Source organism: Terrabacter terrae (genome assembly GCF_039529575.1).
In the GTDB taxonomy this organism is placed as follows: Bacteria; Actinomycetota; Actinomycetes; order Actinomycetales; family Dermatophilaceae; genus Terrabacter; species Terrabacter terrae.
Window position 1 is genome coordinate 605,695 of sequence record NZ_BAAANB010000001.1, and the last position, 113,129, is coordinate 718,823.

Sequence of the window (113,129 nt, forward strand, 5' to 3'; positions counted from 1 at the left end):
GGGCGAGCGACTCGATGGCGGTGACCGCGCCCCGCGCCTCGGCCGGCACGTCGACGCGGGCGTAGTCCTGCGTGAAGGTCTGGTAGACCGGCGGCAGCTGCATCGGGGCAGGCGCCGGTCCGGCCTGCGGGTAGAGCGGGCTGCCTTGCGTGATCGGTTGGTCGGGCACGGTGATCACCGACGTGCGTGCCGCGCCGTCTGCGGCGTCGGTGCCTCGCGTGGCGGCGAACGTGATGCCGGCCGTGGCCAGGGCGATGACCGGCACGGCAGCAGCGACCCGGCGCGCGGTGGTGCCTGCGCGGACGATACGGACCATCGGAACTCCTCGGTGCGTCGGCCGCCTCCGTTGGCGGTCTCGGCGGGTCAACGAGGGATGTACCCCGAAGGTCACGCCCGTGGATCGGGCGATCTGCGTGAGGGCGGTGTGCGAGAGGGCCGGGCACCCGCATACGGGGTCCCCGCCCTCTCGGGGCTGCGGCGCTCAGCCCAGCTGCGAGACCACGTGGTCGATGGCCTGCGTCAGGATGCCGACGTCCTCGGGCTCGACGGCAGGGAACATCGCGATGCGCAGCTGGTTGCGCCCGAGCTTGCGGTAGGGCTCGACGTCGACCACCCCGTTGGCGCGCAGGGTGGCGGTGACCGCTGCCGCGTCGATCGCGTCGTCGAGGTCGACGGTGCCGACCACCTGCGACCGCGCGGCCGGGTCGGCGACGAACGGGCTGGCCCAGCTCGTCCGCTCGGCCCAGTCGTAGAGGCGGCTCGAGGAGTCCTTCGTCCGGGCGACGGCCCAGTCGAGGCCGCCGTTGCCGAGCATCCACTGCAGCTGGCTGTCGAGCAGGGCCAGCGTGCTGATCGACGGGGTGTTGTAGGTCTGGTCCTTGCGGGAGTTCTCGATCGCGGTCGGCAGGCTGAAGAAGTCGGGGACCCAGCGGCCCGACGCCGCGATCTCGTCGACGCGGTCCAGGGCGGCGGGGGAGAAGGCCGCGAGCCAGAGCCCGCCGTCGGAGGCGAAGCACTTCTGCGGGGCGAAGTAGTAGACGTCGGCCTGCGTGATGTCGACGGGCAGGCCGCCGGCGCCGGACGTGGCGTCGATGAGCACGAGGGCGTCGGGGTCGGCGCCCTCGACGCGCCGGACCGGCGCCATGACACCGGTGGAGGTCTCGTTGTGCGGCCAGGCGTAGGCGTCGACACCGGCCTCGGCGTGGGGGGAGGCCAGTGTGCCGGGGTCGGCCGTGACGACGGTGGGGTCGCCGAGGAACGGGGCGGCCTTGGTGACGCCTGCGAACTTGCTCGAGAACTCACCGAAGGCCAGGTGCTGGGAGCGCTCGCGCACGAGGCCGAAGGCGGCGATGTCCCAGAACGCGGTCGAGCCGCCGTTGCCGAGGACGATCTCGTGGTCCTCGGGCAGGGAGAAGAGGTCACGCAGCCCGGCGCGGACCTCCCCGACGAGGCTCCGGACCGGAGCCTGGCGGTGGGACGTGCCGAGGACCGTGCGCCCGAGCGAGACGAGGTGCTCGAGCTGCTCGGGGCGCACCTTGGAGGGGCCGGAGCCGAACCGTCCGTCGGCCGGGAGGAGCTCGGCCGGGATGGAGATGGGCGTGGTCACGGCTGGGGCGTCGGTCACGGCGCCCATTCTCGCCCAGCGGCCCACCTGGTGGACAACTGTGCTCGGCCTCTGGACTCCCGGGCCCGGCCTGGCCCCCGGCGGGTGCGGCCTCGTGCGTGCGGTGCGCGATGTGCCCAAAGATGCGCGGTGCAGCGCGCACCTCTGGTCCCCATCATCACCTTTCGGCAGCGGAGCACCGTTGTCCACAGGCCCGGAGCGGCCGGGCGCCGGAACCCGTCACGCTGGGCCAGTGGACCTGGAGCAGCTCGCACACCGTGACGTCGTCAGCGCCGCCCGTCTGGGACAGGCCGGTCACGGCGCCAGTGTCGTGGCCGCGGCCGTGCGATCCGGCGCCGAGAAGTACGCCACGAAGGGCGCCGCCTTCGCGGAGAAGAACCGCGAGTCCGCGATCCGCCGCAGGCGATGGTTCTTCGCCCGCTATGGCTGGAGCGACCTCGACGACGTGCGCCTCATCCGCGCCCGAGCGGAGCGAGCCGTCCTCGACTCACGTCACTGGGCGGCGTGAGACCGGGTGCGCCCTCGTGGCCGAGATGCGCGCTCCTTGCAGGGGTGCGCAATGCAGCGCGCACCAATGGGACGAGCTCGCACCGATGAGGCCCGGCCGCATCTGCACGGACCGCCGGCGCGGTGGCCGGTCAGTGGGAGATGTCGGGGGTCCAGCCGGCGACGTCCTCGGGCTTGCGCGGGCCCTCACCGATGTAGCGCGACGACGGGCGGATCAGGCGGCCGGTCTTCTTCTGCTCGAGGATGTGGGCCGACCAGCCGGCCGTGCGGGCGCACGTGAACATCGGAGTGAACATCGACGCGGGCACCTCGGCGAAGTCGAGGATCACCGCGGCCCAGAACTCCACGTTGGTAGCGAGCACCCGGTCGGGACGGCGGGCGTGCAGCTCGTCCAGGGCGGCCTTCTCGAGGGCGGCGGCCGCCTCGTAGCGAGGGGCGCCCAGGCGCTCGCACGCCGAGCGCAGCACGCGGGCCCGCGGGTCCTCGGCGCGGTAGACGCGGTGGCCGAAGCCCATCAGCCGCTCGCCGCGGTCGAGGACACCCTTGACGTATGCCGTCGCGTCGCCCTGCTTCTCCACGCCGTCGAGCATGTGGAGCACGCGCGACGGGGCCCCGCCGTGCAGCGGGCCCGACATGGCGCCGACCGCTCCCGACAGTGCGGCAGCGACGTCGGCGCCCGTCGAGGTGATGACGCGCGCCGTGAAGGTGGAGGCGTTCATGCCGTGCTCGGCGGCCGAGACCCAGTACGCGTCGACGGCCTCGACGTGCCTCGGGTCCGGCTCGCCGCGCCAGCGGATCATGAACCGCTCGGTGATGGTCCGGGCCTTGTCGACCTCCTTCTGCGGCACCATCGGCTTGTCGAGACCGCGGGCCGACTGCCCCACGAACGACAGCGCCATGACGGCGGCACGCGCGAGGTTGTCGCGCACCTCGTCGGCGTCGATGTCGAGCGTCGGCTTGAAACCCCAGACGGGCGCGAGCATGGCGAGGGCGGACTGAACGTCGACGCGTACGTCACCGGTGTGCACGGGCAGCGGGTAGGGCTCGGCGGGCGGCAGGCCCGGGTCGAACTCGTTGTCCACGAGCAGGCCCCACACGTGGGCGAAGTCGACGTGGCCGACGAGGTCGTTGATGTCGACGCCGCGATAGCGCAGCGCCCCGCCCTCCTTGTCCGGCTCCGCGATCGTGGACTCGAAGGCGATGACGCCCTCGAGGCCGGGCTTGAAGTCAGGGTCGGGCGTGCTGTCGGCCATGTCGATCCTCGCTGTGCAGGCGGTACCACCGCGGTGTGGAGACCAGCTGCAGCCGAGCGGTCGAGCGTCGGTCCCGGCTGCCAGACTCACCGTATGCCGTCAGCCGCCGACCAGACGCCCTTTGGTGACGCCCGTTTCGCCACCCGAGACCAACATCACGACGCGGTGCGCTTCGAGGGCACCGACTTCACCGGGGCGCACGCCGAGGGCCACACGTTCCTCGAGTGCGCGCTCGTCGGTGCCACGCTGGACGACGCGCACCTCGAGGGCTCGCGCTGGTCGGAGTGCGAGTGGGAGCGCGTGGGCGGCGTGGGGCTGACGCTCGCCGAGGCGAGCCTCGCCGACCTGACCGTCGAGGGCTGCCGGCTCGCGGCGGTCTCGGCGTGGGGCTCGACCTGGCGCGACGTGACCGTGCGCGGCGGCAAGGTCGACTTCCTCAACCTGCGTGGAGCCCGGCTCAAGGACGTCGTGTTCGTCGACTGCGTCGTCGTCGAGCTCGACCTGCAGGAGGCGACCGTCGACGGGCTGAGCTTCGAGGGATGCACCCTCCAGCAGGCGACCTTCGGCCGCGGGAGGTATGCCGGCCTCGACCTCTCCGGCGCCACGTTGCGCTCGCCCGTGGGGTTGGCCGGGCTCAAGGGCGCGACCCTGAGCCGCGGGCAGGTCATCGACCTCGCCGACGCGTTCGCCGCCGAGCTCGGCATCACCGTTGCAGACTGAGCGCGCGCACGAACCGGAAGCGCCCTCGCGCGGCGCCGCAGCGACGTCAGTGTTGCGCTGGGTGAAACAGTGTCGCAGCGCCGCCCGCCTCAGTTGATCTGGTTGGGCTTGCCGCGGCGCAGGGCGGTGGCGGCCGCGTCGCGGGCGCGGTCGGTGGCGCTGATCCTGTCGTCGGGGCGGATGCGCTTGGTGAGGTCCGCCCGCGCGGCCAGGGTGTCGAGCGGCAGGTCGGTGGTGGGATGCACCGCGACCGGCTCGTCGCCGCTGAAGACGAGCCAGTGGGCTGCGTCCCCCTTGTAGACCTTCAGAATGCTGCCGTCGGCGAGCGTCGCCGCATGACCCATGGCCAGTCGGCGGGCACGTTCGCTCGAGACCGCCTTGTTGACCGCTTCCTTCGCCGGCTCGCGCAGGGCCTGCGTGGCCACCCAGATCTGGGGGCCGTACTTGATGCCGAGCCGGACGGTCTGGGTGACGAGCTTGCCCTTGCCTGCCATGCCCCCAACCCTAGTCTGACCACATGGACACCCCACCCCCACAGCCCTCCGCCGACCGCCCGGGAGGCCTCACGGGCGTGAGCCGGGTCGACTACTCCGGTGACGGGCTCGTCGAGTCCGACGTCGCGCCCTCGCCGTACCTGCAGGCCCGGGAGTGGGTGGACGCAGCCGTGGCCGCTGCCGGCGAGCGGGACGACGTGCCGGAGCCCACGGCGATCTCCGTTGCCACCGTCGACCCGACCGGCACTCCAGACGTGCGCACCGTCCTCATGCGCTTCTTCGACGAGCGGGGACCCGGCTTCGTGACCAACCTGCGCTCGGCGAAGAGCCGGCACCTGGGGGCCAACCCGCGCATCGCGGCGGCCCTGACCTGGCCCTCCCTCTACCGCGCCATCCGGTTCCGCGGCACGGCGCAGCTGGTGGAGCGCGACGAGGTCGAGGCCTACTTCAACTCACGGCCCTACGGCTCGCGCCTGTCGGCGTGGGCCTCGGACCAGTCGAGCCCCGCCGTCGACCGCGCCGAGCTCGAGCGCCGGTGGCAGGAGGTGCTCGAGCGTTTCCCGGAGACCGGGGGAGCGCACGACGTGCCGGTGCCGGACTTCTGGGGTGGCTGGCGCGTCGTCTGCGACGAGGTCGAGTTCTGGGCGGGCCGTCGCAACCGCCTGCACGACCGCATCGTCTTCCGCCGCACCGGCGAGGGGGACCTGGCCGACGCCGGCTCCTGGGAGAGGCTGCGGCTCCAGCCCTGAACTGAGGGCGAGCACGGAACAGGGCAGTCCGACCAGGTCGGACTGCCCTGCTTCATCCATGGGTGTGGATGGGGCGCGACTATCGCGTGGCCACCTCACACGCTCCGGAAGAAATCACTTCTCGGATCACCTCCCTTCGGTTTCGACTCTTCGACCGTACGTCCGGCCCCGGCAGGGCGGCAAGCCCATTTACGCGGAATGTCGTCCGGCGCTGCCCGGCCCTTCGAGCGGAAGGGCAGTCGGCACCTGCGGCGCGGCCCCGCGCGTCTCGGGGAGAGGGATGACCGTGCCGCCCTCGTGGCCCGGATCGTCTCCGTCCGCCCGGCCGTCCCGGCCGTCCGGGCCGTGCTCGGCCGCCAGTCCTCCGGCCAGTCCTCCGGCGAGACCGCCGGCCAGCCCTCCGGTGAGCAGGAGCAGCAGGACCGGCAGCTCGAGGTACGTCGCGACGCTCGCCAGGGCGGCATACAGCGTCGTGGCCCGGCCGAAGTCGACGCCGAACAGCACGGCGAACAGGGCGGCTGCCACGAAGCCCGCGGCCCAGAGCCGTGGCCCCGTGGCCCACGGCGCCCGCGTCTCGAACGCCGCCGCGGCGTCGGGCGCCACCCGCGGCAGGAACGCGATCCACACCACGTAGCCCATGGTCTGCATGAACGCGAACACCGTCAGCAGGCGCAGGGCGACCACGGTGACCGCTGCTCCCGGCGGGGCACTTGCCGCGAGCAGCGACTGGCCGTCGCCGACGACGCTGCGCACCACTCCCGGGCCGGCGCCGAGCCACCCGTCGACGCCGCCGAGCAGGACGACGGCCGGCACGACCACGACCCACAGCAGCTGGACGGCTCGGAAGACCCGTCGACCTCGTCGCGAGCCGATGCGCCGGGACCAGTCCCAGAGGAAGAAGAGCGGCACGACGTTGGGCAGGTGGGCGAGCACGAGGAAGTGGTAGGCCGGGAAGGCCAGCGACGCGACCGTGGCCAGGCCGAGCGTGAGAAAGGCGATGAGCCGCCGCCGGCCCTGCAGGCCGTGGTGCGCGGCCGCTGCGAGGATCGCGTAGCCGAGCACGATCTCGGCGAGCCGCGCCGAGCCGGGCGCGACCATGGCGAGCAGCCGGCAGGCGACCACCCCGGCCACGAGTGCGGCGAGCAGGTCGAGGAAGGGCCGGGTCAGCAGCGCGGAGAACCGGCCGACGACGTAGCGCACCTCGAGCACGTTGTGGAGGACGCCGAAGAGGATGAGCCCGATGACCGCCGTCGCCATCGGCGCGCGCGTCGCCAGGGCGAGAGAGGCCGCCACGGCGCCGAGCAGCAGCAGGCTGACGGTGCGGGACCTCTGCCCCGCACCCGTCTCGTTCGTCGACGCGCCTGCTGCCACGCGCCCATGGTTCCGTCGGCGGGCCGGGGCGGCCAGCCGAGTAACCCGATCGTTAGGGTCCTGTGGCGTGACCGAGACGCGGGGGGACGGCCAGGGGGAGCGCAGCGGCAGCCTGCGCGCGATCGCGCTGTCGGCATACGGCCCGACGCTGCTGGGCTCGATGGGCGCGGGCGCCGTGACGCCCATCGTGGCGGTGTCGGCCCGCGAGCTCGGAGCCTCCGTCGGGCTCGCGGCCCTGCTCGTCGCCATGATGGGCGTGGGCCAGCTCCTCGGCGACCTGCCCTCGGGGGCGCTCGCCGCCCGCATCGGCGAGCGTCGTGCCCTGCTCATCGCCGCGGTCGTCGAGGCCGCCGGCATGCTGCTCGCGGCGCTCGCCGGCGGGCTGGTCATGCTCTTCGCCGGCGTGCTGGTCGTGGGGCTGGCCGGCTCCCTCTTCGGACTGGCCCGGCAGGCCTACCTCACCGAGGCCGTCCCGGTCGCGATGCGGGCGCGCGCGCTGTCCACGCTCGGCGGAGTGAACCGGATCGGGTCCTTCGTCGGCCCGTTCATCGGCTCGCTCGTGATCGTGCGCTGGGGCACCGAGTCCGCGTATGCCGTCGGCGGCATCGCGAGCATCGCCGCGTTCGTCCTCGTCCTCCTCGCACCCGACATCACGGCCGAGGCGCACCGGGTCGTGGGTGGCGGTGCGCCCCGCAGCGTCGCCTCGGTGCTGGTGCAGCACCGGCACGTCCTGCTCACGCTCGGCACGGGGGCGATGTGCGTGGCCGGGGCCCGAGCGATCCGCGAGGCCCTCATCCCGCTCTGGGCGGAGTCGGTCGGCTTCTCGCCGGCGCAGACCTCCCTCGTCTTCGGCGTGGCCGGCGCGATCGACATGGCGCTCTTCTACCCCTCCGGGTGGCTCATGGACCGCTACGGCCGGGTCGCGGCGGCAGTTCCCAGCATGCTCGTGCTGGGTCTCGGCATGGTGGTGCTGCCGCTGGCCACGAGCCTGGTCGCGGTGACGGCCGCGGCGACCGTGCTCGGGGTGGGCAACGGCCTCGGCGCGGGACTGATCATGACCCTCGGCGCCGATGCGTCCCCGGCCGACGGCCGGGCCCAGTTCCTGGGCGGCTGGCGCCTCTGTGCCGATCTGGGAAGGGCAGCGGGCCCGCTGGCGTTGTCCGGGCTGAGCGCTGTGCTGTCCCTCGGCGCCTCCGCGGTCGTCCTCGGCGCCGGAGCCCTCGTAGGAGCGGGCTGGCTGCGCATCTGGGTGCCGCGCCACGACCCCACCCGGGCAGCGGCATCGGGCCGGACCTGACCGCTGCCCGACTCTGAGAAGGTATGACCGTGACCGACCTGATCGACACCACCGAGATGTACCTCCGCACGATCTTCGAGCTGGAGGAGGAGGGCATCGTCCCCCTGCGCGCCCGGATCGCCGAGCGTCTCGGCCACTCGGGCCCCACGGTGTCGCAGACGGTGGCCCGCATGGAGCGCGACGGCCTCGTGGCCGTCTCCGGGGACCGTCACCTGGAGCTGTCGGACCACGGCCGGCTGCTGGCCACGCGGGTCATGCGCAAGCACCGCCTTGCGGAGCGGCTGCTCGTCGACGTCATCGGCCTGGAGTGGGAGTACGCCCACGACGAGGCGTGCCGCTGGGAGCACGTCATGTCGGAGAAGGTGGAGCGCAAGATCCTCGGCCTCATCGGCGAGGGCCTCGAGTCGCCCTACGGCAACCCCATCCCCGGCCTCGAGGAGCTCGGCGTCCAGCAGCAGGAGGACTTCCTCTCCGGCCTGCGCACGCTCGCCGCCGTCGTCGGCGATGCACCGTCCGTGGTGACGATCCGCCGCATCGGCGAGCCGGTGCAGGTCGACCCCGAGGCGCTCGCCCTCCTGACGAGCGCCGGCGTGGTGCCCGGGGCGCGGGTCGAGGTCGTGCGTGAGGCGGGGCGGGTCCTCGCCGTCCGGGAGGGTGACCAGCCCTCCAACGGCGTCTCGCTCCCCGACGACGTGGCCGTCCACGTCTTCTGCCAGGCCGCCTGACTCTCCGGCCGCATCTTCCTGCGGTCCTTCGACGCGGTCCTCCACGCGTTGCGGTGGCGGTTGGTCACGCACGTCCTTTACGCGGTGGTGGCGGGCACTTTGACCTCCCGAGACCGGAACGTGACAAGAACGGGGGCATTGGGTACGGTTGGCCCCACTTGCTCTCCCCGTCGAGCAGGTGCCCTGGGTCGGACCGCCTAGTCCTGCCATCGACCCGGGCTCGGCACGAACCGCATGGCAGGAGCGGGGGAACCACTTTCTCCGGACGTCGTGAGACGTCCTCGGGGTGAAGCCCTCCGTGGACCGAACTCGGTCCGAGCGAAGGCCGGGCAGTACCTCCAGCCCGAACCCGACAGCTCACCTCGCAGGCGTCGAGAGGTCAAAAAGTGGCTCAGAACGTTCCCGGGCGCCATCGCGCCCCCGGTCGATTCAGCGCGGTTGCAGAGCTCAAGACGATCGCCAAGGAGTCGGCCCAGCCCGCTGTGAAGGGTGTCGCCATCGTCGCGGCCTCCGGTGGGCTCGTCGCCTCGTTCGCGGGCACGGCACATGCCGCCGACGGTTCGAGCAGCGTCGTCGCCGCTCCGGCCGCCGTCGGTCCCGCGGCCGGCACCCTCACCGCGGGCAACGCGCTCTCGGCCATCGGCTACGCCAGGCCCGCGCTGAAGCAGGCCAAGCCCAGCCCGGTCGTCATCGAGGACATCAAGGTCAAGACCGAGCGCGCCGAGCAGAAGGCCGCGGCCGAGGCCGCCGCGCAGAAGGCTGCCGCCGACGCCGCTGCCAAGGCTGCCGCGGACCAGGCTGCCGCGGACCAGGCTGCCGCCGACCAGGCTGTCGCCCGCCAGGCGACCACGCAGCGCGCCTCGCGCTCGAGCGCACGAGTCGCCATCAACACCGCTCCGGTGCCGGCTCCCAGCGCGTCGGGCATCGTGGGCATCGCCCAGTCGCTCTTCGGCGTCCCCTACGTCTACGGCGGCACGACCCCGTCCGGCTTCGACTGCTCGGGCTTCACCTCCTACGTCTACCGCCACGCCGGGATCTCGATCCCGCGCACCGCGTCCGCGCAGCAGTCGGCCGCGACCCCGGTCAGCAGCCCGAGCCCCGGCGACCTCGTCTTCTTCGGCTCGCCGGCCTACCACGTGGGCATCTACGTCAGCCCGGGCCGCATGATCGACGCCCAGCGCCCCGGCACCACCGTCGGCAACCACTCCATCTGGACGACGCCGTCCGGCTACGGCCGCTTCTGAGCGCAGCCTCTCGCGCCGACCGTCCACGATGCCCCCACCGTCCGCGGTGGGGGCACCGTGCGTTCCCCGGCAGGCAGCAGCGTCCGTGATTGACTGAGGCGATGACCGATCAGCCTGCCGCGGAGTCCACGACCCTCATCGAGCTCGACCTCTGGAGCGACCTGGTCTGCCCCTACTCCTGGGTGGCCAAGCGCCGCATCGAGGCGGCGATCGCCGCCTTCGAGCGCCCCCACGACGTCACGGTGCGCCTGCGCGCCTTCGAGCTCGACCCCGACGTCCCGGTGGGCGGGGGAGTGCCGGTCAGCGAGCACCTGTCCACGCGCTACGGCGGCGGTGACGCGGGCACCGGCCGGCTGATGAACGCCAAGGCCAGCGAGGAGGCCCAGGCCGACGACCTCGTCTTCGACTGGGACCGTGCCGTGCGCGCCAACACCTTCGACGCCCACCGCCTGTGTGCGCTCGCGGGCGAGATGGGCGGCCCTGCACTCCGCTCGGCCGCCTTCGAGCGCTTCCATGCCGCCCACTTCGGCGAGGGGATGGCCCTGGACGACCACGAGGTGCTGCAGCGGCTGTCGGCCGAGTGCGGCCTCGACGAGCGTCGCGTCGCGGCGGTCCTCGCCTCCGACGAGTACGGCGAGCAGGTCCGTGCGGACGAGCGCGAGGCGCGCTCCATGGGCGTCACGTCCACACCCTTCGTCCTCGCCAACGGGTATGCCGCCCTGTCCGGTGCCAAGCCCGTCGACGACTACCTCGCCCTCCTTCGGGGCGTCGCCACGCAGTCCGTCTGACCCGTCCTCGCCAGCGCTCGCCCGGCTCTCTGACCCGTCCTCGCCAGCGCTCGCCCGGCTCTCTGACCCGTCCTCGCCAGCGCTCGCCGGGCTCTCGACGGGCTTTCCGGCGGAGCGACCTAGCTGCTGTCGCGGACAGGGCCCCCGTCTCGCGGTGGGCCCTCGCCTGCGCCCCCACCCCAGCGCTCGCTCACGACGGCCTCGAGGGGCGGCAGGGCGGCATACGCCCGCGAAGCCTGCGGCAGATCAGCAGCGCTCTCGTCCACGGTGACCACCTGGCTCAGGCGGGTCAGCTCGACGACCGCCCGGGTCGGCGCCTCCCGGGGTACCACCAGTCGCAGCTCCTGACGGTGGTCGCGCAGGCGTTGCGCGAGCCGGAAGAGCGACGCGATGGCGGCGCTGTCGAGGTAGGTCGTGCCGGCGAGGTCGAGGACGAGGAGCGTCACGTGCTCCGGGACGCCATGGCCGACGGCGTCCACGACGGCGTGCGCGTTGGACAGGTCGAGCTCGCCGGTGACGCGGACCACCTGGGTGGCGTCCACGCGGCTCGTCTCGACGCGGGCGAGGTCACTCACGAGGCTCGCTCGCGGGCGCCGTGGACCGGTGCGGTGACGGCGGCGGCTCCGGTCGGGACACGAGGTCGACTCGCCGGCGCAGGCTCACCGTGGTGCCCGCCGTCGTGTGCTCGACCTCGACCTCGTCCATGAGCGCTCGCATCAGCTGCAGGCCCCAGCCGCCCCCGCGGTCGGTGGCGGGGCGCCACTGCCCCTCGTCGCGCACCCGCAGGTGGACCGTGTCCTCGAGCAGTCGCGCCTCCACGAGCAGGTCGCCGGTTGCCGTCGTGGCGCTGTAGGCGTGCTGGACGACGTTGGCACACGCCTCGCCGCAGGCCACCAGGACCTCGTCGGCCTGCTGCTCCGAGGCGCCGACCTCGTGGAGCCAGCGGCGCAGGGCATTCCGCACCTGCACGAGGTTGCGGGCCTCGGCGGGCAGCCGCACGTCCAGCTCACCTTCTACCGACGGGGCCAGCCGCATCGCGAGGAGCGCGACGTCGTCCTCGACGTGGTTCTCCTCGAGGAAGGCGTGGAGCAGGTGGTCGCACAGCGCCTCGAGACCGTCATCGGGCTGCGCCTTCGACGCCTCCGACGCCGCCAACGCCTCCGATGCCTCCGATGCCTCGCGGCCGAGTCGCTCGATGCCGTCCAGGACGGAGACCCCGCGGCGCTCGACGAGCCCGTCGGTGTAGAGCAGCAGGGTGGCCTCCGGCGGCAGGACCAGCTCGGCCTCGGTGAAGGAGCCGTCGGGTGTGACGCCGATCGGCGGGGCGACCGCTCCGGTGAGGCGGATGCTGGCGCCGGACCCGACGACGACGGCTGGTGGGTGGCCGGCGTTGCTCCACCTCAGCCTCCGGCTGACCGGGTCGAGCAGGAGGTAGACGAGCGTCACCATCTCGGGTGCGGCGAGCCGGGCGACGAGCTGGTGCACGCCGCGCAGGACCGCCGGCGGCGAGGGGTCCTGGAGGGCGTAGGCCCGCAGCGCCGTCCGCACCTGCACCATGGTCGCTGCCGCCGGCAGGCCGTGGCCGGCGACGTCGCCCACGGCGAGCCCGACCAGGCCGCCCGGCAGCTGGACGACGTCGTACCAGTCACCGCCGATCCGCAGGTCGGTCGTGGCCGGCACGTAGCGGGCGGCGAGCGCGATCCCCGGGAGGTCGGGGAGACGGTCGGGCAGCAGGCTGCGCTGGAGGGTCTCGGCCACATCGTGCTCGTGCCGGGCCAGGGCCTGCTCGTGGCCGAGCCGCTCCTGGGCGTGGGACCGCTCCTGGATCTCCTGGACGAGTCGGGCGTTGACGGCCGACAGCTGCCTGGTGCGCTCGGCCACCCGGCCCTCCAGCTCCGAGGCGGCCTGGGCCAGGGCGGCGGCCGCTCGCAGGCGTTCGCTGACGAGGGCGGCGAGGAAGAACGAGGTCAGGGCGATGCAGGCGTTGAAGGCCTGGAGGATGAGCATCTGCTCGTGCACCGGGCGCCCGGCGAACGGCCCGATGCCCTTGACGGCCGTCCACGTCGTCACGGCGGAGGCCAGCAGAGCCGCCGGCGCTGCGCCGCGCAGCTGCAGGCGCCACGCCGCCCAGCCGAGGACCGGCAGTGACAGGAAGAGCACGGGCAGCCGCATCAGGGCGGCGGCCGTGCAGACGCCGGTGGTGAGCAAGAGCACGGCGCCGGCCTCGGCCCACTGGCGCAGCGGCCAGCCGCGCTGCTCCCGGAAGAGTGGGATGCACAGCAGGAAGGGGGCGACCGTCAGCACCCCCATGGCGTCACCGGTCCACCACACGATCCACGCGGTCGCAGCTGGACTGCCGGCACAGAGCCGGACGCGAAGAGGGCTGCCGACCCGATGGTGGCGCTGACGAGCATGCTTGCCAGCGCGCCGAGGAAGACGATGGCCACCGCGTCTCTCTGTCGGTCGAGCTGGCGCCGGAATCCCACCCGTCCCAGGAGCGTGACGGCGGTGACCGGTGCCAGGGTGTTCCCGACGGCGATGACGGTGGCCGCCAGCGGGCTCGGGCCGATCGGCAGGTTGACGACGAGCGCCGATGCCGCGACGGCCGGCCAGAAGGACCGGCCGAAGACGAGCAGCGCGGCGACGGCGACTCCGGTGGGTGGCCAGAGGGGCGTCACGTCGTTGCCGACGAGCGAGAGTTGGAGCCCCAGGCGGGCGCCCAGGTAGTACGCGAGGCCGATGGCCGCCGCCACCCCGAGGCGTCTTGCCCCGGTGAGCGCCGGCGCTTCGTGGAGACCTGCCGCCCCGACTGCTCCGGCGTCGGGCACGCTCGCAGAGGGTGAGGTCCCGGCTGCCGCCGGACCCGCCGTCATCGCTGGGAGCCGCTCGGCCGCCCGCCCGCCATGACGTCGACTCTAGAAGAGGACGGCCGCCCTGACGAGGGGCGCTTCGTCCCGTCTGCGCGGGGCCGTGCACGCTGCGGACGCGCATCCACGTCGTCAGCAGGTGCAGGTCTGACCTGCAGATCGCCGCCCGCGTGACCCGCACGATGGCGTCGTTCGGGCGCTCGATCGGGGGCGTCCTTCTTCTCGACCCGCCTTGTAGGGGCCCTCGGTAGACCATCGCTCGCATCGCACGCTCCCGTCCCGAACCGTGTGGTGCCGCGCCCGCACCCAGAACGACGCACGAGTGCGGGTATGCCGCGTGGCTGGCCCACGCGGCATACCGGCCGTCGATCGTCGGTGCGGTCCCCTAGGCCTCGTGCGGGTAGTCGTCGTCGTCGCCCGCGACGACCTCGTGCTGCTCGAGCCGGTCGGCCTCGTTCGCCTCGTCAGCGGGCGCCACGAGCACGGAGTCGGTGGAGTCGGACACCGCCTCGGTGTCAGGCAGGTCCGGTGAGTCGGCCGGCGCCTGCTGCTCGAGCAGGTCCGCCTCGGGAACGTCATCGGGGATGGGCTGCTGTGGGGTCACTGGGGCCTCCTTCTCCGTCGGTTCTCTTGCCTCAGCATCCCACGAGTGGTATATGAAATCTATGGCGCACGCCATAGATCGCACGACGCGATCGTGGCCCTCCTTGGAGCATCGTGACAACGATGGAGGTGAACCTGATGCTGATGCGCACTGATCCCTTCCGAGACCTCGACCGGCTCACGCAGCAGGTCCTGGGCACCGGTGGTTCCTTCGCCCGCTCGTCCCTGATGCCGATGGACGCGTGGCGCGAGGGCGACACCTTCCACGTCGAGTTCGACCTGCCCGGTGTGGCGCCGGACGACATCGACCTGGACGTCGAGCGAAATGTCGTGACGGTCAAGGCCGATCGGCGGGCCCACTACGACGAGACGCAGCTCATCGCCGCCGAGCGCCCGTTCGGCGTCTTCAGCCGCCAGCTGGTCCTCGGCGACAACCTCGACACCGACCACATCGAGGCGAGCTACGACGGGGGCGTCCTCACCCTGACGATTCCCGTCGCCGAGCAGGCGAAGCCGCGCAGGATCGAGATCGGCGGCACGACCCAGGACCGGCAGTCGATCGGCGCCTGACCGATCGGGTGAGTGGTCGTCTCGAGTGACCTGGACCGAAAGGCAGGTGGTCGTCCCGGAGTGGTGGAGTCGTCACGAGTTCATGGAGCAGCCCCGGTCGGTGCGTTCGCCCATCGCGCCAGACGCTCGAAGCGCGACGCCCACGCCTTGACGGCGTATCGGTTCGCACCGGCCGGGGCCCGGTCACCCCACCAGCGGACGGCCCGGCCCGTCGCCCCGCGACGGGCCGGGACCGTCGTCCCCCGGAAGGAGCCGGCACCCCATGGTGCGAAGCAGCGACCTGTATGCCGTCCTGGGCGTCCCGCCGTCCGCCACCCAGGAGCAGGTCAGGCGTGCGTACCGGGTGCTGGTGCGGCGCCACCACCCGGACACCCGTGACGCGGCAGAGTCCGCCGCGTCCGACGCGCGGGATGAGGGCCCAGGGACTGCGGACGGCATCCAGCGAGCCATGGCGGCGTATGCCGTCCTCGGCGACCCGCGGCTGCGCGCCGACTACGACCGGTCCCGCGAGGGCCCGGCGCGGGAGAGCCGGCAGGGGCGGCCGGTGGTAGTTCGCCGAAGGGGACCGCGGGCGCCCGTCGAGGAGGCGGTGCAGCCGCCGATCCGGGTCGGTCCGGTCCGCTGGCATCGCTCGTCCTGATAGCCGTTCCTGGCCTGCCGGGCTCCCCGGGAGGCGTCACGATCCATCTGCCGGTGCGCCCTCCCCACCTCGCCACGGTGAGGACCTCTCACGCTGCGCCAGATGGGTCCGGGTGCCGGGCGCCGCACGTGAGGAAGCGTCGCAGCGGCGGGAAGACCTGGGTTGCAACCGCGGTCGGACAGCAGCCGCGGAGCGTTCTCACGGGCCCAGCGGCTAGCAAACGTGTGGTGCCCCCGGCAGGATTCGAACCTGCGACACCCGCTTTAGGAGAGCGGTGCTCTATCCCCTGAGCTACGAGGGCGGGGCATGGCTGAAACCCACTCTGCAACCCGTGCTGCAACGAGCGCTGTAACCCTCGCTGTAAGCACGGCGTAGGCCAGCCAACGGACACAGGCTACTGGACCTGCGCGGCGGTCTCGCGCATGGCCGCCGCCAGCGCCGCGACACTGTCCGCGGCGAATCCCGACGTTGTTTCGTCACAGCGCACGGCGGGCTCGCAGATGGTGACGGCAGACAGGGACAGGATGATCAGCAAACACCGCCATCCGACCACGGGTGGCGGCCGCTTCCCTGTGGTTCAGTGGGCCTCGTGAAACTGCTACTCACGTCCGGGGGAGTCACGAACCCGAGCATTCATGAGGCGCTCGTCGACCTGCTGGGCAAGCCGGTGGAGGAGGCAACGGCGCTCTGCATCCCCACCGCCCAGTGGGGTCATCCGATGTGCGGGCCGGTCTCGGCGCGCGGGTTTGTCGCTGGTCTCCCGCCGTGGGGCGGGATGACCTCGATGCCGTGGAACTCCCTCGGCCTGCTCGAGCTGACCGCGCTGGGCACGATCGACGAAGAACGCTGGATGCCGTGGATCCGTGCGGCCGACGTCCTCCTCGTGGACGGTGGCGAGGCCACCTACCTGTCCCACTGGATGCAGGAGTCCGGGCTGGCGGCCCTCCTGCCGTCCCTGTCCGACACGGTCTGGGTGGGCGTGAGCGCCGGCAGCATGGTGATGACGCCGCGGATCGGTGCCGACTTCGTACAGTGGCCGGGAGCCCCCGACGACCGCACGCTCGGCCTCGTCGACTTCTCGATCTTTCCCCATCTCGATGTGTTCCCGGAGAACACCATGGCCGATGCCGAGAAGTGGGCTGCCGAGATCGGCGGGCCGGCGTACGTCCTCGACGACCAGTCTGCGATCCGGGTGGTCGACGGGGTGGCCCAGGTGGTCTCCGAGGGGCATTGGAGGCGCCTTCCTGAGGAGAGTCCGCGGTAGATGCAGTCGTTGCGCGGTGAGCTCGGGGACACGAAGCCCCCTCAAACGCCGTGACAATGTGCCACTGGTTTCCCAACCAGCAAGCAGCGTCCGGCGACGACCCCGCTCGTCAGGCACGATCGACCGCGCGATCGATCCGGGCAGGCTGGGCCGGCCGCCCGCGATGGGCATGGGCAGGCGCTCGTAGTCGCCCTCGAAGCGGCCAAGTCGGACGAGCGTAGTCGCCGTCAGCGCGGCCACCGGACGTTGCCGAGCGTCGTGGCCACGTGCGAAGCACCCCAGTCCTCCCCGGGCCACCCGTTGACCCGAGGCGAATCGTTACGTGCCTTGGGCCGGCGGCCCCCGGTGACGTGGTCTCGGCATCGGAGGCAGACAGCTTCATCGCCGAGTGGAAGGAATCCGCCGCCGCGGCAGCGCACACGCCGGGCCAGAAGGTCGCGCCGGCGGCGACGGGTAGCAGGGCCAGCAGACGTGTTCGTTCAGTCTTCGGAGCCAGTGCCAGGCGGTCAAGTGCCCACGTGCGCTCCTCGGTGCCAGACCGGTCGATGCGGCCGGCTCACGGCTCATGGTCGCAGAGAAAACGGGCTCTCGGGCCGCTCGGAAACGTGTCGTGGTTCCGCGTCACCTTGGCCTTGGCGACACGCCAGTAAAGGTTCTGTTTCAGAGGCTGTATACGGACATTTCGTGCCATAGGCTCCCCGCACCGCCCACGGGCGGTCGACGTGCCGGACGCCGCCGGCCCGTTCGCAGAGCCAGGTCCTGCTATCGAAGCAGGGCAGAGGAGCGACATGCGCAACATCAGATCTCGACTGGTGGTGGTCTCGGCACTCGCCGCCGCCACGGCACTGTGCCCAGCCATCACGGCCAGTGCCAACCCTGACCCCGCTGCGAACGCGTCCGTAGACGCGGACGGGGCCGCGGTCCAGCGCGTCGACGACCGACCCGACCCGCAGGATGCCGAACGCCGTGCTGGCATCGAAGAGGCAGTCGCCAAGGTCGTCCGAGGCGAGGCCACGCCGGTCACGCAGGGCGGCGGCAAGGCCGTCCAGGTCTCACCGGGCCAATGGGCGCAGTACGGGCTGCAGTCGACCGACAGCATCCTGACCTTCCTGGTCGACTTCGGTGACCAGAAGGATGCCCGCTACCCGACCGCACCGACGGGACCGGTGCACAACAACATCCCGGCGCCCGACCGCACCACGGACAACTCGACCTACTGGGTCGACAACTTCGACCGCAACCACTTCCAGGACATGTTCTTCGGCGACGGGGAGTCGATGTCCAGCGTGTACCGCGAGATGTCGAGCGGCCGCTACACGGTCAAGGGCGACACCTCCGACTGGGTGAAGGTGCCCTACAACGAGGCGAGCTACGGCCAGACCGAGAACGCCACCGACATGCGCCGGTTCATCCAGGACAGCGCCAACGCCTGGTACGCCCAGCAGAAGGCGCAGGGCAAGTCCGACGCCGACATCAAGGCGTACCTCCAGTCGTTCGACCAGTGGGACCGGTACGACTACGACAAGGACGGCAACTTCAACGAGCCGGATGGCTACATCGACCACTTCCAGGCGGTGCACGCCGGCGAGGGCGAGGAGGCCGGCGCACCGGCGTGGGCGATCTGGTCGCACCGGTGGTCCGTCAACCAGACGCGCAACGGCGGCCCGGACTGGAACCGCAACGGCGGCATCCAGGTCGGCGACACCGGCTTCTGGATCCGCGACTACACGACCGAGCCGGAGAACGGTGGCCTCGGTGTCTTCGCGCACGAGTTCGGCCACGACCTGGGCCTGCCCGACCTCTACGACACCGGTGGCGGCGAGAACGGCACCGGGTTCTGGACGCTGATGAGCTCGGGGTCGTGGCTCGGCCACGGCACCGGTGACATCGGCACGACGCCCAACCACATGGGCGCCTGGGAGAAGCTGCAGCTCGGCTGGCTCGACTACACGACGGTCGCCCATGACCAGAAGGCCACGCTGATGCTCGGCCCGTCGATGCACGCGACGAAGAAGGAGCAGGCCCTCATCGTCACCCTGCCCAAGGACGCGGCCGGCAAGGACCGCTTCTACATCGCCGAGAACCGGCAGTACGCCGGGTACGACGCGACGCTGAAGACGGGGCCGTACAACTTCGGGTGGACGCTCTCGAAGGACAACCTGGTCGAGCACTTCCCGTACCAGGACGGCCTGCTCGTCAGCTACTGGAACACCGCGGTGTCCAACAACAACACCAAGGCCCACCCGGGCACCGGCCGGATCCTGCCGGTCGACGCTCGACCGAACTCGCTGCGGTGGAGTGACGACACCGTGGCTCGCAACCGGATTCAGTCGTTCGACTCGACCTTCGGCGTCGACGCGACGGACCCGATCTCCCTGCACCGCGAGACGGCGAGTGGCTTGACGACGCTCGAGGTCCCGGCACAGGCGCCGGTTTCGGTCTTCGACGACAGTGACCCCAACCGCTATTACGACACGGCGAACCCCGGCGGCAGCGTCAAGGTGGCCGGCGCTGGCCTCACGATCAAGGTCGTACAGAGCAACAGCACCGGCAAGATGATGGTCAGGGTGAACGGCTGACCCGTCCTGCTCAACGGGCGTTGGCCCGGGCCCCTTTCAGGGTCCGGGCCGACGCGCATGCGGCCAGAGCGTCCTCGACCACCAACGTCCACCCGCGGCTACCCGGTCGACCTGGTCACTGCCCAGTGAACGTCCTACGAATCGGTCCGATGCCAAGAAGCCCGGCGCTCGGTGCGCCCGTGAACGCGCGCGCGAGTTCCGCTGGCACACTCTCGGCCATGGCCATCGAGTCGCGAGGCGCCCGACGCTCACCACGCCGCAGGCCCCCGCTCAGGAGCGGTGTCGCCGTCGCTCTCCTGCTGGCTGGCTGCACAAGCGGAGGCGGCTCCGCGCCGCATCCCTCCCGGGTGCAGGCCAGCACCCCGGCGCCGACGATGACAGCCGTGCCTGAGGCGGCGCAGTGCGTCACGCACCAGGACCTCGGCCAGGGTGCCGGCGTTGATCTGCCATTCAAGAATCTGTTCGGGGAAAGGGTGGCCCACGGTGTCGACGTGAACGACGAGTTCGCGCCGGGGGCCGACGCGACTGACGTGGGCAGGTGCGGGGCGGTGCTTCCGGGCGGCGATGAGGTCTGGTGCGGGCAGCCGGCGCCGTGGGCGTCCCTGGGCTATGACAAGTTCACGATCGCGTCCGGCGCCACCCGTGTGCGCCGCGTCGGAGTCAGCACGGACGAGGGCCGGTCGAGCTCGGGCGGGCAGGTGTCTCGCTCGCTCTCCTACGTTGAGCTCGAGCTTGGCGGGGCCGACCCCAAGGGTGTCGCCGACTTCCTGCAGCGGGCGTTCCGACGGTGCGCGGAGGGCACCCCCGCTCACGTGCACGGCCTGCCTGCCATCACCGGCAACGTCCCCTCCATGAGCGGCGGCGTGCACGAGGCGGAGGCGGTCGCGTTCCTGACGCCCAAGCGCGTCGCCTGGGTCATCCTCGACGGGCGGCGGTGGACGGCAGCGGAGCGCAATCAGGCCCTCGGCGCGATCGCGGCCCATCTCCATCAGGTGTGACTCGGCACAGGGCAGGGCCAGGGGCCGGCCTGGATCATCGAGACCGGCGCGGCCAGACCGCACGATCGTGCGAACGCCCTCCCGGCGCGGCCGCACGGGTCATCCTGGCCGCCCACGAACGCGCCTGACGCAAGGGTATTGCGGCGGCCCTGTGCGAGCGGCTCTTCCAATCAGGGCTCTCAAGGCAGATCAGTGGCTTCGTGGCGGCGCGACACAACCTCTAGAGACAGACCTGCAAGGCCTAGGGCCACGAGCAGCACCGTCGGCAGCAGCAGGGGGGAGCGCCAAGGCTCGAAGGCGCCGTAGCCTTGCACGGCAACGCCCATGGCTGCGGCCATGGCCGCACCCGCGACGAGCTCGACAACGCTGAGGGTCAGTGACAGCAACCCACCTCGACCTTCGGGTGCACGCCGGAGAACGAGGACTGCCACGTACGTGAACAGCACGGCAGCCAACGCGAGCAACAGCCCCAAACCGAGAAACACTCCGCCCAACCCGGCGTTCGGCGCTCGACCCATGATCATCATCGCGCCGGAGAGAACGAGTGCCGCCCCACCCACCATCACGTGACCAAGGCTGATCACGCGACGTGCGGAGACCCGCGACTGCTGGTCCGTGCCCATGAGCCAGTGAAACACCCGATGTGGCGACCGGCATGAGTTTCAGTACCCGACAGCACGAGTGCAGGTATGCCGTCCGACGAAAAGGAATCGTCCCAAGACGGAGCGGTCCGCGGGTCGGTGCGCAGGGTCGGCACGTCGGCGGCGAGCGGCCCGCCGCGTGATCGCAGGAATGCACTCCGAGCGCATGCTCAATGCGCAAGCACTCTCCACTCGACGCCCCGGATCACTGCGATGGAGAGCACTGCCAGCATCCCCACGATGCCATGAGGACTCGTGGTACGAAGGGCGCCTCAGGCACACCCCGCACCGTCGGCACAACGCCCCAGGATCCGGTGGCGCGGCGGCACAAACGGCATCGCGCTCGACTGGGACAACGCCTGGCGACTCGACACCGGCGCACAACGGCACGATCATGACGGCGTAGACGTGGCAGCCCGTCAGGGAGTCGGGGCGACCACTGGAAACAGGGCTGATCCCGCTCGGCGGTGGAAGAGCGGGTGGCGGGACGGTCGGTCACCCGCTCCGCTCACGAGCGGTTGGTGAACGCCCAGTCCATGCCGTCCTCGCCCTGGTCGTCGAAGGCGGGATCTCGTCGCAGGCCGATCGTGGTGGCGACCCTCTGGCTGGCGAGATTGGTGGGGCGGATACGAGCGACGACGAGCTCGGCAGGAAGTGACTCCTGGGCCCAGTGCAACACGGCGGCTGCGGCTTCCGTGGCGTAGCCACGTCCCCAGGTCGAGGGATGGAAGCGGTACAGGAGATTGAGTACGCGGTCACCGCGGATCGTCATCCACCGCAGACCGCAGTTGCCAACGAGGCGACGTGTCTTCTCCTCGAAGACGCAACAGTTGCCGAACCCGTGCCGCTCCCAGTGCCCCAGCCAGCGCCCCACCAGTTCCTCGACGTCCTCGAGCTCCGTCACCAGATCTGACGGGTTGTGCTGCGCGACCGACGGATTCGAGAGGATCCCGAGGATCGCTGCGGCATCGACCTGCGCCGGCTGCCGTAGTGACAGCCGTGCGGTCACCATACGAACGGGTTGCCGGGGCACCTCGGCAATGTATCCGCGTGCGTCTCCCCGAAGTGCCCGAGCGAGGCTCCCGGTGCCGCCCGGATACCCGGCCGACCTCATCGAGCCCTTCAGCGAGGCGCACCTTCGCGCAGCGCCCGAGCTCGGCGACGGTGACCACCTGGTCGACTCGTTGCGGAGGTGTGCCCCGGCCGGGTGTCGCGGTTGCCAGCGGCCCCGGCACCTGGTGGGCTGCCGGGCATGAGCGTGCAGGCTGCACCCACCCGCCGTGCCTTCTGGGTCGACCCCGAGAGCGACCCGCGCAACGACCTGGAGCTGCCCGTGGGGGAGACCGCGTTGCTGCGCGACTACCTCGAGCGCTACCGGATGACGTTCGAGATGAAGTGCGAGGGGCTCACGCCCGCGCAACTGGCCAAGCAGTCGGTGCCGCCGAGCACGATGAGCCTGTTGGGGCTGGTCCGCCACCTGGCCAAGATCGAGCACCACTGGTTCCGCCGGAACCTCGAGGGCCAGGAGAACCTGCCGGTCCTCTACTGGACGCAGGACGAGCGCGACCTCGACTTCGACGGCGCGGCCGGGACCGAGGAGTGTGTGGCGGACGCCTGGGAGTCGTGGCACGCGGACCTCTGCGCGAGTGCGTCGACGGCTGCACCGGCCAGTAGGTCTGCACCAGCCCTGTCCCCGGCGCAACGTCGATGGCCTGGATGGCGTATGCCGTGTGGCGGGGTCCGTCCTGCGCCTCCTGCCGGGGCGGCCGGGTTAAGGTGCCTGATGCCCCATGGTCCGGTGCAGGGACGAGACCGACGCGCAGTGCAGACGCTCGACCTCGAGACGCTTCCGCGCGAGGTCCGGTCCGCCGTGGAGGCGATGGTGGCAGGGCACGAGGTGAGGCTTCGTTCCGAGGGTCGCGAGCTCGGGGTCCTCGCTTTTCGACCGGCCGTGCTCGAGGGAGCCGTCGTGTTCGGGCCGCCGGCTCCGGGGGTGGAGTCCGTCCCGGTCGAGACCGTCCCGGACGGTGTCACGGTCGTGGCCACGGCGACGAAGCTCTCCGAGGCCGCGCGCCGTCGGCTCTCCGACGAGCTGGGACCCGACTACATCGTCCTAGACCTGCTGAAGGCGCCGACGACGGCCGACGTCGTCCTGACCCACCCCGTGAGCCCGCAGCTGCTCGGCTCGCTGCGGGCCGGCTTTCCGAACGCTCGCGTGATCGTGACGGAGATCGACGACGAGGAGCTCGGCGTGAGCCAGCCGGGGCCTGTGAGCCGACTGCTCGATGCAGGCGCTGCGGCCTACCTGCCGCCACGACCCCTACGCGAGGTCGCGTCGAGCGTGCACGCCTACCTCACCGGGTCCGGAGCGCCGCAGCTCACCGCAGGCAGCTCCGCGACGGTGCCGACCGCTGCCCTCCCGGCGTCGGCCGACGAGCGGGCGGAGTGAGCCGCGACAGCCAGGACCGTTCCACACCTCGGCGAACCACGGGCCGGGCCAGGGGCCGGCGCGCTCGTGCGTCGCGCCGGCCCATGAGGCTCACCTGCTGATCACTTCAGTCGGAAGAGCCCGTCGTCGCGGATCGACGTCTTTCCGGCGTCACCGGCGTGGCCCAGCAGCTGGGTCTGCCCGACCATCTGCTCCATGCCCTTCAGGACCGAGTAGTGGTCGTAGGCGACCGAGGAGACGCCGCCGGGGGTGGTGTACGGCGTGATGACGATCAGGGGCACCGTGAAGGTGGTGTTGTTTCCCTCGTCCCAGGTGATGATGATCGCGGAGTGGCCGGCTTGGTATGTCGTCGAGTTGAGCAGCGTCGGAAGATAGCTCTTCAGCCAGTTGTCGCCGTTCTGGATCCGCTGCGAGATGGTGGTGTTCGGCACCAGGTGCATGATGTGCTGCTTGTTCGGGATCACCAGGTTGAACTTTGCGGACAGCACGTCCGCGTTGTTCGCCGGGAACGGCTTGGCGTATTGCGGGCACGACGTCTTCTGCGTCCGTGTGTAGTAGGGGAAAGGCGTGTGGGTGACCGTGAACAGGCCGGCGCCACCGGTGTAGCAGTTTCCCTGCGAGTCCTCGGCCCACTCCACGGCGCTGCCCGGCGCCGTCGTGTTCATCAGCTCGAAGATGCTCTCCGAGGCCTGCGGCCACGAGCTCGGAGGTTTGTTCGCCGTGATCGGCAGCTGGTGGGTGCAGATGCCATTGGTGTCGGCCTTGTCGCAGCCGGTGTACCCGGACGTCAGCGCGACGTAGTTGGCCAGGCTGGTGGTCGACAGGGAGAGGTCGTTCTTCGAATAGCTGCACGCGCCCGCGATCGAGTTGATGTACGGCGCGTCCGCAGTGTTGCCGATGATCTTCTTGAGCGGCTTGTTCTCGAACATGATCAGCGTGACGTGATCCCACGTCGGTGGTGCAGTTCCTCGGGCTGAACCACCGCAGGGAGCCGTCGACGTCGTGGTGACCGCGGTTGCGGCAGGCGCGGGGAGAATTGAGGCGGCTAACAACACCGCCGCGGAGACCGGGATCAAAGATCGCATTGGCGTCACTTCCAAAGGTGTTGGCACGACTGTGAATTCATTGCAAGCCCCGCGCGCCAGGGCGATACACCGTTCGTCAAAGATAAGGCGCGGCTCTGCGCGCCACAGTGGCTTTCGAAAAGAGCCGGAACTCGTCGGCGTCTTTCCCCGCTCTATAGCGTGCCGTCGACGTCGACCAGCCCCCGGCCGAACGCGTCGATGCGGCCCCAGCGGCCCGGTATGTCGAGCAGCTCGATGCGCCCGAACGAGACCGGCACGGCCGGGTCGACGATGAGGTGCTCGCCGACCGCGTCGAGACCGAGCATGGTCCGCAGGAACAGCAGGGGTGCGCCGGTGGACCACGCCTGCGGGCTGCAGGCAGTCGGATACTGCACCGGGTAGCGCGTCAGGGAGCGCTCGTAGCCACCGAACGCCTCGGGAAGGCGGCCCTCGAAGAACTCGGCCGCGTCGAGCACGCCCGCCGCGACACGTGCTGCCTCCTCCCGGAAGCCGTAGCGACGCAGACCCCACGCGATGAAGGAGTTGTCGAAGGGCCAGACCGTGCCGACGTGGTAGCCGATCGGGTTGTAGCGGGCCTGGTCGTCGGCCAGCGTCCGCACGCCCCAGCCCGAGAACAGCCGGGGCCCGAGCAGGTGCGCGGCGATGGTCGACGCCTTTGCGTCGTCGACGATCCCGCTCCAGAGCAGGTGGCCGATGTTCGAGGAGAGCGCGTCGACGCGCGTGCCGTCGGCCTCGAGCGCGAGGGCGTAGTAGCCACCGTCCTCGACCCAGAAGTCGCGGTCGAAGCGGCCCTTGAGGTCGGCCGCCTGCCGCTCGAGAGCATCCGCGTATGCCGGGTCGTCCCAGAACTGCCGGGCGAGACGCGCCACCCGGACCTTCGCGTCGTAGGCGTAACCCTGCAGCTCGCACGTCGCGCGGGGGAACCCGGGCAGCCGACCGTCCTTGAAGGAGATCGAGTCCCACGAGTCCTTCCAGCACTGGTTCTCCAGGCCCGTCTGCTCGTTGCGCCGCTGGTAGGAGATGTAGCCGTTGCCCTGCAGGTCGGCGTACGTGTCCATCCAGTTGATCGCCGCGCGTGCCTCGGGCTCGAACTCCCGCACCAGAGCGCTGTCGCCGCTCCACCGTTCGTACTCGTCGAGCAGGACGAGCCACAGCGGCGTCGAGTCGGCCGAGCCGTAGTACGGCGAGTGCGGGCGCTCCTGGAACGCGGTGAGCTCGCCGTAGCGCATCTCGTGGAGGATGCGACCGGGATCCTCGTCGCGGAAGTCGTCGACACGGCTGCCCTGCCAGTCACCGAGCACCCGCAGCGTCGTCTCCGCCAGCTCGGGGGTGAACGGGAGAGCCTGGAGGCTCGTGAAGATGCTGTCGCGCCCGAACATCGTCATGAACCACGGCAGCCCCGCCGCGGGGAGGCTGCGGCTGCCCGCGATCGCCGGCGAGAAGCGCAACGCCGCGAGGTCCACGAGGCTGCGGCGATAGGTCGCGGCGAGCTGGTCCCAGTCGGTGACGAGGCGCGGTGCGGCGGCCAGCCACTCCTCGAGCCCCTCCGGGCCGCCGCCGTCCGCACCCGGTCCCACGCCGTCCACGGGCATCAGACTCGGAACGTCGGGTCGTCCGATCCGCGGAGCCACGTAGAGCTCGGTCGACCAGGACCCGTGTGCGTCCAGGTGCACGTCGAACTCCAGGCCGCTCTCGTCCACGCGTGAAGCCGGCTCCGAGGCGGAGACGGTGGTGTCGCGGTGGAAGCTGTCGCGGTCGTAGGAGATGACGAGGGCGCCGTCCTCGACGCGGGTGGTGCACCTGCCCTGCTTGGCGAGGGCGTCCTTCACCTCGAACAGGTCGACGAAGTCGCATGCCACATCCATCCGGAGCGTGAGGTCGACCGAGCCGGTGTGGTGGTTGAGCAGGGTGATGCTCTCGCGGAAGCCATGCCCGACCGCGCGCTGGCGGATGACGGTGAGGTTGGCGTTGACGTAGACGGTGCTGGTGCCGAGCACGAGGAAGAAGCGGGCCTCGTAGTAGTTGAGGTCGTCGGTGGACAGGGCAGTCAGCCGCTGGCCGTCGACGGTGAGCACCCACCGTGACAGGAACCGGGTGTCCCAGGCGAACAGCCCGCCGGGCTCGGTGGGCGAGGCCTCGATGTCGCCGCGGCGGTCGCTCACGACGAACGTGTTGCCCTCCAGGATGCGGACCGGCCCCTCGCTCATGACGGCCGCCCTTCGCCTGTGTGGACGGCGGCATCGGGGGTCGGTGCCGGGTGCCGGGAGAAGAGTCTCTGGGCGAGCACCACCAGCTCGGGGTCGCCCTGGACCGTCAGGGCTCCTCGCAGCAGCGAGGCCATCGCGCTCGTGCGCCCGTTCACCAGGTCCTGGAGCTCCGATGCGCTGCACGCGATGGTGGCTTCGGCCGTTGTGCCGCCGCCGTCGGCGGAGACCGTCAGGCGGCCGTGGTCGACGGCCACCAGTCGGCTCACCGAGGCCGCACGATCCCTGCCGGTGTTGGCATCCCGGTCAGCAGGGTCGGTCTGGACGTCGGAGATCTCGAACCGGATGGTCGCCTGGACCCGCTGCAGCAAGGGCTCGTGGCCGCGCCGCGTCAGCTCCTCGAAGAACTCGTGGGTGTGTGACATGGTCGGCGCCCTTCCCGTAGCCAGCGTAGCCACGGGTCGGCACGCCCGCCCGCGGATCAGCGAGACTCAGCCCCCGGGCGCCGCGCCAGCTCGTCGCGCCGACGGGTGAGGTAGGTGACCTCTGCGCGGTTGCCGGCCAGCTCGATCGCCCTGCCGTACGCCGCCCGCGCCTCGTCTCTGCGACCGAGCCGTCGCAGCAGGTCGGCGCGCGTGGCATGGAGGGCGTGGTAGCCGGCCAGCGCGTCCTGCAGGCGGCCCACGAGCGCGAGCCCGACCTCCGGACCGTCGAGCTCGGCGACCGCCACCGCCCGGTTGAGGGCGACGACGGGGGAGGGGTCGAGGCGCACGAGCTGGTCGTAGAGCGCCACGACCTGCGACCAGTCGGTCTGGCCCGCCTCCCGGGCGGAGGTGTGCACCGCGTTGATGGCCGCGAGGATCTGGAACCGCCCGGGGGCGACGCCCGAAGCCAGCCTCTCGCGGACGATGCCGTGCCCCTCGGCGATGAGCGCGGCGTCCCAGGCGCCACGGTCCTGCTCCTCCAGCGTCACCAGCTCGCCGCCGGGTGAGACCCTGGCGCCGTGGCGCGCCTCGGTGAGCAGCATCAGGGCCAGGAGCCCGGCCACCTCGCCGTCGTCGGGCAACAGTGCCCGCGTCAGGCGAGCCAGGCGGATCGCCTCGGCGGTCAGGTCGGCTCGCAGCGGGTCGCTGTCGGGACCGGACGCGAGGTAGCCCTCGTTGAAGACGAGGAAGAGGACGGTGAGCACGCCCGACACGCGTACCGGGAGGTCCGCCGCAGGCGGCACCCGGTAGGGGATGCGCGCCGCGCGGATCTTGGCCTTGGCTCGCGTGATCCGCTGGCCCATCGTCGACTCCTGCACCAGGAACGCCCGGGCGATCTCGGGGACCGTCAGGCCGCCCACGAGGCGGAGCGTCAGCGCCACACGGGTCTCCATCGCGAGCGCCGGGTGGCAGCAGGTGAAGATCAGCCGAAGCCGGTCGTCGTCGACCGCACCGGCCGGCTGGGGTGCCTCGACGGCATACATCGCGTGCGCCTCCTTCTGCTTGTCGTCGCGCCTGCTCTCACGCCGTAGGCGGTCGATGGCCTTGCGGTTCGCGGTGGTCGTCAGCCAGGCGCCGGGGTTGGGGGGTATGCCGTCCGCCGGCCACCGCTCGACGGCCGTCGCGAACGCCTCGGCAGCGGACTCCTCCGCGATGTCGAGGTCGCCGAACCGCCGGGCCAGGGACGCGACGACCCGCGCCCACTCCTCGCGGTGGGCGCGGCTGATCGCCTCGTCGGTCCCGGGTCGGCTCATCGCGCTCCCTTGCTCCTTCTGCGCTCTCGTCGGTCCCGTGGTCAGAGGAAAGGTCGCACCTCGACCTTGCGGTGGCACGCCTTCGACCCCTCTGCGGCTAGCCGGAGCGCCACGTCGAGGTCGGGCGCCTCGATGATCCAGAAGCCGGCGAGCCACTCCTTGGCCTCGAGGAAGGGTCCGTCGGTGATCACGGCCTCGGTGCCACGGTTGTCGACGACCGTTGCAGGATCGGGCGATCCCAGGCCGCCGGCGAAGACCCACTGGCCACGGGCCCTCAGCCTGTCGTTGAAGGCGTCGGTGTCGGCCTGCTCGGTGTCGGTCGCCGAGCCGGCGCCGTCGTCGATCACGGACAGCAGGTACTGCATGTGCATCATCTCCCTCGCTCCGTGCGGCGCCACTCGACTGCCGCTCACCCCTGCAACGAACGGGCCTGTCCTGATCCGACACCCTCGTAAGGGTTTGTTCAAGGGAGTACAGCTCCGGTTGCCGGGTGATTTGTCCGGATCTAGCGTCGAAGTCCAGTGACGCCGAACTGATAGGCACCCCATGTCCCGTTCCCGAAGTCTGTCGATCCTCACCGCTGTCGCCCTCACCTCCGGGGCGGCGCTCGCAGCCCCTGTCGTGGCGCGGGCCGACCCCATCCCGTCGCCCGACCATCCCGTCTCCCACGAGGAGAACGCGCGGGTGCCCGAGGGGGCGCTCTGGTCGGAGGAGTACTTCCCCTCCTCCGACGGCAGTGGCGTCGAGCTGCACGCCGACGTCCTGCGACCCGCGGGGCTGCCGTCCGGCGCCCGGACGCCGGTCATCCTGTCCGTCGGTCCGTACTTCGCGCACCGCGGCCAGACTGGCGACGACGGGTTCACCGGCACCGGACCGTCCGAGCGGTTCGACGACCTCATCCAGGGCGCCGACCTGATGAAGCGCGGCTACACGGTGGTCATGGTCGACCTGCGCGGCTTCGGGGGCTCGACCGGCTGCCTCGACTGGGTCGGTCCCGGCGAGCAGGCCGACGTCAAGGCCGCCGTGGAGTGGTCCGCGAGCCGGTCGTGGTCCACCGGCAAGGTCGGTCTCTACGGCAAGTCCTACGACGCCTCCACCGGCCTCGTCGGCGCCGACCTCGCTCCCACGGGGCTGAAGGCCGTGGTGGCCCAGGAGCCGGTGTGGGACATGTACAACTACCTCTTCAGCAACGGCGTCCGCCGGCCCAACTACGTCGGCACGCCCCAGGCATACAACTCCATCGCGAGCATCCAGGGGATGTCAGACGACTCCGCGAAGTACAAGACCAACGCTGCCTACGAGGTCGCCCACCCCGAGTGCCTGGCGAACAACCTCACCGACACGCAGAACCCTGATCCCAACTCGGCCTACTGGCGCGCCCGCGACCTCGCGGCCCAGGCCAAGGGATCGAAGGTGCCGCTGTTCGTGACCCAGGGCTTCATCGAACCCAACACCAAGCCCGAGGACATCGAGACCTACCTCGACAACCACGTCGGCGAGGAGCGCGGCTGGCTCGGCCAGTGGGAGCACGTGCGCGGCAACGAGACCGGCTCCGACGGCGTGCTGCGCATGGGCCGGGCCGGCTGGTTCGACGAGGTCGTGCGCTTCTACGACAAGCACCTCAAGGGCGTGCGCCCGGCGGTCGAGGACCCGGCATTCGTCATCGAGGACAGCACGGGGAAGTGGCGTGCGCAGTCCACGTGGCCTGCCGTCCGTCGCGACGTCGAGGTGCGCCTGCAGTCGGGCAGCTACGTCGACGACAAGGGCCGCACGCCGGCCCAGGCCCGCAGCCTCGCGCCGGACACCGGCAGGTGGGACATGGAGCACGCTCCGGAGCTGCCGCCTGGCGTCGGCACCGAGCGAGGCTACGGACCCAAGCCGCGCACGACGGACGACGGCAACGCGTACTACACGTGGTCCAAGCCGACCCCATCGGACGTGCGCGTCACGGGCACGCCTCGGGTCTCCCTGCGCACGAGCGGGCAGGGCAACGTCCTCGTCCGCCTCTGGGACGTCGCACCGGACGGCACCGCAGTCATGTTCGACGAGCAGATGTCGCTCGTGCGCAGCGGACAGGTGTCCTTCGACCTCAAGTCCACGGACTGGGTCCTGAAGCGCGGTCACCAGCTGGTCGTGGGCATCGGGACCGACACGACGCGATCCTGGGCCGACACCGCCTCGGGGCAGACGGTCACGGTGCGCGCCGCCTCCCTCGGGCTCGACCTGCAGAGCCCGCGCCGCGACGTGCCCACGCAGGGCGACCGGTCGCCCTACCTCGACCGGTACCTTCCGGCCTACACGAGCACGTGGACCACGCACGCACCCGGCAGCTTCCCGCTGACCGTGCCGCAGGGGCGGCACTGAGCGAGGCTCGAGCACGGTGCCCCGTCGCCCCGCAAGGGTGGCGGGGCGCCTGCGTCCCGAGTGGGCGGAGGCGGTATGCCGCACTCGCGCAGCATGTCGCCCGCGGCGTACGGGGTGGGTAAGCGTCTGGACATGGAGCCGATCCCGGAGACCCACGCAGCGCTCGAGGAGCTGGAGCGTTACGGCGACCTGCAGCTGCGCGAGGACCTCGAGCAGCTGGTGGGTCGCGCCAAGGAGCGCATCCCCGGCCTGCTCGGGGTGAGCCTGGGCATGCTGTCCCAGGGACTGATGTTGACATACGTGGCGAGCGACGTGGACGTGGCTGCGCTCGACGCCGTGCAGTACGTCGACGACGGTCCCTGCGAGGAGGCGGTCCGCACGGCGGAGGTCGTGCAGACCGACGCCAACGCCTTGCTGGACGAGGACCGGTGGCGGCTCTTCGCCCAGGCCACCGCCGCGGCCGGCATCGAGAGCACCCTGTCGCTGCCCATCCGTCACGGCGGGGTCGTCACCGGTGGCGTGAACCTCTACGGCACCACGGCGGACACGTTCGACGGCCACGTGGAGGAGCTCGCGAAGCTCTTCGGTGCGTGGGCGCCCGGGGCCGTGGCCAACGCGGACCTGTCGTTCGAGACGCGGCTCGAGGCGGTCCAGAGCCCCGGGCGGCTCAAGGCCCAGGCCCACGTCGACCAGGCGATCGGCCTGCTGGTCAGCGCGCGTGGCCTCGACCCGGACGCGGCGGAGGAGCGGCTGCGGTCTGCTGCCGCGCGCGCCGGCGTATCGATCTTCGTGCTCGCTCGAGCGCTCGTGGACGCCTTCGGTTGGGACAGCTGAGAGGCCCAGGACCCGCGCGGTCAAGCGGGTCCTGGGCCGAAAGGCCCCGCGAATCGTGGCTGCTGGTCTGTCGCTGACAGGGCGGCAGCCCTTCGTTGGTTAGCCTGCTGGAATGACCGACGCCGCCAGGACCGACCCTGCCACCGTGGCGGAGTCGCCCTCGGGCGACCCGCGTGCCGACCGCGTCGCGGCGGCCGTCCGCACCTGGCAGCGCACCCTCGTCGACCTCGGTGGCCGCAACACCCTGCTGTGGTACCGCGACCTGCCCTCCGGGACGCTCGACCTGACCACCGCCCACCCCGGTGGTGTCTCCATGCTGCTCGCCGGCCGCCGCACCCGCCTGTCCGACCTGGTCCGTGAGCCGGCTGCCTTCACGGAGGCCCGTCGTCGCGCCCGCGCCATCCGGTCCAAGGCGCTCGAGCTGCGCGAGGAGCGCGGCATCGCGGCCGGCTTCATCGCCATCGGCATGGCGACGTGGTCGGTGCCCCGCGCCGCGCGGCCGCCGGCCGCGCCGGTCCTGCTGCGCTCGTGCGTGCTGCGCCCGACCGGCGCCGCCCAGGAGGACTTCGAGATCGACCTCGGCCCGGACGTCGAGCTCAACCCGGTGCTGCGCGAGTACCTCCGCTCCGAGCAGGGCATCGAGGTCGACGCCGACGCGCTCGCCGACCTCGCCACCGCGGGCAACGGCTTCGACCCCTACCCCGTGTATGCCGCCCTGGGCCACGCGTGCGAGCGCGTGCCCGAGTTCGAGATCACCCCTCGTCTGGTCCTCGGCACCTTCTCCTACGCCAAGCTGCCGATGGTCGCCGACCTCGCCCTGCAGGGCGACACCCTCGCTGACCACGACGTCGTCGCCGCGCTCGCCGGCGACGGGTCGGCGCTCGCGGCGGTGCGGCTGCGGCTGCCCGAGAGCGAGCCGGACCCGGACCCTGAGCACGAGTACCTCGTCCTCGACGCCGACTCCTCCCAGCACGCGGCCATCGACGCCGTACGCGCGGGCGCCCACCTCGTGATCAAGGGACCTCCCGGCACGGGCAAGTCGCAGACGATCGTCAACCTCATCGCGGCCCTCGCCGCCGAGGGCAAGTCGGCCCTCTTCGTCGCCGAGAAGCGTGCCGCCATCGACGCCGTCCTCAGCCGGCTCGACCGGCTCGGCCTCGGAGACCTCGTGCTCGACGCGTACGACGGGCCGACGAACCGGCGGGCCACCGCGCAGCAGTTCGCCAGAAGCCTCGAAGCGGCCGTCGAGAACGACGCTGCCGACCTCGACCGCACCACGTCGACGCTGCGCGAGCGGCGCAGCCGACTGCAGAACCACGTGCGCGCGCTCCACGAGACGCGCGAGCCGTGGGGCGTCTCCGCGCACGAGGCGCAGGAGGCGCTCGTCGAGCTGGGCACGCGTACGCCGCCACCCACCTCGCACGTACGCCTCGGCAGCCGCGACCTCGCGGGCCTCAGCCGCGTGCGGGCCGTCGAGCTCGGCAGGCGGCTGCGCGACGCCGCGGGCCTCGGCGCCTGGACCCGGGAGGGCGACGACCCGTGGTTCGGCGCGCGCATCCTCACTGCCGACGACGCGTCCAAGGCCCTCGACATCACGACCCGTCACAGCACCAACGGCCTCGACGACGCTGCACGCCAGCTCAACCGCTTCCTCTCGGAGTCCCATGTGCCCGAAGCGAACACGCTCGAGGACTGGAAGTCCGCCTTCGAGACGATGCTCAGCGTCCGCGAGACGCTCGAGGTGTTCCGGCCCGAGGTGTTCGACATCCCGCTCAAGGAGCACATCGCCGCGACGGCCACCCGCGACTGGCGAGACGCGCGCGACGTCGACATGGGCTGGCTGGCTCGCTGGAAGATCCGTCAGCAGACGAAGCGCCTGCTGCGGCCCGGGCGCCCGCCGGCGAACCTCCACGAGGAGCTCGTGTCGGCGAGCGAGCAGCGGGAGCACTGGTTCCAGCTCGTCGGTGGCGGTGGCCGTCCGGAGATCTCCCCGCGCCTCGACGAGGGCCTGGCCCTGCTCGCCGGGCTGACGGCGGACCTCGAGTGGCTCGACGAGCGGCTGGCGGTCGGCCCCGACGGGCACACGCTCACGTCGCTGCCGCTGCGAGACCTCCGCGAACGGCTCGCCGACCTCGCACGCCGCCCCGACCGGATCGCGGTGCTGCCGCAGGTCACGACGGCGCTGGACGATGTCCGTGCGGCCGGGCTCGGCGCCGTCGTCGACGACCTCGCCAAGCGCGGCGTCCCGACCGAGCAGGTCACGGCCGAGGTGGAGCACGTGTGGTGGGCCTCGCTGGCCCAGGAGATCACGGTGCGCGACCCGGCATACGGAGCGCATGACGGCGCGGGGCTGCGCCGTGACGTCGCGGAGTTCGCCGAGGCCGACCGCGCCCACCAGGCCGCCACGGTGGAGCGCGTGCGCGGCGCGGTTGCGCGCCACGTGCGCGAGGTGCTCGCCGACAACCCGGCCCACGAGGCGCTGGTGCGGGCCGAGGCCGGCAAGGCACGGCGCCACCGGTCGCTGCGCGACCTCATGCCCCAGGCGGGATCGACGCTCACGGCGATCAAGCCGTGCTGGGCGATGAGCCCGCTCGTCGTCGCCTCCACGCTGCCCCCGGGCCGCTGGTTCGACGTCGTCATCTTCGACGAGGCCTCACAGGTGCAGCCCGCGCAGGCCATCTCGGCCATCGCCCGCGCGCGCCAGGTCGTCGTGGCCGGCGACGAGCGGCAGCTGCCGCCGACCAACTTCTTCACCGTCGTGTCCGACGACGAGGCCGACGCCCCCGGCTCCGAGGACGAGATCCTGACCGAGGGGTTCGAGTCCGTCCTCGACGTGCTCGCGGCCGCGCTGCCCACGCGCAACCTCAGCTGGCACTACCGCAGCCGCGACGAGCGCCTCATCGCCTTCGCCAACGAGGCGATGTACGACGGCAGGCTGACGACCTTCCCCGGCACGTCCATCGAGTCGGCCGTGCGGTTCGAGCCCGTCGAGGGCGTGGCCGAGGTGCAGCAGGGGGTCGACGCCATCGAGACGACCGACGGAGAGGTGGCCCGAGTCGTCGAGCTGGTCCTCGAGCACGCCCGTACCCGGCCGGCGGAGTCGCTCGGTGTCATCGCGCTCGGCATCCGGCACGCCGACCGGCTCGACGACGCGATCACCGAGGCGCTGCGCACCAACCCCGACGTCGCCGCCTTCTTCGACGACACGCGCGACGAGCGCTTCTTCGTCAAGAACCTCGAGCGGGTCCAGGGCGACGAGCGCGACGCGATCATCCTGTCCATCGGCTACGGCAAGACCCCGCACGGGCGCGTCCTGCACCGCTTCGGGCCGCTCAACATGGAGGGCGGCGAGCGCCGCCTCAACGTCGCCATCACCCGGGCCCGCGGGCGGATGACGATCGTGTCGGCCCTGCGTGCGGTGGACCTCGACCCGAACCGGCTCAAGGCCCGCGGAGCCCTCATGCTGCGCGACTTCCTCGCCTACGCCGAGAGCCGCGGCAACGCCGGGGAGGAGGACACGCTGTTCGCCGCCGCCACGCTGACGCACGACCCGCTGCGCCACGACCTCGCCGAACGGCTGCGCCGCCAGGGGCTCACGGTGCACGAGGACTACGGCACTGCCGACCACCGCGTCGACATCGCGGTCGAGGACCCCTACCACCGGGGCCGCGCCCTGATCGCCGTCGAGACCGACGGCGAAAGGTATGCCGCCCTGCGCAGCACCCGCGACCGTGACCGCCTGCGACCCGAGCAGCTGGCACGGCTAGGCTGGGTCCACGAGCGGGTCTGGAGCACCGACGTGTTCCGTGACCCGGCTCGCGAGATCGCCCGCATCGTGACGCTGGCGCGCACGGCATCCCCTCCGGCGTCTGCACAGCAACCGTCGGCCACCCAGTCGGCCAACGGGTCCAGCACCGGCTCGGGCACCGGCTCAGGCGACCAGCTCGGCGACCCAGCCGACGGCGGCGGCGGTGCACTGGTGGAGGGCCCGGACGGCGAGGGGCTCGCCGAGCCGACGGCCGTGGAGAGCCCGAACGGCGACTCCGAGTCCGGCGGCCCTGCGGCCAAGCCGGCTCGGGCGCCCAAGCGCAAGCGCCGCCGGGTGTTCCGGAAGGGCACGGGAGCCGCCGAGAACGCCGACGACACGGACTCGCGTGAGCCCGCCACCTCGCTCGCGCACAGCAGCGACGAGCTCGACCTCGGCTGGGGCGAGCGACCCGCGGGCTCAGGAGTCGGCGACCGGTGGCTCGAGGAGCAGCGCCCGCCGCACTACGAGTGAGGGTGGCCGCATCCCGCCGCGGAATGCGGTGGTCCGGGGCGGCGTTGTGGGGCGCATGAACACGATGACACCGTTCCCGCTGCGCCTGTCCTGGGCCCAGGGTCTCGTCGAGCGCGGTGACCACGGGGCTGCCGCAGTGGCCCTGGCCGAGCTCGTCGAGGAGGCGGAGTCGGCCCGCGCTCGCCCGGCCGACCTGGCCACGAGCGGTGACGCTCCCGGTGACGAGGCCGTGCTGCACTCCGTGACCGAGCTGCGCCTGCTCCTGGCCCGTGCCTACTTCCAGTCGGCCCAGCTCGGTCGAGCGGAGGCCACGCTGCTGCGCGTCATCGACGACGCGCCGACCGACGCGTACGCCCACCTGCTGCTGGGTCGCACCCTGCAGCGTGCCGGCCGGCACGCCGAGGCGGCGCGTCCGCTCGCGCTGGCCGAGGTCCTCGGCGGCTACGAGAGGCCCAAGGCGTACGGCGCCACGAGGTTGAGCGAGCCCACGTCGGCCTAGCACCTTCGATTGTGGAAGTGCCCACTCGACTCAAGGAGTCGAGTGGGCACTTCGCTGCGCCGTGCGGCTTCCAGCAGGTCAGCGCACCCGGAGGGCGTCGCGGATCTCGGTCAGGAGGATGACCTCCTCCGAGGGCGCCTCGGGCTCCGGCTCGACGCCCCGCTTGCGTCGTGCGGCGACGGCGTTCATGGGCACGACGACCATGAAGTAGACGGCGGCCGCCACGATCAGGAAGCTGATCAGCGCCGTGATGAAGGCGCCGATCGCCACGCCGCCCGGGGTGTACTTCGAGAAGTCGGGCTGGCCGCCGAGCTTGCCGATGAGGTCCATGATCACCGTGACGAACGCGTTGATGACGCTCGTGAACGCGGTGCCGATGACGACGGCGACGGCGAGGTCGACGACGTTGCCCCGCATGAGGAAGTCCTTGAAACCCTTGAGCATGAGCGTCCTTTCGCTCCCCTGAAGGGGCTGTCGATGCTTCGGTGGAGGGCGGAGGGTGGTCGACCGCCTGGAGGTCGTGCAAGGTGGCTACCGGAAGGGCTGCCCGGGCGGTTTCGCGTGGCCCGGGTCGGCTGCCGTGACGAGTCTGCAGTGAGGAGCAGCACCGGCGCGTCCGAGACTACTGCTGGGGCCCGGCTCCCGCTCGGTGCCGGACCGCCACGACGAGGCTCTGGCCCGCTTGGAGGGCGCTGAGCGCCTTGGCGACCTCGGTGGCCTGTCCGGGATCGAGGGCCAGGGTGATGCGGGCCGGGGCGCCGGAGCCCAGGCCCTGCGAGTCCTGCGCGTCGCGCACCGTGAGCACGACGACGTCGGCCGCCGCGCGGGCCCCGGTGCCCGTGGCGTAGAGGTCGACGTGGTTGCCCGGCCGCACGCCGACGGAGGCGGCGTCGAGGACGGGCACGCTGACGGCCACCCGGTCGTCGGGCTGGCCGGTCAGCAGGTCGTCACCGACGAGCCGGCCGGGGGTGAGCACCTCGTTCGCCGCGAGCGGGGCGACGGCGACGCGGCCCACCACGGCCTCCGGCGAGGACAGCGCCGCGAGCGGCCGCTGGCCACGCGGCCGAGCTGACACCGTGACGTCATCCGCGGCGACCGGCTCACCGGCTGCGACGTCGCGGGCCATCACGACCGTGGGAACACCGGCGCCGCCGGCCGGCGTGGGCCGCATTGCTCCGACCGTGACGAGGACCGCCAGGGCTGCGAGCCCGGCGGAGGCCCATCGGCGCCACCGGCTGCGCCGCGCGTGGCGACGACGCGGACCGTCCGGCCACCGTGCCGAACGGCGTCGGGCCGGCCGCCAAGGACCCCGCGCCCCCGAGGCGGACATCAGGGGAGGGGGAAGGGCAGCTCGATGCCGTCGAGGCTGCGTCGGCACGGACAGGTGGCCGTCTCGTCGGGCTCGTGCGCGGGCATCTGCCCGATGGCATCACGCAGGATCGCGCTCAAATGCTCGACGTTGGTGGCGAAGACCCGCAGCACCTCCTCGTGGCTGACGGCCTCGCCACCCTCGATGCCGGCGTCGTGGTCGGTCACCATCGCGATCGTCGTGAAGCACATCGCCAGCTCGCGGGCGAGCGCGGCCTCGGGCATGGTCGTCATGCCGACGATGCCGAAGCCGGCCTGCTGGTGCGTGACGGACTCGGCGCGTGAGGAGAAACGGGGCCCGTTGACGACCACGAGCGTGCCGTCCGCGACGACCGGCAACGGGGAGAGGCGCGCGGCGTCGATCGCGACCGACCGGCCGTTGGGGCAGTACGGCTCGGCGAACCCGACGTGGACGACCGGACCCTCCGTCTCGTAGATCGTGTGCGCCCGCCCCCACGTCCGGTCCACGATCTGGTCGGGCACGACGATCGTGCCCGGTCCGTGCTCGGGCCGGAGCGACCCCACGGCACAGGGCGACAGGATCTGGCGCACGCCGACGGCCCGGAGCGCCCACAGGTTGGCGCGGTAGTTGACGCGGTGCGGGGCGAAGCGGTGCCCCTTGCCGTGCCGGGCGACGAAGGCGACGCTGCGTCCCTCCACCTCACCGACGACGAGCGGGTCGCTCGGGCGACCGAAGGGGGTGTCGACCTCGACCGTCTCGTAGTCGTCGAGGAACTCGTAGAGGCCGGACCCGCCGATGACGCCGATCTCCGCGCGGGAGCCGGTGGCCCGCTCGTCGGCACCGGCGGAGGCGGGCGTGGTCGTCTGCGCACTGGTCATGGGGCGAGCCTAGGGCGGGCGCCTGCCCGGGCTGACGGCATACGCCCTCGGGTGGGGACAAGGTCCCCGAGGCTCAGGGGGCTGTGGACGAGCCGCCGGACGAACCTGACGAACCGGACGAGCTCGACGAACCGGACGCCGACGAGCTCGAGGACGTCGACGAGCTCGAGGACGTCGACGAGCCGGAGGAGTCCGAGGACGACCCGCCGTCCTTCTTCGCGCCGCCGTCGCCGGAGGGCGACGACGAGTCAGCGGCCGGCTTGGAGCCGTTCTTGCCGGAGGGTCGCGAGTCGGTCTTGTAGAAGCCTGAGCCCTTGAACGCGATGCCCACGGGGTGGATCACCTTGCGCAGCCGCGTCTCGCCGCACTCCGGGCACACCGTCAGGGCGTCGTCGGTGAACGACTGGCGGATGTCGAAGGCGTGACCGCAGTTCTGGCACGCGTAGGAGTAGGTGGGCACAGGCAGGACCTCGAGGCGTCGAAGGGAAAAGGGCCGAGGGCCAGTCTACGACCAGCCCGCGAGGCGCCCGCCGCGGCTGATCTCACGGATGCGCCGCTCGGTGCGCTGCCTGACCTTCGAGGTGGTGACGACGAGCAGACGGTCGCCGTGCCTGATCGTCGTGTGCGGCTCGGGGACGAAGCCTTCGCCCCCGCGCACGACCAGGGTCACGTTGGCGCCCTTGGGCAGGCGCAGCTCGAAGACCGCGACGCCGTGCAGGCGCGACTCGGCGCCGACGGTCACCTGGATGACGTCGGCACTGATCTCCAGGAGCGAGGTGGACTCGAGGTCGACGTCGACGGAGTGGACCTGCTCGGTGAGCCCGAGCCGCTTGGCCACCCAGGGCAGCGTGGGGCCCTGGACGACCGTGAAGACGACCACCAGCATGAAGACGAGGTCGAAGATCCACTCCGTGTTCGGCGTCCCGGTCACGAGGGGCACGGTCGCCAGCACGACCGGAACGGCTCCCCGCAGGCCCGCCCACGACAGGAACGCCTGCTCGCGCCAGGGCACGCGGAACCACGACACCGACGCCACGACCGACAGGGGTCGGGCCACGAGGAGCAGGACCAGCCCGATGACGAGGGCCTTGCCGAACATCTCGTCGAGTCGCCGTGGGTCGGCGAGCAGGCCGAGCAGCACGAAGAGGCCGATCTGGGCGATCCAGCCGAGCGCGTTTCCGAAGCTCTGGAAGGCGACCCGGTTGGGCAGGCCCATGTTGCCGAGCACGAGCGCGGCCAGGTAGGTGGCGAGGAAGCCGGAGACGTGCACGGCCGCGCCCACGGCATACGCGAGCACGGTGAGCGCGACGACACCGATGGAGAACAGCGCAGACGACGTCCCGGCCACGCGGCGCAGCAGTTGGCCGCCGAGCCAGCCCACGGCCACTCCGACGAGCGCCCCGCCGGCGAGCTCGACGGCGGCCTCGAGGAGCAGGACCCACCACGGCTGAGCGGTGCCGCCCGGCAGGCCCTGGGCGGCGAACGCCACGACGAGGATGACGACGGGCGCGTCGTTGAACCCCGACTCGGCCTCGAGCATGCCGGAGATGCGGCGGGGGAGCGCGACGTTGCGCAGCACGGCGAACACGGCCGCGGCGTCGGTCGACGAGACGATCGCCCCGATGAGCAGCGAGATCGTCCACGACAGCGGCAGGAACGCGTGTGCCGCGACGGCGACGACGAGCACGGAGACGACCACACCCAACGTCGACAGCACTGCCGCAGGGGCGACGGAGCTCTTGATGTTGGTCCACGAGGTCGTCAGGCCGCCCTCGGCCAGGATGAGCACGAGCGCGGCGTAGCCGAGCACCCGGGTGACCGAGGCGTCGTCGAACTGGATGCCGGCGCCGGCGTTGCCGAGGGCCAGGCCGATGCCGAGGTAGATGAGCAGTGACGGCAGGCCCGACCGGACGGAGAGGCGGACGGCGGCCACTGCCACGAGCAGGACGAGCGAGCCGACCAGGAGCACACGCGTCAGGTCGTCGAGGTCCATGGTCGACGACGTGATGGCCGGGTGTGCGATCAGAAGGCGGCTCCTCGGGTGTGCGCCAATCCAACCATCCCGGCACACATCGGCGGCCGCCGGTTCGCCCGCGCGAGGCCTGCGCGAGGCCTGCGCGAGGCCTGCACGCCCCCGGAGACCGGCCGCGCCGGCGCTTCCCCACGGTTCGACAACGATTGGTGCACCGCCCCGCGGGGCGCGGTCGGCGCCCTCGGCGCGGGGCCTAGGCTCGTCGCGTGTCACGGTTGAAGCGCGCCCGTCGGATCGTCCTGCTCGTCGCCGTCCTCCTCGTCATGGCGGTGGTCGGTGTCGGGATCCTGGCGATCGGCGTGGTCCGGCAGTCCTTCCCCGAGACCACGGGGAAGCTCTCGATGGAGGGCCTCACGAGCTCGGTCGGCGTGAGCCGCGACGCGCGTGGCATCCCGACCATCTACGCCGACAACGCCAAGGACCTCTTCCAGGCGCAGGGCTTCGTCAGCGCCCAGGACCGCTTCTTCGAGATGGACCTGCGCCGCCACGTCACGGCCGGCCGGCTCTCGGAGCTCGTGGGCAGCGCGGGCATCGAGAGCGACAAGGTCATCCGCACCATGGGCTGGCGCCGGGTCGCGGAGGAGGAGCTGCCCAAGCTGGCTCCCGAGACGCGGCAGTACCTCCAGGCGTACGCCGACGGTGTCAACGCGTACATCAAGCGGGCGGAGTCGCCCGAGAAGATGTCGCTCGAGTACTCCGTGCTCCTGCGGCGCAACCCCGGCTACCGGGTCGAGCCCTGGACGCCGGTCGACTCGCTCGCGTGGCTCAAGGCCATGGCCTGGGACCTGCGCGGCGACTACGACGACGAGCTCGCCCGCGCCCGCCTCTCCCGCACGACGCGGTCGCTCAAGCAGGTCAACCTGCTCTACCCGCCCTACCCGGTCGACCGCAACCAGCCGATCCTCTCCGAGCAGGACTGGCAGCCTGCGGCGAGCGCCGGCGACCAGGCGGCCAGCGCCCAGCCCGCCGCCCTGACCGCCCTGCGGTCGACCAGCGGCACCGCCGCCGTCGACTCGGCGATCCGGTCGGTGGACGCGGTGCCCTCCACGCTCGGCCGCGGGGACGGCATCGGCTCGAACTCCTGGGTGGTCTCGGGGTCGCACACGACGACCGGCAAGCCGCTGCTGGCCAACGACCCGCACCTGGGACTGTCGATCCCCGGCATCTGGCAGCAGGTCAACCTCCAGTGCCGCACGGTCAGCGCGGCCTGCCCGTTCCGGGTCTCCGGCTTCACCTTCTCGGGCCTGCCCGGCGTGGTCATCGGCCACAACGGCACGATCGCCTGGGGCATGACCAACCTCGGCCCGGACGTCACCGACTTCTACCTCGAGCAGGTCTCCGGGGAGAAGTACCTCCGCGACGGCCGCAACCTCCCGCTCGAGACACGCCACGAGGTCATCAAGGTGGCCGGTGCCGCCGACGTGCCGCTCACGGTCCGGTCCACCGCGCACGGGCCGATCCTCTCGGACGTCCTGCCGGCCGTCGACGCGGCAGGCGACCGCAGCGTCGTGCGCGGCGCACCGCAGTCCAACCGGTATGCCGTGTCGCTGGCCTGGACCGCCCTCGCCCCCGGCTCCACGGCCGACGCCGTCTTCGCGCTCAACCGGGCCTCGAACTGGACCGAGTTCCGCAAGGCGGCCTCGCTCTTCTCGGTTCCCTCGCAGAACCTCGTCTACGCCGACACGGCCGGCCACATCGGCTACCAGGCGCCCGGCCGCATCCCGGTCCGGCGCTCGGCGACGCCCGGCTCGCCCCCCGGCTTCTGGCCGTCGCCCGGCTGGGACTCGCAGTGGGACTGGAAGGGCTACGTCCCGTTCGACCAGCTGCCCAGCACCTTCGACCCGCCGGAGGGCTTCCTCGTCACCGCCAACCAGGCGGTCACCGCGAGCCCCACGCCGTTCCTCACGTCCGAGTGGGACTACGGCTTCCGTGCCCAGCGCATCCGCACGCTGCTCGCCGCCACCCCCAAGGTGTCGCCCGAGCTGATGTCGCAGATCCAGGGCGACACGCGCAACACCTACGCGCCCGCCCTGGTCGAGCGGCTCCTCGCCGTGCAGGTCGACGACTTCACGGCCCAGGCGCAGCGCCTGCTGCGCGACTGGGACGGCAACCAGCCCAGCGACAAGTCCCGCGACTCGGCGGCGGCGGCGTACTACAACGCCGTGTGGAAGCACCTGCTCGAGTACACCTTCGACGAGCTGCCGCCCGACATCGCCCCCGACGGCGGGAGCCGGTGGATGGTCGTCATGGAGCAGCTGCTCAAGGACCCGAAGAACGACTGGTGGGACGACAAGACGACGCCCGGCGTCACCGAGGGCTCCGGCGAGATCCTCAAGCGTGCCCTCGTGGAGGCGCGCCTCGACCTGGCCCGTGAGCTCGGCAAGGTGCCGGCCACGTGGCGCTGGGGCCGGCTGCACCAGCTCGACCTGAAGCATCAGGTGCTCGGTGGCGACGGCGTGCCCGGCGCCGTCCGGGACCTGTTCAACCGGGGCGGCATCGAGCTCGGCGGCGGCAACGCCATCGTCAACGCCAACTCCTGGAACGCCTCCGAGCCGGGCTACGGCGTCACCACGGGGCCCTCGATGCGGATGATCGTCGACCTGGGCAACCTCGACGCCTCCCGGTGGGTCAACTCCACCGGGCAGTCGGGGCACGCCTACGACGACCACTACGCCGACCAGGTGGACGCCTGGGTCGCCAACGAGACGTTCCCGTGGGCCTTCAGCGAGAAGGCGGTGCGCGAGGCGGGCAACGACGAGCTGACGCTGTCGCCGCCCTCCCCGGCCGCCGGCCCCTGACCCGGGGCCCCTCGGCCGGCCGGCGCTCGCCCGGGGGCGTATGCCGTCCGGTGCGCCCTCAGCGCAGCCTGACCACGCGCCCGGTCGTCGTCACGTAGCCGTCGACCGGCACGTCGTGCGGGTCGGCCGGCAGGTCGGTGGTGCTCTGCTCGCCCTCGTGGAGAAGGGTGACCACCGGGGCGCCGGGGTCGCGGTGCTGCAGGGCCCGGTCGTAGCAGCCGCCGCCCTGCCCCAGCCGGGTGCCGTGGGAGTCCACGGACAGGCCGGGCGTCACGACGAGGTCGCAGGTCGCGATGGCGTCGGTGCCCAGCCAGTCCCGCCGCTCGTCCACACCGACGCTGCGGCCGCCCCGCCCGGGGCGGCGCACGGTGGCCTCGTCGGCGGCGGCGCCGCGGACGGCATACCTCCACTCGAGCGAGAAGTCGTCGAGCACGACGGGCACGATGACCTCGTGGCCCGCCTCGAGCAGGGCCTCGACGAGGCGGCCGGTCGGCGGCTCGTCCGGCAGCGACTCGTAGACGGCCACCCGGCCGGGGTCGGGCACGAAGCCGAGCACGGCCTCGGCGATGGCCTGCGCGGCGGCCTCCCGCCCGTCCGCGTCCGTCTGCGCGGCCAGCGCGCGCCGGCGGGCCCGTGCGGCGTGACGGAGGTCATGCTTGGGGGCGGCACTCATCGCGGACGGAACCGACGGACCGGCAGGATGCGCACGCCGCCCATCGTAAGGTGAGGCCCATGAGTGACCAGGGGCTACGCGCGTCCGTCGAGCTGATGCGTGAACGGGGACTGGGCCCCGAGGCGATCCGTGTCTTCGAGCACTACTTCCACCAGCTGCAGGCGGGAGCCCTCGGCACGATCCCCGAGGACTCCATCGAGCCCCTCGGCGACATCCAGGCGCTGGGCGAGGTCCACGTCTCCGACGAGGAGGCGCGCGCCGCCCTCTCCAAGACGGCCGTCATCAAGCTCAACGGCGGGCTCGGCACCGGCATGGGCATGACGGGCGCCAAGTCCGCGCTCGAGGTCAAGGACGGCCTGACCTTCCTCGACATCATCGCGCTGCAGGTGCTCGCCCTCCGCGAGCGCTGGGGCGTCGAGCTGCCGCTCGTGCTGATGAACTCCTTCCGCACCTCGGAGGAGTCGCTCGCCATCCTCGAGAAGTACCCCGACCTCCCGGTCGAGGGGCTGCCGCTCGACTTCATCCAGAACGCCGAGCCGAAGCTGTGCCCCGACAGCCTGATGCCGGTGCGGTGGCCCCGGGACCCCGGGCTCGAGTGGTGCCCGCCCGGACACGGTGACATCTACGTCTCGCTCGTCACCTCCGGTGTGCTGGATGCGCTGCTGGAGAAGGGGATCCGCTACGCGTTCCTCTCCAACTCCGACAACCTCGGTGCCACGTGCGACCCTGACGTCGCCGCCTGGATGGTCGAGCACGGGCTGCCCTACGTCGCCGAGGTGTGCACCCGGACCAAGAGCGACCGCAAGGGCGGCCACCTCGCGGTGCGCAAGGCGGACGGCCGCATCGTGCTGCGCGACACGGCCATGGTGGCCGAGGGGGAGGAGCGCTTCTTCCGCGACATCAAGCGCCACAACACCTTCAACGCCAACAACGTGTGGGTCGACCTCGAGGTCCTGCGCGAGCGCATGACGCAGAAGGAGGGCGTGCTCGGGCTCCCGATCATCGTCAACCGCAAGAACGTCGACCCGGCCGACCCGAGCTCGCCCGAGGTCATCCAGATCGAGTCGGCGATGGGCACCGCCATCGAGGTCTTCGAGGGCTCCGAGGCGATCCTCGTGCCGCGCACCCGCTTCCGGCCGGTCAAGACGACGAACGACCTGCTCGTGATCCGGTCCGACTTCTTCTCCCTCGACGAGAGCTACCACGTCGTCGCCGCGGTCGAGGGCCCCGAGCCCTTCGTCGACCTCGACTCGGCCTACCGCTTCGTGTCCGGGTTCGAGAAGCGCTTTCCCAAGGGCGTGCCGTCGATGCGTGACTGCACGAGCCTGCGCGTCATCGGCGACCCCGTCTTCGGCCGCAACATCCGCTGCGTCGGTGACGTGCTCATCGACGGCTACCGGCGTGTCCTCGACGACGCGGTGCTCGGTGAGCTGCCCCCGGGCGCCGTGCCGCCCGTGTCGGCGCCCGGCGAGGTGCGCACCGTCGACGAGCACCTGAGGGCCATCCTGTCGACCCTCGAGCCGGCACCCACCCAGCGGACGCCGCTCACCGAGGCCCTCGGCCTCGTGGTGGCTCGTGACGTGCGCGCCGAGATCAACCTGCCGCACTTCGACAACGCGTCGATGGACGGGTATGCCGTCCGCGCCGAGTCGCTCGCCGGCGCCGCCGAGGCCCCGCTGCGGCTGCGGATCGTCGGCGAGGTCGCCGCGGGGCAGCAGCCGCCGTTCTCGGTCGGCCCGGGGGAGGCGGCCCGCATCATGACGGGAGCACCCATCCCCGAGGGCGCCGACGCCGTCATCGCCGTCGAGGACACGGACGGCGCCGCGTCCGGGGAGGTGGAGTGCCGCACCGCCGTCCGGGCGGGCCGCTACGTCCGGCCACGCGGCGAGGACGTCACGTCCGGCTCCGTCGTGGTCGGTGCGGGCAGTGTCGTCGGCGCGCGGACCCTGGCCCTCCTCGCCGCCTGCGGGCACGCGGAGGTCGAGGTGCACCGCCGGCCGCACGTCGTCGTCATCTCGACCGGTGCCGAGCTCGTGGCCCCGGGAGAACCGTTGGGCCCCGGCCAGATCCACGACTCCAACTCCTCCATGCTCTGGGCGGCCGCAGTCGGCGCCGGGGCATCCGCCGAGGTGCGGGGAGTCGTCGGCGACTCCGAGGAGGAGCTCATCGCGGTGCTCGACGAGGTCGCAGCCGCTGCCGACGTCGTGATCACGAGCGGCGGCGTGTCGATGGGCGCGTACGACGTCGTGAAGGGAGCGCTGAGCGGCGAGGGGATCGACTTCGTCAAGGTCGCCATGCAGCCGGGCAAGCCGCAGGGCTACGGCCTGCTCACCGGCCCCGGCGGCCGGCAGGTGCCGCTCTTCGCCCTGCCCGGCAACCCGGTCTCGTCGTTCGTGTCGTTCGAGGTCTTCGTGCGCCCGGCCCTGCGCCGCCTGATGCGGCTGACCCCGGAGAAGCGCCGGCTGCGCCCCGCCACCCTCATCTCGGGCGTGGACTCGTTCGGCGGCCGGCGCCAGTTCGGCCGCGCGGTGGTCTCGCGGTCGGCCGAGGGCACGCTCGTGGCGGCGCCGGTCGCCGGCCAGGGCTCGCACTTCGTCGCCGACCTGTCGCGGGCCAATGCCCTGTTCGTCGTCCCCGAGGACGTGACCGAGCTGGTCGCCGGCGAGGTCGTGGACGTCCTGCTGCTCGACCCGGAGGCCTGATGGGCGACCCGACGGAGCCCGCCGACGTCAGGGAGCCGGCCCAGTCCGCGGAGCCGGCTCCCTCGCTGACCCACGTCCGCGCGGACGGCAGTGCGCACATGGTCGACGTATCGGCCAAGGCCGTCACCGCGCGAGAGGCGAGTGCCGCGGGGCGGGTGCTCCTCAGCCCACAGGCCGTGGCAGCCCTCAGGTCGGGTCAGGTGCCCAAGGGCGACGCGCTGGCCGTCGCGCGCATCGCCGGCATCCAGGCGGTCAAGCGCACGCCCGAGCTGATCCCGCTCGCACACCCCATCGCCGTGCACGGCGTGGAGGTGGAGGTCACGGTCGCCGACGACGGCGCCGACATCGCCGCCACCGTGCGCACCGCCGACCGCACCGGCATCGAGATGGAGGCGCTCACCGCCGTCTCCGTCGCCGCGCTCGCCCTCATCGACATGGTCAAGGCCGTCGACAAGCACGGCCGCATCACCGATGTCCGGGTCACCGCCAAGTCCGGCGGGCGGTCGGGGGACTGGCATGAGTGAGAGCATCGGCGCGGGGCGCCGCGCCGTCGTGGTGACCGTCTCGACCAGGGCCGCGGCAGGCGTGTACGCCGACCGGTCCGGCCCCGTCATCGTCGAGCGGCTCCGCGGGTGGGGCTTCCACGTCGGCTCGCCCGTCGTCGTCCCCGACGGCGACGAGTTCGGCATGGCGCTGCGCGAGGTGCTGGCCAGCGAGCCGGACCTCGTACTGACCACCGGGGGCACCGGCCTCACCCCGACCGACGTGACGCCGGAGCAGACCGCACCGCTGGTCGACCGACTCGTCCCCGGTGTGGCCGAGGCGATCCGCGCGGCCGGTGTGGCCAAGGGAGTGCCGACCGCGATGCTCTCCCGCGGGCTCGTCGGCCTGGCCGGCCGCACGCTGGTGGCCAACCTGCCCGGCTCGCGTGGTGGCGTCACGGACGCCCTCGACGTGCTCGAACCGGTCCTCGGCCACGCCCTCGACCAGGTCCCCGGGAGCGACCATCCGAGTGATGACACGGGTGACGACTCGAGCAGCAACTCGAGCGACGACTCGAGCGGCCGCTGACGTGACGGCATGAGGATGCCCTGGCGCCCCCACCGCGACGGGTCCGCCACGTGGCCACTCGTCCTGCGCGACGCCACGTCGGAGCCGGCGATCGTGCTGCGGCCGCTGCGCGTCCAGGACGAGTCGGAGTGGCAGCGCGTCCGCCGCGACAACGCCCACCACGTCCAGCCGTGGGAACCGACCCTGCCGCCGGGAGCGCCGGCCAGGGCGCCCGTGAGCTTCCGTCAGTTCGTCCGCGACCTGGACGCCGAGGCCAGGGCCGACCGGGCGCTGCCGTGGTGCATCGAGGTGGGCGGACGCATCGTCGGGCAGGTGCACCTCTTCGGCATCGTCCGTGCCGCCCAGCAGTCCGCGGCTGCGGGCTACTGGCTGGACGAGTCCATGACCGGGCAGGGCATCGCCACCCGGGCGGTGGCGCTCGCCGTGGACCACGCGCTCGGGCACGGAGGGCTCCACCGGGTCGAGGTCAACATCCGCCTGGACAACCTTCCCTCCCTCCGGGTCGCCGAGCGGCTCGGCCTGCGCGACGAGGGAGTCCGACGCCGCTTCCTGCACATCGACGGGCAGTGGCGCGACCACCGGTCCTTCGCCGTGACGGTCGAGGACCTCGCCGGTTCGAGCCTCACGGCACGTCTGTCACAGCTGTAACAGCAGCCTCTTGCGCGACACACCGTGAATGTGCGAGGCCGCCGCGCGGCGGCGTCCTACCGTGGGTCTCGTGCCCGTCAGCAGCCTTGTCTTCGTCGTCATCGTGGCGATCTGGGCCGCGTATCTCATCCAGCACTGGGCGCGCCGCCGAGAGGATGCGGCCGCCACGCGCTCCATGGAGGGCTTCTCCGAGGCGATGCGTGTGCTCGAGAAGCGGCCGGCCCTGCCGACCACGCAGCTCAGCACGCCGCGTCCCCACTCGTATGCCGTCAAGCCCGCGAGCGGCGCGCGTCCCACGGTGGACGTGAAGCGAGCGGTGCCGGCCGGCGCGTCGCGCCGCAGCTCGCCCCTGGTCGCGCGGCGGGCGCTCGTGCACGTGGAGCACGACCTGGCCCGACACGACATCGCCCCCTACGCCGAGGTGGACCGCATGCCCCAGACCGCACGCTCGACCAACGGCCGTGCGGGCACAGGACGCGCCGGCAGCGCGTCGGCCGCGTCAGCTCCGGCGCCGGTGCCCGTGGCCCAGCGTCGGCTGCGGGCGGCCCTGCTCGTCCTCGCGCTCCTGTGGCTCCCGGTGTCGGTCGTGCTGACGCTCACCCACGTGCTCATGTGGGTGTCGGTGCCCTTCGCCGTCCTGACGGTCGCCGCCGTCCTCGTCTGGCTGCGGGCCGAGGCGAAGGCCGACCGGCTGCGCTCGACGTCCGGGGCCGACACGCAGTCCTACTCCGAGTCGTACTCCGAGTCCTACGCGCAGGACGAGGCACCCCGCCGGCGTCGCCGTCAGGGCCGTGGCCGTCGCGACGACAGCGTCCTCGTGCCCGTCCTGTCCAGCGAGGACACCCAGGTGATCCGCAGCACCGTCGTCGCCGTCGAGGCTGAGACGGTGTCGGTCTCCCACGGCTCACGCCACGCCGCTGCGGCGCAGCACGCCGCGCACCAGGCCGCCGCACGCGCCGAGAAGGGGGTCTTCGACGTCCAGGCTCACGTCACCCGGGGCGTCCCGGTGGCAGCTCCCACGCCTGCCGCTGCGCCTGCTCCGGAGCCTGCTCCTGGCTCGGTGCCTGCCCCGGCCGCCCAGCAGCTGCCCGAGGGCAGCTGGAGCCCGGTGCCCGTGCCGCGCCCGACCTACGCGCTCAAGGCCAAGGCCGAGCCGCGCTGGACCGACAGCGGCATCCCGGCTGACGTCTTCGACACCCCGGAGTTCGCGGAGGAGGCCGACGAGCTCGACGACCGCGCGCTCTTCGCCCGCCGCGCCGTCTCCCAGTAGGAGCGGGAGCGGCGCCCGGGCGAGCCTGCCGTGCGGCAGCTCGCCCATCGGAAGCTGCTCCCGGAAACGGAGCAGTGTCCGAGCCGCCGCCCGGTCTGTACGGCAGCCCCGCCCATCGGATAGTGCTCCCCGAAGCGGAGCAGTGTCCAAGGCGGAGACCACCCTCCCCGCCGTAGCAGCCAGCCCAGAGGCTCCCGGCCACCGCGGCGACGCGCGCACGCAGGATGACCGCAGCTGCGGTCAGGCGTTCGCGGGGGCGCCTCCGTCGTCGGCCGACTCGTGCATCTCGCGGTCGAGCTCCTGCTGCGTCTCGTCGCCGAAGAGGTGCTTGCCGACGGCGTTGATGACGGCCGCGAACGGGACGGCGACGAGCGCGCCGACGATGCCCGCGATGATCGACCCGGCGGCGATGGCGAGGATGACGGCGAGCGGGTGCACGCTGACGGCCTTGCCGAGCAGGAACGGCTGCAGGACGTGCGCCTCGAGCTGCTGCACGCCGATGACGACCGCGAGCATGATCAGGGCGATGCCGGGGCCGTGCGATACCAGCGCCAGGAGCACGGCCACCGCGCCGGAGAGCAGTGCACCGACGATCGGGATGAACGCGAAGATGAACACGAGGATGCCGATGGCGAAGGCGAAGGGCACCTTGAGGATCGCGGCGCCCACGCCGATGCCCACGGCGTCGACCAGCGCCACGATCATCGTCGCCCGCACGAACGCCGACATCTGGTGCCACGCGATGACCCCCGAGGAGTCGACCCGCGACCGCGTGGCGCGCGGAAAGAGGCCGACGACCCACGACCAGATGCGCGGGCCCTCGTAGAGGAAGAAGAAGAGCGAGAAGAGCGCGATGAAGAGGCCGGCGAGGAAGTGGGTCGCCGTCAGGCCGACGGACGTGGCGGTGTCGCCGAGGTTGCCCGAGCTGCTCACCTGCTGGCGGATGGTGTCGAAGTAGTTGTTGAACTGCGCGTCGGTGATGCGGAAGGTCGTGCGCACCCAGTCGCGCACCGTCTCGAGACCCGTCGCGACCTGCCCCGTGAGGTCGGAGAAGCCGCTGCTGAACTGCGACCCCACCATCGTGAAGAGGGCGCCGACGAGGATGATCGTGCCGACCAGCGTGAGGCCGGCCGCGGCCCCCGGCTTCATCCGGTGCTGCAGCCAGGTGGCGACCGGCCGCAACAGCGCCGTGAGCAGCAGCGCGATGGCGACGGGGACGATGATCTCGGACACCGTGCGCAGGGCCATGGAGGCGAGGTAGACGAAGGCGCCGATGAGCAGCAGGCGCCAGGCCCAGTCGGCGGCGACGCGGATGCCGGGTGGCACGGCGGCGGCCTGCACACCGGGGAGCTCGTCGTCAGCGGATCGCAGACCGGTGCCGGTGGTTGCACCGTCGTCGGCAGGACGAGGGAGGGGCGCGGTCGCCTCGGACAGCGCGCCGGAGCGGTCGCCAGGGTTGTGAGTCACCGTCCCACCGTATGCTGCGGGGCTCGCTCGTGCGGGGAGCACCGCCGCCGGTCCGGGCCGAGCCCAGCCCCTCAGCGCACGATCTCGGCCGTCTGGCGGGCGATCGCGAGCTCCTCGTTGGTCGGCACGACGGCGACGGCGACCGTGGCTCCAGCGGGTGAGATGACCCGTGCCTGAGTGGAGCGGGCGGCGTTCCGCGCGCGGTCGACCTCGATGCCGAGCCCTTCGAGCCCGTCGGTGACAGCAGCCCGCACCGAGATGCTGTTCTCGCCGACGCCTGCGGTGAAGACGAGCGCGTCGATGCCACCGAGGATCGCGAGGTAGGCGCCGACGTAGTGCTTGAGCCGGTGGACGACGACGTCGAAGGCGAGCCGGGCGTCGGGGTCGCCGGTCGCCAGTCGGTGCTCGAGCTCCCGGAAGTCGTTGACACCGCTGAGCCCGAGCACACCGGACTGCTTGTTGAGCAGCGTGTCGATCTCCTCGAGCGAGAGGCCCGCCTCACGGCCCAGGTACGCGTGCAGCCCGGGGTCGACGTCGCCGGAGCGGGTGCCCATGACGAGTCCCTCGAGGGGTGTGAGCCCCATGGACGTGTCGACGGCGCGTCCTCCTCGGACCGCCGAGGCCGAGCAGCCGTTGCCGAGGTGGAGCACGACCTGGCGCAGGTCCTCGACCGGCCGCCCGAGCAGGTCGGCGGTCGCCTGGGCGACGTACTGGTGGGAGGTGCCGTGGAAGCCGTAGCGGCGGATCGCGTGCTTCGCGGCGAGGTCGCGCGGCACGGCATACGTCGACGCCTCGGGCGGGAGGGACGAGAAGAAGGCGGTGTCGAAGACCGCGACGTGCGGCACGGCGAAGCGCTTGCGGGCTGCCTCGATGCCGATCGCGGCGGCTGGGTTGTGCAGGGGCGCAAGGGCGCTCAGCTCGCGGATGCGGTCCAGCACCTCGTCGTCGATGACCACCGGCTCGGAGAAGTCCGGGCCGCCGTGGACCACCCGGTGGCCGACGGCGCGCAGCGAGAACGCGTCGAGGTCGATCCCCTCGGTCCGCAGGCGTTCGGCCACCTGCTGGAGCGCGACGGAGTGGTCGGCCACCTCGCTCCCGGTCTCGCCGATGCGTTCGACGAGCCCGCGGGAGCGGACCTCGCCCGTCTCGGGGACGACGAGCTGGTACTTCAGCGACGACGACCCCGCGTTGAGGACCAGGACGGGACGCTCCCATGCGGCCTCGCTCACGGCTGCTCTCCCTGCTGTCTCGGCGTGGTCTGGGCCTGCACGGCGGTGATGGCGACGGTGTTGACGATGTCGTCGACGAGGGCCCCGCGCGAGAGGTCGTTGACCGGCTTGCGCAGGCCCTGGAGCACCGGGCCGATGGCCACGGCGTGCGCGCTGCGCTGGACCGCCTTGTACGTGTTGTTGCCCGTGTTGAGGTCGGGGAAGACGAAGACCGTGGCGTGGCCGGCGACGTCGGAGTCGGGCATCTTGGCCCGGCCGACGACCGGGTCGATGGCGGCGTCGTACTGGATGGGTCCGGCCAGCGCCAGCTCCGGAACGCGCTCGGCGACGAGCTGCGTAGCGGCACGGACCTTCTCGACCTCGGCCCCGGAACCGCTCGACCCGGTCGAGTAGGACAGCATGGCCACGCGGGGCGCGACCCCGAACTGCTGGGCCGTCTGCGCCGAGGAGATCGCGATGTCGGCCAGCTGCTCCGCCGTGGGGTCGGGGATGACGGCGCAGTCGCCGTAGACGAGCACCCGATCGGCCAGGCACATGAGGAAGACGCTCGACACCGTCTCGACCCCCTCGGCCGTCTTCACGAACTCGAGGGCCGGGCGGATGGTGTGGGCCGTCGTGTGGACCGCACCGGAGACCATGCCGTCGGCCAGGCCGAGGTGGACCATCATCGTGCCGAAGTACGACATGTCGGTGACGACCTCGCGGGCGCGCTCGACGGTCATCCCCTTGTGGGCCCGCGCGGTGGCGTACTCCTGCGCGAAGCGCTCGACGAGCTCGGGGTCGGTGGGGGACACGACGCTGGCAGCGTCGAGGTCGAGCCCGAGGGCCGAGCCGCGGGCGCGGACCTTGGTCTCCTCGCCGAGGAGGGTCAGGTCGGCGACGCCACGGCGCAGCAGCACGTCGGCCGCTTCGAGGATCCGGTCGTCCTGGCTCTCGGGAAGCACGATGTGCCGGCGGTCGGAGCGGGCACGCTCCATCAACTGGAACTCGAACATCAGCGGGGTGCGCACCTCGGAGGCCGACACGTCGATCGCCGTGAGCAGCTCGGTCTGGTCGACGCTCTCGGAGAAGAGGCGCCGTGCCGTCTCGATCTTGTTGCGAGAGCCCTTCGTCATCGGGCCGCGCACCTGCATGAGCCGCTCCGCGGTGCGGAAGGTGCCGTCGTCGGTCAGGGCGATCGGCAGGTCCTGCTGCACGCCGGCCGACAGGCGCGCGATCGTCTCGGGGATGGGGTAGCCGCCCGTCAGGATGATCCCCGCCAGGGTCGGGAAGGTGCCCGACTGGTGGGCCAGCATGAGGCCGGGGATCAGGTCGGTCCGGTCGCTCGGCGCGATGACGGTGACGTCCGGCGTGAGGCGCGCGAGGACGTTGGGCAGGCTCATCGCCGCGACGATGAGCCCCAGGCTGTCGCGGTCCATCCACGACTCGGTGCCGAGGACGAGCTGCGCCCCGATGTGGTCGGCCAGGGCCCGGAAGCTCGGCGCCGAGAGCAGCGGGTTCTCCGGGATGGCAGCGGTGACGGGGAAGGGGAGGTCCTGAAGCGCCTTGCGCGCCGCGTCGAGGGCGGCCGGATGCACGCGGTTGGCGATGACGGCGACGGTCTGGGCGTGGTGCGCGCGCAGCTCGGCGACGGCGCCGTCGGCGGCGACCCGGATCTGCTCGGGCGTGCGGTCGCGGCCGTGGACGACCAGGACGACCGCCGAGCCGAGGTTGGCCGCGATCCGCGCGTTGAACGACAGCTCCGTGCCCGTCGACACGTCGGTGTAATCCGAGCCGAGGACCAGCACGACCTCGAAGCGGGCGCTCAGGGCGCCGAAGCGCTCGACGATCCGGTGCAGGGCCTCGTCGAGGTCGTCGTGGGCCTCGGCGTAGGTGACGCCGAGAGCCTCGTCGTAGGTCTGGTCGACTCCCGGTTGGCTGACGAGCATCTCGACGATGTGGTCGACCTCGTCGTCCGGGCCGCTGCCGCCCAAGGTGGTCAGGGGGCGGAAGACCCCGACCGACCCGACCTCGCGGATCAGGGCGTCGAGCAGGCCCAGGGCGACCGCGGACTTGCCGGTGAGGCCCTCCGGGGAGGCGACGTAGACGCTTCGGCTCACAACCCGAACCTATCGGGCGCCCCGGTGCGGGGCCGGGTGACACGGTCGGTCGCCCTCGCGACGTGCGTCACTGCTGCGAGGCGGTCGCGGGCACCCCGAGGCGCTGGAGGAGGCGCACCGCGTCGTGCGGCGCGTGCCCCTTGGCGTCGTTGTCGAAGTAGACGTGGACGTCGTGCCCCTGCTCCATCCAGTGGTGGCAGGTTCGCGCCCACCGGTCGAGGGACTCGTCCGTGTAGCCGCTGGCGTAGAGCTCGGTCTCGCCGTGCAGCCGCACGTAGCGGAAGTCGCTCGTCGCGTCGTCCATGACCGGCCACGTGCCTGCGCTGTCGGCGATGACCATGGCGACGCCGTACTCAGCGCAGAGCGCCCGGGCCTCCTCGGTGTCGAAGCTGTCGTGACGCGGCTCGAGGGCGTGCCGCATCGGGACGTCGACCTCGCACGTCGTCAGGATGCGGTCCTCCTTGAGCTTGTCGTCGTGCTTCTCGGCCAGCCGCGCGGCCTCGCCCGTCGAGCGTGGCAGCAGCTGGAGGAAGCTCCGGACGCGGTTCGGGTCGAACTCGATGCGGGCCGGCAGCTGCCACAGCACCGGGCCGAGCTGGGGGCCGAGCGCGAGGACCCCGCTCGCGAAGAAGTTGGCCAGCGGGGTCTCGACGTCGCGCAGCGCCTTCATGTGGGTGATGAAGCGTCCACCCTTGACCGCGAAGTTGACGTCGGCGGGCACGGCAGCCCGCCACGCGGCATACGAGCTCGGACGTTGGAGGGAGTAGAACGAGCCGTTGATCTCGATGGACGTCATGCGCTCAGCGGCATACGTCAGCTCGAGCCGCTGCGGCAGGCCCTTGGGGTAGAAGTCGCCGCGCCACGACGCGTAGCGCCACCCGGAGACGCCGATCCGTGCGTGAGGCATGCCCAACCCTTACCCGACAGAGTGCCTGCGCGCTGGCCGTACCGCGGTGGTTTGCCAGCACAGGGCGCCGACGATCCCCCGCGTTCTCGGGGCCGTCGGCCGATTGGGTATGCCGGTCGGCGTGGTGTTATCGTTCCTTCGCACCTTGGGGCTGTGGCGCAGTTGGTAGCGCGTCTCGTTCGCAATGAGAAGGTCAGGGGTTCGAATCCCCTCAGCTCCACCGATGAGTAACCCCGTCCCACCTGCGGTAACACGCGGGAGGGGCGGGGTTCTCGCTTTGTCATCCGCCGCTCTCCTGCCGACGTGTCCCCCCGGTCTTCCCCGGACTCACATCGAGCCTGCGAGGCCGACCAGATCGGCGCCGGTCCGCGCACCGGCACGTCGGGCCCGGATCGGAGTCGCGAAGGCGCCGGACATCCAAGCCAGCGCTCGGGATCAGACGCCTTTCGCCTCATCGCCGCTCGCGGCATCGTCGACCGCGAGCTGGTGTCCCAGCTCGGCGCTTCTGACGACGAGATACGCGGTGACTTCGAGCCTCTCCCCACGCCCGATGGCAAGGTTGAGAAGCTCGTCGAATGCCTCATCTGGTTCGGAGCTGCCGTGCTGCATCAGGACTCCGGTGGCCAGACAGACGAGGTCGTACCCTTCTTGTCGAGCATCTTGCAGGTCCATCAATACCTTCCCGCGAGACGGCCGCTGATGACGAGGCGCCAGGCGTTCGATGGTGGGACCGAGCACCTCTCACCGTTGCGGAGTGCGGGCGATTGCCCTCGGACGCTACTCGCGCACCGTTCGCCGAACTCTTGTGTGGGGGGAGTGCCCGCAGGGTTGCCTTTCAGAGTTGACTCATGCCTCCTCCAGGTCGAGGCGCTTCGGCCTCGTTCAGGTTCCGGCCAACTCCAGCATGCTGAGGGCGATGTCCCCGTCGGTGTCCGGCGGTAACACCACGAGAACCAGCTGCTGGTAGCTGCTCAGGGAGAGGACGACGTGGTCGGGGTAACGACTGTGCTCGAACCAGCCGAGATGGGTCATGCCCAGAGGCGTGCGGAGCCTGTTCGGCGCGTCGCTCCACCGATTTCGTTCGTAGGCGATCCGGGCGATTCTGGCACGCGTCAGCTTGTGAATCGCCACGTCGAGCGGCGGCACTTCCGATCTGAGCTCGCGCGTGCGCGGCCACCACAACCCATCAGAGGCCTCGAGGCCCTGACGTGGGGACAACATGATGCGGCTCGCGGGCCCGGTCGTCGCGGTCGTGTCGGCGCTTTGAGCGGCACCGGCGAGGGGCGCGCGCTCCGACAGGGGGATGCGGGTCGGCGGGTTGCTTGAAATGGCGCTCACAGGGGCTCCTCAGGAGGCACGTTGTGACTGATGGACCACGGCTCCTTCGTCACTTCCTACCTGGGGGGCCGACACCGCGCCAGGATCGGGGCCCTCTGCCATCTACCGACGCCATAGCCCCTAGCGGGTGATCACGTCTCCCCGTCAGGGTACGCCTGCGACTGCTGATCTGGCTGCCGACGGCTTGGCCCCGCTGCATCAACTCAAGGCCGGAGCGAGCTACACCCTGGACGGCTCCTCGGCGGCTGCCGCCCGGGGCCACCATTGAACCGGCCGGCGCCGCGGTACGTCACCCTTCTCCACCTTCATCGGGGTCGTCATCCTCATCGTGCCGCTCGTCCTCGAAATCGCGGACGAGGCTCCACGCGCGCGCGTCCCGCTCAGCGATGTCGTCGTCTTCTCGATCATTCATCGCCTGCGCCAGAGCCCACTCCGGAGGAGGATCCGCTTCCGGGTCGGAGCCCGAGTTCCTGGTCATGACCTGAAGTCTCCGATCAGCTGAGGGGGGCCGCTCGCCTCGTCCCTTCAGTATGGTCCCGCCGCATGCGCCGTCCCATGAGCGAGCCTCCACGCGACGGTCATCGGGGAAGCCCACAAAACTCCAACGCTCCCTCGGAGCCCAGGACGGCTCTTACAGGCGGCGCCGAGAGGCCTCTGCCACGACCAGTGCGGCGGTCGCCGTGAGGCTCCGCCCCTCGTTGCTGGCCCGAGCACGCAACTGGGCGTAGGCCATGTCAGGGGGGACGCTGTTGAGGTAGGCGAGGACGCCCTTGGCATGCTCGATGACCGTGCGGCCGTTCAGGGCATCGCGGGTCCTGCGGGTGATGTCCTCGGTGCTCAGGTGCTCGGGATGCAGGACCACGATCGTGGCGATGTCGGCGAGGCTCTGGCCGAGGGCGTCGGCCTCGGCCTGCACCTCGGGGACGCGGGCCCAGAAGACGTTGAGGGCCCCGAGGCACGTCGAGCGCCAGCGCAGCGGATAGGCCGACACGGCGGAATAGCCCGCCCGCGTGATGGCTACACCAACCTCGCCCCACCGGTGCTCGATCTCGGCGTGGCTCCAAGCGCTGACCCGCGCCATGGTCCGGACCGCGTCGACGCAGGGACCTTCCCCGGACTGCAGCTGGTAGAGCTCCAGCTCGTGGACCGAGTGGGTGGTGGCAGACAGGATCTCCGGCTCCGGCGTCTGGCTGTTCATCAGCAGGCCGGCGGCGCTCGCGTCGAGGGTCTCGCAGGAGTCGGCCATCAAATCTGCGAGGACGGTCACGACGTCGACCTCGTTGCTGACCAGGGCGGAGGCGACCTTGGCGAAGGCGCGAGCGGAGGTTGTACTCATGAGCCGGCGCTCCCGTTGTCGATGGCGCTGAAGTCGAGCACTCGGCCGATCACGGCGGTGGCGATGTCGTCGAGAGTAGCGCCCTGCGCGAAGGCGTGCGCGCGCAGCAGGACCAGGGCGTCGGCGGTGTCGATGCCCAGCTGGGCGACGACCATGCCGGTGGCTTGGTGGATGCGGGACCTGCTCGACCACGGGCTTCGGGCCTCGCCGGTCTCGATCGCCTCAGCCTCCGGGTCGCGCAGCAGCGCCACTCCCACGGCGTCAGCCAGGAACTGAACTGTGCGTGGGTTGAGGAGAAGCTCGTTCGCGGGGGGCAGGTGGCAGGTGAGAACCCCGAGTGTCCGGTGGTCCGGGCGGATCGGGATGGCGTGTACGCCGATCTTGCCGAATGCCTTGGACGCCGAGGCGTCGAACTGGGGCCAGCGCGCGTCCCCCGCACCGACGATGGCACGCACTTGCGTGCCGGTGCGGTAGGCGGTGTGGCCGGGGCCCTCGCCCAGGACGTCCTGCAGGTCCTCGAGCCGCGCCGCACGGCCGTCCGTCACGCAGAGCGTCACCCGGTCTTCACTGGTGTAGGCGATGGTGATGGCTCCACCGTCGGCCCCGAGCACGAGGGTCGCCGACCGGCACAGGCGGTGGGACAGCGGATCTTTCCGGGACTGGCGCGCCATGGCCTGAGCCAGACCCGAGAGAACACTGGTCCTGTCGTCCATGAGGCCTCCTCGCTCACCGGGCGCCTCCGTGACGTCTACCACTCAGACTACGCGTTGCGGGACTCCACCCGCGGAAGGTCGCGACTCGGGCGCTCCCGCGAACCGAGTGGTTCTGGCGTCAGGGCCCGCGCTGCTCCAGCTCGTCGATGATGAGCCGTGCCAGCGCCTTGACCGAGACGCCGGCTCGTGCCGCGGAGCTGACGAGCCTCTCTCGAGCTTGGTCGGAGGGAACGGCGTAGCGCGCGACGAACACCCCGACCGCCATCTCGACCAGGTTGAGGTCTGCGATCCGGCCGGGAGCCTTGGCGGCCTCGAGTCGGGTGCTGAAGGACAGGTCCGCGTTCGCTACGGCCCCGGGAGTCCAGGCGCCGAAGACGTTGGCCACGGCTTCGTGGCGTCCGCGGAAGGTGTCCTGCTCACTTCCGTACACGTTGACGCCGGCGATGACGGTCCCAGCCCGCAGGATCGGCAGCGACAACGTGCTGCGGACCCCCCGGGCGGCGCCGGCCTGCGCGAAGAGCTCCCACGACTGTTCGTCGAGCGGGTCGTCCTGACCGAACTCCAGCGGCTCGCCCTTGTTCGCGGCGTCCTCGCAGGGTCCACCGCTGAGGTACTGGACGGCGTCGAGCAGCCGGACCGCCGGCTGCGAGGACAGGTAGGTCAGGGTGACGCCATCGGCCACGACGCCAAGACTGAACCCCATGGCCGTCGGTGCAGCGAGCGTCAAGTCGCCGGCCGCCCGTCGCATCTCCTGCGCCAGACCGCCATCGTCAGGCCCGAGCATCTGCAGGGCGAGCTGGGTCTCGGGAACAGGTTCCACGCCTTCGTCCTACCCACAAGCGCCCCATCAGCCTCAGCCGACCGGGCTCGCGGACGAGGACTCGGTACTTCAGCCGGAGCGTAGGGTGGGCGGTACCGCTCGGCTCGGCTTGCCCATGCCTGACCGTCATCAGCCCCGCAGCGGCGTCTCCGTCACGCGTCGTCCGGCGTCGCGGCGTTCCAGCCAAGAGGGAGCAACGATGGAAGACATGACCAGGGATCGGCGGGTGGCCGAGGACCTGCGAGGGGTGGCGCAGGACTTCCAGCGTCTGGGGAACGAGCTCTCGAAGTCGACCGAGGCGAACCCTTTCCAGGCGGTCACCATGCTTGCCGTCGAGCGCGTGCCCACGGCGTACGCCGCCAGCATCACCACGCGAACGCACGACGGGTTCATGACCGCTGCGTCCACCGACGAGGTCGCCCGCCGGGCGGACGCCATCCAGTACGAGCTGGGCTCGGGGCCGTGCATCGACGCGATCGTCGACGATGCCGTCTACCAGCCGAAGGACCTTGCTGTCGACGAGCGCTGGCCCGAGTACGGCCGTCGCGTCGTGGCGGAGCTGGGCCTGCGCAGCATGCTCTCGTACCGGATGCACCTCGAGGCCGCCGGCATCATCGGCGGGCTGAACATCTACGCCGAGAAGGCCAGCGCATTCGACGACCGCGACCTGGCCGAAGGGCTGCTACTCGTGACCCATGCAGCGCAGGCCGTCGCCGCCGCCCAGCTGCGCAACCGAGCCCACAACCTGGAGCGCGCCCTTGCCTCCAACCGTGACATCGGAACCGCCGTCGGTGTGCTGATGGCTCAGCACAAGCTGACACGGGAGCAGGCCTTCGACCTGCTCCGGATCGCGAGCCAGAACACCAACCGCAAGCTCAACGAAGTCGCCCTGGACGTCATCGACACCGGCACCATCGACATCACTCCCCGCCGCCGCAGCTGAATGGTCGGGTCTCTGGCCACCAGGCATGTCCCGAGGACTGGAACCCCTCCGCCGCGGTCAGCCCCGCAGGTGCTCGCAAGTCCGCCTTCGCGTGTGGCGAGCGGCCGGGGGGGGGGTAGGAGGCATGGGTGGAACCACTCCCTGAGACCCGCCGGGTCCTGGCGTCCCTGGCCGAGTACGGCGAGGAAGGCCTGTCCGAGGAGCTCGACCGGACCGCCGAACAGGTCCAGCAGGTAGCGCCTGAGGTCGTGGGGTTCAGCGTCGCCGTCGTCAGCCACGGAGTGACCCTGACCTACGTCGTCACCCACGTCGAGCTGGCCGTGCTGGACGCCGTGCAGTACCTGGACGGTGGGCCCTGCGTTCAGGCGGCCCACGACGCCCAGACCGTGCAGGTGGAGAACGTGGGTCTGCTCGACGAAGGGCGGTGGCAGTTCTTCGCCCAGGCCGCGGCGGCACACGGCATCATGAGTACGCTCTCCATGCCGGTCCTGAACGGGGACGCGGTCATCGGCGGGGTCAACCTCTACGGCAGCACAGCCCACGCGTTCGAGGGCCGCGAAGAGAAGCTGGCGGAGCTGTTCGGGGCGTGGGCACCGGGGGCGATCGCCAATGCCGACCTGGGATTCACCACCCGCCTCGAGGCCGCGAAGGCGCCGGGCCGTCTGCACGACTTGCACACGGTCGACCTGGCAGTCGGTGTCCTCGTCGCAGCAAAGGCCATCCCCCCGGACGAGGCTCGAGCCGACTTGGAGCACGCAGCCGCTCAGGCCGGAATCCAGCCCGTCACACTGGCCCGAGCCGTGATCCAGGAGCACCTCGATGAGCCCCTCGCCGCAACTGACGACCCCTCCACGGCGAACGAGCAACAGAGCAACCAGTCGTTCGACTGAGCCGGGTGCTCGAAGAAGCAGAGGGGAACGTGGCGGGCCCGCACCGTGGGCGACGGCCTGACCGCTGTGAGCTTCCCCGGCCGGGCGGCGGCCCTCTCCGACGGCCGGATCATCGAGGGTCAGCACACGGTGTGGGCCTCCACCTCGGCTCCTCCGACCAAGGAGCACCGCCGCGCTCGCCCTCGTGCTGGACGCCCACGAGCCCGTAGCGTGCTCGAACAGTCCCGCTGAACCCTTCGACGGCCCCTAGACCCAGCTGGGGAACCACATGCGAGCCTGCCATTCCGAGAGCGGGATGACGTCGGCGACGTAGATGGGGTGGAAGAATGCAAACAGCGCCATCGAGATCAGGACGAAGGCGCCCATGACGCCGTAGCCGATGCGCCGACGGGTCCGCGATGCCTCGCGACCTCCCACCAGGAGGCCCAGGACGTAGACGCAGGCCAGCACGACGTACGGCACGAAGGCGACCTCGTAGAAGGTGTAGATCGTCCGGTTGCCGAGGAAGAACCACGGCAGGTAGCCGGCGAAGAGCGCGCACAGGATGCCTCCGGCCCGCCAGTCGCGGCGCAGCGCCCACATGAAGAGCAGCACGAAGATCGCGAGCGTGCCGCCCCACCAGATCGAGACCGTGCCGATCGAGGTGATGGCCTTGCTGCACTGGTCGACGAGGCAGCCGTCGGCGCCCTTCTTCGGGCCCTCGTAGAAGAACGACGTCGGGCGTCCCTGGATCAGCCAAGACCAGGGGTTGGTCTGGTACGGGTGCGAGGAGGTGATCGACTGCGTCGAGGAGTACATCTGCTGGTGGTAGGCCCACAGCGAGCGCCACCAGTCGGGCAGCCACGTGTACTTCGTGTCGGGGTTGTCCTGCGCCCACGTGCGGAACGAGCCACCCTTGGTGAGGATCCACCCGGTCCAGCTCGCGACGTACGTGACGACCGCGGTGCCGGCGACCTGCACGAACGCATACGGCGTGTCCTTGACGAAGCCTCCAGGGACCCAGCCGCGCACCCCGGCGGCGCGGCGGGCGCCGAGGTCCCAGAGGACGGTGAGCAGCCCGAAGGCGACGAGGAAGTAGAGGCCGGACCACTTCACCCCGGCGCACAGGCCGAGCATGACGCCCGCGACCCACCGCCACGGCCGCCAGCCGAGCCACGGCCCGAGCCACGAGGTGGCCGCACGGGCGCGGTCGCCCACCTTGCGGGCCAGCACCTCCCGGGCCCGGTCGCGGTCGACGAGCAGCGCACCGAAGGCGGCCAGTCCGAAGAACATGACGAAGATGTCGAGCAGGCCGGTGCGCGAGTGCACGAAGTGGTGGCCCTCGAACGCCAGCAGCGCGGCCGCGACCGTGCCGAGGAGGTCGGAGCGGAAGAGGCGGCGCGCGATGCGGCCGAGCATGAAGATCGAGATCGTGCCGGCCAGGGCCACGGCGAAGCGCCAGCCGAAGGAGTTGAGGATGCCGAACGGCACCTCGCCCCAGCCGATCAGCCACTTGCCGACCGGCGGGTGCACGACGAAGTCACCCTCCGTGCCGTAGACCATCGGGTCGTTGGCCGTGAAGTGCTGGTCGACCTGGTTGGCCCCCTGCAAGGTCGGGTCGTTCTTCATCTCGAACCAGTACAGGACCATCGACCAGCCCTGCTTGACGTAGTACGTCTCGTCGAAGATGAGCTGGTGCGGCGCGCCCACGTGCCAGAGGCGCATGAACCCGCCGACCAGGGTGAAGAAGAGCGGCCCCGCCCAGCCGAGCCAGGCGATGCGGCCCGCGGTGCGCCGCGAGAGGCGGAAGTCGTCGGCCGGGTCCCCGAGCAGGCGCGCGCGCACCTCCCGGGCCGAGTTCATGGGCGTCATCGTATGCAGTGTCGCTGGGTGCGGCGGGCGCCGTGCCGTTCGCGCGTCGTCGGCGTTCCGGACGGCCGCTCAGATGGCGACGCCGCGCGCCTTGAGGACCGAGTAGCCGACGAAGGCGACGGTGTCGAGCAGCGCGTGGCACACCACGAGCGGCATGACCCGGCGGGTGCGGACGAAGACCAGCCCGAGCACGAGCCCCATGACGATGTTGCCGGCGAACCCGCCGAAGCCCTGGTAGAGGTGGTAGCTGCCGCGGATCAGGGCCGAGACGCCGATGACGAGCGGCCACCCCCACCCGGTCTGGCGCCAGCGGGTGAAGAGGTAGCCGACCATGACGACCTCCTCGAGAAGGGCGTTCTCGACGGCCGCCATCACAAGCACCGGTGCCGACCACCAGACGGCCTGCAGGTTGGCGGCGGCGACCTGGGTGTTGATGCCGATCGCCTTGGCGAGGAAGTAGAAGCCGAGACCCGGGATGCCGATCAGGGCGGCGAGGCCGGCGCCGCGGAGCAGGTCGCGTCCGGGCTCGCGCCGGTCGAGGCCGATGAAACGGCCGGCCCGGACGTCGGCCGCGGGGCGGCGGACGTGGTTGAGCAGGTAGAGGGCCAGCGCCACGGCGGCGAGGGGCAGCACGATGCCGGCGAGCTGGTAGGCCAGGTCGAGCCACGGCCGCCCGGGTGTCGCGGACTGGTTCATCGCGGTCGTCTGCTGTGACAGCGGCACCGGCCGGGTGAGCTTCTCGATGATGCTGAGCACCGCGTAGACCGCGGAGGAGCCCAGGCTGACCGCCAGGACGAGCACGGTCTCGCGTCGGAGCCCGCGCCGGACGGCCGGTTCGGCGACCGCGGCCGGGTCGCGGTCTGAGGCAGCGAGGAGTCCGGCGAACCGGCCGCGCTCCGCGGTCGCTGGGGTCGACATGGCGCCAGCGTAGCCTCGCGGTCCGGGAGGAGAACGTCGGTGAACGCGCTCTCGGGCGGCATGGCGGCGTAGCGTCTCGGGCATGTCGCTGCTCTCCGGCTGGCACCGCGGCGAGCACGCCGCGGAGGGCTTCGCATACCCCACGTACACCCGGGGGAGCGGCCCAGGCGTCATCGTCGTCCACGAGAGCCCGGGACTGACGCCGGAGGTCATCGAGATCGGGCAGCACCTCGTCGGCAGCGGCTTCACCGTCGTCATGCCGCACCTCTTCGGCTCGTCCCACGGGCCGCCCCGCGCCTGGGAGGCGGCCCGGGTGGTCCCGCGCCTCTGCGTCACGCGCGAGTTCACGCTGTTCGCCACGGGTCGGACGGCGCCCCTGGCGGGCTGGCTCCGCAGCCTGGCCCGGTCCTTGCACGCGACGGCGGGCGGGCCCGGCGTCGGCGTGCTGGGGATGTGCGTGACGGGCGGTTTCGCGCTCGCGGCCATGGTCGACCCCGTCGTGGTCGCGCCCGTCGTCGCGCAGCCCGCGACACCGCTGCCGCTCACCCCCGCCCGCGCCGCCGACGTCAACCTCACCCCTGGGGACCTCGCGACCGTCCGTAGGCGCGTCGCCGACGGGTGTCCGGTGCTCGGCGTCCGCTACCACGCCGACTGGGTGACCGGCACCCGCTTCGAGACGCTCCGGCGTGAGCTCGGCGACGGCTTCATCGCGGTCGAGCTGGACGGACGCGGCCACGCGACCCTGACCGACCACCGGCACCCCGAGGCGGTCGAGCGCGTCACCGGCTTCCTGCGGCGACGTCTGCTCGAGGTCGACTGAAATCCTCTGGCCCGCCCGCAGCCGGCGGGCCTACCGTCGGGGCATGTCCTCGACCCTGCGACTCCTCCTGCGCGCCCGGTTGACTGCCGCGATGCGCGAGCGCGATCGCTGTGCCGTCGGCGTCCTGCGCAGCGCAGTCGCCGCGATCGAGAACGCCGAGGCGGTGCCGGTGCCGGGAACCTCGGCTGCCGGGTCCGTCCCGTCCGGCTCCGTCTGGTCCGGATCCTCGTCGTCCGGGGACGTGGCGCTGGCGGCGGTGGGGCTCGGTGCCACGGAGGCGGAGCGCCGCCGGCTGGACCATGCGGCGGAACGTGCGGTCGTGGTCGCCGAGGTGCGCTCGCTGCTCGAGGCCAGGACGGTGTATGCCGCTGCGGGCCAGGGCGACCGGGCCGGTGCCGCGGCTGTCGGCGCCGAGCTGTTGACCGACGTCCTCGAGGAGGCGGACCGGGTCCACGGCACCGACGGGGCCCTCGACACCGGTCCCACTCCTGCCTGACGGGGTTCGGGTTGCCGAGCCGTCGTCCACAGGTGTGGTGGACAAGCTGTGGAGACCGCGGGTCGCGATGTGGACGAAGGGCCCTGCGGCTGTGGAGACACGCGCGCGACCTGTGGACCGGAAGGATCTTTCCCGAAACTGCTTGTGGGGCCTGGCGGCTCGCAGTAGAAATGAGTCACGCCCTCCCTCCGGGGAGAGCGTGACGACTCGGAGACGAGGGCCCATCCGGTGGGGCGACCCACCGCGACAGCCGGTGACGAGGCTGCTGGGGCCGGAGCCGCCGAGACGTCGATCGGGAGAGTCACCTACGACCGATCAACCAGAAGGGCCCTTGGGACTCATACTCCCAAGGGCCCTTCGCCTGTTCCGGGCGCGCACGCCGAGCGCCCGGCTCCGTGCGTCGGAACCGGGCACTCGACGGGTCGGTCAGCCCTGGGCGATCGAGGAGTCGGCCGGGACCTTCGGTCGCCACGGCTTCAGCCACGGCGTCTCCGGCCAGCCCTCGCGAGCAGCCACGAGCTCGTACATCGTGGCGCCGTCGATGGACTCGCGCACGATGTCGGCGTGCCCGGCGTGCCGGGCCAGCTCCTCGACGAGGTGCATGGCCACCCACCGGACCGACCACGCCTCGACGTCCTGGGGGAACCAAGGCGCGTCGCGCGGCACCGGCACCGGAGCGCCGAGGTCCACGTCGCGCAGCACCTGACGGGTGATGTCGCCCTGTGCGGCCAGCGCGGCGAGCAGCGAGTCGAGCGTGTCGTCGTCGGTGACCTTGAAGTCGTCGCCCCAGGCCCTGGCCTGCTCCCCGACGGAGGTGTCGGGCGGCGTCGGCGCGTGAGGCGCCGCGGCCATCCGCTGCGTCCAGCCGCGCTCGCAGGTCGTGACGTGCTTGATGAGGCCGCCGATGCTGAGGGTGCCCGCAGTCGGTGCCAGGCGGATCTGCTCCTCGGTGAGGCCGAAGGAGACGGAGAAGAAGGCATCGCGCTGCTGGTCGACGTAGGCGATGACGCTCTCGCGCTCGTCGCGGACGGGTGGGACGTGGGCTGCCATGGCTCCTCCTCAGTCGTCGCGGTGGGCGTAGAGGTCACGGAGCAGCGCGATCTCGGCGCCGTGGTGGATGACCTCGCGGTTGATGTGCAGCACGAGCTCGACCCGCGGGTGGTCGGCCCACGGCCCCTCGCTCGGGCCGCACGGCTGGGCCAGCGCGTCGACGTCCCAGCCGCGCACGCCGTCGGTCCACGCCGCGAAGGCCACGTCGGCCTGCGCCAGCGCAGCCTGCGCGGTCGCGGCATACGGGAACGTCAGGTAGTCGACGGGCGGTCCGCCGAAGTGGCTGTGCACGCGCGCGCCGAGGACGCCGACGATGACGTGCGCGAGCCGCCAGGCGATCGTCGTGACCGGGGCGGGCACGGGCTCGGGGTAGGCCCAGTCGATGGTCAGCTCGCCGGTGCCGCCCTGGATCTCGGTGCCACCCTGGCCCCGGGGGTGCAGGTTCCAGGCGCCGGGCGTCGGCTCCCAGAGGTACTCGGCGTCGGTGAGCCCCTCGAGACGCGGGCGCAGCTGGTTGGTCCAGTGCCAGGCGGCCTGGTCGATGAGGACGGAGGTCCAGTCGATGGAGGTCTGTGTCGTGGTCATGGCTCCAGCGTCCTCGGGATATAGGACAGCTCCTGTCCGCAGAGACTGCAAGACTCGAGTCATGTCCTCGTCTTCCGACGGCACCGGCACCACCGCCCGGGTGCTGCGCCTGCTCGACCTCCTGCAGAGCCGGCCGGTCTGGAGCGGCACCGAGCTCGCCGAGCGGCTCGGCGTCACGACCCGCAGCGTGCGCCGCGACGTCGAGCGGCTGCGCCACCTCGGCTACCCCGTCAACGCCGCCCACGGTGCCGCGGGTGGCTACCAGCTCGGCGCGGGGCGCCGGCTGCCGCCCCTGCTCCTCGACGACACGGAGGCCGTCGCCGTCGCGGTGTGCCTTCGCCTCGCAGCCGGTGGCAGCGTCGAGGGGCTCGGCGAGGCGGCGGTGCGCACGCTCGCCAAGCTCGACCAGGTGCTCCCCGGCCGGTTGCGCGGCCAGGTCGAGGCCATCCACGAGGCGACCGTGACCCTCGACAGCGGCGCGGTGCCCGTCGACGCGACGACGCTGCTCCTGCTCGCCCGCGCCTGCCGGCAGGCCGAGCGGGTGACGTTCGCGTATGCCGGCCCGCGCGGTTCCGGGGAGAGGCGGGTCGAGCCCTACCGCCTGGTCGCGACGGGCCGGCGGTGGTACCTCTTCGCCTTCGACCTCGACCGTGAGGACTGGCGCATCTTCCGGCTCGACCGCATGACAAAGGCCCGCTCGAACGGCTGGCGGTTCACGCCGCGAGCGGCTCCGGATGCCGCCGAGCACGTGCGGCGCTCGATCTCCGGCGGGGCGTACGACCACGTGGCCCGGGTCCGCATCGAGGCGCCGAAAGCACTGGTGGACAGGCACATTCCCGCGACCGTCGGCACAGTGACCGCCGACGGACCCGACCACTGCATCTTCGAGGCAGGCGGCAACCACCTCGGATCCATGGCGATGCACCTCGGCGGGCTGCCGTGGGAGCTGACCGTCCTCGAACCGCCGGAGCTGCGACAGGTCATGCGCGAGCAGGCGGCCCGGATGCTGCGTGCCGCAGGCGACCCGGCCGCCGGCCCCGTCACGGTGTGAAAGAACGCGGAACCGCGCCGTGGCGCACTTCGGTTCGTCATCGGGCACGAACCGCGGCCGAAACTGCGCCATGGCGCACTTCGGTGCGTCGTCGAGTCCGGATTGCGGCCGGAACCGCGCCGTGGCGCAGTTCGGTTCGTCACCGGGTCCGGATTGCGGCCGAAACTGCGCCATGGCGCACTTCGGTGCGTCGTCGAGTCCGGATTGCGGCCGAAACTGCGCCATGGCGCACTTCGGTGCGTCGTCGGGCGCAAACCGCGGCCGGAACCGCGCCGTGGCGCGGTTCCAAGCCACACGGCATACGTTCTCAGCCGGTGTTGCGCAGCCCCGCGGCGATGCCGTTGATCGTCAGCAGCAGCGCCCGCTGCACGTCTGCGTCGGGCTCGGCCTCATCGGGCACCGACCGTGACCGTGCCAGCAGCGACGTCTGGAGGGCGTGCAGGGGCGCGAGGTAGCTGTCGCGCAGGTCGAGCGTGCGGCGCAGCACCGGATAGGCCTCGAGCAGCTCCTTCTGGCCCGTGAGGCGCAGCACCTCCTCGACGGTGCGGGCGTGCTCCTCGCGGATCGTCTCGAAGACGCCGGCCACGTCGTCCGGCACGAGCGTGCTGACGTAGCCGGCCGCGATCTCGAGGTCGGTCTTGGCCAGCGTCATCTGCACGTTGGACAGGAAGGTGCGGAAGAAGGCCCACGAGCCGTACATCTCGCGCAGCGTCCTGTCCCGACCGTCCTCGCGGGCGGCCGCCAGGCCCGAGCCGACGCCGAACCAGCCGGGCAGGATGATCCGCGACTGCGTCCAGCCGAAGACCCACGGGATGGCGCGAAGGTCCTCGAGGCCGCCGGTGCCGCCGGGGCGCTTGGACGGACGGGAGCCGATGTTCATCTTGCCGAGCTCGTCGACGGGAGTGGCCGACACGAAGAACGGCACGAGGCGGGGGTCGCACACCAGCTCGCGGTAGGCGTCCTGGCCGCGCCCGGCGACGAGGTCCATCGTGCCGTTCCAGCCGTCGAGGACGTCGCGCGGCAGCAGCGAGCGACGGTGCAGCACCGAGGCCTCGAGCACGGCGGCCAGCGCGGTCTCGAGGTTGAAGCGGGCCAGGCCCGGCAGGGTGTACTTGTCGCTGATCACCTCGCCCTGCTCGGTGATCTTGATCGGGCCGTCGAGGCTGCCGTAGGGCTGGGAGAGGATCGCCTCGCCGGTGGGGCCGCCGCCGCGTCCGACGGAGCCACCGCGGCCGTGGAAGAGGCGCAGGACCACTCCGTGCTGGCGGGCGATGTCGCGCAGCGCCCGCTGGGCTCGGTGGATCTGCCACTGCGACGCGGCGATTCCCGCGTCCTTGGACGAGTCGGAGTAGCCGAGCATGATCTCCTGCACGTCCCCGCGGGCCGCCACGACGCGGCGGTAGGACGGGTCCGACAGGAGCGCGTCGAGCAGGGGGCCGGCCGCCTCGAGCTCGGCGACGGTCTCGAAGAGCGGGGCGAAGCCGATGCGGGCCGTGGCCGGCGTCGTGTCGGTGCCGGTGTCGAGCAGACCTGCCTCACGGGCGAGGACGACGACGGCGAAGAGGTCGTCGACGTCGTGGGTCATCGACACGATGTAGGTCTCGACGGCCTCGGGACCGTAGGTGTCGAGCGCGCGCCCGATGGCGGTCATGAGAGACAGGGACGCCTGCGCTGCGTCGCCGAGGTCGTGGACGCCGAGGCCCGTGAGTGGGCGGCGCGCGGCCATCTCCTGCGAGAGGAGCGCGATGCGCGCGGGGCGGTCGAGGTCGGCATAGGGCGAGTCCAGCTCGCCGATGCGCTCGTAGAGCTCGGCGAGGGCCGCGTGGTGCTTGGCGCTGTGCTCACGGATGTCGAGCGTGGCCAGGCCGGTGCCGGTCGCCACCACCGCGCGGATGAGCCGCAGGATCGCGCCGTCGGCGGTGAGCTCGTCCCCGCCGGCGAGCATCGAGTCGCGGATGAGGACGAGATCGGCCAGCAGCTCGTCGAACGTGGCGTAGTCGCGGCCCGGCTCGTGCGGCGTGCCGTGGTCGAGGCGGTCCCGCGTGCGCAGCAGGCGCACGCGGACGAAGCTGAGCTTGAGGCGGTATGGCTCCTCGGCGTTGAGCCGGCGCACGGCGTCGAAGGTCACCGGCAGGGCCGCGGCATCGCGCTCGAGGCTCTCACGCAGGGCGTCGGTCACCTCGACGAAACGGGTCGAGCTCGACAGCTCGTGCAGCATGTGGTCGAGCTTCGAGACGAGCTCGGCGAGGCCGGCGTCGTGCTGCATGCCGATGACCTCGAGGGTGACGTCGGGGGTGACGTTGGGGTTGCCGTCGCGGTCGCCACCGGCCCAGGCGCCGAAGCGCAGTGGGCGTGCCGAGGGGGGCAGCTCGACCCCGATGCCGGCGAGCGAGCGGTCGAGCTCGGCCAGCAGGTCGGGCACGACCTGGTCGGCGAGGAAGCGCAGCGTGTGCATGGCGGTGCGGGCCTCGTCGGTGGGCTCGGGACGCACGATGCGCAGCTCGTCGGTCTGCCACAGCATGTCGACGAGCTCGGCGAGGCGGCGCTCGGTGCGTGGGCCCTCGGAGGCGGGCCGCCGGGGGTCCTCGAGCTCGCTGACCGTCACGGCGATGCGGCGCAGGAGGTTGAGCACGGTGCGGCGTGTGGCCTCGGTCGGGTGGGCGGTGAAGACGGGGCGGTACTCGAGCCGGCCCAGGACGTCGTCGAGCTCCTCCCGCTCGAGGCTGCCCTCCTCGAGGGCGGCGCCGATGCGCCGGACCGTCGCCGCGAGCGGCGCCTCGTCGACGGCGCTCAGCTCCTGCCACCGGTGCAGCTGCTCGGTGACGTTGACGAGCTGGAAGTATGCGGTGAAGGCGCGTGCCAGCACCACCGCGGTGGGCGCGTCGACACCTTCGAGCACTGCGCGCAGCTCGCCGCCCTCGGGCTCGCGGGCCAGCCCGCGCACCTTCTCCACGAGTCCGAGCAGGTCCGCGCCTTCGTGGCGGGTCAGTGCCTCGCCGAGGAGCGTGCCGAGCTGGCGCACGGACGCCCTGAGCGCGGTGTGCTGCGAGGCGGACGAGACGCCCGAGGCGAACGTCGCGACGTCGGGCTCCCGGCGGTCGGCCTCGAGGAGCTGCTCGGTGGTGGTGCGGCCCTGGGTGCTCATGCGTCAGTGGTACCGCGAAGAGGTTTCGGATTGGTTACCCGTCCACGATGGGGGACGCGATCTGGACACCGAATGCGCCCGGCAGCCCCGGGCGGGCGGTGACTGCCCGCGAGCCGAGCCGGCGGATCGAGGCACGGCGGCGAGGCAGGCGCGGCCTGCGAGGATGGCGGCATGAGCACCGGCACCCTCGTCCTCGCGGCCACCCCGATCGGCGACCCGCGTGACGCGGCGCCCCGCCTGGCCCACGAGCTCGCCACCGCCGACGTCATCGCGGCCGAGGACACCCGGCGTCTGCGACGGCTCCTGACCGAGCTCGCCGTCATACCAAGCGGATCCGTCATCAGCTACCACGAGCACAACGAGGCCTCACGGACGCCCGACCTCGTCACGCGCCTCGTCGCAGGCGATCGTGTCGTCGTCGTCACCGACGCCGGCATGCCGTCCGTCTCCGACCCCGGCTACCGCCTCGTCGCCGCGGCCATCGACGCGGACGTCACCGTGACGTGTGTCCCCGGCCCGAGTGCGGTCCTCATGGCGCTTGCCGTCTCGGGGCTGCCGGTCGACCGGTTCTGCTTCGACGGCTTCCTCCCGCGCAAGGCGGGGGAGCGGGCCAGGGTCCTGGCGGAGGTGGCGGACGAGCGTCGCACCCTCGTGTTCTTCGAGGCGCCGCACAGGCTCGCCGAGACGCTGGCCGCCATGCGCGACGCCTTCGGCCCCGACCGCCGCGCCGCCGTCTGCCGGGAGCTGACGAAGACCTACGAGGAGGTGCGCCGCGGCACCCTGGACGACCTCGGCGCCTGGGCGCAGGAGGGCGTCAAGGGCGAGATCACGATCGTCGTGGCGGGGGCCGAGCGGACCGTGCCGTCACTCGAGGACGCCGTTGCCGGCATACGGGCTCGGGTGGACGCAGGGGAGCGGCTCAAGGACGTCGCGGCCGACGTGGCGTCGGCCACCGGACTGTCGAAGAAGGCGCTCTACGACGCGTCCCTCGCCGCCCGCTGACCCGATCTCGACAAGCGGACTGCTTGCCCCACCGGGAATCGCGGGTAAGGCTGCTGTGGTTCCCCGTCCGGAGGCGGGCACCCGCCCGGCCTCGACGCCAGCACAGCGACGACAGCACAGCGAAGGAGCACGGCATGGCTACCACCCGCACCGCCAGCACGCACTGGGAAGGCTCGCTCTTCGAGGGCTCCGGCCAGGTCAGCCTGGAGAGCTCGGGCATCGGCACCTACGACGTCAACTGGGCCTCACGGGCGGAGTCGGCGGACGGCAGGACGAGTCCCGAGGAGCTGATCGCGGCCGCCCACTCGTCGTGCTTCTCGATGGCCCTGTCCAACGGCCTCGCCAAGGCCGGCACGCCGCCGACCACGCTCGACACCACGGCCAACGTGACGTTCGTCCCCGGCACCGGCATCACCGGGATCGCCCTCAGCGTCGTCGGCGAGGTGCCCGGCATGTCGGCCGAGGACTTCCAGGCCGCCGCCGAGGACGCCAAGGCCAACTGTCCGGTCAGCCAGGCGCTCAAGGCCGTCCCGATCACCCTCGAGGCACGGCTCGGCTGAGACCGACCGCACCACGCCGATCGGCGCCGGACCACACTGGAGGGCGCCGACCGGCCTGTCCAGCACGTTTTCTCGCGTCCCTGCTGTCAGCGACCCTCGACCGTCGACCGGAACGACTCGAGCATCGACTGCCAGTTCTGCGGGAACTGCTCCGCCTGCTCCCGCGAGACGTTGCCGTCCTGCTCGAGCGTCACCGTGGTCGCACCCGAGGCGCCGTCGCCCGTGAGCGTGTAGGTCACGGTGTGGTAGTTCTCCGGCCGGTCCTCCTGCCCCATGAGCGGGCTGTAGTGCGTCACCGAGAGCCGGTGGGGCGGCTCCACCTCGAGCACCTCGCCCTTGTCGTGGTACGGCTTGCCGTCGATCTCGCCCCGCCAGCTGATGGGGCTGCCCACCTGCCAGTCGGTGCTGACGTCGGTGCCCAGCATCCACGTGCGGACCAGCTCCGGGTCGGTGAGGGCGCGCCACGCCTCCTGCGGCGTCGCGTCGACCGTCACCCTCGCGTGCGCAACATGACCTGTCATCGCTCCGTCATACCTCGTGGAGCCGTATGCCGTCACGACCTTCGTGACACCGGTGGCCGGGCCCGGCGGGGACGGGCGAGAACGCCTTCGCGGCGGCATCCGGCGCCCGCCTAGGATCCATCCCATGAGCAAAGTCCTGTCTGCCGTCGCCTGGCCGTACACCAACGGCCCGCGCCACATCGGCCACGTGGCCGGTTTCGGCGTGCCCTCCGACGTCTTCAGCAGGTACATGCGGATGGCCGGCCACGACGTCCTGATGGTGAGCGGCACCGATGAGCACGGCACCCCCATCCTCGTCCTCGCCGAGGAGGAGGGCCTGAGCCCACAGGAGCTCGTCGACAAGTACAACGCCGTCATCGCCCAGGACCTGACCGACCTCGGCCTCTCCTACGACCTCTTCACCCGGACGACGACGCGCAACCACTACGCGGTCGTGCAGGAGATGTTCCGCCAGGTCCACGCCAACGGCTACATGATCGAGCAGACGACGCGCGGCGCCATCAGCCCGTCGACGGGGCGCACCCTGCCCGACCGCTACATCGAGGGCACCTGCCCCATCTGCTCCTTCCCGGAGGCCCGCGGCGACCAGTGCGACAACTGCGGCAACCAGCTCGACGCCGACGAGCTGATCAACCCTCGCAGCAAGATCAACGGCGAGACGCCCGAGTTCATCGAGACACAGCACTTCTTCCTCGACCTGCCGGCCCTCGCCGGCGCGCTCGGTGAGTGGCTCGACGGCCGCGAGGCATCGGGCACGTGGCGCCCCAACGTCATCAAGTTCTCCAAGAACCTCCTCAAGGACGTCCGTCCTCGCGCGATGACGCGCGACATCGACTGGGGCATCCCGATCCCGCTCGAGGGCTGGGAGGACAACCCGAGCAAGCGCCTCTACGTCTGGTTCGACGCCGTCATCGGCTACCTCTCCGCCAGCATCGAGTGGGCGCGCCGCGTCGGTGACCCCGAGCGCTGGCGCGAGTGGTGGAACGACCCGTCGGCGGTGTCGTACTACTTCCAGGGCAAGGACAACATCACCTTCCACAGCCAGATCTGGCCGGCCGAGCTGCTCGGCTACGCCGGCAAGGGTGACAAGGGCGGCGAGCCGGGGGAGTACGGCGCACTGAACCTGCCGACCGAGGTCGTCGCGTCGGAGTTCATGACCCTCGAGGGCAAGCAGTTCTCGACGAGCCGCAAGCACGTCATCTACGTCCAGGACATCGTGGCCCGCTACGGCCCCGACCCGATTCGCTACTTCATCTGCGCGGCCGGTCCCGAGAACCAGGACGCCGACTTCTCCTGGGCCGAGTTTGTCCAGCGCAACAACAGCGAGCTGGTCGCCGGCTGGGGCAACCTCGTCAACCGCACCGCCGCGATGATCGCGAAGAACTTCGGCGAGATCCCGAGGGCGTATGCCGTCGAGCCCGTCGACGAGGAGCTGCTCGCGACCGTGCGTGGTGCGTTCGCGAGCGTCGGCGCCTCCCTCGAGCGCCACCGCCAGAAGGCGGCGCTCGCGGAGGTCATGCGCGTCGTCGGTGAGGCCAACGCGTACGTCTCGAAGACCGAGCCGTTCAAGCTCAAGGGCGAGGACGAGCGGGAGCGGCTCTCCACCGTTCTGCACACGCTCGTGCAGGCCGTCTCGGACCTCAACACGCTCATCTCGCCGTTCCTGCCGCACGCCGCGAACCGCGTGCATGCCGTGCTCGGCGGCGAGGGCGAGTTCATGCCGATGCCACGCCTGGAGGTCGTGCGCGACCTCGACGACGAGGCCCGCAGCTACCCGGTCATCACCGGGGAGTACTCCGCGACGCCACGCTGGGCGTCGCGCCCGGTCGTCGTGGGAACCCCGATCGCCAAGCCCACCGGCGTCTTCGCCAAGCTGGACCCCGACCAGGTGATCGAGGACGAGCGTGCACGCCTCGGCGACGCCGGGCCCGGCGGGACCCGCCACCACACGGACCCGCTGGCCGCCCCGAAGATGGGCACGCCGAAGCAGGCCGCCGGCGGGGGCGGGACCGAGTCCGCATGAGCCCCAGCTCCTCCGGTCAGCGGGGGCTGCCGGAAACCCCGCCCGACCCCCTGCCCATCGACGTCGTCGACAACCACGTCCACCTCGACATCACGCGCGAGGGCGACGAGCCCTTCGACGTCGCCGACGCGATCGCGCGGGCTCGCGCGGTCGGTGTGACTCGGCTCGTCCAGGTGGGCTGCGACCTCGACGGCATCCGTTTCACCATGAAGGCCGTCGAGGCGCACGACGAACTGGTGGGCGGAATCGCGCTGCACCCCAACGAAGTTCCGCGGCTCACCGCTGCCGGCCAGCTCGAGGACGCCTACGCCGAGGTCGAGCGCTCCGCTGCGCACGAGCGGATCCGCGTCATCGGCGAGACGGGCCTCGACTACTTCCGCACGGGCCCCGAGGGCGTCGCGGTGCAGCAGGACGGGTTCCGCTGGCACATCGATTTGGCCAAGCGCCTCGGCAAGGCGCTGCAGATCCACGACCGCGACGCGCACGACGACGTGCTGCGCATCCTCGAGGAGGAGGGGGCGCCCGATCGCACGGTGCTGCACTGCTTCTCGGGTGGCCTCGAGATGGCCCGCGAGTGCGTCGAGCGCGGCTACTACCTCAGCTTCGCCGGCACGGTGACCTTCAAGAACGCCCGCAACCTGCGTGACGCGCTGACGGCGGTACCCCTGGATCGCCTTCTCGTCGAGACGGATGCGCCCTACCTGGCACCCGCGCCGCACCGTGGCGCGACGAATGCCTCCTACCTCGTCCCGGTCACGATCCGGGCGATGGCCGGCGTGCTCAACATCGACGTCCCGGCCCTGTGCCGTGCCGTGTCCGAGAACAGCGAACGGGTCTACGGCCCATGGGGATCCAGGCAGCCGACGCACCTCGCCTGAGCGCATAGCGCAGGTGCTCTCGATCGATTCGGTTGACTCGCAGTCCGTTACCGAAATTTGACCTTTCCATGGCGTGTCAGTCAGGGTGGATGGCTGTTGGCCGGTTGCCGCCCCGCATCGACCCATCTTCCGACGACGTGAGGTGGACCGTTCGAGAGCGCGTTGCACCCGGATGGTTCGATGTTCGGAGTGACTTGATTTCTCGCAACGCCAAGATTCTGGCCGCCACCGGCGCGGCCGTCGTCCTCACCTCCGGTGCGGTCGGCGCAACCCAGCTCGACAAGTCCGTCAACCTCTCGGTCGACGGCACCACGAGCTCGGCGCACGTCTTCGCCAGCACCGTGGGCGACGTCCTCGACAAGCAGGGGATCGCCGTGAAGCCCGGCGACGTCGTCGTCCCCGCCGTGGGTTCGCCTGTCAGCGACGGCGAGACCATCACCGTCAAGTACGCCCGGATGCTCAAGCTGACGGTCGACGGCAAGACCCGCGAGCTCCGCACCACCGAGACCACGGTCGACGGGGCGCTGCTCGCGCTCGGAGTCCGTGGCGAGGGAGCACGGCTGTCGGTGTCGCGGTCCCAGACGATCGGCCGCCAGGGCCTGTCCGTGACGGTCGTGACGCCCAAGGCCGTCACGGTCACCGTCGACGGCAAGACCGTCACCAAGACCATCGCCGCCACCACGGTCGGCGAGGCACTGACGCAGCTCGACATCCGACTGGGCAAGGCCGACAAGGTCAACCCGCCCGTCACGACGCCGCTGACGGCGGGAGCGAAGATCGCCGTCCAGCGCCTGCAGACCAGGGACCAGAAGGTGACCCGGCCCATCGCCTTCGGCACGACGAGCTCGAAGACCGGCAGCCTCTACGCCGGCCAGACCAAGGTCGCGCGGGCCGGCGCCGCCGGCGTGCGCACCGTGACGGTCCGCAGCACGGTCCTCGACGGCAAGGTGGTCTCCACCAAGGAAGTCTCCTCCACGGTCACCAAGGCGCCCGTGGCCCGCATCGTGCTGGTCGGAACCAAGAAGCGCCCGGCCCCCGCCCCGGCCCCGAAGCCCGCGGCCGCCCCGGCGCCGAGCACCGGTGGCTCCAGCTCCGGCGCCGGCCTCAACCTCGCGCGAGCAGCGATGTGGGACAGCATCGCCCAGTGCGAGTCGACCGGTAACTGGCACATCAACACCGGCAACGGCTACTACGGCGGCCTGCAGTTCCTCACCTCGACCTGGCTGGCCTACGGCGGCGGCGACTTCGCGGGCCGCGCCGACCTCGCCAGCCGCGAGCAGCAGATCACCGTGGCCAACCGCGTGTACGCCGACAACGGCACCTCGCAGTGGCAGTGCAAGCCCTGACCTGACGGCCGCCGCCTCAGGCGCCTGCAGGACCGAGGCCCCCGACCCAGCCGGTCGGGGGCCTCACCCGTCCGCTCACGAGACGCGTCACCGCATACGTCCTCTCTCGCGGGCGCCATAGGGTGAGCGCATGACGAAGAAGGACGCCGCGGCGCAGGTCGACGACGCCGCACTCCTCGGGGCGGCGCAGGTGCGCGAGCTCGCCGAGCGCCTCGAGGTGCGCCCCACCAAGCAGTGGGGCCAGAACTTCGTCGTCGACGCCAACACCGTGCGCAAGATCGTCCGGGTGGCCGGCGTCGGCCCCAAGGACGTCGTCGTCGAGGTGGGCCCCGGGCTCGGCTCCCTGACCCTGGCGCTGCTGCCCGTCGTCAAGCACGTGACGGCCGTCGAGGTCGATCCCCGGCTCGCGGGCGCGCTCGAGGAGACGGTGCGCTCGCTCCAGCCCGACAACGCCGACAAGCTGCGGCTCGTCGCGGCGGACGCCCTCACCGTGACCAAGCTGCCGGGTCCTGACCCGACGGCCCTCGTCGCCAACCTGCCCTACAACATCTCGGTGCCGGTGGTGCTCTCGTTCCTGCAGCACTTCCCCAGCATCGACCGGGTCCTCGTCATGGTGCAGCTGGAAGTGGCCGAACGCCTCGCCGCCGAGCCGGGCAGCAAGGTCTACGGCGTGCCCAGCCTCAAGGCCGCGTGGTACGCCGACGTCGAGCTCGCCGGCCGCGTCGGTCGCAACGTGTTCTGGCCGGCTCCCAACGTCGACTCCGGGCTGGTGTCGCTGCGCCGTCGCAAGCCGCCGAAGACGACCGCGAGCCGCGAGGACGTCTTCCGCTGCATCGACGCCGCCTTCCTCCAGCGGCGCAAGTCGTTGCGCGGCGCGCTCGCGTCGTGGGCCGGTTCGCCCGACGCCGCGGAGCAGGCCCTCGTGGCCGCCGGCATCGACCCGCGCACGCGCGGCGAGCAGCTCGACATCACTGCCTTCTCCCGCATCGCCGAGGCCCGTCCGGTGGGTGTGGAACCCGCCCAGCCGCGCGCCCGGCGACGCGGCCATTCGTCCTGAGGCGGCGGTCGGCCCATAGGGTGGGCGCATGACTGTCGCCCCGACGCTGCCGGGCGCGGTGACCGTACGCGTCCCCGCCAAGGTCAACCTCGAGCTGCGCGTCGGACCCCGCCGCCCGGACGGCTTCCACGCGCTGGCGACGGTCTACCAGGCCGTGTCGCTCCACGACGACGTCTCCATCGCCCGCTGGGACGACTGGCAGGTCGTCGCCGCGGGCACGTATGCCGACCGCATCCCGACCGACGGCGACAACCTCGCCGTCCGGGCCGCGCGCCTCGTCGCCGAGCGCTGGGACGTGGACGAGCGCCTCTCCATCCGCATCGACAAGGACATCCCCGTGGCCGGGGGCATGGCCGGCGGTTCGGCCGACGCCGCAGCGGCCCTCGTGGCCTGTGACCAGCTGTGGGGGCTCGGCCTCGACCGCGACGAGCTCGCCGAGCTGGCCGCCTCCCTCGGCAGCGACGTCCCGTTCCTGCTCACCGGGGGCAACGCGATGGGCTCGGGCCGCGGCGAGCAGCTGGCGCCCGTGCTGGCGCGCGGCACCTTCCACTGGGTCTTCGCGGTCAGCGACACGGGGCTGTCCACCCCCGAGGTGTATGCCGAGTGCGACCGCCTGCGTGAGCGTGACGGCGTTCGCGTGGGGGAGCCGCAGATCAGCGCCGAGCTGATGGCGGCACTGCGCTCCGGCGATCCCGCGGCCCTCGGCGCGGCCCTGCACAACGACCTCGAACCCGCCGCCTTCTCGCTGCGGCCGCAGCTGCGCGAGCTGCGCGACGCCGGCGTCGAGTTCGGGGCGCTCGGCGGCGTCGTGTCGGGGTCTGGGCCCACCGTCGCCTTCCTGACCGAGAGCCACGAGGCCGCGCTCGACCTGTCGGTGTCGCTCGCCGCCTCGGCCCTGTGCCGGGACCTGCGCCGCGCCAGGGGTCCCGTCCACGGCGCCCAGGTCGTCCCCGTCGCTCGCACGGCCGACTGACGCACGCACCCAGCAGCACGCATACCGCCAGTCGGCGCTGCTCGCCCGGCGCGATTCGGTGAGCGCCCGCCCACGCCGTAGGGTCAGTGGTCGATGGCCAACCTCATCTCCCTCGAACGGGTCTCCCTCGTCTTCGGCACCAGCCACGTCCTCGACGACGTCAGCCTCGGTGTCCTCACCGGTGACCGCATCGGCGTCGTCGGTGTCAACGGCGGCGGCAAGTCCACGCTGCTGCGCGTCATGGCGGGCCTGCAGGAGCCCGACTCCGGCCGCATCACCAAGCAGGGCGGCGCCGACGGCATCCGCATCGGCATGCTCGCGCAGGACGACGCCCTCGACCCCGAGTGGACCATCCGGGAGGCCGTGCTCGGTGACCTGCCCGAGCACGTCTGGGCCGGGGACCCCCGCGTCCGCGACGTCCTGACCGGCCTGCTCGGCGGCGTCGAGGCGCAGAACGTCGGCGGCCTCGACAGTCGCGTCGGCCCCAAGTCCGGTGGCGAGCGTCGCCGCCTCGCGCTGGCGCGCCTGCTCGTCGCCGATCCTGAGCTGCTGCTGCTCGACGAGCCGACCAACCACCTCGACGTCGAGGGCGTCGCGTGGCTCGCCGACCACCTCGCCACCAAGCGCCCCCGGCCCGGCAACGCGACCGTCGCGATCACCCACGACCGGTGGTTCCTCGACGCGTACGCCACCCTCACGTGGGAGGTCGAGGGCGGCAGGGTCAGTGCCTTCGAGGGCGGGTATGCCGCGTACGTCCTGGCCAAGGCCGAGCGCGACCGCCTCGCCGGCGTCCTCGCCGACCGTCGCTCCAACCTCATGCGCAAGGAGCTCGCCTGGCTGCGCCGGGGCGCCCCCGCCCGCACGAGCAAGCCGAAGTTCCGCATCGAGGCGGCCAACGCCCTCATCGCCGACGAGCCGGCGCCGCGCAACAGCGTGGAGCTGGCCTCCTTCGCCAGCCGGCGCCTCGGCAAGGACGTCCTCGACCTCGAGGACGCCACCGTCTCGGTCGGCGAGCCGCCGAACGAGCGCCGGCTGCTCGACCACGTGACCTGGCGCCTGGCGCCGGGGGAGCGCGTGGGCATCGTCGGCGTCAACGGCGCCGGCAAGTCGACGCTGCTGCGCGCGCTGACCGGCGAGATCCCGCTCGACGCCGGACGGCGCAAGATCGGCAAGACCGTCGCCATCGCCCACCTGACGCAGGAGGTGCGCGAGCTCGAGCGGTTCGAGCAGTGGCGCGTCATCGAGGCCATCGAGGACGTGAAGCAGTGGACCACGCTGGGCGGCAAGGAGATCAGTGCCGGCCAGCTCGCGACCCGGCTCGGCTTCCCGGGCGGGCGCCAGCAGTCCCGCGTCGGTGACCTCAGCGGTGGTGAGCGGCGCCGGCTCCAGCTGACGCGCCTGCTGCTCACCGAGCCCAACGTGCTGATCCTCGACGAGCCGACCAACGACCTCGACATCGAGACGCTCACCTCGCTCGAGGACGTCCTCGACGGCTGGGCCGGCACGCTCGTCGTCGTCTCGCACGACCGCTATCTGCTCGAGCGCGTCGCCGACAAGCAGCTGGCCCTGCTCGGCGACGGCAGGGTCCGGGACCTGCCCGGAGGTGTCGAGGAGTACCTGCGACTGAGGCACGCGGCGATCACGGCGCAGGCCGCCGGAGGGTCGGGACGGACGAGCCCCGCCGGCTCGGAGGGCGCCGGCGGCGACTCGTCCGGCTCGACGACCGGGGCGGACGGCATACCGCGGGGGGGGCCGACCGCCACTCCCGCGGAGGTCCGCGACGCGCGCAAGTCGATGGCCCGCATCGAGAGGCAGCTGTCCCGGCTGCAGGAGCGTGAGGAGCGGCTGCACGGCGAGATGGCCGAGAAGGCCACCGACCCGGCGGCGCTCGCCGAGCTCAACACGAAGCTGCAGGCGGTCGTGTCGGAGCGCGAGGAGCTCGAGGTCGAGTGGCTGGAGGCCGCCGAGGTCGTCGGCTGACCGCCGGAAACCCTTGAAAGTATCTTGATATCAAGATACTTTCCCGTCATGGAGATGTTTCTGCACCACGTCCAGGTGTCCGGTCCCTCGGGCTGCGAGGACGACATGCGCGCCTTCTACGTCGGCGTCCTCGGCATGACCGAGGTGACCAAGCCCGAGCGCCTGCAGGCCCGCGGCGGAGCGTGGTTCAGGAGCGGTTCGGCCGAGGTCCACGTCGGCATCGAGGAGGGCTTCGTCCCGGCCCGCAAGGCCCACCCGGGGATCGCGGTCGCGCACCTCGAGGCCCTCGCCGCGTCGGTCGAGGCAGCCGGTGCCCCGGTCACCTGGGACGACAACATCCCGGGGCTGCGGCGTTTCCACACCGCGGACCCCGTGGGCAACCGGCTCGAGTTCCAGCAGGCGGCGCCGACGGCGTGAGGCCGTCAGCCGTTCGTGCCCGTCGGTGCGCCCCGTCGGACCTCGGGCGCCTCGCGCTTCTCGAGCGGGGCCAGCATGCGCCGCAACAGTCCGGCGAGCTGGGCCCGGTCGGGCTCCGACAGCTCCGAGAGCAGCGACTTCTCCTGCTCGATGAGGTCGGCCATCGCGGAGTCCACGACGTCCCGGCCGGCCGGCGTGAGGCGCACGAGCACGCCGCGCCGGTCACCCGGGTCGGGGCGACGCTCGACGAAGCCGCTGCGCTCGAGCCGGTCGACGCGGTTGGTCATCGTCCCCGAGGTGACCAGCGTCTGCTGCACGAGCTGGCCGGGGGAGAGCTCGTAGGGCTCGCCGGCGCGGCGCAGCGCCGACAGCACGTCGAACGCCCAGCCGTCGAGCAGGTGCTCCGAGAAGGCGGACCCGCGGGCGAGGTCGAGGCGGCGCGCCAGCCGCGAGACGCGGGACAGCACCTCGAGCGGCGACACGTCGAGGTCCGGTCGCTCGCGGCGCCAGGCCGAGACGATCTCGTCGACGTCGTCGGCGGGCCTGTGGTCGGCGCTCATGGTCCAACTGTAGTCGCCGTCAAGAGTCTTGACATCGAAGGAAAGAGAGCGTGACATGACCGACTCCGCCTGGGACCCGCGGCAGTATGCCGTCTTCGCCGGTCACCGTGGCCGTCCCTTCGCGGACCTGCTGGCGCGCGTCGACGCGCCGGCCCCGCGACTCGTCGTCGACCTGGGCTGTGGTCCCGGCGAGCTGACCCTCGGCCTCGCCCGGCGCTGGCCCGACGCGCGCATCGTCGGCGTCGACAGCTCCCCGCAGATGCTCGAGCGCGCGCGCGAGCTCGACGCGGGCGGTCGGGTCGAGTGGGTGCAGGCGCGCGCCGAGGAGTGGGACCCGAGCGGCGCCGGTGCCCGGGTGGACGTGCTCGTCACCAACGCGACGCTCCAGTGGGTCCCCACCCACCTGCGCCTCATCCCGTCCTGGCTGGCGAGCCTGGCACCCGGCGGCACCTTCGCGATGCAGGTGCCCTCGAACTTCGACGCCCCCTCGCACCGGCTCATGCGCGAGGTCGCCGCCCGCCAGCCGCGCGCCGACGACCTGCGCCCCGGCCTCGACCGGGCCAGAGCGGTGGCGCAGCCGGAGACGTATGCCGCCCTTCTGCTGGAGCACACGGCCGGCGTCGACGTGTGGCAGACGACCTACCAGCACGTGCTGTCCGCCACAGCGGGCGGCCCCCACCCCGTGCTCGAGTGGGTGCGCGGCACGGGACTGCGGCCCGTGCTCGGTGTGCTGGATGCCGGCGAGCAGGAGGCGTTCGTGGCCGACTACGAGCGCGAGCTCGAGGCGGCATACCCCCGCCGGCCCTTCGGCGTCCTCTTCCCCTTCACGCGCACCTTCGCCGTGGCACGCCTGCCGCGCTGACCGAGCGCGCCGCCCGGTGCAGGCTGTGGGCCGGGCGTCGTTGACGGGCACTCGGGCGGGCCCGGAAGAAAGTTTCGCGAGTTTGCCGCATTTCGCCACATTCTCGGGGTCCGTGTCGTGAAATGGGTCTCGGCGGGTCTCACGGAGCCCGGACGGCAGGGATCTCCCGCTTGGTCAGGGGAGGGAGCGTTCCCTGCCCGCCGTTCTCGGTGGTGCCGCCAGGTCTCGTCCTTCCGCGTGGTTTCGTGGAGGGGACCGTTCGGGAGGACGAGACCTGCATGTCGCGCTGCCACGCGACCCTCCTGCCCTCAGCGCTTCCGGACCGTGGCCAGGCGCGGACTGCGGTCCAGGCCCGAGAGCCCGTTCCAGGCGAGGTTGACCAGGTGCGCCGCGACCTGGTCCTTCTTGAACTTGCGCCGGTCCAGCCACCACTGCCCCGTCAGCGCCACCATGCCGACGAGCATGTGGGCATGGATGGGGGCCGACTTCGGGTCCAGGCCGCGCTGCTTGAACTCGGCCGCCAGCAGGTGCTCGACGTGCACCGCCACGTCGCCGAGCACGCTCGCGAACGACCCGGTCGACTGGCCCGGCGGCGAGTCTCGCACGAGGATCCGGAAGCCCGCCGGGTCGCGCTCGATGTAGTCGAGCAGGGCGAGCGTCGCGCGCTCGAGCAGCACCCGGGCGCCCTCCGGCTCCTCGAGGGCCGCGCTGATCCCGCCGAGGAGGGCCTGGATCTCACGGTCGACGACGACGGCGTAGAGGCCCTCCTTGCCGCCGAAGTGCTGGTAGACGACCGGCTTGGAGACGTTGGCCTTCGAGGCCACCTCCTCGACCGTCGTCGCCTCGAACCCCTTCTCGGCGAAGAGCCTGCGCCCGACCTTGATGAGCTGCTCGCGGCGCTCAGGCCCGGTCATGCGTGCGCGCGGCGGGGAGGAGTCGGCGCGGTCGGCAGTCACGAGGACATTGTGCCGTTCCGCACCCTGGTCGACGCACGCACCCATCGGGGACGTCCGAGCCCGCGGGGCTCCTCCGGACCGGCTCCATGGGCGCCGTCTGAAGAACTTTCCAGAATCCCGTCATGAAACGGTGGCTCGCTCGTCTGTGTCGGTGAGGGGGGAGGAACGGTTCGCCCCACCACAGTCCGGGGGCCACGGGTCTTGGGGGGACACCAGTGGTGCGAATCGGCTGCGGGGCCGGTCGTGGCAAGTCTTGGGGGAGCTTGCCGCGACCGGCCCTCCCGCTCTTCCCGCGAGGCCCGGTGTCGCCGGGGCCCCGGAAAACCGTCCCGGCCCTTGACCCGGTGTCGCACACTGGAACCCCAAGCCAGACGGGAGTCGCCGGTGTCAGCTCATACGGTCCTGGTACGTCCCACGTCGCCCGAGCTTGCCTCGACGGCCTCGACCGACCTGTCCGCCATACCGGACGCGGAGCTGCTCGAGCAGGCTCGTGACGGCGACGACGCGGCGTTCGCGGCCCTGTGGCACCGACACCTGCCGGCTGCGTATGCCGCGGCCACCCGGTTCCGCGGCCGTGTGGCCGCGGAGGACCTCGTCGCCGAGGCCTCGGCCCGCGTGCTGAGGCTCGTGCGCCAGGGTCAGGGGCCGGCCCTGAACTTCCGGGCCTACTTCGTCTCGACGGTCCGCTCGGTCGGCGTCGACGCCGTGCGGGGCTCGATCACGGTGGTGTCGACGCCGTCGGAGGACCTCGACCGGCTGCCCGGGCAGCTGCCGGACCCCGAGAAGGCAGCGGTGGGCGACCTGGAGGTCGACACGGAGCTGGTCAGGGCGGCCTTCCACGGGCTTCCCGACAGCGACCAGGAGCTGCTGTGGCGGACCATGGTGGAGGGCGAGGCCCCGCGGGCCGTGGCACCTCTGCTCGGGGTGTCCGCGAACGTCGTCAGCGCCCGGGCGATGCGCGCCCGCGACGCCCTGCGCACCGGCTACCTCGACGTCTGGCTGCAGCGACACGCTCCGCAGTGCTCCGGCTCCGAGTGCCGGTGGGTGCACGACCACCTGAGCAGCTACGTCCGCGGGAAGCTAACCCAGCGGCAGCGCGCTCGAGCGGTCACCCATCTCGACACGTGCCCCGTCGACGCGCGGCTCGCCGCCGACCTCGGGCGGCTGCACGCCGGGTTCCGCGGTTTCGTGGCGCCGCTGGTGCTCGCAGCAGGTGCTGCCTCCCGGGCCCTGGGCCACGGCCCGATGGCCCAGCTCGTCGGCACGCACGCCGCCTCCGCCGGGATCGGCGTGTCGACGGCTGCCGGTGCCACGGCGACAGCGGCGTCGTCGGCGACCACCGCCACGGCCGTGGGTGCGACGTCGACCGTGGCCGGCACAGCCTCCACGGCCACCTCTGCCGCCATGACGACCGCCGTGACGACGGCGACCGCGACGACGGCGACCGCGACGACGGCGACCGCGACGACGGCCGCGACGACGGCCGTGACGGCCGCGACGGCCGCCACCGGCAGCGCAGTCGGGGCGGCATCGGCCGCTGCGGCCGCCATCGTGCCGGCCGCGGTGCCCGTCGCCGCCGCTGCGGGAGGGACGGCGGTGCTGGCCGGGACGACCCTCGGGCCACCGATCGCGACGGCGGTCGCCGGCCTGGTCGTGGGTCTGGGAGTCTCTGCCACCCCGGCGATCGCGCACCAGCTCGGCCCGAGCCCGGCGGTCACCCGCAGCGTGACCGTGCCGGCGACGCCCACGTCCCCGTCAGGACGAGGCTCGGCCAGCGCCGTGGCCTCGCTCGCGCAGGGCCTTCGCCTTCCGGCGCCCGGTGCCCCGCCGACGTCGATGGTCCTGAAGACGATCGAGGGTGCACCGACCATCGTGCCCGTGCAGGTCACCGGGACCAGTGGCTCGAGCCCGTCGACGGTGGAGGGGATGACCACCAGCGCCGTGCCTCCCGGACCCTCGAGCCCACCCGCGGCGTCCGCCACGGCAGGAATGCCGCCGGTCGCCGGCGAGACCGGCACGCCGACGGCCTCCACCGACCCCTCCACCGACGCCTCCGCGACGTCCTCGACAGCCGCGCCGTCCTCCGGACCCGCTGCGCCGACCGCCTCGGCAACGGCACCCGTGGTCCCCGGCCCGGTGACGTCCGTGCCGGTGCCTCCAGAGGCCTCCGAGCCGGTCCCGTCCGGGACGGTCACCCCCCAGCCGTCGCCCACGGCCACGGACTCGGCCACGGGGTCGGCCACGGCCCCGGTGAGCTCGGAGCCCGTGGAGAGCGAGCCGACGAGTCCAGCCCCTGCCGTGACCTCGTCGGTGGCTCCCGGGACGGCATCTCAGGCCGCCCCGTCCGGCGCTGCCGCAGAGGAGAGCGCCGCCCCGGCCGCCGCCCCCGCGTCCTGACCGGCCGGCACCACCTGCACCAGCCACCGACGGGTTGTGCAGGTGGGCTGTCACGCTGCACTACCCTGTGACCCGTTCGACGACGATCCCCGGTTGGTCTGCCGGCAGGGCCCGCCTGACTTTGAATCAGGATCAGCGACGCAGGTTCGACTCCTGCCCGGGGAGCTCGGTCGCCGTGAGCCCGGCCGCAGCAGCCGTCCGCCTGCGCTGCCGTGCGGAGGACACGGCATACGTCCCTGTGCGCGCTCGCGCTGTGAGCGGCGTCACGGCGCACTCACGGCCGGGCAAGGGTGCCATCTCTCCGCGAGTAGCATGGCTGCGGCGCACCCCGGCGCCCGCTCGGGCCGGGGTCGTTCGCACCCGAGTGCACCCCGATCCAAAAAGGAGCTGCGCCCTGTGAGCGATCTACGGCCCACCGCCGTGATCGTCCTCGCCGCCGGTGAGGGCACACGCATGAAGTCCACGACCCCCAAGGTCCTCCACACGATCGGCGGCCGAAGCCTCGTGGCCCACGCCATCCGGGCCGCTCGGGGCACCAACCCGCAGCATCTCGCCGTCGTGGTGCGCCACGAGCGCGACCGGGTGGCCGAACACGTGTCGCAGCTGGACCCCGACGCGCTCGTCGCGGACCAGGACGACGTCAAGGGCACCGGCCGCGCCGTCGAGTGCGCGCTCGAGGTGCTGCCCCCCGGCCTGTCCGGCACCGTGGTCGTCACCTACGGCGACGTGCCGCTGCTGACGAGCGAGACGCTGCAGGGCCTCGTCGCGGAGCACCACGCCTCGGGCAACGCCGTCACGCTCATCACGGCCACCATCGAGAACCCCACGGGCTACGGCAGGGTCGTCCGTGACGCCGACGGCGCCGTCGCGGCGATCGTCGAGCAGAAGGACGCCGACGAGCAGCAGCGCGCGATCTGCGAGGTCAACAGCGGGCTGTACGCGTTCGACGCGGCCGTCCTGCGCGAGGCGCTCGCCGACGTGGGCACCGACAACGCGCAGGGCGAGAAGTACCTCACCGACGTCATTGCGATCGCGCGCGGCCGGGGCCTGTCGGTGCGCGCGCACCTCGTGGCCGACCTCTGGCAGACCGAGGGCGTCAACGACAAGGTCCAGCTCGCCCGCCTCGGCGCAGAGCTGAACCGGCGCATCGTCGAGCAGGCCATGCGCGAGGGCGCCATCGTCATCGACCCCGCGACCACCTGGCTCGACGCGGACGTGACGATCGGACCCGACACCGTCGTGCACCCCGGCACGCAGATCCACGGCGCCAGCACGATCGGGCGCGACTGCACCATCGGGCCGGACACCACCCTGACCGACGTCGAGGTCGGCGACGGGGCGAGCGTCGTGCGCACCCAGGCCGAGCTCGCCGAGATCGGGCCGCGCGCCGACGTCGGGCCGTTCTCCTACCTGCGCCCCGGCACCCGCCTCGGCGCCGACGGCAAGATCGGCGGCTTCGTCGAGACGAAGAACGCCGACATCGGCGAGGGCGCCAAGGTGCCGCACCTGACGTACTGCGGGGACGCGACCATCGGCGCGGGCGCCAACATCGGCGCCGGCACGATCTTCGCCAACTACGACGGCGTCACCAAGGGCCGTACGAACGTGGGGGCCCACAGCTTCGTGGGCAGCAACTCGGTGATCGTCGCGCCACGCACCATCGCCGACGGCGCCTACGTCGCGGCCGGGTCGGCCGTCGTCAGCGACGTCGGCCCCGGGCAGCTCGCCGTCACGCGCGCGCAGCAGCGCAACGTCGACGGCTGGGTCGCGCGCCGTCGCGCCGGCACCAGGACGGACGAGGCAGCGCAGGCGGCCCTGGCCCCCACCCCCGACGCTTCGCCCACCACCACGCCGAAGACCGAGACGAAGGACGCCCGACGATGAGCGGCATCAACAAGACGACCGAGAAGCACCTCATGGTCTTCTCCGGCCGGGCCCACCCGCAGCTGGCCCAGGAGGTCGCCAAGGAGCTCGGCACGGACCTCGTCCCGACCTCGGCCTACGACTTCGCCAACGGCGAGATCTACGTGCGCTACGAGGAGTCGGTGCGCGGCTCGGACGCCTTCGTCATCCAGAGCCACACCGCTCCGATCAACGAGTGGATCATGGAGCAGCTCATCATGATCGACGCGCTCAAGCGCGCCTCGGCAAAGCGCATCACGGTGGTCCTGCCCTTCTACGGCTACGCCCGCCAGGACAAGAAGCACCGCGGCCGCGAGCCGATCTCGGCCCGCCTGATGGCCGACCTGTTCAAGACGGCCGGCGCCAACCGGCTGATGGCCATCGACCTGCACACCGCGCAGATCCAGGGCTTCTTCGACGGCCCGGTCGACCACCTCATGGCCATGCCGATCCTCGCCGACTACGTGGGCCGCAAATACGGCCACCTCGACCTCGCGGTCGTCTCGCCCGACGCCGGCCGCATCAAGGTCGCCGAGGACTGGAGCTCGAGGCTCGGCGGTGCCCCGCTCGCCTTCATCCACAAGACTCGAGACATCAACCGGCCCAACGAGGTCGTGGCCAACCGGGTCGTCGGTGAGATCAAGGGCCGCACCTGCGTGCTCGTCGACGACATGATCGACACCGCGGGCACGATCACCAAGGCCGCGGACGCGCTGATGGAGCAGGGCGCGGCGGGCGTCATCATCGCCGCCACGCACGCGATCCTCTCGGGCCCGGCCGTCGACCGCCTCAAGGCCTGCCGGGTCGAGGAGGTCATCGTCACCAACACCCTGCCGATCCCCGACGACCGCCGCTTCGACAAGCTCGAGGTGCTCTCCATCGCCCCGCTCGTGTCGATGGCGATCCGCGAGGTCTTCGAGGACGGCTCGGTCACGAGCCTCTTCGACGGCAAGGCCTGACGCCGGACACTTTTCACGACGACAGAGGGCGTATGCCGCGGGCCCCCTCCCGCCGCATACGCCCTCTCCTCGTGCTGCGACCTCCCGGCTCAGCCGGAGGCGAACACGACGTCGACCCAGTAGTTGCTCGACAGGTAGCTGTTGTTGGGGAAGGCGCTGACGTTGTTGTAGGCGAACATGCCGTTGCCGCCGCTGGTGCCGTCCTGCAGGGCGTGCAGGGGCGGGTTGTCGACCCCCGCGGCGGCGAAGGTGTTGTTGTCGCCGGCATAGTGCCCCGCGGGGGCGTAGTAGGACGCGACGTAGACCGTGCCCGCGGTGATCGAGACGGGGGTGGCGAAGTTGACCTGCTGCCAGCCGGAGGCCGTCTCGTTGGTGAAGGTGGCCGACGCGAGCTTCGTGCCGGTGCTGGTCCACAGGGTGCCGATGTGCGTGCCGGTGTTGCCGGTGCCCTTGTAGAACCGGATCCCGGTCACTTGGCCACTGACGTCTGACGTGAACTTGACGCCCAGCTCGACCCCGGAGCTGTCGTTGGTGCTCGGGTTGGCCGGAGCCGCCGTGCTCGACCAGATCGTGCAGCCGGTGCAGGTGACGGCCGCGGTCGGAGTGACGGTGTTGGAGCTCGTCGAGTCCGATCCGGTCCCGACGGCGTTGGTGGCGGACACCTTGAAGGAGTAGCCCGTCCCGTTGGTCAGGCCCGTGACGGTCACGGTCGTGGCCGGCGGGCTGCCCGTCACGGTCGTGGGCGTCTGGGCCGTCGTGCCGATGTAGGGCGTGACCGTGTAGCGGGTGATCGGGCTGCCGCCGTTGGACGGAGCCGGCCAGGTCACGGTGGCCTGCTTGTCGCCGGGGGTGGCGCTGACACCGGTCGGCGCGCCGGGTGCAGTGATGGTGCCGGAGAAGACGACGTCGACCCAGTAGTTGGTGGCCTGGTAGGTGTTGGTCGGGAAGGTGCTCGCGCCGGAGTACGCGTAGGTGCCGTTGCCGCCGCTGACGCCGTCCTGCAGGGCGTGCAGGGGCGCGTTGTCGACGCCGGCGCTGGCGAAGGCGCTGTTGTCGGCGGCGTAGTGCCCGGCCGGTGCGTAGTAGGACGCGACGTAGACGGTGCCGGCGGTGATGGAGACGGGGGTGGTGAAGCTCGCCTGCTGCCACCCGGTGGTGCTCTCGTTCGTGAAGGTGACCGAGGCCAGCTTCGTGCCGGTGCTGGTCCACAAGGTTCCGGTGTGGGTTCCGGTGTTGCCGGTGCCCTTGTAGAACCGGATCGCGGTGATCTGGCCGCTGACGTCGGACGTGAACTTCACCCCCAGCTCGACGCCGGAGCCGTCGTTGGCACTGGGGTTGGCCGGGTTGGCGTTGACAGGCCAGATGGTGCAGCTGGTGCACGCGTTGCTCGCGGTCGGGGTCACCGCGTTGGAGGCGGTGGAGTCCAGTGAGGTGCCGATGGCGTTGGTGGCTGAGACCTTGAAGGTGTAGGCGGTGCCGTTGGTGAGCCCGGTGACGGTGGTCGTCGTGGCGGGCGGGGTGCCGGTGACGGTGGTGGCCGGCTGGGCGGTGCTGCCGATGTAGGGCGTCACGGCGTAGCTGGTGATCGGGCTGCCGCCGTTGGCGGGGGCGGTCCAGGTGACGGTGGCCTGTTTGTCGCCGGCGGCCGCGCTGACGTTGGTCGGCGCCGCAGGTGCCGTGGGTCCTGCGGACGTGGCGAACACGACGTCCACGTAATAGTTCTCGGAGTCGTAGGTGAGGTTCGGGAAGCCGCTGCTCGTGCCGTAGCGGTAGACCCCGTTGCCTCCGCTCACGCCATCCTTCAGCGCGTGCAGCGGCGGGTTGTCGACCCCCGACGTCGCGAAGTAGGCGGAGTCACCCGAGTAGTGCCCGTTTGGCGCGTAGTAGGACACGACGTAGACGGTGCCGGGCGAGATCGTCACCGGCGAGGCGAAGCTCACCTGCTGCCAACCGGAGGCGGTCTCGCTGGTGAACGTCGCCGACGCGAGCTTGGTGCCGCTCGCGCTCCAGACGCTGCCGATGTGCGTGCCGGTGTTGGCCGACGCCTTGTAGAAGCGCACCCCGGTGACCTGGCCGCCCACGTCGGAGGTGAACTTCGTCCCCACCTCGGTGGCTTGGGTGTCCGCCTCGTCGGGACTCTGCGGCACGGTGGAGGCGGGCCAGATCGTGCACGGCCCGCAGGTGTATCCCTTCGGCGTGACCGCCACCGAGGCCGCCGAGTCCGGGCCCGTTCCCACCGCGTTCGTGGCCGAGGCCTTGAACGTGTATGCCGTGCCGTTCGTCAGGCCGGTGACGGTGACGTTCGTGGCCGGCGGGGTGCCGGTGACGGTGATCGGCGTCTGCGCGGTCGCGCCCACGTAGGGCGTGACGGTGTAGCTCGTGATGGCGCTGCCGCCGTCCGGGGGCATCGACCAGCTCACGCGCGCCGACGCGTCACCCGGTGCGGCTGTGACGCCGGTCGGCGCCCCGGGCGCGGTCGCGGCAGCCGTGCTCCTGGTGAACATGACGTCGACCCAGTAGTTCGTCGCGCTGTCGCTCGAGCTCGGGAACTTGCTCGTGGTGCTGTTGACGAACACGCCGTTGGTAAGGCCCCCCACGTTCCGCAGCGCGTGCAGCGGCGGGCTGTCGACCCAGCCGCTGACGTACGGCGTGGGCGAGGGAAGCGGGTAGAAGTACGAGTCGTCCGCGGCGGTGTGGCCCCTGGGTGCGAAGTAGGAGGCCACGTAGGTCGCGCCCGCATTGATCGCCACCGGGGTCGCGAAGGTGACCTGCTGCCAGCCGCTCGTGGTCTCGTTCGTGAAGGTGGCGGTCGCGAGCCGCGTCCCGCTCGCCGTCCACAGGCTGCCGGTGTGGGTGCCGGTGTTGGCCGTCGCCTTGTAGAAGCGGATGCCCGTGACCAGACCGGACGACTCCGAGCGGAACTGCACGCCAACCTCGGTCGCGGTGGCGCTGCCCGAGTCGGGGGTGCCGGGGGTCGCTGCCACGCCCCAGATGGAGCACGTGCAGCCGACACCCACCGGCACTCCGGCGGACGATGTCCCGAGGTTCCCGCTGTCGTCGACGGCCCGTGTCCTGATGGTCGTGCTGGGGCTGCCGTGCGCGACCCAGCTGTAGCTCCAACTCGTGGTCCCGGTGGCCGGGTGCCAGGTGGCGCCGTCGTCGGTGGACACCTCCACCCCTGCCACGACGCCGCCGCCGGTGTCGGCGGCGGTGCCGGAGATGGTGACCTTGCCGCCGTCACCCACGCTGGACCCGCTGGTGGGCGAGGTGATCGTGGAGGTCGGCGCAGCCGTGTCCGTCGACGCCGTGGCGACCGTGAGGCCGCTGGTCAACGCATAGGGCTGCGCTCCCATGTCGGCGAACAGGTTCACGGTCGCCTGCTGCATCACCGGATCAGGGGTTCCGCCGGCGCTGTCGAGGCCGAAGGACCACTGCACCGTCCCGGCGCCGAAGACCAGGGCGCCGCTCGGCGCCCGGTAGAGGGTGAGGTTGTGCGTCGCCGTCTGGTTGGCCTTGGTCGTCCCGCCGTAGTCGGTGAAGATCTCGGCGGTACTCGACGTCGTGGACGAGAGGCGGAACAGTCCCGCCGGCCGGAAGCCGTTGTCGGCATCCACGTCCCACTCGTATCCGAGCGTGCCGTTACCGGCCCCGAGCGTCTGGGTCTGGCCGGAGCCGAGCCGGGACACCGCGGTGTTGCGCCAGAGCCGGAGCTTGGAGTACTGCGCCGGCACCTTGATGTCGGTCGTCCCGGAGTTCACGATGAACTGCTGCCCCGTCAGGGAGTTCTGGGGGTTGCCGCCGTCTGCCGGCGGGCTGAACCGGGGGTCCTGCCACGTGCCCGTCCACGTCGGCGGGTCCTGCGGGTCCACGCTCGTGTTGTAGTGGGTCTCCTTGTAGCAGACCAGGGTGCGGTTCGCCGTGTTCGTGGAGTCGATGCTGTTCTGGAAGCGGGTCTTCCAGAACACCTCGTTGCCGCTGAAGAACGCGAGGTGCACCCCCGCGTCGCGCGCGGCCTCGACGTTCGCGCGCTGCGTGCCGGACCAGTACTCGTCGTGCCCCACCGACATGAAGACCTTGTGGTTGCGCAGCAGCGCGCCACCCGCAGACGTGCCGGTGTCCACCCCGCTGGAGTAGGCGACGTCGTAGCCGTTCGCCTCGAGGTAGCGGATCATCGGGTACTCGGCCCACATCAGCCAGCTGTGGCCGTTGTCGTCGGCGGCGGAGTGCCAGGGCCGGTTGTACGACACCATCGCGGCGCCCTTGTAGGCGTCGGGGTTGCCGGTCGGGCAGCTGACGGTGCAGGAGTAGAGACTGTTGCCGCCGTACGAGTTGTACGCCTGCCACGTCTGGTCCGAGGTCTGGAACAGCAGATCCGAGTGGCCGGTGTCGTTGCGCACGACGAAGGGCACCAGGCTCGCGCCGTTCGTGTCGTTGCGCACCAGACGCGCAAGGTAGACGCCCGAGACGGCGGTGCTCGGCACCGTCCAGGAGGCCGAGGCGGCCCAGTTCCCACAGTCGACCAGGCCGGTGCCGGCCTGCTTGAGACACGCGGGCTGGGTCTGCGGGAGGGTGGCGAAGGGCAGTACGTTGGCCGCCACCGTGCGGGCACCATTGCCCTGGTAGTAGCCCATGCGCAGGATGTCGATGTGGTACGCCGCGGCGGGCGTGCTGACCTTGAACGTGACCGTCTCGCCGGCGTTGGCGCTCATGGACGTGGCGAAGCCCTGGATCGTTGAGTCACCAGCACCGTTCACCTGCCACTTGCCGGGCGCCGTTCCCGGCAGGGTGTTCTCGCACGCGATGGTGTTGACCACCGGAGGACCGCAGGGCCCGGCTGCAGCGGCGCGCTCTGCCGTGACGGCAGTGATCGGCGCAAGGGCGCCGACGACCGCCCCGACGGCGACGACCGCGACCGCCGTACGCCACGGCCGGCCGCTCGGCGAACGGCCCCCTCCTGAGCGGTGCTTCCCCCTCGAACCCCGACGACCACGGTCGAACAGACCTGACACGCGCATGGCTACCGCCTTCGTGACCCGGCGCATCGGGTGCGCCGCCCCCCACGGATGTTCGGCGCCTCCAAGCGCTCGGCCGGGGCCCCCACCCCGGCACCGAGCAGCGCCTGAGCGGAGCCTAGATCGACGCGGGTCGGCCGCGCGGGCGAACACCTGAAGCTCTCTCTGTGAACCATGTGCCGGACACGGGGCGGTGCAGTCGCCCACAATGGCGTCGAATCGTCAGCCAATCGTGGGGGTAGGCAGTCATGAGTTCGGTGAGCGTCGTCATTCCGTGCTACAACTACGGCCACTTCCTGGAGCAGGCGGTCGGCAGCGTGCTGGACGACCAGGGAGACGTGGACGTGCGCGTCCTCATCATCGACGACGCCTCACCCGACGGCAGTGGCGAGGTCGCGCTGGAGATGGCGGCCCGTGACCCGAGGGTCGAGGCCGTCGTGCACACCACCAACATCGGGCACATCGCCACCTACAACGAGGGCCTGCTCGGCTGGGCTGACGGTGACTACTGCATGCTGCTCTCCGCCGACGACCAGGTCACGCCCGGCGCCTTGCAGCGGGCTGCGGAACTGCTGGACGCCCACCCGGACGTCGGCTTCGCCTACGGCAACGTGTTGTGGTTCCGGGACGGTTCGCGGTTGCCGCGACCCCGCACCCGTCGGAGGAGCTGGTCCATCTGGCCCGGGCAGGTGTGGCTGGAGCGTCGCTTCCGGCACGGGCGCAGCGGCATCAACTCGCCCGAGGTGCTCGTACGAACTTCCTTGCAGCACAAGGTCGGCGGCTACGACCCGCGTCTGCCGCACCTGGGGGACACCCAGATGTGGCTGCGCCTCGCGGCGCGGGCCGACGTCGGCTACCTGCGGGGCGTGGACCAGGCGTACTACCGGCGGCACCCGACGAACATGTCTGCCGCATACACCACGTTGATGACCCTGGAGCAGGACCTGCTGGCCTTCGAGTCCGTCCTCGACGAGTGCGGCGAGCTGCTCGACGACCCGGCGCGGCTCTCGGCCATCCTGCGGCGCAAGGTCGCTTGCGAGGCGCTGCTGACGGCAGTCCGCGCGTATGACCGAGGGCTCACGTCGCAGGTCGACGTCGACGAGCTCATGGCCTTCGCCGTCGACTGCTGGCCCCAGGCTCGGTCCCTCCCGATCTACCGAACCCTCCAGCTGCGCCGGACGATCGGCGCCCGGGCCATGCCCTACCTACGGCCTCTCGTCCTGCCCGCCGTGGCCGCGCGCAAGGCGGAGTCCTTCTGGCTGGGCCTGCCGGCGGTCCGGCCGCTCTTCTCCTCGGGGACCTGGGCCCGCTACCGATGATGCGCCGCTGACGCCTGCCTCGCGCGGTCGTAGACGTCCAGGACCGAGTCCACCCAGACCTTCTCGGTGAAGTGGGCCTCGAAGACCTCGCGACAGTGGGCGCGCAGGTGCGGGAACCGTGCCTCCGCCTCCTCGAGGGAGGCTGCCACGTCGGCGCTTCCGGCCAGGCCCACGCCGAGCGCCTGCACCAGGGCTGCGGCCGGGGCAGGGGCCCACGCAAGCACCGGAGTCCCGGCAGCGATGGCCTCCAGGGCCACGAGCCCCAGCCCTTCCATGCACCGCGAGGGGAAGACGAGCCCGAGCGCCCCCGCCATGAGGGCTCGCACCTGCTCGCGCGTCTGGTGCCCGAGCAGCTCCACGTCGTCGTGGGCGACAGCCCGCACCGCGTCCGCGAGGATGCCGCTGCCCGCGACGACGAGCCGGCGTCCACGCGGCCAGTCCCGGACGAGCTCGAGGATCCCCTTCTCGGGGGAGAGCCTCCCGACGTAGAGCCAGTAGTCGCCGCCCGGCCCGACCTCGGGCACCTCCGTGGCGGGGATGAAGTTCGGTACGACGTCGATACGGGACGCCGGGACGCCGGCCCTGGCGTACAGACCTCGCATGTCCTCGGTGAGCGCGATGACCCGGTCGGCCCGCGTGAGCACGACATCGGCACCGAACCGCGTCGACAACGCCAGGGGAAGGGTCTGCAGCCGACTGCCTCGGTAGCAGCCGTGCCGCATCGCCGGCCGGGTGCTGCCACTGTCGAGGCACTCGGTGCAGATGCGACCGTCGCGGGACAGGCTCCCGCCGGGGCACAGCGCCCGGAAGTTGTGGGCGTGGGCCACGAGCGGCCCGTCCCAGCGACGCACCCAGCCCCGGCCGAAGTTCGGGAAGAGGTTGTGGATGTGCACGACGTCGGGTGCGAACTCCCCCAGGGCGGCGAGGGGAGTGGGGCCGGTGCCCGTCGCGACCGTGAGCGCCGCCCCGACCGGGTAGAGGCGGCTGCGCTCACGGTCGTCGGTGCGCTGGTCGACGAGCAGCGTCTCGACCCCGGCTCGTCCCAGCGCCGCCAGCTGTTGCTCGACCACCTGGTTCTCGCCGCTGGGCTGGCGCGAGGAGTAGAAGCTGTGCACGAGAGCGACTCGCATCGACCCCGTGCTCGGTGTGTCGGCAGCCATGCACACGATGGTTCCACTGGACCGCAGGCCACGAGGGCGTATGCGGGAACGTCGGATTCGCGTGCGGGCGCGTCGGGCGTCCCGGGCGTCTACCGCATGCCCGAGGCGAGGGCGTACGGGGTGTCAGGAGCCGGCCGCTACCCGGCGGGCGAGGCGGGCGCGGTAGGCGGCGGTGTGCGCGCGTGCGGCGCAGCCGCCCTCGCAGAAGCGACGCGAGCGGTTGCGGGAGAGGTCGACCACGACGTCGTCGCAGTCCTCGGCCTCGCACACGCGCAGCCGGGCGAGCTCGCCGGCGCGCACGACGTCGATGAGCGCGACGGCCGCCTCGACCGCCATCCGCTGGGCGAGCGGGGCGTCGGCGGGTGTCGCGTGCACGTGCCAGCCGAGCCCGTCGTGGTCGACGAGCTGCGGCACGGCCCGGGCCTGCGCGAGGAGCTCGTTGACGAGGGCGACGACCCCGGCCTCGTCGAGCTCCCAGAGCTCGCGCAGCCGGGGTCGCAGCGCGCGCACCTGCTCGAGCTCGGCGACGTCCCGGTCGAGGCGCCCGGTCCAGCCCTGGTCGCGGTAGAGCGACTCGAGGTCCTTCACGGACGTGAGGCGGTCGGGGTCGGTGTCGCCGGGAACGGACCCCGGCATGGTGTTGACCAGCGCGGCCGCGGCCGCGAGGGCCACTTCTGTGTCATGAGTGAAAAGCATGTTGACTCCTGACGGGCGTGGTCGGTAACGTCATGATCGTAATCGCTTTCGGTGCTGACACGAATCGGCGCGAACGGATGGTGAGCCTCATGGCGGAGCAGGCATCAGGTGCGGTGGGCCACCCCCTCGCCGGCGTCGCGACGGCGCTCGCATCGGCGGCGGCCTTCGCCACCTCGGGCGCCTTCGGCAAGTCGCTGCTGGTCGGCGGCTGGTCACCCGGTGCCGTGGTCACGATGCGCATCGCGCTGGCCGCGGCTGTCCTGCTCGCTCCGGCGCTCTGGTCGCTCCGCGGTCGGTGGGGCGCCCTGCGGCGCAACGGCTGGGTGGTCGTCGGCTACGGGCTGACCGGCGTGGCAGGGTGCCAGCTCGCCTACTTCAACGCCGTGACGCACCTGTCCGTCGGGGTGGCGCTGCTGCTCGAGTACCTCGCCCCCGTCCTCATCGTCGGCTGGCTCTGGGCCAGGCACGGCCAGCGGCCTCGGCGGCTGACCACGATCGGGGTGGGCCTCGCGGTCGCCGGCCTGCTCCTCGTCCTCGACGTGCTCGACGGGGGCAGTGTGAGCGCCGTCGGGGTCGTCTGGGGACTGGCTGCCGCCGTCTGTCTGGTCCTCTACTTCCTGCTGGCCGACCACGTGGACGCCGACGTGCCACCGTTGGCTCTGGCGGGTGGCGGTCTGCTGGTCGGCGCGCTGTCACTCGGGCTCGCCGGCTGGGTGGGCGTGCTGGGCATGGCTCGCGGCGCCGAGCACGTGCCGCTCGGGGGAGTGGTCGTGCCGTGGTGGGTGCCGGTCCTCGTCATCGCGCTGGTGGCGGCCGCCTTCGCCTACGTGTCGGGCATCGCCGCAGTGCGCCTGCTCGGGGCCAAGGTCGCCTCGTTCGTGGCGCTGACCGAGGTCCTCTTCGCCGTGGTCTTCGCCTGGCTCGTGCTGGCCGAGCTGCCGACCCTCGTCCAGCTCCTCGGCGGGGTGCTCATCGTCGCCGGCCTCGTCGCCGTTCGGGCGGATGAGCGGCCTGCGTCGGAGCCGGACCGTGACGAGCCGGTCCTGACGCGACCCGTTCCCACGATCTGAGTGCGGGCACCGCCGGTGGGATTTCGCCTCGGGCGGCTCGTCGCCTAAGATCGAGCAGTTGCCTCGGCGAGGGACGGCGCACGGCTGCTTCGGCAGGGCGTGACGAGGTCCGTGATCGACGCGGTGGCCTGACGTGGAGCTCTCCACGGTCGGGTTCGCCTCTGCGTGCGGACCACACGACCTTCCTGCTCCGTCAGTGCCGAACCACCGCGCGTCGTCCCGCGTCGAGGCCGACCACCAGAGACCGCCTCATCCGAGATACCCAGGAGTCCCCCGTGTCTGACAACAGCAAGCTCGTCGCCGAGAAGCGCACCGACTTCGGCAAGGGCGCCGCGCGCAAGATCCGTCGCGCCGGCAACATCCCCGCCGTCATGTACGGCCACGGCACCGACCCCGTGCACATCTCGCTGCCCGGCCACGACACGATGATGGCCCTCAAGCAGGCCAACGCCCTGCTCACGATCGTCATCGACGGCAACGAGCAGCTCGCCCTCGCCAAGGACGTGCAGCGCGACCCGATCAAGCCGGTCATCGACCACGTCGACCTCGTCGTCGTCCGCAAGGGCGAGAAGGTCACCGTGGACGTGCCCGTCCACGTCGAGGGCGAGGCCGCCGCCGAGACCGTCGTGACGCTGGACCACAACACCCTGCAGGTCGAGGTCCCGGCCACGGACATCCCCGAGAACGTCGTCGTCTCCGTCGAGGGCTTCGAGGCCGGCACGCAGGTCCTCGCCAGTGCCGTCGAGCTGCCCGAGGGCGCCACTCTCGTCACGGACGCCGAGGCGCTCGTGGTCAACGTCACCGCCGCCATCACCGCCGAGGCCCTCGAGGCAGAGCTCGCCGAGGCCGAGGCCGAGGCCGGCATCGAGCGCGAGGAGTCCGAGGAGGGCGCTGCCACCGAGGCCGGCGAGGGCGAGGCCGCCGAGGCCGAGACCGCTTCTGCCGAGGGCGACGAGGCCTGAGCCGCACGAACCGCCGTGGCGCCTCGCGCCACACCACGCGTCCGCGGGTCCCGTCCGAGCTCCGGCTCGACGGGACCCGCGTCCGCACCCGCACCTGCACCTCCTGACCCCCGATCGAGGACCCCATGGACACCTGGCTCGTCGTCGGGCTCGGCAACCCCGGCCCGGGATATGCCGGCAACCGGCACAACGTCGGCGCCATGGCGGTCGACGAGCTGGCCGGTCGCGCTCTCGGTGGTCGCGCCGGCTTCAAGGCGCACAAGGCCGCCCGGGCCCGCGTGGCCGAGGCGCGCCTCGAGGTCGCAGGCCCTAAGGTCGTGCTCGCGATCCCCTCGCTGTTCATGAACGAGTCCGGCTCTGCGGTCGCCGGCCTCGCGAAGTACTACGACGTGCCGGCCGACCGGATCATCGTGCTGCACGACGAGCTCGACATCGAGGCGGGACTCGTGCGGCTCAAGCAGGGAGGCGGCGAGGGCGGTCACAACGGCCTGCGCTCGGTCTCCCGCTCCCTCGGCACCCGCGACTACCTGCGCGTGCGGCTCGGTGTCGGCCGGCCGCCCGGCCGCCAGGACCCGGCCGACTTCGTGCTGAAGGACTTCTCCAAGGCGGAGCGCACCGAGGTCCTGCCCTTCCTGCTCGACGAGGGAGCCGATGCCGTGCAGGCCCTCATCGAGGTCGGGCTCCTCGACGCCCAACAGCGTTTCCACGCTCCGCGCTGAGACTCTCGCCCGGGTGCAGTCCGCCGACCTTCGCCGGCGCACGCCTCCACCGTCTCCACGAGTCCCGTTGCCAGCGCCGGGAATCCGCTCCACGCAAGGACGGTGGCACCTGAGCGCGCTTCCAAACCGTGCGTTTGCCCAAAGCTCGGACACACCTGCCAGCCCGTCCTAGCATGAATCCATTACGCAGCTGGGCACCGACACTGGGCCCAGGCGGAAGGGGGCCGGGGGGCCGCGGAACGCGCAGACACCGTCACAGGTGCCACGGCGCGTGACGGTGATGCGACGCGTCCAGAGGCGGACGTGGCGGGGGGGACAACATGGGTTTTCCGCAGGTACGCAACGAGATTTCCGAGCAGGACTCGTCGTCGGGGGGCGACGCAGATCCGTTGGACGACGCGCGACTCGCGCGCCGGCTGGCCGACTCGGCGGGCCGGGTGCTGCTCCAGCTGCGCCGGGACGGGCCTGACCTCGAGCCGGACGCGCTCAAGGCCACTGGGGACCTGAGGTCCCAGCAGCACCTCGCGGCGGAGCTGGGGCGCCACCGACCAGCCGACTCGGTGCTCAGCGAGGAGGCGACCGACGACGCCACCCGGCTGGCGGCGGACCGGGTCTGGATCATCGACCCGTTGGACGGGACCCGCGAGTTCTCCGAGATCCCTCGTGAGGACTGGGCCGTCCACGTCGCGCTGTGGGAGGCGGGCGAGCTCGTCGCCGGCGCCGTGGCGCGACCGGCCATGGGTGACACCCTGGCGACCGACGAACCGCCGGCCCTGAGGCCGCGGGCCGAGGGCCCGATCCGCCTGGCTGTCAGCCGGACTCGACCACCGGCCTTCGTCACCGCTCTCGCCGAGCGGCTCGACGCCGAGCTGGTGCCGATGGGCTCCGCCGGCGTCAAGGCCACGGCGGTCCTGGACGGCACGGTGGACGCATACGTCCACGCCGGTGGGCAGTTCGAGTGGGACTCGGCCGCGCCCGTCGCGGTGGCCCGCAGCGCAGGTCTGCACACGAGCCGGATCGACGGGTCGCCGCTTCGCTACAACCAGTCCGACCCCCGCCTGCCCGACCTGCTCATCTGCCGTCCCGAGTACGCGGACCACCTGCTGTCAGTCATCGAAGAGCTCACCGAGGGGGAAGTGCAGTGAACCGGGAAACGCCCGAGTACCAGCTGAGCCAGCTCAAGGTCCTGGAGTCGGAGGCCATCCACATCATGCGCGAGGTCGTCGCCGAGTTCGAACGGCCCGTGCTGCTCTTCTCCGGGGGAAAGGACTCGATCGTCATGCTGCGCCTCGCGCAGAAGGCGTTCTACCCCGCCCGGATCCCCTTCCCGGTCATGCACGTCGACACGGGGCACAACTTCGAGGAGGTCCTCGCCTTCCGGGACCGCCGTGTCGCCGAGCTCGGCGTACAGCTCATCGTCGCCAGCGTGGAGGAGGCGATCGCCAACGGCCGCGTGACCCAGCCACGGGACGGCACCCGCAACCGCATCCAGACCCCGGTGCTGCTCGAGGCACTCGAGAAGCACGCCTTCACCGCCATCTTCGGCGGCGCGCGGCGCGACGAGGACAAGGCGCGTGCCAAGGAGCGCATCTTCTCCTTCCGCGACGAGTTCGGCCAGTGGGACCCGAAGAACCAGCGGCCCGAGCTGTGGAACCTGTTCAACGGCCGGATCAACACGGGCGAGAGCATCCGCGTCTTCCCGCTGTCGAACTGGACCGAGCTCGACATCTGGCACTACATCCGCGAGGAAGGCATCGAGCTGCCCTCGATCTACTACGCGCACGACCGCGAGTGCTTCGAGAGCGACGGGATGCTGTATGCCGTCCACGAGCACAAGCAGCCCCGGCCGGGTCAGCAGGTCTCGACCGTCCGCGTGCGCTATCGGACCGTCGGCGACGCCAGCCTCACCGCTGCGGTGCCCTCGGACGCCGACACCGTCGACAAGGTCATCGAGGAGGTCGCGACGACCAGGGTGACCGAGCGCGGCGCGACACGCGGCGACGACAAGTTCAGCGAGGCTGCAATGGAAGACCGCAAGCGTGAGGGGTACTTCTGATGGACATCCTGCGTTTCGCCACGGCCGGTTCCGTCGACGACGGCAAGTCGACGCTCATCGGGCGCCTGCTCTACGACACCAAGACCGCCTTCTCCGACCAGATCGACGCCGTCGAGCGGGCGAGCCGGGAGCGAGGCGACGAGCACGTCAACCTCGCGCTGCTCACCGACGGGCTGCGCGCCGAACGCGAGCAGGGCATCACGATCGACGTGGCCTACCGCTACTTCGCAACGCCCAACCGCAAGTTCATCATCGCCGACACGCCTGGGCACATCCAGTACACCCGCAACATGGTGACCGGCGCCTCGACCGCCGACCTGGCGCTCGTGCTGGTCGACGCCCGCAAGGGCTTGGTCGAGCAGAGCAGGCGGCACGCGTTCCTGGCCACGCTGCTGCAGGTGCCCCACCTCGTCCTCGTGGTGAACAAGATGGACCTCGTCGACTTCTCGCAGGAGGTCTACGAGAGGATCCGCGACGAGTTCACGCAGTTCGCCGCCAAGCTGCGGGTGCCCGACCTCACCGTCATGCCGGTGTCCGCCCTCAACGGCGACAACGTGGTCACGCGGTCGGAGAACATGCCGTGGTACGACGGCCCGAGCCTGCTGCACCACCTCGAGAACGTGCACGTCGCCAGCGACCGCAACCTGATCGACGTCCGCTTCCCCGTGCAGTACGTGATCCGTCCCCAGTCCGACGCCTGGCACGACTACCGGGGGTACGCGGGCCAGGTCCTCGGGGGCACCCTCAAGAAGGGCGACGAGGTGATGGTCCTGCCCTCCGGGTTCACCAGCAGGATCCTCGCCGTCGAGACCGCTGACGGGGAGGTCGACGAGGCCTACCCGCCCATGTCGGTGACCGTCCGGCTGGAGGACGAGATCGACGTCTCGCGCGGTGACATGATCTGCCGGCCGCACAACCAGCCGACCGTCACGCAGGACATCGACGCCATGGTCTGCTGGATGGACGAGTCGTCCCCGATGCGTCTCGGTGGCAAGTACTCCATCAAGCACACGACCCGGAGTGCGCGCACGATCGTCAAGGCGTTGCAGTACCGCCTGGACATCAACACCCTGCACCGTGACGAGCAGGCGAACCAGCTGGTCCTCAACGAGATCGGTCGGGTGCGCCTGCGCACCACGGTTCCGCTGATGGCCGACGACTACTCCCGCAACCGCAACACCGGCGGCTTCGTCCTCATCGACGAGGCCACCAACCGGACCGTGGCTGCGGGCATGATCGCCGACAACGTCCGGTGAACCTCGAGCCGGGAGACCTCCGGGTCTCGTCGCAGGCGGGCACGGCGGTCGGTGACGCGGCGTCCGGCGCTGTCGGACGTGGGTGGCGGCCGCTGACCATCGCGATGGTGGGCCAGAAGGGGCTGCCGGCGAAGATGGGCGGCGTCGAGAAGCACGTCGAGGAGGTGGGCAGCCGGCTCGCGTCGCGCGGCCACGAGGTGCTCGTCTTCTGCCGGTCGTCCTACGGCACCGGCACGCCCCGCACCTACGGCGGCATGACCCTGGTCGAGGCTCCGACCGTCGCCACCAAGCACCTCGACGCGATCGTGCACAGCGCGGCCTCGACCCTGATGGCGCTGGGCCGGCGACCGGACGTCGTGCACTACCACGCGCTCGGCCCCGCCCTGCTGTCACCACTGCCGAGATACCTCTCGGGTGCTGCCGTGGTGTTGACCGTGCACGGGCTCGACCACCAGCGGGACAAGTGGGGAGGGCCCGCACGAGCCGTCCTCGGTGTGGCGCACTGGCTGAGCGGCCGGGTGCCCAACGACACCGTGGTCGTCTCGCAGAGCCTGGCCGACCACTACGGCGAGCACTTCACGAAGGCGGTGACGTGCATCCCGAACGGGGCCCCGACCCCCGTCCTCACCGGCGACAGCGAGTTCGCGCGGTCGCTCGGTCTCGTTCCGGGGCAGTACGCCCTGTTCGTCGGCCGGCTCGTGCCCGAGAAGCGACCCGACCTGCTCATCGAAGCCGTGCTGGGGAGCGAACGGATCCGGCAGGTCGTCATCGTCGGGGACACCTCCTTCACCCCCGAGTACAGCGCCCACCTGCGCGAGCTCGCCGGCGACGACCCGCGGGTCGTGTTCCCGGGCTTCGTGGGCGGCCGCCACCTCGACGAGCTGTTCCAGCGCGCCGGCGTCTTCGTGCAGCCCTCCGACCTCGAGGGCCTGCCGCTGACGCTGCTCGAGGCGATCGCGAACCGCACTCCGGTCGTGGCGAGCGACATCGCGCCGCACCTGGAGATCCTCGGCGCCGGGTCACCGGCGCACCGGTTGTTCGCCCGCGGGGACGTCGGCTCGCTGAGGGCGGCCCTGGAGCAGGTGCTCGCCGGCGTCCCTGCGGCGTCAGGAGACGAGCTGCGGAGCCGGGTCCTCGACCACTACTCGTGGGACGCGGCGACCGACCGGCTCGAGGAGCTCTACCTCCGCACGGTCGCCGCGCGGCAGGGGAAGCCGCGGTGACGATCACGACGGCCCTTCCGGTGCTCACCATGACGGCGACGGAGATCCGCGACGTCGAGCTCCTCCTCGGCGGCGTCCTGCCGAGCGGACACCTCCTGGGCGGTCCCGTCGCGGCAGGGACACACCGGCCGGCGCGCACCGGCGGACCGGTCTGCGCGGGCCTGCGGGTCGACCCGGACCTGGCACGGCTGGCGAGTGCGGCGGGCGGTCTCACCCTCGTCGACGAGGAACACACGCCTCTCGCCTCCCTGACCGCGCTGCGCACCGGGCCGGCCGCCGCGACCGCCGGCGAGCGGGTGGTGCTGACCGGGGCGGTCGCCCGGGAACGGCTGCGCGAGAGCGGACCCGACCGTGCTCTGGCCCTCGACCTCGCGCTCGCCGGCGGTGCCTACGGCGGCCTCGTCGTCTTCGGCCGACCGGCCCTGACGTGGGACGACCGACGGCTCGAGATGTTCCTGCACGAGGTGCGCCGGGGCGACCACGGCGCCCGGGTGCTCGTGGTGGTGCCCGACCAGGCCGTCGACACCGCAGGGGTGCCCACGCTCCTCATGGCCCAGCTGGCTGCTCGCTCGGTCAACCGGGTCTGCAGCGCCCCCGACGGCGTCCGGGTCGACGTCGCGACCGCGCCGCTGCCCAGGCGCGACCCGGTCAGCGACCAGGCGCTCGTGGGAGCCCTGGCGGCGCACGTCGGCGCTCGCGACGTGCTCGTCCTCAGCGACGACCCCCGCCTCGACGACGTCGCACCAGCGTGGCGGGAGGTGGTGGGCCTGCTCGACAGACAGCTCGACGGGCAGCTCGACAAGCAGCTCGACGGGAGGCGCGACGGGCAGCTCGACGGCCGGCCCGTCAACCGGCTGGACCGCCACGTCGTGTCGGCGTCCCTGCACCCCGACGACCGCACCGCGTTGAGCCGCTGGCGGCCTCCGCGTTCCCGGCGCGGCCTCGTCGTGATGTTCACGGGCCTGTCCGGCTCGGGCAAGTCGACCCTGGCTCGCTCCCTGGCGGCGAGGGTCAGCCGCGAGACGAGCAGGACCGTGTCGCTCCTGGACGGGGACGTCGTGCGTCAGCTCCTCTCGCAAGGCCTCGGGTTCGACCGCGAGTCCCGACTGCTCAACGTCCGACGGATCGGTTTCGTCGCGGCCGAGGTCGCCCGGCACGGGGGCGTCGCGATCTGCGCGCCCGTCGCTCCCTACGCCCGGGCGCGCGACGACGTCCGCGCGATGGTGGGCGAGGTCGGCGACTTCGTGCTGGTCCACGTCAGCACGCCCCTGGAGGAGTGCGAGCGGCGCGACCTCAAGGGGTTGTACGCCAAGGCCAGGGCGGGGCTCGTCCCCAGCTTCACCGGGATCTCCGACCCCTACGAGGCGCCCACCGACGCAGACCTGACGATCGACACGACGGCGCTGTCCAGTGCCGCGGCGGTCGACCGACTCTTCGACTACCTGGCCGGCGGGGGCTGGCTGGAAACGGGGACCCCATGACCATCGACTGGCTCCTGGTCGCAGCCTCCCTGGGGATCGGCGTCGTCGTCGGTCTCACCGGCATGGGAGGGGGAGCGCTGATGACGCCCGTGCTGGTGCTCCTGTTCGGCGTGCCACCGTTGACGGCCGTGTCGTCCGACCTCGTCGCCGCTGCCGTCATGAAGCCGGTCGGCTCGATGGTCCACCTCAGGCGCGGCACGGTGAACCTCGCCCTCGTGAAGTGGCTCTGCGTGGGCTCCGTGCCCATGGCCTGTCTCGGGGTCGTCGCGGTGAAGTGGCTGGGTGACGACGCCGCCATCCAGCAGACCATCCAGGTGGCCCTCGGGGTCGCCCTCCTGATCGCCGCCTTCGGGCTGGCCTTCCGTGCCTACACCAGGCTCCTCGAGCGGGCTCGTCGCCGCGATGGCCGAGCCGACCCGCTTCCACAGGAACGACCGGAGGTCGCGATCCGCCGGCTGCCGACGATCCTGGTGGGTGCGGTGGGCGGACTCGTCGTCGGGATGACGTCCGTGGGTTCCGGCTCGCTCATCATCATCGCCCTCATGGCCCTCTATCCCGCCCTTCGGGCCAGCCAGCTCGTCGGAACCGACCTGGTGCAGGCCGTGCCGCTCGTCGCCGCCGCGGCGGTGGCCCACGTCTTCTTCGGCGACTTCCACCTGGCCCTGACCGCCTCGCTGCTGATCGGCTGCGTGCCCGGGGCCTGGCTCGGAGCGCGGCTCTCGTCGCGCGCGCCGGGTGGTCTCATCAGACGGGTGCTGGCTTTCGTCCTCCTCGCCTCGGCGCTCAAGCTCCTCGGGCTCGGGACCGCCGCGACCGGGATCGTCCTGCTCGCCTCGATGCTCGTGGCACCGACGGCGTGGATGGTCGTCCGCCGGGCCAACGGCTTCCCCGCCCTGGCCCGGAGCCAGCGCCGGGCCAAGGCGCGCGCGGCCCTCGAGCTCGGGAACGAGCGCCAGACCGCACCCCGATGAGCACCGGTTCGCCCGTGGACACCTCGACGTCGAAGTCGGCTCGTCGCGCCGACAGCGACCGGATGGCTCGTGGTGGCGGCCTGAACATCCTCGGCGCCATCCTCCAGCAGTCGGCCCTCTTCGCCATCGTGACGATGCTCGCGCACGTGCTCGGCAAGGACGACGTCGGCCGGTACGCGGAGTGCTTCGCCCTGCTCTCGCTGCTCGGCCTGATGGCCATGGCCGGTTTCCGCGGCGGGCTCACCCGCTTCGTGGCGATCCACCTCGCGGACGCCGACGTGGCGCGACTGCGCGGGACCATCCGGCTCGGGATGGGGATCACCGCCGCCGGCTCGGTCGCGCTGGCGGCCGCGCTGGCTCTCCTCGCCCCCGTGGTCGCCGGGGCGATGGGCGACGGGGACGGGCAGCTCGAGGCGGGGATCCGACTGGTGGCCCTGACGTTGCCGGCCCACGCACTGTCGGAGGCCGCGCTCGCCGCCACGCAGGGCTGGCGCACGCAGAAGGCATACACGGTGATCGGTCGCATCTTCGACCCGGCGCTGCGCCTGGCGATGACGGCCGCGGCCCTGTGGTGGGGCTACGGCTACCTCGGGGCCATGTGGTCGCTGGCGATCGCGTCGTGGGTGACGGCCCTGCTGGCGCTGGCGGCCCTGGGGGCCCGGCTCAGACACGTGCCGCAGGCGGGAGCCGTCTACCGGATCGGCGACATCATGTCGTTCTCGATGATCAGCTGGGCCTCCGCGCTCGCTGCCACGGGGCTCATCTGGGCCGACACGCTGATCCTCGGGGCGATGACGGACGAGGGCCAGGTGGGCGTCTACAACGTCGCCACGAGGCTGGTCACGCTCGCCGTGTTCGTGCTGCCGCCGATCACGGCGACGTTCGGACCCCACATGGCGCACCTGCACCACTCCCAGGACTACGCCGGGGCGGCCCGCGCCTACGGCAGCGCGACCCGCTGGGCCCTGCTGCTGTCGATGCCGGCCTTCGTCGTGCTGCTCGTCTTCCCCCGGCAGCTGCTCGCCGTCTTCGGCGGCGGGTTCACCGAGGGCGCGGCCGTGACCATCATCCTCGCGTGCGGCCAGCTCGTGGGCGCGGCCGCCGGGCCGTGCGGGGTCGTGCTCAACATGTCGGGCAGGGTGGCTCTGAGTCTCCTCGACAACGCCCTCGTCCTCGTCGCCAACATCGGGCTGAACCTGCTGCTGATCCCGCACTGGGGAATCGTGGGCGCCGCAGTCGCGTGGAGCGCCTCGATCGTCGTCGTCAACGGGGTCAAGGTGCTCCAGGCCCGGATGCTCCTCGGCATCCGGGCGGAGGGAGCCTCCACCGGCAAGATCGTGCTGGCCGCTCTTCCTGCCGCCGCAGCCGGCCTGGTGGTCGAGCACCTGGTCGACGGCTGGGCGCTGTCGCTCGTCGTCGGAGCAGCCACCTGCGGCCTGGTCTACACCGCCGCCATCGTGCTGCTCGGCCCCCATCCCGAGGACGTACGCGTGTGGCGTCGCCTGCGTCGTCGCCTGGCCTGAGTGCCGAAGGCCTTGCCGCGTCTGCGGCTCAGTAGCCGAGCTCGCGCAGCGTCCGCCGGGAGGTGAACCAGAAGAGCGCGCGCACGAGGGGATCGAGCTCGGCGCGGTACGTCCCGACCCGTGAGGCGTACACGCTTCCGTCCGTGCCCGCCGTCTGGTTCCGGGCAGCCAGCTGCCGGTGGTAGCGCTCGGGCACGTCGTGCTTCTGGCTCGCGAAGTCCAGGATCTGCGGCTCCCACGGCTCACCGAGCCACTCGAGCAACCCGCGGAGCGTCTGCTCCGTGTCGGCCACGAGGCCGTCGTACCGGAGCTCGAAGTAGGAGTCTGGTGGCAGCGCCGATCCGGCGTCCCGTGCTGCGCGGATGTAACGGGGCCACTTGACCGACGACTTCACACTCGACCAGTAGCCGAAGCGCTTGCGGTGCGAGACCGCCACGTCGCGACCGTCCCTGATGACGTGGACGATCTGCGCGTCGGGGAACACCTGCATGAGGAAGGGGATGTGCAACGCGTAACGCGGGCTCTTGTCCGCCCACCGCGTCTTCCCCCTCGACCGCGCGTAGTCGCTCTGGATCCCCTCGAAGAACAGGCGGATCCGCCTCAGCCACTCCTCCTGTGGGTAGCCGAACTGCGACAGGCGTCTCCAGTCCGCGTCGACGATCCGCTCGAGGTCCTCGAGGAAGCGCGTCTCCGGGCCGCAGCTGATCTGCGAGTGCGAGTCGAGCATCAGCCGCAGCATGGTGGTGCCGGAACGCTGGCACCCGACGATGAAGATCGGGCGGTGGTTGCTCTCAGACACGGCTCCTCGCCGCCCGAGGCTCGGCCTCCGCGCCCGCGTGCTCGAGCAGGCCCGAGTCGCCGGCGCCCTGCGACCCCGTCGCGACCGGGTCCGGGGAGGCGTCCCCGTGGGACGGCGCGTGACCGTTGAGCGTGCCGGATCCGCCTGCAGGAGACACCAACGTGTCGTCGTGCCGCAGGTCCTCCGCCGCCTCGTCGGCCTCGGCCGGGTCGGCCGAGGAGCGGGCCACCCGGCCCCGCCGCAGTCGCGAGGAGACCTCGATGAGGAGGATGAGCAGGACGGCCAGGAAGAGACCCACGCCCACGATCACGGGGAGGGTCGCGACGAGCGTCGCCTGCTTGTCGGCGGGAGTCGTCGGGCCGAGGTACACGGTGGTGTCGGACGTGGCGGCGGCCTTGAGCGCCAGTGCGTGGCGCCACTCCGCCTGCGCCTGCGTGAGGTCGCTGCTCGCCGCCACCTGGCGCGAGTACAGGTCGTTGTACTCGGCGAGGATGGGCAGGAAGGCGCTCAAGCCCTTCTTGGCGGAGGCGATGGGGGCGTCCATGGCGGCAGCGGCGATCGCGTTCCCGCTCGCGCGCATGGTGGCCTGCTGCTGCTGGAGGGAGGCGACCTGCGCCAGCTGGTTCTGGTAGACCTTCGGTGCGTCGGCCATCTGGTACTTCTTCGCAAGGGCGTCGATGGCGGCGTTGGCCTCCGACGCGGCCTCCTGGGCGCGGTCGCGCGTGGCGACCGCCTGGTCCGCGCGCACGGTGAACATCTGCTTCAAGGCTTCCCGGGCAGTCGCCTGTGCCACCGCGGCCGACAGCCTGCGGTCGCGGCTGGTGAAGATCACCTGGAGGTCGCTGCTGGCCCCGATCGGGTCCACCTCGATGCCGTCGGCCTGGTCGGTGGGAGTGACGCCGGTCTGGGCCTGGACCGCCTGCCGGGTCTGCGGGTTCTGCGAGGCGGCGGTGAAGGCGGCGACGAACTGGCCGGTGGCCTGGGTCCCGGTGAACGGGCTGCCGTCGCTGTTGACGAGCGAGCCGGACGAGACCGTGGCGGTGGAGCTGTACGACGCTGGCGCCGACAGGATGAGGGCGGCGGCCGCGAGCCCGGCCAGCACCGGCACGGCGACGAGGATCCACCACCGCCGACGGGCGATGCGGAGGTAGTCGATGATCTCCATGTTGTTCCTACTTCCTTCCGGTGTGGCGTCGGACGACTGTCCGGTCGGGCGGAACGGCTGCTGCGCCTCGTGGCTCAGCGGTCGTAGGGCCAGGCGAAGTCGATCCCGGGCATGGCGTATAGCTGGTGGTTCAGGGGCGTGAAGTGGTCGACGAGGCGAGTGAACGTCTCGCGCGTCATCTCGCCGTACGGCTTGTTGGCATTGCGCGCCAGGAGCTGCTCGCACCGGTGCGGCGCAAGCCCGAGGAACGAGAAGACGCGGTCCATCTGGCCCTGCGGGTCGGCGAACAGCGCCTCGCTCTGGACGACGAGGACCTGGTCCGGGCCGAAGAGCTGGTGAAAGGTGTGGACCTGCTCGGCGTAGTGGCCGCGACGCAGGTACGCGTGGTACCTCCAGTGGTCCGCCTGGTACTGCGGGTCGGCCACGATGCGCGCCTCTTCCCCGACGAGGCGTGACTCCTCGAGGTCGAGGGCGCGCTCGAAGGACTCGTCCTCGTGCCCTCGCGCCACCTCGTAGGCGTGGTGCGACCAGGCCCGCGCGATCGGATCACGCAGGCACATCACGATCTTGACGTCGGGCAGGGCAGCACGAATTCGTTGCGGGGACAGCGGATGGAACATGTAGTACGGACTCGACTCCCCGACGAGGGAGAAGCCCTCATCGACTTTTGGGAACTGCGCTGTGTACCAGCGAAATCCGCGCCCGAAGTTGACGTCGAAGTAGTGGGTGCCCTTGCCGGACCTCACCTTGCCCACCTGCGGGTGCAGGGTGATCCACTCGGCCAGCGAGGTCGAGCCTCCGCGCTTCGTCCCCACCACGAGGTAGCCGGGCAGCAACCGCTCACCGCGTGCCAGCCGCGACTGCAGCGCACCGAGAGTCGTCCCCATCGAACGGCGTGACATCAAAGATCTCCCCGCAGCTCGAGCGCGTTCCCCCCACGGCCCTTGTGACCCCGGCGTCGCCCGAACGCTTCCGAGATTAACTGGCGGCGTGTCGTTGCACTGACGATTCGGCAATCCCCACGGAAACCTCCAGAAAGGGCACGCCCCTCGTGGCCCCGGAGTTACAGTCCTCGCCAGGGAGCCGGCACGGCACGCACCCCGGCGGACAACGACGACCGACCAGTGAGTTGCACCATGACGAGAACGAGAGAACTCACCGTGACCGAGACGAGAGCGCGCGCTGACCGGCACGGGACCGGGGGCCTGGGGCGGCTGGTGCTGTCGGGTGTGGCCGTCTGCGCCCTGGCCGCCTGCACGCAGGGAGCGGGCGCCGTCACGCCGGCCTCGACGCCACCGGTCACGAGCCCGACCAGCGCGTCGGCTGCTCCTGCCAGCTCGACCACGACGACGCCGAGCAAGACCCCGACCTCCCGGGTCGCCACGGGTGCTCCGGCTCCGGAGGTGGGCAAGGCCCTGGCCGCAGCCATCGACGACCTCTCGACCAAGAAGCGGAACCTGGTTCGGCTCGACGCCGCGCGTAAGCAGCTGCAGGTCGGCAACGACGCACTGCGACAGGCGCGCACGTCCGTCACGTCCATCCGCAGCGCCGTCTACGGCACCACGCGCAACTGCACCGCGGGCTGGGCGCAGAACAGCATCGTGCGGAGCAGGAGCTCGGCGGCGGTCGGCAACGCCAACGCCGTCATGAAGGCGGTGAGCTCCCGGCGTGGGCAACTCGCCGTGCTGGCGGCCGCTGCCACGAACGTCGAACGGCAGGTCGCCGCGCAGCGGTCGACGCTCACATCGATGCCGAACGTCAGGGCAGCGGTGTTCGCGGCGCGGTCGACGGTGGCGGCGGAGAGCAGTGCCACCAACAAGGTCAACGAGTCGGCAGTCGCCTTGCGGAACAACGCCATCCAGGTGAGTGCCGGGGCGG

99 protein-coding genes, 3 tRNA genes, 1 pseudogene and 1 riboswitch (2 of these 104 only partly in view) are annotated in these 113,129 nt (G+C 71.6%); of the genes and pseudogenes, 55 read left to right on the top strand and 48 right to left on the bottom strand.

Features of this window, described 5'->3' with window-relative positions; genetic code table 11:
* Positions 1-316, bottom strand: the beginning of a protein-coding gene (locus ABD194_RS02800) for a lytic transglycosylase domain-containing protein (RefSeq protein WP_343987171.1). 1,064 nt of this gene lie to the left of the window's left edge; the window shows 316 of its 1,380 coding nt (coding positions 1-316); its start codon is at positions 314-316; the stop codon falls past the left edge of the window.
* Positions 317-481: 165 nt separating this feature from the next.
* Complete coding sequence (serC, locus tag ABD194_RS02805; RefSeq protein WP_425579941.1) at positions 482-1,633, bottom strand: phosphoserine transaminase; 1,152 nt, start codon at positions 1,631-1,633, stop codon at positions 482-484.
* A gap of 223 nt (positions 1,634-1,856) precedes the next feature.
* Between serC and ABD194_RS02810 the strand changes: the two genes are divergently transcribed.
* Positions 1,857-2,132 (top strand): hypothetical protein, encoded by a 276-nt coding sequence (locus ABD194_RS02810; protein ID WP_343987174.1) that lies wholly within the window; start codon positions 1,857-1,859, stop codon positions 2,130-2,132.
* 130 nt (positions 2,133-2,262) lie between these two features.
* Here ABD194_RS02810 and ABD194_RS02815 read toward each other — a convergent pair whose 3' ends face one another.
* Complete coding sequence (locus ABD194_RS02815) at positions 2,263-3,384, bottom strand: citrate synthase 2 (protein WP_343987177.1); 1,122 nt, start codon at positions 3,382-3,384, stop codon at positions 2,263-2,265.
* Between the two features lie 93 nt (positions 3,385-3,477).
* On the opposite strand from ABD194_RS02815, the gene ABD194_RS02820 reads away from it, so the two are divergent.
* Complete coding sequence (locus ABD194_RS02820; protein ID WP_343987180.1) at positions 3,478-4,104, top strand: pentapeptide repeat-containing protein; 627 nt, start codon at positions 3,478-3,480, stop codon at positions 4,102-4,104.
* An 89-nt stretch (positions 4,105-4,193) separates the two neighbouring features.
* Here ABD194_RS02820 and ABD194_RS02825 read toward each other — a convergent pair whose 3' ends face one another.
* Positions 4,194-4,598: a hypothetical protein gene (locus tag ABD194_RS02825; protein ID WP_343987183.1), complete on the bottom strand. Its 405-nt coding sequence runs from the start codon at positions 4,596-4,598 to the stop codon at positions 4,194-4,196.
* Positions 4,599-4,621: 23 nt separating this feature from the next.
* On the opposite strand from ABD194_RS02825, the gene pdxH reads away from it, so the two are divergent.
* Entirely contained in the window at positions 4,622-5,347 is a 726-nt protein-coding gene (pdxH, locus tag ABD194_RS02830; RefSeq protein WP_343987186.1) for a pyridoxamine 5'-phosphate oxidase, read from the top strand.
* 189 nt (positions 5,348-5,536) lie between these two features.
* Here the strand turns inward: pdxH and ABD194_RS02835 are convergent, their stop codons facing one another.
* Entirely contained in the window at positions 5,537-6,718 is a 1,182-nt protein-coding gene (locus tag ABD194_RS02835) for a hypothetical protein (RefSeq protein ID WP_343987189.1), read from the bottom strand.
* A 67-nt stretch (positions 6,719-6,785) separates the two neighbouring features.
* On the opposite strand from ABD194_RS02835, the gene ABD194_RS02840 reads away from it, so the two are divergent.
* The 4 genes from ABD194_RS02840 to ABD194_RS02855 all read left to right on the top strand — a co-directional run bounded on the left by ABD194_RS02840 (position 6,786) and on the right by ABD194_RS02855 (position 10,772).
* Positions 6,786-8,015, top strand: a complete 1,230-nt coding sequence (locus ABD194_RS02840) for an MFS transporter (protein WP_343987193.1) — start codon at positions 6,786-6,788, stop codon at positions 8,013-8,015.
* Positions 8,016-8,044: 29 nt separating this feature from the next.
* Positions 8,045-8,740 (top strand): iron-dependent transcriptional repressor DtxR, encoded by a 696-nt coding sequence (locus ABD194_RS02845; protein ID WP_343987196.1) that lies wholly within the window; start codon positions 8,045-8,047, stop codon positions 8,738-8,740.
* A 218-nt stretch (positions 8,741-8,958) separates the two neighbouring features.
* Positions 8,959-9,126, top strand: a riboswitch (cyclic di-AMP (ydaO/yuaA leader).
* A complete protein-coding gene (locus ABD194_RS02850; RefSeq protein ID WP_343987199.1) occupies positions 9,127-9,984 on the top strand; it encodes a C40 family peptidase in 858 nt (285 codons plus the stop codon).
* 101 nt (positions 9,985-10,085) lie between these two features.
* Positions 10,086-10,772, top strand: a complete 687-nt coding sequence (locus ABD194_RS02855; RefSeq protein ID WP_343987202.1) for a DsbA family oxidoreductase — start codon at positions 10,086-10,088, stop codon at positions 10,770-10,772.
* A 119-nt stretch (positions 10,773-10,891) separates the two neighbouring features.
* Here the strand turns inward: ABD194_RS02855 and ABD194_RS02860 are convergent, their stop codons facing one another.
* The 4 genes and pseudogenes from ABD194_RS02860 to ABD194_RS02875 all read right to left on the bottom strand — a co-directional run bounded on the left by ABD194_RS02860 (position 10,892) and on the right by ABD194_RS02875 (position 14,243).
* On the bottom strand, positions 10,892-11,347 hold the full coding sequence (locus ABD194_RS02860) for an STAS domain-containing protein (RefSeq protein WP_343987205.1): 456 nt from the start codon (positions 11,345-11,347) through the stop codon (positions 10,892-10,894).
* The gene (locus tag ABD194_RS02865; RefSeq protein WP_425579942.1) at positions 11,340-12,779 is read right to left on the bottom strand and encodes an ATP-binding SpoIIE family protein phosphatase; all 1,440 of its coding nucleotides are present in this window, start codon (positions 12,777-12,779) and stop codon (positions 11,340-11,342) included. Before ABD194_RS02865 ends, ABD194_RS02860 begins: the two co-directional genes overlap by 8 nt.
* A pseudogene (locus ABD194_RS21570) lies at positions 12,765-13,645 on the bottom strand (MASE1 domain-containing protein); the annotation flags it as partial. The gene ABD194_RS02865 and the pseudogene ABD194_RS21570, both read right to left, overlap by 15 nt.
* Positions 13,646-14,024: 379 nt before the next feature.
* Positions 14,025-14,243 (bottom strand): hypothetical protein, encoded by a 219-nt coding sequence (locus tag ABD194_RS02875; protein WP_343987216.1) that lies wholly within the window; start codon positions 14,241-14,243, stop codon positions 14,025-14,027.
* 137 nt (positions 14,244-14,380) lie between these two features.
* Here ABD194_RS02875 and ABD194_RS02880 point away from each other — a divergent pair, with 137 nt between their 5' ends.
* Entirely contained in the window at positions 14,381-14,812 is a 432-nt protein-coding gene (locus tag ABD194_RS02880; RefSeq protein ID WP_343988194.1) for an Hsp20/alpha crystallin family protein, read from the top strand.
* Between the two features lie 262 nt (positions 14,813-15,074).
* Positions 15,075-15,452 carry a J domain-containing protein gene (locus ABD194_RS02885; RefSeq protein WP_343987218.1) on the top strand — a complete coding sequence of 126 codons (378 nt, stop codon included), beginning with the start codon at positions 15,075-15,077 and terminating at the stop codon, positions 15,450-15,452.
* 225 nt (positions 15,453-15,677) lie between these two features.
* Here the strand turns inward: ABD194_RS02885 and ABD194_RS02890 are convergent.
* Positions 15,678-15,753, bottom strand: a tRNA-Arg gene (locus ABD194_RS02890).
* Positions 15,754-15,846: 93 nt separating this feature from the next.
* Entirely contained in the window at positions 15,847-15,987 is a 141-nt protein-coding gene (locus ABD194_RS02895; protein ID WP_343987221.1) for a hypothetical protein, read from the bottom strand.
* A gap of 54 nt (positions 15,988-16,041) precedes the next feature.
* Between ABD194_RS02895 and ABD194_RS02900 the strand changes: the two genes are divergently transcribed.
* The 3 genes from ABD194_RS02900 to ABD194_RS02910 all read left to right on the top strand — a co-directional run bounded on the left by ABD194_RS02900 (position 16,042) and on the right by ABD194_RS02910 (position 20,293).
* The gene (locus tag ABD194_RS02900) at positions 16,042-16,716 is read left to right on the top strand and encodes a Type 1 glutamine amidotransferase-like domain-containing protein (protein WP_343987223.1); all 675 of its coding nucleotides are present in this window, start codon (positions 16,042-16,044) and stop codon (positions 16,714-16,716) included.
* 788 nt (positions 16,717-17,504) lie between these two features.
* The gene (locus ABD194_RS02905) at positions 17,505-19,295 is read left to right on the top strand and encodes an immune inhibitor A domain-containing protein (RefSeq protein ID WP_343987226.1); all 1,791 of its coding nucleotides are present in this window, start codon (positions 17,505-17,507) and stop codon (positions 19,293-19,295) included.
* A gap of 347 nt (positions 19,296-19,642) precedes the next feature.
* On the top strand, positions 19,643-20,293 hold the full coding sequence (locus tag ABD194_RS02910; protein ID WP_343987229.1) for a hypothetical protein: 651 nt from the start codon (positions 19,643-19,645) through the stop codon (positions 20,291-20,293).
* 179 nt (positions 20,294-20,472) lie between these two features.
* On the opposite strand, the gene ABD194_RS02915 is transcribed toward ABD194_RS02910, so the two are convergent.
* On the bottom strand, positions 20,473-20,916 hold the full coding sequence (locus ABD194_RS02915; RefSeq protein WP_343987232.1) for a hypothetical protein: 444 nt from the start codon (positions 20,914-20,916) through the stop codon (positions 20,473-20,475).
* 526 nt (positions 20,917-21,442) lie between these two features.
* Complete coding sequence (locus ABD194_RS02920; RefSeq protein ID WP_343987235.1) at positions 21,443-21,946, bottom strand: GNAT family N-acetyltransferase; 504 nt, start codon at positions 21,944-21,946, stop codon at positions 21,443-21,445.
* 240 nt (positions 21,947-22,186) lie between these two features.
* Between ABD194_RS02920 and ABD194_RS02925 the strand changes: the two genes are divergently transcribed.
* Positions 22,187-23,383 carry a mycothiol transferase gene (locus ABD194_RS02925; RefSeq protein ID WP_343987238.1) on the top strand — a complete coding sequence of 399 codons (1,197 nt, stop codon included), beginning with the start codon at positions 22,187-22,189 and terminating at the stop codon, positions 23,381-23,383.
* Positions 23,384-23,484: 101 nt separating this feature from the next.
* Here the strand turns inward: ABD194_RS02925 and ABD194_RS02930 are convergent, their stop codons facing one another.
* The 5 genes from ABD194_RS02930 to ABD194_RS02950 all read right to left on the bottom strand — a co-directional run bounded on the left by ABD194_RS02930 (position 23,485) and on the right by ABD194_RS02950 (position 28,775).
* Positions 23,485-24,495 carry an alkaline phosphatase family protein gene (locus tag ABD194_RS02930; protein ID WP_343987241.1) on the bottom strand — a complete coding sequence of 337 codons (1,011 nt, stop codon included), beginning with the start codon at positions 24,493-24,495 and terminating at the stop codon, positions 23,485-23,487.
* A 125-nt stretch (positions 24,496-24,620) separates the two neighbouring features.
* Positions 24,621-26,675 (bottom strand): amylo-alpha-1,6-glucosidase, encoded by a 2,055-nt coding sequence (locus tag ABD194_RS02935; protein ID WP_343987244.1) that lies wholly within the window; start codon positions 26,673-26,675, stop codon positions 24,621-24,623.
* Positions 26,672-27,097 carry an SCP2 sterol-binding domain-containing protein gene (locus tag ABD194_RS02940; protein WP_343987247.1) on the bottom strand — a complete coding sequence of 142 codons (426 nt, stop codon included), beginning with the start codon at positions 27,095-27,097 and terminating at the stop codon, positions 26,672-26,674. The genes ABD194_RS02935 and ABD194_RS02940 overlap by 4 nt, the downstream gene beginning before the upstream one ends.
* 56 nt (positions 27,098-27,153) lie before the next feature.
* On the bottom strand, positions 27,154-28,410 hold the full coding sequence (locus ABD194_RS02945) for an RNA polymerase sigma factor (RefSeq protein WP_343987251.1): 1,257 nt from the start codon (positions 28,408-28,410) through the stop codon (positions 27,154-27,156).
* A gap of 41 nt (positions 28,411-28,451) precedes the next feature.
* Positions 28,452-28,775, bottom strand: a complete 324-nt coding sequence (locus tag ABD194_RS02950) for a YciI family protein (protein ID WP_343988198.1) — start codon at positions 28,773-28,775, stop codon at positions 28,452-28,454.
* A 181-nt stretch (positions 28,776-28,956) separates the two neighbouring features.
* Between ABD194_RS02950 and ABD194_RS02955 the strand changes: the two genes are divergently transcribed.
* The 4 genes from ABD194_RS02955 (at position 28,957) to ABD194_RS02970 (ending at position 36,386) form a co-directional block, all read left to right on the top strand.
* A complete protein-coding gene (locus tag ABD194_RS02955; RefSeq protein ID WP_343987254.1) occupies positions 28,957-30,774 on the top strand; it encodes a CocE/NonD family hydrolase in 1,818 nt (605 codons plus the stop codon).
* Between the two features lie 132 nt (positions 30,775-30,906).
* Complete coding sequence (locus ABD194_RS02960; protein ID WP_343987257.1) at positions 30,907-31,608, top strand: GAF and ANTAR domain-containing protein; 702 nt, start codon at positions 30,907-30,909, stop codon at positions 31,606-31,608.
* A 112-nt stretch (positions 31,609-31,720) separates the two neighbouring features.
* The gene (locus ABD194_RS02965) at positions 31,721-35,887 is read left to right on the top strand and encodes an AAA domain-containing protein (protein WP_343987260.1); all 4,167 of its coding nucleotides are present in this window, start codon (positions 31,721-31,723) and stop codon (positions 35,885-35,887) included.
* A 55-nt stretch (positions 35,888-35,942) separates the two neighbouring features.
* Positions 35,943-36,386, top strand: a complete 444-nt coding sequence (locus tag ABD194_RS02970) for a tetratricopeptide repeat protein (protein ID WP_343987263.1) — start codon at positions 35,943-35,945, stop codon at positions 36,384-36,386.
* A 78-nt stretch (positions 36,387-36,464) separates the two neighbouring features.
* Here ABD194_RS02970 and mscL read toward each other — a convergent pair whose 3' ends face one another.
* The 5 genes from mscL to ABD194_RS02995 form a co-directional block, all read right to left on the bottom strand.
* A complete protein-coding gene (gene mscL, locus ABD194_RS02975) occupies positions 36,465-36,830 on the bottom strand; it encodes a large conductance mechanosensitive channel protein MscL (RefSeq protein ID WP_343987266.1) in 366 nt (121 codons plus the stop codon).
* 178 nt (positions 36,831-37,008) lie between these two features.
* Positions 37,009-37,557 carry an SAF domain-containing protein gene (locus tag ABD194_RS02980; RefSeq protein ID WP_343987269.1) on the bottom strand — a complete coding sequence of 183 codons (549 nt, stop codon included), beginning with the start codon at positions 37,555-37,557 and terminating at the stop codon, positions 37,009-37,011.
* Positions 37,558-37,715: 158 nt separating this feature from the next.
* A complete protein-coding gene (locus ABD194_RS02985; RefSeq protein WP_343987272.1) occupies positions 37,716-38,594 on the bottom strand; it encodes an S-methyl-5'-thioadenosine phosphorylase in 879 nt (292 codons plus the stop codon).
* A gap of 73 nt (positions 38,595-38,667) precedes the next feature.
* Positions 38,668-39,054, bottom strand: coding sequence for an FmdB family zinc ribbon protein (locus ABD194_RS02990; RefSeq protein ID WP_343987275.1), 387 nt, complete (start codon positions 39,052-39,054; stop codon positions 38,668-38,670).
* 45 nt (positions 39,055-39,099) lie between these two features.
* A complete protein-coding gene (locus tag ABD194_RS02995; RefSeq protein WP_343987278.1) occupies positions 39,100-40,587 on the bottom strand; it encodes a potassium/proton antiporter in 1,488 nt (495 codons plus the stop codon).
* Between the two features lie 302 nt (positions 40,588-40,889).
* Between ABD194_RS02995 and ABD194_RS03000 the strand changes: the two genes are divergently transcribed.
* Positions 40,890-43,424, top strand: a complete 2,535-nt coding sequence (locus tag ABD194_RS03000) for a penicillin acylase family protein (RefSeq protein WP_343988202.1) — start codon at positions 40,890-40,892, stop codon at positions 43,422-43,424.
* Positions 43,425-43,482: 58 nt separating this feature from the next.
* Here ABD194_RS03000 and ABD194_RS03005 read toward each other — a convergent pair whose 3' ends face one another.
* Positions 43,483-44,097: a 5-formyltetrahydrofolate cyclo-ligase gene (locus ABD194_RS03005; RefSeq protein ID WP_343987281.1), complete on the bottom strand. Its 615-nt coding sequence runs from the start codon at positions 44,095-44,097 to the stop codon at positions 43,483-43,485.
* A 59-nt stretch (positions 44,098-44,156) separates the two neighbouring features.
* Between ABD194_RS03005 and ABD194_RS03010 the strand changes: the two genes are divergently transcribed.
* From ABD194_RS03010 to ABD194_RS03030, 5 genes are all read left to right on the top strand, one after another.
* Positions 44,157-46,799: a UTP--glucose-1-phosphate uridylyltransferase gene (locus ABD194_RS03010; RefSeq protein ID WP_343987284.1), complete on the top strand. Its 2,643-nt coding sequence runs from the start codon at positions 44,157-44,159 to the stop codon at positions 46,797-46,799.
* Positions 46,800-46,897: 98 nt separating this feature from the next.
* Positions 46,898-47,323 (top strand): cyclic pyranopterin monophosphate synthase MoaC, encoded by a 426-nt coding sequence (gene moaC / locus ABD194_RS03015; RefSeq protein WP_425579943.1) that lies wholly within the window; start codon positions 46,898-46,900, stop codon positions 47,321-47,323.
* Entirely contained in the window at positions 47,316-47,870 is a 555-nt protein-coding gene (locus ABD194_RS03020; protein WP_343987292.1) for a MogA/MoaB family molybdenum cofactor biosynthesis protein, read from the top strand. Before moaC ends, ABD194_RS03020 begins: the two co-directional genes overlap by 8 nt.
* A gap of 9 nt (positions 47,871-47,879) precedes the next feature.
* The gene (locus ABD194_RS03025) at positions 47,880-48,518 is read left to right on the top strand and encodes a GNAT family N-acetyltransferase (RefSeq protein ID WP_343987296.1); all 639 of its coding nucleotides are present in this window, start codon (positions 47,880-47,882) and stop codon (positions 48,516-48,518) included.
* 70 nt (positions 48,519-48,588) lie between these two features.
* Complete coding sequence (locus ABD194_RS03030; RefSeq protein ID WP_343987299.1) at positions 48,589-49,788, top strand: hypothetical protein; 1,200 nt, start codon at positions 48,589-48,591, stop codon at positions 49,786-49,788.
* A 240-nt stretch (positions 49,789-50,028) separates the two neighbouring features.
* Here the strand turns inward: ABD194_RS03030 and ABD194_RS03035 are convergent, their stop codons facing one another.
* The 4 genes from ABD194_RS03035 to ABD194_RS03050 all read right to left on the bottom strand — a co-directional run bounded on the left by ABD194_RS03035 (position 50,029) and on the right by ABD194_RS03050 (position 55,490).
* Positions 50,029-51,255 carry an AI-2E family transporter gene (locus ABD194_RS03035; RefSeq protein ID WP_343987302.1) on the bottom strand — a complete coding sequence of 409 codons (1,227 nt, stop codon included), beginning with the start codon at positions 51,253-51,255 and terminating at the stop codon, positions 50,029-50,031.
* Between the two features lie 71 nt (positions 51,256-51,326).
* The gene (locus ABD194_RS03040) at positions 51,327-52,484 is read right to left on the bottom strand and encodes an acetate/propionate family kinase (RefSeq protein ID WP_343987305.1); all 1,158 of its coding nucleotides are present in this window, start codon (positions 52,482-52,484) and stop codon (positions 51,327-51,329) included.
* Positions 52,481-54,583 carry a phosphate acetyltransferase gene (gene pta / locus ABD194_RS03045; RefSeq protein ID WP_343987308.1) on the bottom strand — a complete coding sequence of 701 codons (2,103 nt, stop codon included), beginning with the start codon at positions 54,581-54,583 and terminating at the stop codon, positions 52,481-52,483. Before pta ends, ABD194_RS03040 begins: the two co-directional genes overlap by 4 nt.
* Positions 54,584-54,650: 67 nt before the next feature.
* Positions 54,651-55,490 carry a DUF72 domain-containing protein gene (locus tag ABD194_RS03050; protein ID WP_343987311.1) on the bottom strand — a complete coding sequence of 280 codons (840 nt, stop codon included), beginning with the start codon at positions 55,488-55,490 and terminating at the stop codon, positions 54,651-54,653.
* 147 nt (positions 55,491-55,637) lie between these two features.
* Here ABD194_RS03050 and ABD194_RS03055 point away from each other — a divergent pair.
* A tRNA-Ala gene (locus ABD194_RS03055) sits at positions 55,638-55,710 on the top strand.
* Positions 55,711-55,925: 215 nt separating this feature from the next.
* On the opposite strand, the gene ABD194_RS03060 is transcribed toward ABD194_RS03055, so the two are convergent.
* From ABD194_RS03060 to ABD194_RS03085, 6 genes are all read right to left on the bottom strand, one after another.
* The gene (locus tag ABD194_RS03060; protein ID WP_343987314.1) at positions 55,926-56,228 is read right to left on the bottom strand and encodes an ANTAR domain-containing protein; all 303 of its coding nucleotides are present in this window, start codon (positions 56,226-56,228) and stop codon (positions 55,926-55,928) included.
* A 144-nt stretch (positions 56,229-56,372) separates the two neighbouring features.
* Positions 56,373-56,828, bottom strand: a complete 456-nt coding sequence (locus ABD194_RS03065) for a DUF5994 family protein (protein ID WP_343987317.1) — start codon at positions 56,826-56,828, stop codon at positions 56,373-56,375.
* 289 nt (positions 56,829-57,117) lie between these two features.
* Entirely contained in the window at positions 57,118-57,306 is a 189-nt protein-coding gene (locus ABD194_RS03070) for a hypothetical protein (RefSeq protein WP_343987320.1), read from the bottom strand.
* Positions 57,307-57,459: 153 nt separating this feature from the next.
* Complete coding sequence (locus tag ABD194_RS03075; protein ID WP_343987323.1) at positions 57,460-58,164, bottom strand: ANTAR domain-containing protein; 705 nt, start codon at positions 58,162-58,164, stop codon at positions 57,460-57,462.
* Positions 58,161-58,877, bottom strand: coding sequence for a GAF and ANTAR domain-containing protein (locus ABD194_RS03080; protein WP_343987326.1), 717 nt, complete (start codon positions 58,875-58,877; stop codon positions 58,161-58,163). The genes ABD194_RS03075 and ABD194_RS03080 overlap by 4 nt, the downstream gene beginning before the upstream one ends.
* A 118-nt stretch (positions 58,878-58,995) precedes the next feature.
* On the bottom strand, positions 58,996-59,697 hold the full coding sequence (locus ABD194_RS03085; protein ID WP_343987329.1) for a GAF and ANTAR domain-containing protein: 702 nt from the start codon (positions 59,695-59,697) through the stop codon (positions 58,996-58,998).
* A gap of 208 nt (positions 59,698-59,905) precedes the next feature.
* Here ABD194_RS03085 and ABD194_RS03090 point away from each other — a divergent pair, with 208 nt between their 5' ends.
* Positions 59,906-60,640 carry an ANTAR domain-containing protein gene (locus tag ABD194_RS03090; RefSeq protein WP_343987332.1) on the top strand — a complete coding sequence of 245 codons (735 nt, stop codon included), beginning with the start codon at positions 59,906-59,908 and terminating at the stop codon, positions 60,638-60,640.
* A gap of 128 nt (positions 60,641-60,768) precedes the next feature.
* Positions 60,769-61,530, top strand: coding sequence for a GAF domain-containing protein (locus ABD194_RS03095; protein WP_343987336.1), 762 nt, complete (start codon positions 60,769-60,771; stop codon positions 61,528-61,530).
* Positions 61,531-61,776: 246 nt separating this feature from the next.
* Here the strand turns inward: ABD194_RS03095 and ABD194_RS03100 are convergent, their stop codons facing one another.
* Together ABD194_RS03100 and ABD194_RS03105 are read right to left on the bottom strand one after the other, a co-directional pair.
* On the bottom strand, positions 61,777-63,372 hold the full coding sequence (locus tag ABD194_RS03100) for a dolichyl-phosphate-mannose--protein mannosyltransferase (protein WP_343987340.1): 1,596 nt from the start codon (positions 63,370-63,372) through the stop codon (positions 61,777-61,779).
* A gap of 78 nt (positions 63,373-63,450) precedes the next feature.
* Entirely contained in the window at positions 63,451-64,299 is an 849-nt protein-coding gene (locus tag ABD194_RS03105) for a CPBP family intramembrane glutamic endopeptidase (RefSeq protein WP_343987343.1), read from the bottom strand.
* A gap of 82 nt (positions 64,300-64,381) precedes the next feature.
* On the opposite strand from ABD194_RS03105, the gene ABD194_RS03110 reads away from it, so the two are divergent.
* Both ABD194_RS03110 and ABD194_RS03115 read left to right on the top strand, forming a co-directional pair.
* Positions 64,382-65,119 carry a dienelactone hydrolase family protein gene (locus ABD194_RS03110; protein ID WP_343987346.1) on the top strand — a complete coding sequence of 246 codons (738 nt, stop codon included), beginning with the start codon at positions 64,382-64,384 and terminating at the stop codon, positions 65,117-65,119.
* Between the two features lie 43 nt (positions 65,120-65,162).
* Entirely contained in the window at positions 65,163-65,615 is a 453-nt protein-coding gene (locus ABD194_RS03115) for a hypothetical protein (protein WP_343987349.1), read from the top strand.
* A gap of 426 nt (positions 65,616-66,041) precedes the next feature.
* Here ABD194_RS03115 and ABD194_RS03120 read toward each other — a convergent pair whose 3' ends face one another.
* Both ABD194_RS03120 and ABD194_RS03125 read right to left on the bottom strand, forming a co-directional pair.
* Positions 66,042-66,665 carry a DinB family protein gene (locus ABD194_RS03120; protein ID WP_343987352.1) on the bottom strand — a complete coding sequence of 208 codons (624 nt, stop codon included), beginning with the start codon at positions 66,663-66,665 and terminating at the stop codon, positions 66,042-66,044.
* Positions 66,666-66,674: 9 nt separating this feature from the next.
* Complete coding sequence (locus tag ABD194_RS03125) at positions 66,675-67,250, bottom strand: DinB family protein (protein ID WP_343987355.1); 576 nt, start codon at positions 67,248-67,250, stop codon at positions 66,675-66,677.
* A 61-nt stretch (positions 67,251-67,311) separates the two neighbouring features.
* Between ABD194_RS03125 and ABD194_RS03130 the strand changes: the two genes are divergently transcribed.
* Positions 67,312-68,301, top strand: a complete 990-nt coding sequence (locus ABD194_RS03130) for a helix-turn-helix transcriptional regulator (RefSeq protein WP_343987358.1) — start codon at positions 67,312-67,314, stop codon at positions 68,299-68,301.
* Positions 68,302-68,608: 307 nt separating this feature from the next.
* On the opposite strand, the gene ppc is transcribed toward ABD194_RS03130, so the two are convergent.
* Positions 68,609-71,446 (bottom strand): phosphoenolpyruvate carboxylase, encoded by a 2,838-nt coding sequence (ppc, locus tag ABD194_RS03135; protein WP_343987362.1) that lies wholly within the window; start codon positions 71,444-71,446, stop codon positions 68,609-68,611.
* Positions 71,447-71,617: 171 nt separating this feature from the next.
* On the opposite strand from ppc, the gene rsmI reads away from it, so the two are divergent.
* Entirely contained in the window at positions 71,618-72,448 is an 831-nt protein-coding gene (gene rsmI, locus ABD194_RS03140) for a 16S rRNA (cytidine(1402)-2'-O)-methyltransferase (RefSeq protein ID WP_343987365.1), read from the top strand.
* A gap of 134 nt (positions 72,449-72,582) precedes the next feature.
* Positions 72,583-73,008 (top strand): OsmC family protein, encoded by a 426-nt coding sequence (locus ABD194_RS03145; protein WP_343987369.1) that lies wholly within the window; start codon positions 72,583-72,585, stop codon positions 73,006-73,008.
* Between the two features lie 86 nt (positions 73,009-73,094).
* On the opposite strand, the gene ABD194_RS03150 is transcribed toward ABD194_RS03145, so the two are convergent.
* The gene (locus ABD194_RS03150) at positions 73,095-73,529 is read right to left on the bottom strand and encodes an SRPBCC family protein (RefSeq protein ID WP_343987373.1); all 435 of its coding nucleotides are present in this window, start codon (positions 73,527-73,529) and stop codon (positions 73,095-73,097) included.
* A 124-nt stretch (positions 73,530-73,653) separates the two neighbouring features.
* Between ABD194_RS03150 and metG the strand changes: the two genes are divergently transcribed.
* The 7 genes from metG to ABD194_RS03185 all read left to right on the top strand — a co-directional run bounded on the left by metG (position 73,654) and on the right by ABD194_RS03185 (position 82,203).
* Positions 73,654-75,552: a methionine--tRNA ligase gene (gene metG, locus ABD194_RS03155; RefSeq protein ID WP_343987376.1), complete on the top strand. Its 1,899-nt coding sequence runs from the start codon at positions 73,654-73,656 to the stop codon at positions 75,550-75,552.
* The gene (locus ABD194_RS03160; protein WP_343987379.1) at positions 75,549-76,430 is read left to right on the top strand and encodes a TatD family hydrolase; all 882 of its coding nucleotides are present in this window, start codon (positions 75,549-75,551) and stop codon (positions 76,428-76,430) included. The genes metG and ABD194_RS03160 overlap by 4 nt, the downstream gene beginning before the upstream one ends.
* Before the next feature lie 194 nt (positions 76,431-76,624).
* On the top strand, positions 76,625-77,776 hold the full coding sequence (locus ABD194_RS03165; protein WP_343987382.1) for a resuscitation-promoting factor: 1,152 nt from the start codon (positions 76,625-76,627) through the stop codon (positions 77,774-77,776).
* 130 nt (positions 77,777-77,906) lie between these two features.
* Positions 77,907-78,833: a 16S rRNA (adenine(1518)-N(6)/adenine(1519)-N(6))-dimethyltransferase RsmA gene (gene rsmA / locus ABD194_RS03170; RefSeq protein WP_343987385.1), complete on the top strand. Its 927-nt coding sequence runs from the start codon at positions 77,907-77,909 to the stop codon at positions 78,831-78,833.
* A gap of 28 nt (positions 78,834-78,861) precedes the next feature.
* Positions 78,862-79,806: a 4-(cytidine 5'-diphospho)-2-C-methyl-D-erythritol kinase gene (locus ABD194_RS03175; RefSeq protein ID WP_343987388.1), complete on the top strand. Its 945-nt coding sequence runs from the start codon at positions 78,862-78,864 to the stop codon at positions 79,804-79,806.
* 93 nt (positions 79,807-79,899) lie between these two features.
* Positions 79,900-81,786 carry an ABC-F family ATP-binding cassette domain-containing protein gene (locus tag ABD194_RS03180; protein WP_343987391.1) on the top strand — a complete coding sequence of 629 codons (1,887 nt, stop codon included), beginning with the start codon at positions 79,900-79,902 and terminating at the stop codon, positions 81,784-81,786.
* Between the two features lie 48 nt (positions 81,787-81,834).
* Positions 81,835-82,203, top strand: coding sequence for a VOC family protein (locus ABD194_RS03185; protein ID WP_343987394.1), 369 nt, complete (start codon positions 81,835-81,837; stop codon positions 82,201-82,203).
* Positions 82,204-82,208: 5 nt separating this feature from the next.
* Here the strand turns inward: ABD194_RS03185 and ABD194_RS03190 are convergent, their stop codons facing one another.
* A complete protein-coding gene (locus tag ABD194_RS03190) occupies positions 82,209-82,763 on the bottom strand; it encodes a MarR family winged helix-turn-helix transcriptional regulator (RefSeq protein WP_343987397.1) in 555 nt (184 codons plus the stop codon).
* A gap of 55 nt (positions 82,764-82,818) precedes the next feature.
* Between ABD194_RS03190 and ABD194_RS03195 the strand changes: the two genes are divergently transcribed.
* The gene (locus ABD194_RS03195; protein WP_343987400.1) at positions 82,819-83,625 is read left to right on the top strand and encodes a methyltransferase domain-containing protein; all 807 of its coding nucleotides are present in this window, start codon (positions 82,819-82,821) and stop codon (positions 83,623-83,625) included.
* Between the two features lie 308 nt (positions 83,626-83,933).
* Here the strand turns inward: ABD194_RS03195 and ABD194_RS03200 are convergent, their stop codons facing one another.
* Positions 83,934-84,539 (bottom strand): TetR/AcrR family transcriptional regulator, encoded by a 606-nt coding sequence (locus ABD194_RS03200; protein WP_343988205.1) that lies wholly within the window; start codon positions 84,537-84,539, stop codon positions 83,934-83,936.
* Positions 84,540-84,965: 426 nt separating this feature from the next.
* Between ABD194_RS03200 and ABD194_RS03205 the strand changes: the two genes are divergently transcribed.
* From ABD194_RS03205 to ABD194_RS03220, 4 genes are all read left to right on the top strand, one after another.
* Positions 84,966-86,978: a sigma-70 family RNA polymerase sigma factor gene (locus tag ABD194_RS03205; protein WP_343987403.1), complete on the top strand. Its 2,013-nt coding sequence runs from the start codon at positions 84,966-84,968 to the stop codon at positions 86,976-86,978.
* Between the two features lie 86 nt (positions 86,979-87,064).
* Positions 87,065-87,143: transfer RNA gene (locus tag ABD194_RS03210), tRNA-Gln, on the top strand.
* Positions 87,144-87,374: 231 nt separating this feature from the next.
* The gene (gene glmU / locus ABD194_RS03215) at positions 87,375-88,862 is read left to right on the top strand and encodes a bifunctional UDP-N-acetylglucosamine diphosphorylase/glucosamine-1-phosphate N-acetyltransferase GlmU (RefSeq protein WP_343987406.1); all 1,488 of its coding nucleotides are present in this window, start codon (positions 87,375-87,377) and stop codon (positions 88,860-88,862) included.
* Positions 88,859-89,839 carry a ribose-phosphate diphosphokinase gene (locus ABD194_RS03220; protein WP_343987409.1) on the top strand — a complete coding sequence of 327 codons (981 nt, stop codon included), beginning with the start codon at positions 88,859-88,861 and terminating at the stop codon, positions 89,837-89,839. The genes glmU and ABD194_RS03220 overlap by 4 nt, the downstream gene beginning before the upstream one ends.
* Before the next feature lie 89 nt (positions 89,840-89,928).
* On the opposite strand, the gene ABD194_RS03225 is transcribed toward ABD194_RS03220, so the two are convergent.
* Positions 89,929-94,653: a DUF4082 domain-containing protein gene (locus ABD194_RS03225; protein WP_343987412.1), complete on the bottom strand. Its 4,725-nt coding sequence runs from the start codon at positions 94,651-94,653 to the stop codon at positions 89,929-89,931.
* Positions 94,654-95,099: 446 nt separating this feature from the next.
* Between ABD194_RS03225 and ABD194_RS03230 the strand changes: the two genes are divergently transcribed.
* Positions 95,100-96,170 (top strand): glycosyltransferase family 2 protein, encoded by a 1,071-nt coding sequence (locus tag ABD194_RS03230; RefSeq protein WP_343987415.1) that lies wholly within the window; start codon positions 95,100-95,102, stop codon positions 96,168-96,170.
* Here ABD194_RS03230 and ABD194_RS03235 read toward each other — a convergent pair.
* Entirely contained in the window at positions 96,161-97,330 is a 1,170-nt protein-coding gene (locus ABD194_RS03235; RefSeq protein WP_343987419.1) for a glycosyltransferase family 4 protein, read from the bottom strand. The genes ABD194_RS03230 and ABD194_RS03235 overlap by 10 nt on opposite strands.
* A 123-nt stretch (positions 97,331-97,453) precedes the next feature.
* Positions 97,454-98,026 (bottom strand): CGNR zinc finger domain-containing protein, encoded by a 573-nt coding sequence (locus ABD194_RS03240; RefSeq protein WP_343987422.1) that lies wholly within the window; start codon positions 98,024-98,026, stop codon positions 97,454-97,456.
* Between the two features lie 89 nt (positions 98,027-98,115).
* On the opposite strand from ABD194_RS03240, the gene ABD194_RS03245 reads away from it, so the two are divergent.
* The 10 genes from ABD194_RS03245 (at position 98,116) to ABD194_RS03290 (ending at position 109,287) form a co-directional block, all read left to right on the top strand.
* Entirely contained in the window at positions 98,116-99,096 is a 981-nt protein-coding gene (locus ABD194_RS03245) for an EamA family transporter (protein WP_343987426.1), read from the top strand.
* Between the two features lie 275 nt (positions 99,097-99,371).
* Positions 99,372-100,058 carry a 50S ribosomal protein L25/general stress protein Ctc gene (locus ABD194_RS03250; protein WP_343987429.1) on the top strand — a complete coding sequence of 229 codons (687 nt, stop codon included), beginning with the start codon at positions 99,372-99,374 and terminating at the stop codon, positions 100,056-100,058.
* 125 nt (positions 100,059-100,183) lie between these two features.
* Positions 100,184-100,777 carry an aminoacyl-tRNA hydrolase gene (gene pth / locus ABD194_RS03255; RefSeq protein WP_343987433.1) on the top strand — a complete coding sequence of 198 codons (594 nt, stop codon included), beginning with the start codon at positions 100,184-100,186 and terminating at the stop codon, positions 100,775-100,777.
* A gap of 389 nt (positions 100,778-101,166) precedes the next feature.
* The gene (locus tag ABD194_RS03260) at positions 101,167-101,922 is read left to right on the top strand and encodes a 3'(2'),5'-bisphosphate nucleotidase CysQ (RefSeq protein WP_343987436.1); all 756 of its coding nucleotides are present in this window, start codon (positions 101,167-101,169) and stop codon (positions 101,920-101,922) included.
* 65 nt (positions 101,923-101,987) lie between these two features.
* Positions 101,988-102,833 carry a sulfate adenylyltransferase subunit CysD gene (gene cysD / locus ABD194_RS03265; protein ID WP_343988208.1) on the top strand — a complete coding sequence of 282 codons (846 nt, stop codon included), beginning with the start codon at positions 101,988-101,990 and terminating at the stop codon, positions 102,831-102,833.
* A complete protein-coding gene (locus ABD194_RS03270) occupies positions 102,833-104,089 on the top strand; it encodes a sulfate adenylyltransferase subunit 1 (RefSeq protein WP_343987439.1) in 1,257 nt (418 codons plus the stop codon). The genes cysD and ABD194_RS03270 overlap by 1 nt, the downstream gene beginning before the upstream one ends.
* Positions 104,086-105,312, top strand: a complete 1,227-nt coding sequence (locus ABD194_RS03275; RefSeq protein WP_343987442.1) for a glycosyltransferase family 4 protein — start codon at positions 104,086-104,088, stop codon at positions 105,310-105,312. The genes ABD194_RS03270 and ABD194_RS03275 overlap by 4 nt, the downstream gene beginning before the upstream one ends.
* A complete protein-coding gene (gene cysC, locus ABD194_RS03280; RefSeq protein WP_343987445.1) occupies positions 105,309-106,793 on the top strand; it encodes an adenylyl-sulfate kinase in 1,485 nt (494 codons plus the stop codon). Before ABD194_RS03275 ends, cysC begins: the two co-directional genes overlap by 4 nt.
* Positions 106,790-107,764, top strand: coding sequence for a sulfite exporter TauE/SafE family protein (locus ABD194_RS03285; protein ID WP_343987448.1), 975 nt, complete (start codon positions 106,790-106,792; stop codon positions 107,762-107,764). Before cysC ends, ABD194_RS03285 begins: the two co-directional genes overlap by 4 nt.
* On the top strand, positions 107,761-109,287 hold the full coding sequence (locus ABD194_RS03290) for a flippase (RefSeq protein WP_343987452.1): 1,527 nt from the start codon (positions 107,761-107,763) through the stop codon (positions 109,285-109,287). The genes ABD194_RS03285 and ABD194_RS03290 overlap by 4 nt, the downstream gene beginning before the upstream one ends.
* 28 nt (positions 109,288-109,315) lie before the next feature.
* Here ABD194_RS03290 and ABD194_RS03295 read toward each other — a convergent pair whose 3' ends face one another.
* The 3 genes from ABD194_RS03295 to ABD194_RS03305 form a co-directional block, all read right to left on the bottom strand.
* Positions 109,316-110,086, bottom strand: coding sequence for a sulfotransferase family protein (locus ABD194_RS03295; RefSeq protein ID WP_343987455.1), 771 nt, complete (start codon positions 110,084-110,086; stop codon positions 109,316-109,318).
* Positions 110,079-111,251 carry a Wzz/FepE/Etk N-terminal domain-containing protein gene (locus tag ABD194_RS03300; RefSeq protein WP_343987459.1) on the bottom strand — a complete coding sequence of 391 codons (1,173 nt, stop codon included), beginning with the start codon at positions 111,249-111,251 and terminating at the stop codon, positions 110,079-110,081. Before ABD194_RS03300 ends, ABD194_RS03295 begins: the two co-directional genes overlap by 8 nt.
* Before the next feature lie 74 nt (positions 111,252-111,325).
* Complete coding sequence (locus tag ABD194_RS03305) at positions 111,326-112,153, bottom strand: sulfotransferase domain-containing protein (RefSeq protein ID WP_343987462.1); 828 nt, start codon at positions 112,151-112,153, stop codon at positions 111,326-111,328.
* A gap of 258 nt (positions 112,154-112,411) precedes the next feature.
* On the opposite strand from ABD194_RS03305, the gene ABD194_RS03310 reads away from it, so the two are divergent.
* A protein-coding gene (locus ABD194_RS03310; RefSeq protein WP_343987465.1) for a hypothetical protein crosses the window boundary here: on the top strand, positions 112,412-113,129 show its 5' portion. It continues 26 nt past the right edge of the window; the window shows 718 of its 744 coding nt (coding positions 1-718); the start codon lies at positions 112,412-112,414; the stop codon falls past the right edge of the window.

What these genes read in the sequence shown, in the direction of transcription:
- ABD194_RS03100 (WP_343987340.1), bottom strand. Translation starts at nt 63,372, where the DNA reads ATGAACTCGGCCCGGGAGGTGCGCGCGCGCCTGCTCGGGGACCCGGCC.
- ABD194_RS03130 (WP_343987358.1), top strand. Translation starts at nt 67,312, where the DNA reads ATGTCCTCGTCTTCCGACGGCACCGGCACCACCGCCCGGGTGCTGCGC.
- ABD194_RS03090 (WP_343987332.1), top strand. Translation starts at nt 59,906, where the DNA reads ATGACCAGGGATCGGCGGGTGGCCGAGGACCTGCGAGGGGTGGCGCAG.
- ABD194_RS02855 (WP_343987202.1), top strand. Translation starts at nt 10,086, where the DNA reads ATGACCGATCAGCCTGCCGCGGAGTCCACGACCCTCATCGAGCTCGAC.
- ABD194_RS02935 (WP_343987244.1), bottom strand. Translation starts at nt 26,675, where the DNA reads ATGAGCGAGGGGCCGGTCCGCATCCTGGAGGGCAACACGTTCGTCGTG.
- ABD194_RS03150 (WP_343987373.1), bottom strand. Translation starts at nt 73,529, where the DNA reads ATGACAGGTCATGTTGCGCACGCGAGGGTGACGGTCGACGCGACGCCG.
- ABD194_RS02820 (WP_343987180.1), top strand. Translation starts at nt 3,478, where the DNA reads ATGCCGTCAGCCGCCGACCAGACGCCCTTTGGTGACGCCCGTTTCGCC.
- ABD194_RS03220 (WP_343987409.1), top strand. Translation starts at nt 88,859, where the DNA reads ATGAGCGGCATCAACAAGACGACCGAGAAGCACCTCATGGTCTTCTCC.
- ABD194_RS03160 (WP_343987379.1), top strand. Translation starts at nt 75,549, where the DNA reads ATGAGCCCCAGCTCCTCCGGTCAGCGGGGGCTGCCGGAAACCCCGCCC.
- ABD194_RS03195 (WP_343987400.1), top strand. Translation starts at nt 82,819, where the DNA reads ATGACCGACTCCGCCTGGGACCCGCGGCAGTATGCCGTCTTCGCCGGT.
- ABD194_RS03125 (WP_343987355.1), bottom strand. Translation starts at nt 67,250, where the DNA reads ATGACCACGACACAGACCTCCATCGACTGGACCTCCGTCCTCATCGAC.
- ABD194_RS03240 (WP_343987422.1), bottom strand. Translation starts at nt 98,026, where the DNA reads ATGCTTTTCACTCATGACACAGAAGTGGCCCTCGCGGCCGCGGCCGCG.
- ABD194_RS03300 (WP_343987459.1), bottom strand. Translation starts at nt 111,251, where the DNA reads ATGGAGATCATCGACTACCTCCGCATCGCCCGTCGGCGGTGGTGGATC.
- mscL (WP_343987266.1), bottom strand. Translation starts at nt 36,830, where the DNA reads ATGCTCAAGGGTTTCAAGGACTTCCTCATGCGGGGCAACGTCGTCGAC.
- ABD194_RS03190 (WP_343987397.1), bottom strand. Translation starts at nt 82,763, where the DNA reads ATGAGCGCCGACCACAGGCCCGCCGACGACGTCGACGAGATCGTCTCG.
- ABD194_RS02960 (WP_343987257.1), top strand. Translation starts at nt 30,907, where the DNA reads ATGGAGCCGATCCCGGAGACCCACGCAGCGCTCGAGGAGCTGGAGCGT.
- ABD194_RS02940 (WP_343987247.1), bottom strand. Translation starts at nt 27,097, where the DNA reads ATGTCACACACCCACGAGTTCTTCGAGGAGCTGACGCGGCGCGGCCAC.
- ABD194_RS03110 (WP_343987346.1), top strand. Translation starts at nt 64,382, where the DNA reads ATGTCGCTGCTCTCCGGCTGGCACCGCGGCGAGCACGCCGCGGAGGGC.
- ABD194_RS03245 (WP_343987426.1), top strand. Translation starts at nt 98,116, where the DNA reads ATGGCGGAGCAGGCATCAGGTGCGGTGGGCCACCCCCTCGCCGGCGTC.
- ABD194_RS03000 (WP_343988202.1), top strand. Translation starts at nt 40,890, where the DNA reads ATGGCGGTGGTCGGTGTCGGGATCCTGGCGATCGGCGTGGTCCGGCAG.
- cysD (WP_343988208.1), top strand. Translation starts at nt 101,988, where the DNA reads ATGCGCGAGGTCGTCGCCGAGTTCGAACGGCCCGTGCTGCTCTTCTCC.
- ABD194_RS03070 (WP_343987320.1), bottom strand. Translation starts at nt 57,306, where the DNA reads ATGACCAGGAACTCGGGCTCCGACCCGGAAGCGGATCCTCCTCCGGAG.
- ABD194_RS02965 (WP_343987260.1), top strand. Translation starts at nt 31,721, where the DNA reads ATGACCGACGCCGCCAGGACCGACCCTGCCACCGTGGCGGAGTCGCCC.
- ABD194_RS02920 (WP_343987235.1), bottom strand. Translation starts at nt 21,946, where the DNA reads ATGGTGACCGCACGGCTGTCACTACGGCAGCCGGCGCAGGTCGATGCC.
- ABD194_RS02815 (WP_343987177.1), bottom strand. Translation starts at nt 3,384, where the DNA reads ATGGCCGACAGCACGCCCGACCCTGACTTCAAGCCCGGCCTCGAGGGC.
- ABD194_RS03175 (WP_343987388.1), top strand. Translation starts at nt 78,862, where the DNA reads ATGACTGTCGCCCCGACGCTGCCGGGCGCGGTGACCGTACGCGTCCCC.
- ABD194_RS03235 (WP_343987419.1), bottom strand. Translation starts at nt 97,330, where the DNA reads ATGGCTGCCGACACACCGAGCACGGGGTCGATGCGAGTCGCTCTCGTG.
- ABD194_RS03185 (WP_343987394.1), top strand. Translation starts at nt 81,835, where the DNA reads ATGGAGATGTTTCTGCACCACGTCCAGGTGTCCGGTCCCTCGGGCTGC.
- ABD194_RS02905 (WP_343987226.1), top strand. Translation starts at nt 17,505, where the DNA reads ATGCGCAACATCAGATCTCGACTGGTGGTGGTCTCGGCACTCGCCGCC.
- ABD194_RS02995 (WP_343987278.1), bottom strand. Translation starts at nt 40,587, where the DNA reads ATGGACCTCGACGACCTGACGCGTGTGCTCCTGGTCGGCTCGCTCGTC.
- ABD194_RS02825 (WP_343987183.1), bottom strand. Translation starts at nt 4,598, where the DNA reads ATGGCAGGCAAGGGCAAGCTCGTCACCCAGACCGTCCGGCTCGGCATC.
- ABD194_RS02945 (WP_343987251.1), bottom strand. Translation starts at nt 28,410, where the DNA reads ATGAGCCGACCCGGGACCGACGAGGCGATCAGCCGCGCCCACCGCGAG.
- ppc (WP_343987362.1), bottom strand. Translation starts at nt 71,446, where the DNA reads ATGAGCACCCAGGGCCGCACCACCACCGAGCAGCTCCTCGAGGCCGAC.
- ABD194_RS03200 (WP_343988205.1), bottom strand. Translation starts at nt 84,539, where the DNA reads ATGACCGGGCCTGAGCGCCGCGAGCAGCTCATCAAGGTCGGGCGCAGG.
- metG (WP_343987376.1), top strand. Translation starts at nt 73,654, where the DNA reads ATGAGCAAAGTCCTGTCTGCCGTCGCCTGGCCGTACACCAACGGCCCG.
- ABD194_RS02915 (WP_343987232.1), bottom strand. Translation starts at nt 20,916, where the DNA reads ATGGGCACGGACCAGCAGTCGCGGGTCTCCGCACGTCGCGTGATCAGC.
- ABD194_RS02980 (WP_343987269.1), bottom strand. Translation starts at nt 37,557, where the DNA reads ATGCGGCCCACGCCGGCCGGCGGCGCCGGTGTTCCCACGGTCGTGATG.
- ABD194_RS03080 (WP_343987326.1), bottom strand. Translation starts at nt 58,877, where the DNA reads ATGGACGACAGGACCAGTGTTCTCTCGGGTCTGGCTCAGGCCATGGCG.
- ABD194_RS03270 (WP_343987439.1), top strand. Translation starts at nt 102,833, where the DNA reads ATGGACATCCTGCGTTTCGCCACGGCCGGTTCCGTCGACGACGGCAAG.
- pdxH (WP_343987186.1), top strand. Translation starts at nt 4,622, where the DNA reads ATGGACACCCCACCCCCACAGCCCTCCGCCGACCGCCCGGGAGGCCTC.
- ABD194_RS02985 (WP_343987272.1), bottom strand. Translation starts at nt 38,594, where the DNA reads ATGACCAGTGCGCAGACGACCACGCCCGCCTCCGCCGGTGCCGACGAG.
- ABD194_RS03105 (WP_343987343.1), bottom strand. Translation starts at nt 64,299, where the DNA reads ATGTCGACCCCAGCGACCGCGGAGCGCGGCCGGTTCGCCGGACTCCTC.
- ABD194_RS03005 (WP_343987281.1), bottom strand. Translation starts at nt 44,097, where the DNA reads ATGAGTGCCGCCCCCAAGCATGACCTCCGTCACGCCGCACGGGCCCGC.
- ABD194_RS02885 (WP_343987218.1), top strand. Translation starts at nt 15,075, where the DNA reads ATGGTGCGAAGCAGCGACCTGTATGCCGTCCTGGGCGTCCCGCCGTCC.
- ABD194_RS03025 (WP_343987296.1), top strand. Translation starts at nt 47,880, where the DNA reads ATGAGGATGCCCTGGCGCCCCCACCGCGACGGGTCCGCCACGTGGCCA.
- ABD194_RS03305 (WP_343987462.1), bottom strand. Translation starts at nt 112,153, where the DNA reads ATGTCACGCCGTTCGATGGGGACGACTCTCGGTGCGCTGCAGTCGCGG.
- ABD194_RS02925 (WP_343987238.1), top strand. Translation starts at nt 22,187, where the DNA reads ATGAGCGTGCAGGCTGCACCCACCCGCCGTGCCTTCTGGGTCGACCCC.
- ABD194_RS02865 (WP_425579942.1), bottom strand. Translation starts at nt 12,779, where the DNA reads ATGCTCATCCTCCAGGCCTTCAACGCCTGCATCGCCCTGACCTCGTTC.
- ABD194_RS03230 (WP_343987415.1), top strand. Translation starts at nt 95,100, where the DNA reads ATGAGTTCGGTGAGCGTCGTCATTCCGTGCTACAACTACGGCCACTTC.
- serC (WP_425579941.1), bottom strand. Translation starts at nt 1,633, where the DNA reads ATGGGCGCCGTGACCGACGCCCCAGCCGTGACCACGCCCATCTCCATC.
- ABD194_RS03180 (WP_343987391.1), top strand. Translation starts at nt 79,900, where the DNA reads ATGGCCAACCTCATCTCCCTCGAACGGGTCTCCCTCGTCTTCGGCACC.
- ABD194_RS02970 (WP_343987263.1), top strand. Translation starts at nt 35,943, where the DNA reads ATGAACACGATGACACCGTTCCCGCTGCGCCTGTCCTGGGCCCAGGGT.
- ABD194_RS03285 (WP_343987448.1), top strand. Translation starts at nt 106,790, where the DNA reads ATGACCATCGACTGGCTCCTGGTCGCAGCCTCCCTGGGGATCGGCGTC.
- ABD194_RS03120 (WP_343987352.1), bottom strand. Translation starts at nt 66,665, where the DNA reads ATGGCAGCCCACGTCCCACCCGTCCGCGACGAGCGCGAGAGCGTCATC.
- moaC (WP_425579943.1), top strand. Translation starts at nt 46,898, where the DNA reads ATGGTCGACGTATCGGCCAAGGCCGTCACCGCGCGAGAGGCGAGTGCC.
- ABD194_RS03115 (WP_343987349.1), top strand. Translation starts at nt 65,163, where the DNA reads ATGTCCTCGACCCTGCGACTCCTCCTGCGCGCCCGGTTGACTGCCGCG.
- ABD194_RS03145 (WP_343987369.1), top strand. Translation starts at nt 72,583, where the DNA reads ATGGCTACCACCCGCACCGCCAGCACGCACTGGGAAGGCTCGCTCTTC.
- ABD194_RS03075 (WP_343987323.1), bottom strand. Translation starts at nt 58,164, where the DNA reads ATGAGTACAACCTCCGCTCGCGCCTTCGCCAAGGTCGCCTCCGCCCTG.
- ABD194_RS03290 (WP_343987452.1), top strand. Translation starts at nt 107,761, where the DNA reads ATGAGCACCGGTTCGCCCGTGGACACCTCGACGTCGAAGTCGGCTCGT.
- pth (WP_343987433.1), top strand. Translation starts at nt 100,184, where the DNA reads ATGGACACCTGGCTCGTCGTCGGGCTCGGCAACCCCGGCCCGGGATAT.
- ABD194_RS02950 (WP_343988198.1), bottom strand. Translation starts at nt 28,775, where the DNA reads ATGCAGTACCTGCTGTCCGTGATCGACGACGGCGCCGGCTCGGCGACC.
- rsmI (WP_343987365.1), top strand. Translation starts at nt 71,618, where the DNA reads ATGAGCACCGGCACCCTCGTCCTCGCGGCCACCCCGATCGGCGACCCG.
- ABD194_RS02955 (WP_343987254.1), top strand. Translation starts at nt 28,957, where the DNA reads ATGTCCCGTTCCCGAAGTCTGTCGATCCTCACCGCTGTCGCCCTCACC.
- ABD194_RS02880 (WP_343988194.1), top strand. Translation starts at nt 14,381, where the DNA reads ATGCTGATGCGCACTGATCCCTTCCGAGACCTCGACCGGCTCACGCAG.
- rsmA (WP_343987385.1), top strand. Translation starts at nt 77,907, where the DNA reads ATGACGAAGAAGGACGCCGCGGCGCAGGTCGACGACGCCGCACTCCTC.
- ABD194_RS03050 (WP_343987311.1), bottom strand. Translation starts at nt 55,490, where the DNA reads ATGCCTCACGCACGGATCGGCGTCTCCGGGTGGCGCTACGCGTCGTGG.
- ABD194_RS03020 (WP_343987292.1), top strand. Translation starts at nt 47,316, where the DNA reads ATGAGTGAGAGCATCGGCGCGGGGCGCCGCGCCGTCGTGGTGACCGTC.
- ABD194_RS03010 (WP_343987284.1), top strand. Translation starts at nt 44,157, where the DNA reads ATGAGTGACCAGGGGCTACGCGCGTCCGTCGAGCTGATGCGTGAACGG.